Source organism: Lysobacter sp. CA196 (assembly GCF_052078695.1).
Lineage (GTDB): Bacteria > Pseudomonadota > Gammaproteobacteria > Xanthomonadales > Xanthomonadaceae > Lysobacter.
Genome location: NZ_JBQJIN010000004.1, coordinates 114,499 through 227,496 on the forward strand (window position 1 = coordinate 114,499; position 112,998 = coordinate 227,496).

The 112,998-nt window shown below is 66.2% G+C and carries 103 protein-coding genes and 2 tRNA genes (1 of these 105 only partly in view); 34 read left to right on the plus strand and 71 right to left on the minus strand.

All coding sequences use genetic code 11. The features are described 5' to 3' along the window. Nucleotides 1-104: 104 nt before the first annotated feature. From ACTOWK_RS05655 to ACTOWK_RS05670, 4 genes are all read right to left on the minus strand, one after another. A complete protein-coding gene (locus ACTOWK_RS05655; protein ID WP_441329208.1) occupies nt 105-905 on the minus strand; it encodes a VOC family protein in 801 nt (266 codons plus the stop codon). Between the two features lie 143 nt (nt 906-1,048). Next, nucleotides 1,049-1,933 (minus strand): DMT family transporter, encoded by an 885-nt coding sequence (locus ACTOWK_RS05660; RefSeq protein ID WP_441329209.1) that lies wholly within the window; start codon nt 1,931-1,933, stop codon nt 1,049-1,051. A gap of 192 nt (nt 1,934-2,125) precedes the next feature. Next, the gene (locus tag ACTOWK_RS05665) at nt 2,126-2,647 is read right to left on the minus strand and encodes a DUF1453 domain-containing protein (protein ID WP_441329210.1); all 522 of its coding nucleotides are present in this window, start codon (nt 2,645-2,647) and stop codon (nt 2,126-2,128) included. 252 nt (nt 2,648-2,899) lie between these two features. Continuing rightward, the gene (locus ACTOWK_RS05670) at nt 2,900-3,955 is read right to left on the minus strand and encodes an NAD(P)-dependent alcohol dehydrogenase (protein WP_441329211.1); all 1,056 of its coding nucleotides are present in this window, start codon (nt 3,953-3,955) and stop codon (nt 2,900-2,902) included. Between the two features lie 134 nt (nt 3,956-4,089). Here ACTOWK_RS05670 and ACTOWK_RS05675 point away from each other — a divergent pair, with 134 nt between their 5' ends. Together ACTOWK_RS05675 and ACTOWK_RS05680 are read left to right on the plus strand one after the other, a co-directional pair. Beyond that, nucleotides 4,090-4,572: a YajQ family cyclic di-GMP-binding protein gene (locus ACTOWK_RS05675; RefSeq protein WP_057971516.1), complete on the plus strand. Its 483-nt coding sequence runs from the start codon at nt 4,090-4,092 to the stop codon at nt 4,570-4,572. A 1-nt stretch (nt 4,573) separates the two neighbouring features. Continuing rightward, nucleotides 4,574-5,128 (plus strand): DUF1415 domain-containing protein, encoded by a 555-nt coding sequence (locus ACTOWK_RS05680; RefSeq protein ID WP_441329212.1) that lies wholly within the window; start codon nt 4,574-4,576, stop codon nt 5,126-5,128. A 281-nt stretch (nt 5,129-5,409) separates the two neighbouring features. Here the strand turns inward: ACTOWK_RS05680 and ACTOWK_RS05685 are convergent, their stop codons facing one another. Genes ACTOWK_RS05685 through ACTOWK_RS05695 form a run of 3 tightly spaced genes read right to left on the minus strand, consistent with a single transcriptional unit; the run spans nt 5,410 to nt 7,881 of the window. Then, entirely contained in the window at nt 5,410-6,111 is a 702-nt protein-coding gene (locus tag ACTOWK_RS05685) for an HAD family hydrolase (protein ID WP_441329213.1), read from the minus strand. Continuing rightward, nucleotides 6,104-6,805 carry a pseudouridine synthase gene (locus tag ACTOWK_RS05690; RefSeq protein WP_441329214.1) on the minus strand — a complete coding sequence of 234 codons (702 nt, stop codon included), beginning with the start codon at nt 6,803-6,805 and terminating at the stop codon, nt 6,104-6,106. Before ACTOWK_RS05690 ends, ACTOWK_RS05685 begins: the two co-directional genes overlap by 8 nt. Then, nucleotides 6,802-7,881, minus strand: coding sequence for a class I SAM-dependent methyltransferase (locus tag ACTOWK_RS05695; RefSeq protein ID WP_441329215.1), 1,080 nt, complete (start codon nt 7,879-7,881; stop codon nt 6,802-6,804). Before ACTOWK_RS05695 ends, ACTOWK_RS05690 begins: the two co-directional genes overlap by 4 nt. A gap of 89 nt (nt 7,882-7,970) precedes the next feature. Between ACTOWK_RS05695 and ACTOWK_RS05700 the strand changes: the two genes are divergently transcribed. Further along, on the plus strand, nt 7,971-8,747 hold the full coding sequence (locus ACTOWK_RS05700) for a hypothetical protein (RefSeq protein WP_441329216.1): 777 nt from the start codon (nt 7,971-7,973) through the stop codon (nt 8,745-8,747). A 117-nt stretch (nt 8,748-8,864) separates the two neighbouring features. Continuing rightward, nucleotides 8,865-9,122 carry a hypothetical protein gene (locus tag ACTOWK_RS05705; RefSeq protein ID WP_441329217.1) on the plus strand — a complete coding sequence of 86 codons (258 nt, stop codon included), beginning with the start codon at nt 8,865-8,867 and terminating at the stop codon, nt 9,120-9,122. Nucleotides 9,123-9,217: 95 nt separating this feature from the next. On the opposite strand, the gene ACTOWK_RS05710 is transcribed toward ACTOWK_RS05705, so the two are convergent. Beyond that, nucleotides 9,218-11,722, minus strand: coding sequence for an ABC transporter permease (locus ACTOWK_RS05710; RefSeq protein ID WP_441329218.1), 2,505 nt, complete (start codon nt 11,720-11,722; stop codon nt 9,218-9,220). A 5-nt stretch (nt 11,723-11,727) separates the two neighbouring features. After that, nucleotides 11,728-12,465: an ABC transporter ATP-binding protein gene (locus tag ACTOWK_RS05715; RefSeq protein ID WP_441329219.1), complete on the minus strand. Its 738-nt coding sequence runs from the start codon at nt 12,463-12,465 to the stop codon at nt 11,728-11,730. A gap of 78 nt (nt 12,466-12,543) precedes the next feature. On the opposite strand from ACTOWK_RS05715, the gene ACTOWK_RS05720 reads away from it, so the two are divergent. Further along, complete coding sequence (locus ACTOWK_RS05720) at nt 12,544-13,386, plus strand: arylesterase (protein WP_441329220.1); 843 nt, start codon at nt 12,544-12,546, stop codon at nt 13,384-13,386. Nucleotides 13,387-13,448: 62 nt separating this feature from the next. Here the strand turns inward: ACTOWK_RS05720 and ACTOWK_RS05725 are convergent, their stop codons facing one another. The 7 genes from ACTOWK_RS05725 to ACTOWK_RS05755 all read right to left on the minus strand — a co-directional run bounded on the left by ACTOWK_RS05725 (nt 13,449) and on the right by ACTOWK_RS05755 (nt 19,278). Next, complete coding sequence (locus ACTOWK_RS05725) at nt 13,449-14,222, minus strand: Crp/Fnr family transcriptional regulator (protein ID WP_441329221.1); 774 nt, start codon at nt 14,220-14,222, stop codon at nt 13,449-13,451. A gap of 269 nt (nt 14,223-14,491) precedes the next feature. After that, complete coding sequence (locus tag ACTOWK_RS05730; RefSeq protein ID WP_441329222.1) at nt 14,492-14,827, minus strand: RebB family R body protein; 336 nt, start codon at nt 14,825-14,827, stop codon at nt 14,492-14,494. Nucleotides 14,828-14,967: 140 nt separating this feature from the next. Further along, nucleotides 14,968-15,291 (minus strand): RebB family R body protein, encoded by a 324-nt coding sequence (locus tag ACTOWK_RS05735; RefSeq protein ID WP_031371092.1) that lies wholly within the window; start codon nt 15,289-15,291, stop codon nt 14,968-14,970. Between the two features lie 103 nt (nt 15,292-15,394). Then, nucleotides 15,395-16,108, minus strand: a complete 714-nt coding sequence (locus ACTOWK_RS05740; protein ID WP_441329223.1) for a hypothetical protein — start codon at nt 16,106-16,108, stop codon at nt 15,395-15,397. Next, on the minus strand, nt 16,105-16,461 hold the full coding sequence (locus ACTOWK_RS05745; RefSeq protein ID WP_441329224.1) for a hypothetical protein: 357 nt from the start codon (nt 16,459-16,461) through the stop codon (nt 16,105-16,107). Before ACTOWK_RS05745 ends, ACTOWK_RS05740 begins: the two co-directional genes overlap by 4 nt. A 48-nt stretch (nt 16,462-16,509) precedes the next feature. After that, on the minus strand, nt 16,510-18,744 hold the full coding sequence (locus tag ACTOWK_RS05750; protein WP_441329225.1) for a hypothetical protein: 2,235 nt from the start codon (nt 18,742-18,744) through the stop codon (nt 16,510-16,512). Between the two features lie 81 nt (nt 18,745-18,825). Further along, entirely contained in the window at nt 18,826-19,278 is a 453-nt protein-coding gene (locus ACTOWK_RS05755; RefSeq protein ID WP_441329226.1) for a hypothetical protein, read from the minus strand. On the opposite strand from ACTOWK_RS05755, the gene ACTOWK_RS05760 reads away from it, so the two are divergent. Further along, nucleotides 19,271-20,023 (plus strand): hypothetical protein, encoded by a 753-nt coding sequence (locus ACTOWK_RS05760; protein WP_441329227.1) that lies wholly within the window; start codon nt 19,271-19,273, stop codon nt 20,021-20,023. The two genes, ACTOWK_RS05755 and ACTOWK_RS05760, sit on opposite strands and share 8 nt — an antisense overlap. A 48-nt stretch (nt 20,024-20,071) precedes the next feature. Here ACTOWK_RS05760 and ACTOWK_RS05765 read toward each other — a convergent pair whose 3' ends face one another. The 4 genes from ACTOWK_RS05765 to ACTOWK_RS05780 all read right to left on the minus strand — a co-directional run bounded on the left by ACTOWK_RS05765 (nt 20,072) and on the right by ACTOWK_RS05780 (nt 22,571). Then, on the minus strand, nt 20,072-20,308 hold the full coding sequence (locus tag ACTOWK_RS05765) for a RebB family R body protein (protein ID WP_441329228.1): 237 nt from the start codon (nt 20,306-20,308) through the stop codon (nt 20,072-20,074). A 188-nt stretch (nt 20,309-20,496) separates the two neighbouring features. Next, a complete protein-coding gene (locus ACTOWK_RS05770; RefSeq protein WP_441329229.1) occupies nt 20,497-21,054 on the minus strand; it encodes an RNA polymerase sigma factor in 558 nt (185 codons plus the stop codon). Between the two features lie 447 nt (nt 21,055-21,501). Beyond that, nucleotides 21,502-21,993, minus strand: coding sequence for a hypothetical protein (locus ACTOWK_RS05775; protein WP_441329230.1), 492 nt, complete (start codon nt 21,991-21,993; stop codon nt 21,502-21,504). Beyond that, nucleotides 21,990-22,571, minus strand: a complete 582-nt coding sequence (locus tag ACTOWK_RS05780; protein ID WP_441329231.1) for an RNA polymerase sigma factor — start codon at nt 22,569-22,571, stop codon at nt 21,990-21,992. The genes ACTOWK_RS05775 and ACTOWK_RS05780 overlap by 4 nt, the downstream gene beginning before the upstream one ends. Before the next feature lie 267 nt (nt 22,572-22,838). Between ACTOWK_RS05780 and ACTOWK_RS05785 the strand changes: the two genes are divergently transcribed. Further along, a complete protein-coding gene (locus tag ACTOWK_RS05785) occupies nt 22,839-23,165 on the plus strand; it encodes a hypothetical protein (RefSeq protein ID WP_441329232.1) in 327 nt (108 codons plus the stop codon). A 99-nt stretch (nt 23,166-23,264) separates the two neighbouring features. Beyond that, nucleotides 23,265-24,284, plus strand: a complete 1,020-nt coding sequence (locus tag ACTOWK_RS05790) for a polysaccharide deacetylase family protein (RefSeq protein ID WP_441329233.1) — start codon at nt 23,265-23,267, stop codon at nt 24,282-24,284. Between the two features lie 97 nt (nt 24,285-24,381). Here ACTOWK_RS05790 and ACTOWK_RS05795 read toward each other — a convergent pair whose 3' ends face one another. Next, a complete protein-coding gene (locus ACTOWK_RS05795; RefSeq protein WP_441329234.1) occupies nt 24,382-24,816 on the minus strand; it encodes an Lrp/AsnC family transcriptional regulator in 435 nt (144 codons plus the stop codon). Between the two features lie 131 nt (nt 24,817-24,947). Here ACTOWK_RS05795 and ACTOWK_RS05800 point away from each other — a divergent pair, with 131 nt between their 5' ends. From ACTOWK_RS05800 to ACTOWK_RS05835, 8 genes are all read left to right on the plus strand, one after another. Next, the gene (locus ACTOWK_RS05800) at nt 24,948-25,298 is read left to right on the plus strand and encodes an antibiotic biosynthesis monooxygenase family protein (protein ID WP_441329235.1); all 351 of its coding nucleotides are present in this window, start codon (nt 24,948-24,950) and stop codon (nt 25,296-25,298) included. Nucleotides 25,299-25,323: 25 nt separating this feature from the next. Further along, nucleotides 25,324-25,890 (plus strand): cysteine hydrolase family protein, encoded by a 567-nt coding sequence (locus ACTOWK_RS05805; RefSeq protein WP_441329236.1) that lies wholly within the window; start codon nt 25,324-25,326, stop codon nt 25,888-25,890. A gap of 814 nt (nt 25,891-26,704) precedes the next feature. Continuing rightward, nucleotides 26,705-26,767, plus strand: a tRNA-Thr gene (locus tag ACTOWK_RS05810). 5 nt (nt 26,768-26,772) lie between these two features. Then, nucleotides 26,773-26,846: transfer RNA gene (locus tag ACTOWK_RS05815), tRNA-Arg, on the plus strand. Nucleotides 26,847-27,211: 365 nt separating this feature from the next. Continuing rightward, nucleotides 27,212-28,342 carry a slipin family protein gene (locus ACTOWK_RS05820; protein WP_441329237.1) on the plus strand — a complete coding sequence of 377 codons (1,131 nt, stop codon included), beginning with the start codon at nt 27,212-27,214 and terminating at the stop codon, nt 28,340-28,342. A gap of 135 nt (nt 28,343-28,477) precedes the next feature. Beyond that, nucleotides 28,478-29,350, plus strand: a complete 873-nt coding sequence (locus ACTOWK_RS05825) for a hypothetical protein (protein WP_441329238.1) — start codon at nt 28,478-28,480, stop codon at nt 29,348-29,350. After that, nucleotides 29,347-30,567, plus strand: a complete 1,221-nt coding sequence (locus tag ACTOWK_RS05830) for an RtcB family protein (RefSeq protein WP_441329239.1) — start codon at nt 29,347-29,349, stop codon at nt 30,565-30,567. Before ACTOWK_RS05825 ends, ACTOWK_RS05830 begins: the two co-directional genes overlap by 4 nt. A 295-nt stretch (nt 30,568-30,862) precedes the next feature. Continuing rightward, nucleotides 30,863-31,144: a hypothetical protein gene (locus ACTOWK_RS05835; protein ID WP_441329240.1), complete on the plus strand. Its 282-nt coding sequence runs from the start codon at nt 30,863-30,865 to the stop codon at nt 31,142-31,144. Between the two features lie 135 nt (nt 31,145-31,279). On the opposite strand, the gene ACTOWK_RS05840 is transcribed toward ACTOWK_RS05835, so the two are convergent. Next, complete coding sequence (locus tag ACTOWK_RS05840) at nt 31,280-32,185, minus strand: DMT family transporter (protein ID WP_441329241.1); 906 nt, start codon at nt 32,183-32,185, stop codon at nt 31,280-31,282. A gap of 167 nt (nt 32,186-32,352) precedes the next feature. On the opposite strand from ACTOWK_RS05840, the gene ACTOWK_RS05845 reads away from it, so the two are divergent. Further along, the gene (locus ACTOWK_RS05845) at nt 32,353-33,774 is read left to right on the plus strand and encodes an aminotransferase-like domain-containing protein (protein WP_441329242.1); all 1,422 of its coding nucleotides are present in this window, start codon (nt 32,353-32,355) and stop codon (nt 33,772-33,774) included. A 240-nt stretch (nt 33,775-34,014) separates the two neighbouring features. Here the strand turns inward: ACTOWK_RS05845 and ACTOWK_RS05850 are convergent, their stop codons facing one another. From ACTOWK_RS05850 to ACTOWK_RS05890, 9 genes are all read right to left on the minus strand, one after another. After that, nucleotides 34,015-34,629 (minus strand): TetR/AcrR family transcriptional regulator, encoded by a 615-nt coding sequence (locus tag ACTOWK_RS05850; protein ID WP_441329243.1) that lies wholly within the window; start codon nt 34,627-34,629, stop codon nt 34,015-34,017. After that, on the minus strand, nt 34,626-36,083 hold the full coding sequence (locus tag ACTOWK_RS05855) for an efflux transporter outer membrane subunit (RefSeq protein WP_441329244.1): 1,458 nt from the start codon (nt 36,081-36,083) through the stop codon (nt 34,626-34,628). The genes ACTOWK_RS05850 and ACTOWK_RS05855 overlap by 4 nt, the downstream gene beginning before the upstream one ends. Continuing rightward, nucleotides 36,076-39,291: an efflux RND transporter permease subunit gene (locus ACTOWK_RS05860; RefSeq protein ID WP_441329245.1), complete on the minus strand. Its 3,216-nt coding sequence runs from the start codon at nt 39,289-39,291 to the stop codon at nt 36,076-36,078. The genes ACTOWK_RS05855 and ACTOWK_RS05860 overlap by 8 nt, the downstream gene beginning before the upstream one ends. A 12-nt stretch (nt 39,292-39,303) precedes the next feature. Beyond that, nucleotides 39,304-40,479 (minus strand): efflux RND transporter periplasmic adaptor subunit, encoded by a 1,176-nt coding sequence (locus ACTOWK_RS05865; RefSeq protein ID WP_441329246.1) that lies wholly within the window; start codon nt 40,477-40,479, stop codon nt 39,304-39,306. Nucleotides 40,480-41,231: 752 nt separating this feature from the next. Continuing rightward, entirely contained in the window at nt 41,232-41,537 is a 306-nt protein-coding gene (locus tag ACTOWK_RS05870; protein WP_441329247.1) for a hypothetical protein, read from the minus strand. Then, complete coding sequence (locus tag ACTOWK_RS05875; RefSeq protein WP_441329248.1) at nt 41,527-46,035, minus strand: RHS repeat-associated core domain-containing protein; 4,509 nt, start codon at nt 46,033-46,035, stop codon at nt 41,527-41,529. Before ACTOWK_RS05875 ends, ACTOWK_RS05870 begins: the two co-directional genes overlap by 11 nt. Nucleotides 46,036-46,955: 920 nt before the next feature. After that, nucleotides 46,956-47,639, minus strand: a complete 684-nt coding sequence (locus ACTOWK_RS05880; protein WP_441329249.1) for a DsbA family oxidoreductase — start codon at nt 47,637-47,639, stop codon at nt 46,956-46,958. Nucleotides 47,640-47,748: 109 nt separating this feature from the next. After that, nucleotides 47,749-53,310: a DUF4011 domain-containing protein gene (locus ACTOWK_RS05885; protein WP_441329250.1), complete on the minus strand. Its 5,562-nt coding sequence runs from the start codon at nt 53,308-53,310 to the stop codon at nt 47,749-47,751. Continuing rightward, nucleotides 53,307-54,560: a M48 family metalloprotease gene (locus ACTOWK_RS05890; protein ID WP_441329251.1), complete on the minus strand. Its 1,254-nt coding sequence runs from the start codon at nt 54,558-54,560 to the stop codon at nt 53,307-53,309. Before ACTOWK_RS05890 ends, ACTOWK_RS05885 begins: the two co-directional genes overlap by 4 nt. A gap of 349 nt (nt 54,561-54,909) precedes the next feature. Here ACTOWK_RS05890 and ACTOWK_RS05895 point away from each other — a divergent pair, with 349 nt between their 5' ends. From ACTOWK_RS05895 to ACTOWK_RS05905, 3 genes are all read left to right on the plus strand, one after another. Continuing rightward, a complete protein-coding gene (locus tag ACTOWK_RS05895) occupies nt 54,910-56,193 on the plus strand; it encodes an MFS transporter (protein ID WP_441329252.1) in 1,284 nt (427 codons plus the stop codon). 120 nt (nt 56,194-56,313) lie between these two features. After that, nucleotides 56,314-57,666, plus strand: coding sequence for an MATE family efflux transporter (locus tag ACTOWK_RS05900; RefSeq protein ID WP_441329253.1), 1,353 nt, complete (start codon nt 56,314-56,316; stop codon nt 57,664-57,666). 401 nt (nt 57,667-58,067) lie between these two features. Continuing rightward, nucleotides 58,068-58,553 carry a pyridoxamine 5'-phosphate oxidase family protein gene (locus ACTOWK_RS05905; protein ID WP_441329254.1) on the plus strand — a complete coding sequence of 162 codons (486 nt, stop codon included), beginning with the start codon at nt 58,068-58,070 and terminating at the stop codon, nt 58,551-58,553. 130 nt (nt 58,554-58,683) lie between these two features. Here the strand turns inward: ACTOWK_RS05905 and ACTOWK_RS05910 are convergent, their stop codons facing one another. Further along, nucleotides 58,684-58,923, minus strand: coding sequence for a hypothetical protein (locus tag ACTOWK_RS05910; RefSeq protein ID WP_441329255.1), 240 nt, complete (start codon nt 58,921-58,923; stop codon nt 58,684-58,686). A gap of 29 nt (nt 58,924-58,952) precedes the next feature. On the opposite strand from ACTOWK_RS05910, the gene ACTOWK_RS05915 reads away from it, so the two are divergent. From ACTOWK_RS05915 to ACTOWK_RS05925, 3 genes are all read left to right on the plus strand, one after another. Next, entirely contained in the window at nt 58,953-60,563 is a 1,611-nt protein-coding gene (locus ACTOWK_RS05915; protein WP_441329256.1) for an N-acetylmuramoyl-L-alanine amidase, read from the plus strand. 179 nt (nt 60,564-60,742) lie between these two features. Next, nucleotides 60,743-62,068, plus strand: a complete 1,326-nt coding sequence (locus ACTOWK_RS05920; protein WP_441329257.1) for a condensation domain-containing protein — start codon at nt 60,743-60,745, stop codon at nt 62,066-62,068. Next, nucleotides 62,065-63,081 (plus strand): glycosyltransferase, encoded by a 1,017-nt coding sequence (locus ACTOWK_RS05925; RefSeq protein ID WP_441329258.1) that lies wholly within the window; start codon nt 62,065-62,067, stop codon nt 63,079-63,081. The genes ACTOWK_RS05920 and ACTOWK_RS05925 overlap by 4 nt, the downstream gene beginning before the upstream one ends. Before the next feature lie 121 nt (nt 63,082-63,202). Here the strand turns inward: ACTOWK_RS05925 and ACTOWK_RS05930 are convergent, their stop codons facing one another. The 7 genes from ACTOWK_RS05930 to ACTOWK_RS05960 form a co-directional block, all read right to left on the minus strand. After that, nucleotides 63,203-63,751, minus strand: coding sequence for a DUF6630 family protein (locus ACTOWK_RS05930; protein ID WP_441329259.1), 549 nt, complete (start codon nt 63,749-63,751; stop codon nt 63,203-63,205). 219 nt (nt 63,752-63,970) lie between these two features. Further along, complete coding sequence (locus tag ACTOWK_RS05935) at nt 63,971-64,180, minus strand: cold-shock protein (RefSeq protein WP_031371060.1); 210 nt, start codon at nt 64,178-64,180, stop codon at nt 63,971-63,973. A 533-nt stretch (nt 64,181-64,713) separates the two neighbouring features. Then, on the minus strand, nt 64,714-65,619 hold the full coding sequence (locus ACTOWK_RS05940) for a HEAT repeat domain-containing protein (RefSeq protein ID WP_441329260.1): 906 nt from the start codon (nt 65,617-65,619) through the stop codon (nt 64,714-64,716). Between the two features lie 170 nt (nt 65,620-65,789). After that, nucleotides 65,790-66,578 (minus strand): peptidoglycan DD-metalloendopeptidase family protein, encoded by a 789-nt coding sequence (locus ACTOWK_RS05945; RefSeq protein ID WP_441329261.1) that lies wholly within the window; start codon nt 66,576-66,578, stop codon nt 65,790-65,792. A 62-nt stretch (nt 66,579-66,640) separates the two neighbouring features. Continuing rightward, nucleotides 66,641-68,806: a SpoIID/LytB domain-containing protein gene (locus ACTOWK_RS05950; RefSeq protein WP_441329262.1), complete on the minus strand. Its 2,166-nt coding sequence runs from the start codon at nt 68,804-68,806 to the stop codon at nt 66,641-66,643. Between the two features lie 163 nt (nt 68,807-68,969). Then, on the minus strand, nt 68,970-70,883 hold the full coding sequence (locus ACTOWK_RS05955) for an N-acetylmuramoyl-L-alanine amidase (protein ID WP_441329263.1): 1,914 nt from the start codon (nt 70,881-70,883) through the stop codon (nt 68,970-68,972). A 458-nt stretch (nt 70,884-71,341) separates the two neighbouring features. After that, nucleotides 71,342-72,481 carry a lactonase family protein gene (locus tag ACTOWK_RS05960; protein WP_441329264.1) on the minus strand — a complete coding sequence of 380 codons (1,140 nt, stop codon included), beginning with the start codon at nt 72,479-72,481 and terminating at the stop codon, nt 71,342-71,344. 408 nt (nt 72,482-72,889) lie between these two features. Here ACTOWK_RS05960 and ACTOWK_RS05965 point away from each other — a divergent pair, with 408 nt between their 5' ends. Both ACTOWK_RS05965 and ACTOWK_RS05970 read left to right on the plus strand, forming a co-directional pair. Continuing rightward, nucleotides 72,890-73,144 carry a DUF3297 family protein gene (locus tag ACTOWK_RS05965; RefSeq protein WP_435394872.1) on the plus strand — a complete coding sequence of 85 codons (255 nt, stop codon included), beginning with the start codon at nt 72,890-72,892 and terminating at the stop codon, nt 73,142-73,144. Nucleotides 73,145-73,318: 174 nt separating this feature from the next. Continuing rightward, entirely contained in the window at nt 73,319-73,801 is a 483-nt protein-coding gene (locus ACTOWK_RS05970; RefSeq protein WP_441329265.1) for a DUF2165 family protein, read from the plus strand. An 18-nt stretch (nt 73,802-73,819) separates the two neighbouring features. Here the strand turns inward: ACTOWK_RS05970 and ACTOWK_RS05975 are convergent, their stop codons facing one another. After that, nucleotides 73,820-74,305, minus strand: a complete 486-nt coding sequence (locus tag ACTOWK_RS05975) for a tetratricopeptide repeat protein (RefSeq protein ID WP_441329266.1) — start codon at nt 74,303-74,305, stop codon at nt 73,820-73,822. A gap of 197 nt (nt 74,306-74,502) precedes the next feature. Between ACTOWK_RS05975 and ACTOWK_RS05980 the strand changes: the two genes are divergently transcribed. Further along, the gene (locus tag ACTOWK_RS05980; RefSeq protein WP_441329267.1) at nt 74,503-76,173 is read left to right on the plus strand and encodes a vWA domain-containing protein; all 1,671 of its coding nucleotides are present in this window, start codon (nt 74,503-74,505) and stop codon (nt 76,171-76,173) included. Between the two features lie 191 nt (nt 76,174-76,364). On the opposite strand, the gene ACTOWK_RS05985 is transcribed toward ACTOWK_RS05980, so the two are convergent. The 5 genes from ACTOWK_RS05985 to tsaA all read right to left on the minus strand — a co-directional run bounded on the left by ACTOWK_RS05985 (nt 76,365) and on the right by tsaA (nt 81,245). After that, nucleotides 76,365-77,747 (minus strand): amino acid permease, encoded by a 1,383-nt coding sequence (locus ACTOWK_RS05985; protein WP_441329268.1) that lies wholly within the window; start codon nt 77,745-77,747, stop codon nt 76,365-76,367. Nucleotides 77,748-78,115: 368 nt separating this feature from the next. Then, nucleotides 78,116-78,877, minus strand: coding sequence for an ABC transporter permease (locus ACTOWK_RS05990; protein ID WP_441329269.1), 762 nt, complete (start codon nt 78,875-78,877; stop codon nt 78,116-78,118). Further along, the gene (locus ACTOWK_RS05995) at nt 78,874-79,878 is read right to left on the minus strand and encodes an ABC transporter ATP-binding protein (protein ID WP_441329270.1); all 1,005 of its coding nucleotides are present in this window, start codon (nt 79,876-79,878) and stop codon (nt 78,874-78,876) included. Before ACTOWK_RS05995 ends, ACTOWK_RS05990 begins: the two co-directional genes overlap by 4 nt. Before the next feature lie 130 nt (nt 79,879-80,008). After that, on the minus strand, nt 80,009-80,521 hold the full coding sequence (locus tag ACTOWK_RS06000; protein ID WP_441329271.1) for an SRPBCC domain-containing protein: 513 nt from the start codon (nt 80,519-80,521) through the stop codon (nt 80,009-80,011). Between the two features lie 187 nt (nt 80,522-80,708). After that, nucleotides 80,709-81,245, minus strand: a complete 537-nt coding sequence (tsaA, locus tag ACTOWK_RS06005) for a tRNA (N6-threonylcarbamoyladenosine(37)-N6)-methyltransferase TrmO (protein WP_441329272.1) — start codon at nt 81,243-81,245, stop codon at nt 80,709-80,711. Between the two features lie 317 nt (nt 81,246-81,562). Between tsaA and ACTOWK_RS06010 the strand changes: the two genes are divergently transcribed. The 3 genes from ACTOWK_RS06010 to ACTOWK_RS06020 all read left to right on the plus strand — a co-directional run bounded on the left by ACTOWK_RS06010 (nt 81,563) and on the right by ACTOWK_RS06020 (nt 83,357). After that, nucleotides 81,563-81,937: a YciI family protein gene (locus ACTOWK_RS06010; RefSeq protein WP_441329273.1), complete on the plus strand. Its 375-nt coding sequence runs from the start codon at nt 81,563-81,565 to the stop codon at nt 81,935-81,937. Nucleotides 81,938-82,325: 388 nt separating this feature from the next. After that, on the plus strand, nt 82,326-82,658 hold the full coding sequence (locus ACTOWK_RS06015; RefSeq protein WP_441329274.1) for an excalibur calcium-binding domain-containing protein: 333 nt from the start codon (nt 82,326-82,328) through the stop codon (nt 82,656-82,658). A gap of 138 nt (nt 82,659-82,796) precedes the next feature. Beyond that, nucleotides 82,797-83,357: a DUF3016 domain-containing protein gene (locus ACTOWK_RS06020; protein ID WP_441329275.1), complete on the plus strand. Its 561-nt coding sequence runs from the start codon at nt 82,797-82,799 to the stop codon at nt 83,355-83,357. Nucleotides 83,358-83,524: 167 nt separating this feature from the next. On the opposite strand, the gene ACTOWK_RS06025 is transcribed toward ACTOWK_RS06020, so the two are convergent. The 15 genes from ACTOWK_RS06025 to ACTOWK_RS06095 form a co-directional block, all read right to left on the minus strand. Further along, nucleotides 83,525-83,947, minus strand: a complete 423-nt coding sequence (locus tag ACTOWK_RS06025) for a VOC family protein (protein WP_441329276.1) — start codon at nt 83,945-83,947, stop codon at nt 83,525-83,527. A 782-nt stretch (nt 83,948-84,729) separates the two neighbouring features. Beyond that, nucleotides 84,730-85,629, minus strand: a complete 900-nt coding sequence (locus ACTOWK_RS06030) for an SMP-30/gluconolactonase/LRE family protein (RefSeq protein WP_441329277.1) — start codon at nt 85,627-85,629, stop codon at nt 84,730-84,732. A gap of 142 nt (nt 85,630-85,771) precedes the next feature. Continuing rightward, a complete protein-coding gene (locus ACTOWK_RS06035) occupies nt 85,772-86,230 on the minus strand; it encodes an Lrp/AsnC family transcriptional regulator (protein ID WP_441329278.1) in 459 nt (152 codons plus the stop codon). A gap of 161 nt (nt 86,231-86,391) precedes the next feature. Further along, nucleotides 86,392-86,823 carry a PepSY domain-containing protein gene (locus ACTOWK_RS06040; protein WP_441329279.1) on the minus strand — a complete coding sequence of 144 codons (432 nt, stop codon included), beginning with the start codon at nt 86,821-86,823 and terminating at the stop codon, nt 86,392-86,394. A 227-nt stretch (nt 86,824-87,050) separates the two neighbouring features. Then, a complete protein-coding gene (locus ACTOWK_RS06045; RefSeq protein ID WP_441329280.1) occupies nt 87,051-87,788 on the minus strand; it encodes a class I SAM-dependent methyltransferase in 738 nt (245 codons plus the stop codon). Between the two features lie 225 nt (nt 87,789-88,013). Further along, nucleotides 88,014-88,847: an arylamine N-acetyltransferase family protein gene (locus ACTOWK_RS06050; RefSeq protein ID WP_441329281.1), complete on the minus strand. Its 834-nt coding sequence runs from the start codon at nt 88,845-88,847 to the stop codon at nt 88,014-88,016. Nucleotides 88,848-89,066: 219 nt separating this feature from the next. Next, the gene (locus tag ACTOWK_RS06055) at nt 89,067-89,672 is read right to left on the minus strand and encodes a glutathione S-transferase family protein (RefSeq protein WP_441329282.1); all 606 of its coding nucleotides are present in this window, start codon (nt 89,670-89,672) and stop codon (nt 89,067-89,069) included. Between the two features lie 299 nt (nt 89,673-89,971). Continuing rightward, nucleotides 89,972-90,544: a relaxation protein gene (locus ACTOWK_RS06060; protein WP_441329283.1), complete on the minus strand. Its 573-nt coding sequence runs from the start codon at nt 90,542-90,544 to the stop codon at nt 89,972-89,974. Between the two features lie 78 nt (nt 90,545-90,622). Continuing rightward, the gene (locus tag ACTOWK_RS06065; protein WP_441329284.1) at nt 90,623-91,921 is read right to left on the minus strand and encodes a lipase family protein; all 1,299 of its coding nucleotides are present in this window, start codon (nt 91,919-91,921) and stop codon (nt 90,623-90,625) included. Beyond that, complete coding sequence (locus tag ACTOWK_RS06070) at nt 91,918-92,499, minus strand: hypothetical protein (protein ID WP_441329285.1); 582 nt, start codon at nt 92,497-92,499, stop codon at nt 91,918-91,920. Before ACTOWK_RS06070 ends, ACTOWK_RS06065 begins: the two co-directional genes overlap by 4 nt. 275 nt (nt 92,500-92,774) lie before the next feature. Beyond that, nucleotides 92,775-93,398 (minus strand): hypothetical protein, encoded by a 624-nt coding sequence (locus ACTOWK_RS06075; RefSeq protein WP_441329286.1) that lies wholly within the window; start codon nt 93,396-93,398, stop codon nt 92,775-92,777. 218 nt (nt 93,399-93,616) lie between these two features. Further along, nucleotides 93,617-93,889 (minus strand): hypothetical protein, encoded by a 273-nt coding sequence (locus ACTOWK_RS06080; RefSeq protein WP_441329287.1) that lies wholly within the window; start codon nt 93,887-93,889, stop codon nt 93,617-93,619. 83 nt (nt 93,890-93,972) lie between these two features. Further along, nucleotides 93,973-94,512: a DUF2058 domain-containing protein gene (locus ACTOWK_RS06085; protein ID WP_441329288.1), complete on the minus strand. Its 540-nt coding sequence runs from the start codon at nt 94,510-94,512 to the stop codon at nt 93,973-93,975. A gap of 125 nt (nt 94,513-94,637) precedes the next feature. Then, nucleotides 94,638-96,434, minus strand: coding sequence for a caspase family protein (locus ACTOWK_RS06090; protein ID WP_441329289.1), 1,797 nt, complete (start codon nt 96,432-96,434; stop codon nt 94,638-94,640). A 66-nt stretch (nt 96,435-96,500) separates the two neighbouring features. Continuing rightward, nucleotides 96,501-97,010, minus strand: a complete 510-nt coding sequence (locus tag ACTOWK_RS06095) for a DUF1697 domain-containing protein (protein WP_441329290.1) — start codon at nt 97,008-97,010, stop codon at nt 96,501-96,503. Nucleotides 97,011-97,410: 400 nt separating this feature from the next. Between ACTOWK_RS06095 and ACTOWK_RS06100 the strand changes: the two genes are divergently transcribed. Further along, on the plus strand, nt 97,411-99,129 hold the full coding sequence (locus ACTOWK_RS06100; RefSeq protein ID WP_441329291.1) for a M91 family zinc metallopeptidase: 1,719 nt from the start codon (nt 97,411-97,413) through the stop codon (nt 99,127-99,129). A 206-nt stretch (nt 99,130-99,335) separates the two neighbouring features. After that, complete coding sequence (locus ACTOWK_RS06105) at nt 99,336-99,905, plus strand: hypothetical protein (RefSeq protein ID WP_441329292.1); 570 nt, start codon at nt 99,336-99,338, stop codon at nt 99,903-99,905. Nucleotides 99,906-100,042: 137 nt separating this feature from the next. Here ACTOWK_RS06105 and ACTOWK_RS06110 read toward each other — a convergent pair whose 3' ends face one another. From ACTOWK_RS06110 to ACTOWK_RS06150, 9 genes are all read right to left on the minus strand, one after another. Next, on the minus strand, nt 100,043-101,845 hold the full coding sequence (locus tag ACTOWK_RS06110; RefSeq protein ID WP_441329293.1) for an XVIPCD domain-containing protein: 1,803 nt from the start codon (nt 101,843-101,845) through the stop codon (nt 100,043-100,045). A gap of 2 nt (nt 101,846-101,847) precedes the next feature. After that, on the minus strand, nt 101,848-102,375 hold the full coding sequence (locus tag ACTOWK_RS06115; RefSeq protein ID WP_441329294.1) for a hypothetical protein: 528 nt from the start codon (nt 102,373-102,375) through the stop codon (nt 101,848-101,850). Between the two features lie 763 nt (nt 102,376-103,138). After that, nucleotides 103,139-103,669 carry a hypothetical protein gene (locus ACTOWK_RS06120; RefSeq protein WP_441329295.1) on the minus strand — a complete coding sequence of 177 codons (531 nt, stop codon included), beginning with the start codon at nt 103,667-103,669 and terminating at the stop codon, nt 103,139-103,141. 583 nt (nt 103,670-104,252) lie between these two features. Then, nucleotides 104,253-104,702 carry a DUF6869 domain-containing protein gene (locus ACTOWK_RS06125; protein ID WP_441329296.1) on the minus strand — a complete coding sequence of 150 codons (450 nt, stop codon included), beginning with the start codon at nt 104,700-104,702 and terminating at the stop codon, nt 104,253-104,255. A gap of 165 nt (nt 104,703-104,867) precedes the next feature. Continuing rightward, on the minus strand, nt 104,868-105,122 hold the full coding sequence (locus tag ACTOWK_RS06130) for a hypothetical protein (RefSeq protein ID WP_441329297.1): 255 nt from the start codon (nt 105,120-105,122) through the stop codon (nt 104,868-104,870). 78 nt (nt 105,123-105,200) lie between these two features. Continuing rightward, nucleotides 105,201-105,437, minus strand: coding sequence for an Imm32 family immunity protein (locus ACTOWK_RS06135; RefSeq protein WP_441329298.1), 237 nt, complete (start codon nt 105,435-105,437; stop codon nt 105,201-105,203). A 94-nt stretch (nt 105,438-105,531) separates the two neighbouring features. Continuing rightward, a complete protein-coding gene (locus ACTOWK_RS06140) occupies nt 105,532-105,669 on the minus strand; it encodes a hypothetical protein (protein WP_441329299.1) in 138 nt (45 codons plus the stop codon). Between the two features lies 1 nt (nt 105,670). Continuing rightward, entirely contained in the window at nt 105,671-107,461 is a 1,791-nt protein-coding gene (locus ACTOWK_RS06145) for an XVIPCD domain-containing protein (protein WP_441329300.1), read from the minus strand. Between the two features lies 1 nt (nt 107,462). Next, complete coding sequence (locus ACTOWK_RS06150; RefSeq protein ID WP_441329301.1) at nt 107,463-107,996, minus strand: hypothetical protein; 534 nt, start codon at nt 107,994-107,996, stop codon at nt 107,463-107,465. A 598-nt stretch (nt 107,997-108,594) separates the two neighbouring features. On the opposite strand from ACTOWK_RS06150, the gene ACTOWK_RS06155 reads away from it, so the two are divergent. The 3 genes from ACTOWK_RS06155 to ACTOWK_RS06165 all read left to right on the plus strand — a co-directional run bounded on the left by ACTOWK_RS06155 (nt 108,595) and on the right by ACTOWK_RS06165 (nt 112,323). Next, nucleotides 108,595-109,881, plus strand: a complete 1,287-nt coding sequence (locus ACTOWK_RS06155; RefSeq protein WP_441329302.1) for a nuclease-related domain-containing protein — start codon at nt 108,595-108,597, stop codon at nt 109,879-109,881. A 403-nt stretch (nt 109,882-110,284) separates the two neighbouring features. Then, a complete protein-coding gene (locus tag ACTOWK_RS06160; RefSeq protein ID WP_441329303.1) occupies nt 110,285-111,445 on the plus strand; it encodes a DNA cytosine methyltransferase in 1,161 nt (386 codons plus the stop codon). 23 nt (nt 111,446-111,468) lie between these two features. Further along, on the plus strand, nt 111,469-112,323 hold the full coding sequence (locus ACTOWK_RS06165; RefSeq protein WP_441329304.1) for a hypothetical protein: 855 nt from the start codon (nt 111,469-111,471) through the stop codon (nt 112,321-112,323). On the opposite strand, the gene ACTOWK_RS06170 is transcribed toward ACTOWK_RS06165, so the two are convergent. Next, the gene (locus ACTOWK_RS06170; RefSeq protein ID WP_441329305.1) at nt 112,296-112,736 is read right to left on the minus strand and encodes a very short patch repair endonuclease; all 441 of its coding nucleotides are present in this window, start codon (nt 112,734-112,736) and stop codon (nt 112,296-112,298) included. The two genes, ACTOWK_RS06165 and ACTOWK_RS06170, sit on opposite strands and share 28 nt — an antisense overlap. Before the next feature lie 48 nt (nt 112,737-112,784). Beyond that, nucleotides 112,785-112,998 carry the 3' portion of a helix-turn-helix domain-containing protein gene (locus ACTOWK_RS06175; RefSeq protein WP_441329306.1) on the minus strand. 29 nt of this gene lie beyond the right edge of the window, so the window shows 214 of its 243 coding nt (coding positions 30-243); its start codon lies off the right edge, out of view; its stop codon occupies nt 112,785-112,787.

Genomic DNA, 112,998 nt, shown 5'->3' on the forward strand with positions numbered 1-112,998 from the left:
ACACCCAACGGGCTCCTTCGGGAGCCCGTTGTCGTTTCGATGCTTATCGTTTCGATCGCTGTCGTTTCGATCGCTACCGTTCAGTGGGTTGTGGTCGGCGGCGCTCAGGCGAAGGCGCGCGGCGCGGAGACGCGGATCAGATAGAACGCTGCCCCGCTCGGATCGCTCAGGCGCGCGATGCGGTCGGCGCCGGCGTCGAACGGCGCCAGCACGATGCGGCCGCCGAGCGCCACCGCCCGCGCGGCGCTGGCGTCGACATCGGGCACCTGCAGATAGATCGACCAATGCGGCGCCATGTCGCCCCACTCCGGCCCCATCTGCATCAGGCCGCCGAGCCGGCGCCGATCGTCGGAGAACACCCGGTAACCGCTCGCCGCCGCGGGCTGCGCCTGCATGCGCCAACCGAACAAACGCCGGTAATAGGCTTCGGCGCGGTCGAGGTCGCGCGTCGCCAGTTCGGCCCAGCACACCGCATTGTCGACGCCGAGGCGATCGACGCCGGGATGCGCGCGCTGCTGGGCGAGCAGGAAGGCGACGCCTTCGGGATCGCTGCACACCGCCATGCGCACATGCTCCATGAACTCGAACGGCGCGCCGATCAAGCGCCCGCCGAGTGCGACCGCGCGCGCGGCCACGGCATCGCAGTCGGCGGCGCGGAAGTACACGTCCCAATGCGGCGCGTGACTGCCGTCCGGGCCCGGCCAGGCACCCGGCACCAGGCTGTAGGCGCCGGCCACGTCGTGGCCGTCGAGCTTGAAGATCGTGTAGGCACTGCTGTCCGGCATCGGGGTGCGTTCGATCGTCCAACCGAACAGCGCGCAATAGAAGGCCTCGGCGGCGACCTGGTCGTCGCTCGCCAACTCGAACCAACACGGCGCTCCCGGCGCGTGGACGAGCAAGGTCATCGTGGCTCTCCCCCTGACTACGCCTCGACACTACGCCGTGGCGAAGACATCGTCATGGCGCGCTGCGGCGAAAACGCCGCACGACGGTGCCTTGGGTGAGACAGCAGGAGTTTCGGTGAGCCTCGGCCGGGATACCGCCGCGGTCAGGGGTGTTCGGCCTCGACGTGCACGCGTTCGCGGCGCAGCAGATACAGCCCGCTGGCGACGATGATGGCGGCGCCGACCCAGGTGGTCGAATCGGGCAACACACCCCACAGGCTGAGGTCGAGCAACACGCCCCAGATCAACGCCGTGTACTCCAGCGGCGCGATCAGCGAGGCCTCGCCGAGGCGGAAGGCTTCGGTGACCGCGTATTGCCCGATCGAACCGGCCACGCCGAGGCCGGCGATCAGCCACAGGTCTTCGCCGCGGATCGGCGCCCATGCCGGCAAGGCCAGGGCGCCTGCGCCGAGCGTCAGCATCACCATCAGCCAGACCATCATCGCCTGGGTGCTGTCGGTGCGCGACAGCAGGCGCACGGTGATCGCGCTGACCGCATAACCGAGCGCAGCGGCCAGCACCGCCAGCGCGGCCAGGCTCAACATGCCCTCGCCGCTGGGCCGCAGCAGCACCAGCACGCCGATCAGGCCGATGCCGATCGCGACCCAGCGCCGTGGACCGACTCGTTCGCCGAGGATCGGTCCGGACAGCGCGGTGATCAGCAAGGGCGCAATGAAGAAGATCGAATACGTCGTCGACAGCGGCAATCGATGCACGCCATAGACGAAGGTCGCCATCATGCCGATGCCGAGCACGCCGCGCAGCAGATGCAGCGACCAACGAACGCGCAGCAGCGGCTTCAGCCCGCCGCTGGCCAGGGCCCAGGTCAGCACGAACGGCAGCGACGACGCACCGCGCAAGGCGGCGACCTGGAACGGCTGGTAATGCGCCGACAGCAGCTTCAGCAGCGCGTCCATGATCGAGAACATCACCACCGCGACCAGCATGGTCGCCATCGCGCGACGGCGATGCGGATGCGCCGCGCTCATCACGAGTGCGGGCCCGCGCAAACGGCGCGGCGGGCGTGGGGCATGAGGCGCTGGGATGAGGGGGCGGGCATGTCGGCCGATCGAAGCGGGACCGTCTATCTTGCCCGGCGCGCCGGCGCGCGTCATCCGGCCGAAGGCGGGTGCGGTGGAGACCGCGCCGACGTCGGCAGAGCCGGCGTAGCCACAGCACGATCAGCCGCGTCGGCGCAGGCGGCGCGCGAGCCCGACGCTGTAAGCCTGGTAATAGCCCAATAGCAGGCCGCCGACCGCGAGCAGGCTGCCTTGCTGCGGCAACCAACCGGCATGGTCGCTCCAGCCGTGCGCGGCCTGCCACAGGCCGAACGCGATCCGCGCCGCGACCACCAGGGTCAGGCCCAGGATCAGCCAGCGGTTCGGCGTGTAGTACAGGCCCTTGGCCTCGTGCTCGAAGCGGGTGAGATAGACGCCGAGCACGCCGAGCATCAGCCCCGCGCCCCAGCCGAGCGCCGCATATGGCAGGGCATCGGCGATCCAATGCCCGACCAGCCAGGCGCTGACGAAGAAGATCAGCAACGACAGCAGCGACAAGGCCGCCGCCAGCCGCACCGCCCAGGGCAGGGCGCGGCGCCGGGCCTTGCCGTAGCGGTAGCGCTGGATCAGCCCGAGCGGCAACAGCAGCGCCCACAGCATCAGCAGGACCAGCAAGGCCAGTGGGATCAGCAGCAACAGGGGCATGGCCGCAGCTTACCGGCAGTCTGTGCGGACGTCGTGCGAAGACGCTGGTACGGGGCTGGCGGCGGCGGTCGATCGGTCCGTGGGACCTCGTATTTCGTGTTTAGCCTTGACGCTTGTCGCTGTGGGCCCTTGCCTTTGCCTTTGCTCGTCATCCCCGCCTTCGCGGGGATGACGGAATCCAGTACGACGGCTGCGGCCGGGACGATGAAGCAGGTCCGGCTGCCGCAGTTCCGCGCCAGTCCCGGACTCGCTTCAGGCCGCCTTGCCCAAACTGGCGATATCGATCACGAAGCGGTAGCGCACGTCGCCCTTGATCATGCGCTCGTAAGCCTCGTTGATCTGGCCGATGTCGATCAGCTCGATGTCAGAGGCCACGCCGTGTTCGGCGCAGAAATCCAGCATTTCCTGGGTTTCGCGGATGCCGCCGATCAGCGAGCCGCCGAGCTTGCGCCGCTGCATGATCAACGCGCCCGCGGCGACCGTCGACGGCGTTTCCGGAATGCCCAGCAGGACCATGGTGCCGTCGAACTTCAGCAGACCCAGGTAGGCGTTGTAATCGTGATCGCCGGAGACCGAGTCGATGATGAAATCGAAGGAGCGCGACAGGCTCTTGAACGTACCCTTGTCGCGGGTCGCGGCGAAGGCGTGCGCGCCCAAGGCCAGCGCCGCCTCGCGCTTGGACTCGGAAGTGCTCAGCACGGTCACCCGCGCGCCCATCGCCACGGCGATCTTGACCGCCATATGGCCCAGGCCGCCCAGGCCCACCACCGCGACCTCGTCGCCGGCCTTGACCCCGTAATGCTTCAACGGCGAGTAGGTGGTGATGCCGGCGCACAGCAGCGGCGCGGCGCGGTCGAGCGGAATCGACTCGGGAATGCGCAACACGTAGTCCTGGTCGACGGTGATGCGGGTCGAATAGCCGCCGTAGGTCGGCGCGCCGGTGCCGCGCTCGCGCGAGTTGTAGGTGCCGGTCATGCCCTGGTCGCAGTACTGCTCCTCGCCGGCCCGGCACTGCGGGCATTCGCGGCAGGAATCGACGAAGCAGCCCACGCCGACCGCGTCGCCGAGCCGGAAGCTCTTGACGTTGGCGCCGAGCTGGGCGACCCGGCCGACGATCTCGTGGCCCGGCACCATCGGGAAAGCCGACCCGCCCCACTCGTCGCGGGCCTGGTGGATGTCGGAATGGCAGACGCCGCAATAGAGGATGTCGATCAGGACCTCGTTCGGACCCGGCTCGCGGCGCTCGATCGAGAACGGGGCCAGCGGCGTGCGCGCATCGACGGCGGCGTAGGCGGCGGTTTTGTGCATGGGATCGGATCCTGGAGACGTGTCGCGGCAGTGTATCGGCGGCCGGATCGCAGGGGCGCCGGCCCGCCGCAACAGTGCATATCGCCCCCGCGCTTGCGTTACCCTTTGCCGGTTCTCCCCCCAGCGAGTGTGCCATGCCTTCTTTCGATGTCGTTTCCGAAGTCGACACCCACGAACTCACCAACGCGGTCGACCAGGCCAACCGCGAACTCGGCACCCGTTTCGACTTCAAGGGCGTCGATGCCGAGTTCGTCCTCGACGACAAGAGCATCACCCAGTCGGCGCCGAGCGAGTTCCAGCTCGAGCAGATGACCCAGATCCTGCGTGCGCGCCTGGTCGCACGCAACATCGACGCCCGCTGCCTGGAATTCGGCGACGTCGAGACCAACCTGGCCCGCGCGCGCCAGAAGATCACCGTCCAGCAGGGCATCGAGCAGAAGCTGGCGAAGAAGATCGCCGCGACCATCAAGGACGCCAAGCTCAAGGTCGAGACCCAGATCAACGGCGACAAGCTGCGCGTCACCGGCAAGAAGCGCGACGACCTGCAGGCGGTAATGGCCTTGCTCAAGGGCGGCGAATTCGAGCGCCCGCTGCAGTTCGACAACTTCCGCGACTGAGATGAGCGCGACGGCCCCCTCCGGCGACGACCCGATCGCGGCGACCCGGCGCTGGCTGGAGCGCGCGGTAATCGGCCTGAACCTGTGCCCCTTCGCCAAGGCGGTACTGGCGAAGGGCCAAGTGCGTTTCGTCCTCAGCGAAGCGGCGACCCCCGAGGCCTTGCTGGAAGAGCTGGCCTCGGAGCTGGTGTTGCTGGAGCAAAGCGACCCGGAGCTGATCGACACCACCGTGCTGATCCATCCGCAGGTGTTGAACGAGTTCCTGGACTTCAACGATTTCCTGGAACTGGCCGACGGTGCGGTCGCCGCGCTGGACCTGGAAGGCGAGATCCAGGTCGCGAGCTTCCACCCCGACTATCAGTTCGCCGACACCGCCTACGACGACGTCGGCAACTGCACCAATCGCTCGCCCTACCCGACCCTGCACCTGCTGCGCGAAGCCAGCGTCGAACGCGCGGTCGCGGCCTTCCCCGACCCGGACGTGATCGTCGAACGCAATCTGGCGACCTTGGAAAAGCTCGGCCTGGAGGGCTGGCGCAAGCTGATGGCGGGTTGATTCGCGGCTCGCTTTGGCGGGTTGCGATGGCGACGGGTAGAGCAAATCCCCCTGCCCCCTTTTCCAAAGGGGGAACAGCCATGTCGGCTTGGTGTGGTTCGCTGGAAGGGTGACGGTTCGCGAAGGCCAAAGCGTTCGCAGCGGCTTGGGAGTTCGCGGGCTGTGACTACACGTGATGACGAAGACCCCGAAGCGCTTCCCCCCCTTTGGAAAAGGGGGCCAGGGGGGATTTGCTTTTGCCGCTGCTTTTGCCGCTGCGCTCGCTCTCCCACGCAGCCCAATCAGCCCGCAGAAGCCCGCACACCCAACGCCGTATCCAGCAAGGCGCGCGCCTGCACCAGCGAATCGGCGATGCGGTGCCCCAGGCCGCGCAACTCCGCGCGCGGCGGGACCAGGTCGGGGACCTGGATCGGGGTCGCGCCGGCGGCGAGCGCGGCGCGCACGCCGGGCTCGGAATCTTCCAGCACCAGGCAACGCCGCGGGTCGACGCCGAGCTGCGACGCGGCCAACAAATATATGTCCGGCGCCGGCTTGGGGTGCTCGACGTCGCTGCCGGTGACGATCACCGCGAAACGCTCGATCAACCCGCTCGAGGTCAGCTTCGCCAGCGCGCGTTCGCGGCGGGTCGAGGTCGCGATCGCCTTCGGAATGCCATGCGCATCGAGCAGGTCCAGCAGTTCGACCAAACCGCGCTTGAGCGGCAGGCCGGCAGCGACGCGCGCATCGTAGAGGCGGTCGCCGGCGTCGCGCAGGCGCAACGCGGTGTCGGCGCGGAGGCGCTCGGCGAGCATTGCGTGGCTGGCGCGGTCGTGCATGCCGACCATGCTCAGCCACAGCGCGTCGTCGGCTTCGACCGATTCCTCCACCGCGGCGGCACGCCAGGTCTCGAGCATCGCACGCTCGCTGTCCAGCATCAGACCGTCCATGTCGAACAACACCGCGTCGGGGACGAAATCGATCGCAGGCAGGTCGGACTCAGCCACGGAACAAGGTCTCGATATCTGCGGCGTCGAGCCGGCGCCATTGCCCGCTCGGCAGATCGCCCAGCGACAAGCCGCCGATGCGGCTGCGGTGCAGGGCGTCGACATGGTTGCCGACCGCGGCGAACATGCGCCGCACCTGGTGATAACGGCCTTCGGTCAGGGTCAGCCGGGCCTGGCGCGGAGCGACGACTTCGAGCCCGGCCGGCGCCAGCGGCGTCTGTTCCGACTCCAGCAGCAGCTCGCCGCTGGCGAAGATCGCGCCCTCGTCGCCGCGCAGATCGGCGGCGAGCGTGGCCTCGTAGACCTTGGCCAGTTGCGCCTTCGGCGACACGATCCGGTGCAGCAGGCCACCGTCGTCGGTGAACAACAGCAAGCCGCTGGTCTCGCGGTCGAGCCGCCCGACCGAGGACAACAACGGCGAACGCGCGCGAAAACGCGGCGGCAACAAGTCGTAGACGATGCGCCCGGGGTCCTTGGTCGAGCAGGTGTAACCCACCGGCTTGTGCAACAGCAGGGTCAGGCCGGCCGGCGGATCGAGCGGCTCGCCGTCGAGGCGGATCGCCTCGTGCGCGACCTTGTCGTCGGCGTACAACACCTCGCCCTGGGCATCGGTGATGCGGCCGGAGCGGAACATCGCGGTGACGTCCTTGCGGCTGCCATAGCCCAGGTTGGCGATCAGCTTGACCAGTTTCATGCGCGCGCCTTGGCCGAAGCCTTGGTGTGCTTGATCGCTTCGACGACCTTGAAGCCGCCGCGCTGGGCGACGATGCGGACCTGGCCGAAGCGTTCGTCGAGCACCGATTCATAAGGCAGGTGACGGTTCGCGACCAGCCACAGCCGGCCGCCGGGGTTCAGCGCTTCGGCGGCCACCGCAATGAAGCGACGGCCGAGGTCGGGGCGCTCATCGCGGCCCTGGCCGTGGAACGGCGGGTTGCTGACGATCACGTCGTAGCCGCGATCGAGGCCGGCGGTGACGTCGTGCCAGTGGAACTCAAGCTCGGCGCTCGTCGCCACGCGCGACAGATTGGTCCGCGCCAGCTCCAGCGCGCGCGCCTGCGCTTCGTACAGGTCGACGGCGACGATGCCGGGGCAGCGCGCCAGCAATTCGGCCGACAGATAGCCGTAGCCGGCGCCGAGATCGGCCGCGCGGCCGCGCAGATCGCTCGGCAGATGCGCCGCGAGCAAGGCCGATGCGGCGTCGATGCGGTCCCAGGCGAACACCCCGGGGCGGCTGACGAAGCGGCCACCGAGGATCTCGCGCGGCTGGTCGAACGCGGCCCAGGCCGCGGCCTGGGCCGGATCCGCCGCGCCGTCCAGCGGCGCGGTCCAGAACGCGCGGCATTTGCGCTTGGACAGGCTGCCGACCGGGCCGGCGATGCGGCCCAGGTCGGTCTCGCCGGAGCGCGCGCCTTCATCGTTGCGCATGCAGGCGAGCACGCGGCCGCCGGGCGCGGTGCGCGCGATCGCCTGGGCGAACAGCGCGCGCGCCTCGTCGCGCTGGCGCGGCGGCAGCACCAGCACCAGCGGGAATCGCCGGGCCGGATCGAGCGTGTCCAGGTCGACCGTGTCCAGGCCGGCGCGGTGCAAGGCGTCGACCTCGGGCTTGAAGCCCTGTTCGCAGACCAGGCCGGGACGCGGCTGCTGGCGCAGGCCGATGCCGTCGCGCGCGTGCAGGAACAGCGCGCCGCCCTGTTCGGGCCAGCGCAGCACGCCATCGGCGAGCGGCTGGAAGAGGGTGTCGAGCGCGTCGTCGGAGCGGTCAACGCGCATGCGGGGAATTCTGAATGGCGGTCATCGCACGGATTTTACGCGCGACCGCGCTAGGGTGTCGGCATCGCATCCAACGGAATGCATGCTTCATGCGCCTGCCCGTCCTGATTGCGGCCCTGTTGATGCCCACGGTGGCCTGGTTTTCCCAACAGGGCGTATTCGGCCCCGACAACGGCACGATCTCCGACCGCTACCCCACCCTGCTGGTCGCGGCCGGCTACGCCTTCGCCATCTGGGGCCCGATCTTCCTCGGCGACCTGATCTTCGCCTTCTGGCAGCTGCGTGGACGCTATCGCGGCGCCGACAGCCTGCGCCGGCTGCGCCCGGCCGCCGCCGCCGGTTTCACCCTGACCGCGCTGTGGATGCCGATCTTCTCCCAGCAGTGGTTCTGGCTGGCCCTGGGGGTGATCTGGCTCGCCCTGGCCTGCCTGGCCCGCTGCGCGGTGCTGCTGTCGCGCGACGGCCACCCCCTGCCCGGACAGGTCGCCTGGGCCAAGTTCCCGATTTCCCTGCACGCCGGCTGGCTGAGCCTGGCCGCGTTCCTGAACACCGCCCAGGTCATCGTCGCCTATCGCCTGCTGCCGACCGACGACATGTTGGTCTGGAGCCTGGTGCTGCTGGCCGCGGCCGCCGCGCTGCTGTTGCTGTTGAACGCACGCATGCGCGGCAATGCCGGTTATGCGATCGCCGCGCTGTGGGGACTGGCCGGTGTGTATGTCGAACAATCCGCATCGCCTTTGCACGGTGCGCAGATCGCGGCCTGGGGCGCGGTGGCGATCGGCCTGCTGTTGCTGGCGCAGACGCTGTGGTTGCGCCTGCACCCGCGGCACCGGGTGTTTTCCGGGCATCTTTCGCCGGGCGAGTGATCGTAGTCGGCGGGTTCGCGCTGCGGCGTTGTTGCGACTGCGCAACAGCGGCTTCATCGCCACGCAACGCCGCGCCCGCGAGGATGGAACATCGTCCAGCCTCAGGAGCGACTCACGATGCGAGCCCTTTTCATCGGCGGCACCGTCGACAACAGCGAACTCGATCTCGACGACGGCGCGCCGCCGCGCCATTACCCGCCCAACACCGGCAGCGGCCACGCGCGTTACCGCTTGCATCACGTCGGTTTACGGCAGAGCGATACGGTCTACGCGGTATACGCGGCACCGGACCTCGCCGACGGCGAAGTCGAGCGGGTCGCCGAGGAGCGCGGCTATGCGCGACGGTTCCAGGCGGAGCCGCAGGTCAGCGAATGAACTGAACCCCGGTGAGCCTGCGCGTTGCGCGGCCCTCCCCCCAACCTCTCCCGCATGCATGCGGGAGAGGGGCTCGATATAGAGGCGATCCGCGATCAGCCCTGCAATTCGCGCAAGGTCACCGACGGCGGCGCGTCGAGTACGCGTCGGGTGGCGAACATGCCGGCCGCCAAGGCCGCCAGCACACCGGCGGCAGCGCCGAACGCGGCCATGCGCGCGTCGAATTCCCAGGGCAGGTCGAACACCTGCACCGCGACCACGCCGGCCAACACCGAGGCGGCGATGGCCGCGGTCAAACCGGACAACAGACCGATCGCCGCGAACTCCGAGGCCTGGGCCAGGCGCAACTGGCGCCGGCTGCCGCCGAGCACCCGCATCACCCCGCCTTCGAGCAAGCGTTCGTCCTGGCTCGCGCTGACCGCCGCCATCAACACCAGCACGCCGGCGACCAGGGAGAAATAGAACACCACCTCGACCACGGTCGAGACCTGGTCGGCGGTGCTGCGCACTTGCTTGAGCACCTGGTCGATGTCGATCACCGACAGGTTCGGGAAGCGTTCGACCAACTGCGAGGTGAAACGCGTGCGCTCGGCCGGCACGTTCATCGCGGTGATGTAGCTCGCCGCATAGCCGTCGAGCGAACCCGGAGAGGCGATCACGAAGAAGTTCGGGCGGAAGCTCTCCCAGTCGACCTTGCGCAGGCTGGTGACGGTAGCCTGGAAATTCTGCCCGGCGATGTCGAAACCGACTTTGTCGCCGAGCTTCCAGCCCAGTTCCTCGGCGAAGCCTTCCTCGACCGAGACCTCGGGCTTGGCGAGCTTGCGTGCCGTCCAGAATTTGCCGTCGACGATCTTGTTGTCCGAACGCAGGCTGTCGGCGACCGACAGATTGAATTCGCGCTCGGCCAGTTGCTTGGCGCGTTCGCCGCGCTCGGCATAGTCGGCGCCGGTGACGGCCTTGCCGTTGTACGCGACGAGGCGCCCGCGGATCATCGGAAACAGGGTCGGTGCCGGCAGGCCTTGTTCGCCGATGAAACGGCGCACGTCGGCGATCTGGTCCTGCTGCACGTTGATGATGAAACGGTTCGGCGCGTCGGCCGACAGCGACAGCTGCCAGCGGTCGAGCAGATCGGTGCGCACGAAGGTCAACAACAGCAAGGCCATCAGTCCCAGGCCGAGCGCCGAGACCTGGGCGATGCTGGTGCCGGCGCGGCGGCTGACGTTGGCCAGGCCGTAGCGCAGGCTGCCGCGCAAGCGCGAACGCAGGCGCCGTACCACCACGATCAGGCCCCAGGCCAGCAAGGCGAGCACGGCCAGGGTCGCGGCGATGCCGCCGAGCATGGCCGCGCCGAGCGCGACCGAACCGGCCTTCCACCACAGCAGGGCGCCGAGGCCGAGCAGGCCGACGATCGCCACCACCCAGGCGCTGGGCTCGGTCGGGTCGAGATCGCGACGCAGCACGCGCAGGGCCGGCACGCGCCGCAGCGCGAGCACCGGCGGCGCGCCGAAGGCGAGCAGCACCACCATGCCGACGCCGAAACCCTGCACCGCCGGCAACCAGCCCGCGCCCGGGATCGACATCTTCAAGGCCTGTTCCAGCCATCCACCGATCAGCCATTGCAGGCCGAAGGCGAGCGCAACGCCGATCGCGCTGGCGAGCAAACCCAGCAGCACCATTTCGCCGACATGGATGCCGACCAGGGTGCGTTGGCTGGCGCCCAGGCAACGCATCACCGCGGTGCCGGACAAATGCCGTTCGCTGTGCCGGCGCGCGGCCATCGCCACCGCCACCGCCGCCAATACCACCGAGACCAGCGCTGCCAGACCGAGGAAACGGCCGGCACGGTCGAGGGCCGAACGCACTTCCGGGCGCGCATCGGAGATGGTTTCCAGGCGCTGGCCGCGCTGCAGCGCGGGCTTGGCCGCGGCGATGAAGCGTTCGACCGCGCCGGGTGCGCCGGCGACGACGAGGCGATAGCGGATGCGGCTGCCGGGCTGGACCAGCCCGGTCGCAGGCAGATCGCTGGCGTTGAGGAATACCTTCGGCGCGATGTTGAAGTAATCCAGCGAAGCATCCGGCTCCTGCACGACCAGCGCCGCCAGGCGCAGGCTGGAATCGCCGATCGCGATGCTCTGGCCGATCTGCGCGCCGAGCGTGTCGGCGCCGGCGCGGCTCATCCACACCGTGCCGGCCGCGGGCACGCCCTGCGCATCGCGTTCGGCGCCGCCGGCGCGGTCGACGATGCGGAAGCTGCCGCGCAAGGGAAAGCCTTCGCCGAGCGCGCGCAGATCGCCGAGTTGCAGGCGTTCGCCGACCCGGATCATGGTCTGCAGTTCGGTGGCTTCGGCGCGACGCAGCGCCGGCACCGACGCGGCCCGGCGCAGCGCGCCTTCGATCGGATGATCGGCACGGATCACCGCATCGCCGCCGAGCAGGCGATTGGCTTCGATGGTCAGCGCGCGTTCGGCGCGATCGGTGACGAAGCCGACCGCGGTCACCGCCAGCACGGCCAGCACCAGCGCCGCGAGCAGGATGCGCACGTCGCCGGCCTTGAGGTCGCGGCGCAGCTGTCGCCACGCCAGCGACACGGTGCGGGGCATGCCGCTCACCCCTGCACCAGGCGGCCGCTGTCGAGGCGGATGCGGCGGTGGCAACGTTCGGCCAGGTGTTCGTCGTGAGTCACCAGCACCAGGGTGGTGCCGGCATCAGCATTGAGTTCGAACAGCAATTCGATGATCGCCTGGCCGGTGTGGGTGTCGAGGTTGCCGGTGGGTTCATCGGCGAACAACAACGCAGGCCGGGTCACGAAGGCACGCGCGAGCGCGACGCGCTGCTGCTCGCCGCCGGACAATTGGCGCGGGTAGTGATCCAGGCGCTGGCCCAGGCCGACCTTGGCCAGGATCGCCTGCGCCGGCGCGAACGCATCGCGGTCGCCGCGCAATTCCAGCGGCAGCATCACGTTTTCCAACGCGGTCAGCGACGGCAACAGCTGGAAGCTCTGGAACACGAAGCCGACTTTCTCGCTGCGCACGCGCGCACGGCCGTCCTCGTCGAGCGAGGAAATCGGTTCGCCGTCGAGCGTGACCGTGCCGCTGCTCGGCGAGTCCAGGCCCGCCATCAACGACAGCAGGGTGCTCTTGCCCGAGCCCGAGGCACCGACGATCGCGACCGTGTCGCCCTTGGCGATCGAAAATCCGACCCCATCGAGGATCGTGAGTTCGCCCGAGGGCAAGGCCACGCGCTTGCTCAGCCGGTCGACCTCGAGCGTCGGCACCGCTGCCGGCGCGCGCACCGCCGCTTCAGCGTGCGTCTCGTCGCTGCCCTTCACGATGGAATCGGCCATGATCGAATCAGCCAGGTTGGAAGCTGCCATGATCGTCCTATCTGCTTGCCTCGCCGTATCTTCGGGAGACGTTATTAAATGAGTTTTAAGAACCGCAACCGCGAGGGCCCCGACACCGGGCATCGCGACGACGCCGGCACCACCGCCCCTGATCGCATCCGCACCCGCGGCCCCGCCGCCGATGTCGCGCCCGGGAAACAACGATATGCGGCATCGCCGGGCCGCGTTCAATGGGCCGTTGGTCGTGGCGCCCGCGCCGCGCTGCTGGCCGCAGCCGTAATGCTGACCGCCTGGGCGCCGCTGCAGGCCCAGCCCGCGGCGGCCTCGAAAACGCCGGCCAAGCCCGCGCTCGCCGCGCCGACCGCCAAGGCGGCGCGCACCGTGCTGTTCATGGGCGACTCGCTGTCGGCCGGCTACGGCCTGGCCGCCTCGCAAGGCTGGGTCGCGCTCACCGCCGAACGCATCGCCAAGACCAAGCCCGGCTGGAAAGTCGTCAACGCCAGCATCAGCGGCGAAACCACCGCCGGCGGCGCCTCGCGGATCGCCGGCGAACTGCAGCGTAACCGCCCTAGCGTGGTGGTGATCGAACTCGGCGCCAACGACGGCCTGCGCGGCTTGCAGCTGGCGCAGAGCCGGGCCAACCTCGAACGCATGATCGCCGCAGCGAAAGCGGCCAAGGCGCAGGTGCTGCTGATCGGCATGCGCATGCCGCCGAACCTCGGCAAGGAGTACACATTGGGCTTCGAGCGCAACTTCCGCGAACTGGCGAGCCGGCACGGCACCGTCCTGCTGCCGTTCCTGCTCGAACCGATCGCTCTCGACCGCACCGCCTTCCAGGCCGACAACCTGCACCCGATCGCGAGCGCGCAGCCGAAGCTGCGCGATCACGTGTGGACCCGGCTCGGACCGATGCTGAAGTAGGACCGAGCTGATGAGAGCGGGCTGATTAAAGCCGGCTCGACGCAGGCGCCACGGCGTCCGCCTCAGGCGTTGTGACGGGCCGCGGTCGAACGCGCGCGTGCGTGCGGCCGGTCGGCATCGCGGCCGAGATAGGCCTTGCAGCGGAACTGGTCGATGTCGTTGATGCGCAGAATATTGCGTTTGCGGCTGACCAGACCGCTGCGATGCCAGGTCTGCAGCTGCGCGTTCAACTTCGGCCGGCTCGCATTGACCATCGCCGCCAGAATGCTCTGGGTCGGCGGCAAGGCCACCTCGAAACTGTCCTCGCGCGGACGCGTCTGCGATCGCATCAGCGACAACAGATACCTCGCCAGACGCGATTCGAGACGATGCAGGCACATCGTCTCCAGGCTTTCCACCGCTTGCCGCAAACGCATGCACAACGAGGCATGGGCGCGTTCGATCACCGCCGGGTCGGCGGTCAGGCTGGGGAAATGGCGGCGCGACAGCAACAGTATGCGGGTCGGGCTGTAGGCCACCGCGGTGAAGGTGTGCGAGTGGGTGTCGAGCAACGGCGTTTCGTCCACCGTTTCCCCGCTTTCGATGGTGTCGACGATGAGCTCCTGGCCATCGGGACCGTACAGCAGCTTGTAGATCCGCCCGTGGATGACGAAGGCGAGGAAGTCGCTGGGATCGTTCTTGAAGAACAGCGCATCGCCTTCTTCGAGATTGAGTTCGGTGGAATGACGGGCGATGTGTTCCAGCAGCGTCGCCGGCAAACCGCGCAGGAGATTGCAGCGATCCAGGCCCCAGCGGCGCCGGCGCACGGCGATGTTGTCTTCGAGTGTCACGCACATACGGGCGGCCGCGTGCCCGAGCTGGCGGTTGCGTAAGTCCGGGCGGCGACGAGGCCGCGATGATGATGGCCGCGCATGCGGCCGATGGCACGTTGCATAACGCCCCCTGTGGATCGTCTGCGTTCGGAGCCTGCGGCGAGCGTCGAGATCCGTCGATCGAGCTGTATCGGAGGTGCGGCGCCGTTGCGGCGCCGCCAGCGCGAACCCGGCACGCAGGAGCCGGTACGATGCCGGCGCCAGCAACGGCCCGGCATCGTGTCCCTTGCGGATTACGCGTACGGCGACGGCTTGAACGAGGTGAGCACGGTCAACAGGCTGGACAGGTTGTCCGACACGCCGGTCTGGGCGACCTTCTCGGTGGCGCCGGCGGCGGCGGTGGTGTCGACGCTGTAGATCTGCATCACGCCCTGGTTGGCGGCGGCCAGCGACAGCGAATTCTGCTGCTGCTGCGAAGAAACCGCGTTCTCGAACAGGATGCCGGTGGAGTGCGCGGCGGCCTGGAAGATCGAGCCCATGGCGAAGGCCGGCGCTTCGCCGATGACCTTGACGTTGGACTGGGTGACGGCGTCGGTGATCTGGTTGTTGACTGCGGTAGGAAAGGCCATGAAGAAATCCTCGGTTGCGGATTAGTGGAAAGCGGATGAACCCGGATGCCGGCCCGGCTCGGCGGGAGCGCGGGCCGGCATCTGCGGCCCGACCGTTACGGTCGGACCCGAACGGCTACGACGGCTGCGGGTCGGACCGATTACGGCTTGAACGCGCGCAGCACGGTCAGCAGGCTGGTCAGGTTGTCGGACACGCCGGTCTGGGCGATCTTTTCGGTCGCGCCGGCGGCGGCGGTGGTGTCGAGGCTGTAGATCTGCATCACGCCCTGGTTGGCCGCCGCCTGGGCCAGCGTGTTCTGCTGCTGCTGCGCGGACACGGCGTTCTCGAACAGGATGCCGGTCGAATGGGCCATCGACTGGTAGATCGAGCCCATCGCGAAGGCAGGCGCCTCGCCGATGACCTTGACGTTGGACTGGGTGACAGCATCGGTGATTTGATCGTTGACGGCGGTAGGGAAAGCCATGTTGAACTCCTTGGAGGAATGAGTACGGCCGATGCCGTACGTGGTGGAAGAACGAGTCATCTATCGCGTTGTGAAGCCGATGCCGGCGCCTTTGCGGCGTGTTTTAGTTGTTGTTCCGATCGGGTTTCGCAGCAGTATTCCCGCTGTTTTCCGCATCGGCACGCGACTGGTCCGATGGCGCGGAATCCTGGGTCTTCGGGATCAGGCCGTTGTCCTTCGCGGCGTCGATCACGCTTTGCAGTTGTTTGGCGAGCGGCCCGAACTTTTTGTCGAAACAGGCCTCGACTTCGAGATGGACCAGATGCGCGAGGTGGTCGGCGATCTGCGCGATCATCGGCCGCTCGCCGGTGGCGCCGCCGGGGTTGCCCGGCTGCGGCTTGGGCGGGCGCAGGTCGTCGAGCGAGGTCGCGCGTTCGACCGCGCCGAGCACGGCGGCCTCGGCCTCGCGCTCGGCGCGCGCGTCCTTGCGCACTGTCGCCTGAGTGCGGCGCAGGCTCTGCTCGATCACGTCCTCGATGCGCTGGCGACCGGACTCGATCAGGTTGCCGGCCTGCGAACGGCCGAGTTGCCCGACCGTCGGCGCGGCGGCCGCGCGCGCCTTCGAGTCGGCATCGATCGCATCGAGCACCGAGCCCACCTCCATGCGTTCGCCGTCGCTGAGTCTTCGGCCGAGCACGTGCAAGGCCAACAGGTCGACGCGATGATCCAATTCGGTACGGATCGGATCGACGGCCTTGCCGAGCGCGGAGCCGTTGACGGCGGCGCCATTGACGGCGGCTGCGCTGGCGAAGGTCGTATCCGGGGCGACGGCGGTCATCGGTGCGCACCCAACCGCTTCACCAACGCGCCCAGCACCTGCTGCGGCTGCACGCCGACCAGCTTGGCCAGAGCGGTCAGCACTTGCTCGGGCGACACCCCGGCCAGTTTGGTCAGCGCATCGAGCACGTCGGGACGCAGGAAGCGTTCGATCAGTTCGTCGCCGTCGGCGGCCGGTGCCGGGGCTTCGGCAGGCATGGACACCGGCTCGGCCAGGTGTTCCAACGCCTCGCGCGATGCCGCATGCACCATCGCGATGGCCTGCTCCGATGCGACTTGCGCAGCCTTCGCCGCCGGCAGATCGAACAGACCTTCCAGTTCTTCGTGCAGCAGGTAATGCAGATTCTCGTCCATTGCGAACTCCGGTCTTACAAGGGATGCGATACGCAATGCGGTCGCCGATCAGGCCGGGCTGGGCTTGCGCGTGACGGTGACGACGGACGCCGGCGCCTTGTAACCGGCGATCGCCGCGGTGATTTGACGCGTGCCGGCAAGGCCCGCGAGCGGGCCGACCGTGGCCTGCCAATACGCCGCCGAGACGCTGGCGACCAGTTGCTGCAGTTGCACGCCGAGGTTGGCCTGGCCCGGCGCGGAGGCGTCGAAAGGCACCAGTTCGTAGGCCAGCAGCACGACCGTGCGCAGGAATTCTTCCTGGATATCGCTGTGTTCGACGCCCTGCGCATCGGAACCGAGCAGGTAGGAACGCCAGTTGATGAACAGGTTCAGGACCCGGGTCAGCGCCGCGAACCACAGGCTGCGCAGGCCGCTGTCGCCGACCAGGGTTTCGACCAGGGTCTGGAACGCGGCGTAAGCGCGGTCGAGGTTGGCGACGCTGCCGATCAGCGCCATCGCCGCAGCCAGTTGCTCCTGGATCACCGGTTTGCCGGCGACGAACAGCTCGTCCAGCGAAGCGGCGCTGCGCACCAGGCTCACGAGCTGGGCGATCTGGATGCCGTTCAGGGCTTGCAGGCCGGCGAACATCAGCGTGTCGGCTGCCGCGCGCAACACGTCGGTATCGACATAGCCATCGAAACGCTCGCCCTCGGCCGATGCGAACCCTGCCGAGGGATGGGTATCGAAGGCGATGAAGGGGTATTTGGCGGCGACGAAGCTGCGGTAGTGGCAGGCGTCGCCGAGGCGGAAACCCAGCAGGCTCGCGTTCGCGGTCAACAGCTCGTAATAGCTCGGGCCCTGCTCCGACGACGGCAGGTCGAACGATTCGCACAAGGCCATCGTGTTGCGCTTGCCGGCGGCGTCGACCCGCTCGCGCGTGTGCGCACTGGCGACAGCGTAGCGGCGCAGGGTCAGGCCGTCGCAGGTCAGGCGGTCGTCGCGGAACATCTCCTCGAGCAGTCCGGCGGCATCGTAGGCGCGATGCGCCGACGTACCGGCGACGTCGCGCGCGTCTTCGGCTTGCCGCCCCTTGGCTGCGCCCAGGCAGGCGAATACATAGTCCGAATAGGCGCGATAGAAACCCGTGCCCGGCAGGCGCAGCGAGTAGGCCATGGCATAGCCGATCGCCGAACGGTTGTCCGAACACACGCCCATGCCTCCACCGCATTGGAGGTGATTGGTCAGCTGCACGGCACGGGTGCCGGCGCCGGCGCCGAAGAAACGGGTCAACTCCGGGCCCGGTTGGAGCTGCAGTTGCGCGGTCAGGAAAGCGAACAGCTCGGCGTAGTGGCCGTCCCGGTTCTCGCTGACCGACAGATCGATGCCGATCACCTCGCCCAAGGCCGGGTCCTCGAATAGGGGCAGGATCCGGCTGCCGAGATCGCGCTCCAGCACCTCCGCGCCGCCCGCCGCCGTCTGCGCCAACAGCTTGTATTGAGTCTGGCGCGCCTGGTTGTAGCTGGCCGCCACCGCATTGGCCGCGTGGATCTCGTCCGCGCCGATGGCGGTCTGCAGGTGGGCGACGCCCTGCTGTTCGAGATAAAGCAGGCTCATCGCCATCCACTGCAGATAGCGCGTTTCGCCGTCGGGTTCGGCGCGCAGCTTGTCGATCGCGAACGAACGCGCGAAGTAAGCGTCGTCGAACGGGGTGTACTGCCCGGCGCTGTAGATCTTGCGGTTGAAGTAACGCAGCGCCGGCATCAGCTGGTCGAGCGTGGCCGCCGCATTAGGCGTATTGGGCTTCGCCCCTTTGGCGAGGCCTTCGAGCGCGTCGCGCACGGTCTTGTATAACACCGGATCGGTGGCGGCGATGCCGCGGCGCAGGTTCAGGCCCAACCACCGCGTCAGGCAGACGCAGGCGATGTAGATGTCCTCGGCGATGCATTCGCCGCGCTCGTAGCGTGCGCGATTGCCGCTGGCGGCCAGGCTGGCGAGCGGATTGCTCTGCTCCATCAACAACAGCGCTTTGAGAAACAGCGACAAGACGCCACGCCCGGCCTGGGCGTCGTCGGCTGCGCCGCCGAACAGCCCGGCCAGCGACAACTGCCGGCCCTGGGGGATGGCGACCGTGGCCTGTACCTCGGCGGTGCCGTCGCGGCCCTGGACCTTGTACGCGACTTGCAGTTGCAGCGCATCGCTGGCCACCGACGCCGCATCCTCGACCGGCAGGATCCCGGCGAAACGGCTGTGGTAGTCGAAGCGGTAACTCGGCAACGTCAGCGAAGGCAAGGCGAAATAAGCCACGGCCTGGGTCCTGTGGGTGGGATGCGGCGAAGGTGGTCCGGCGCGGGCGTGGGTTCACGCCCGCGCGGGACGGCGCGGCGGTCAACTGCCTTTGCGGTTCTGCAGCAGCGAGGAGTACTTGGCGATGCTCGAGTCGATGCGGTCGATGGCGAAGCTCGCCGACTCGGCTTCCATCGCACCGGCCGCGGCGGCGACGGCGGCGGCCGCGCCCATGAGGATGTCGGTGGCGAGAATGCCCAGCGCGTCCTCGGCGGCTTTCTCAAGCTGGTTGTCGACCAGGTCCTGAGTCATCTGCCGCATCAGGATGCCTTGGCTGGCCAGCGCGATCTTGCTGACCCCGTCGAAATACGCCGCGGCCGATTGCGCCACCAGACCCGCGGCCTGGCTGATCATCATGTCCGGGCCGGTCGCGATCTGCGACGGTGCATACGAGGCGGTCTCGGCGTTGGTGAACTGCACCGCCTGCACGATCTGCTGATTGAGCGCATCCGTCGGCGGCGGATCGGGTACCGACGGATCCCCGCTCTTGGCCATCGCCAGACTGCGCGCCGCGGCCAGCGGCGACGGCGACGGCGGCGGCGTCGACGGAGGTGGCGACGGCGGTGTCGTACCCGTGGCGGCCGAGGATGGCGTCGCGGCTGCGCTGGAAGACGACGCGGCGGCGGGCGTCGCTGCCGGCGCAGCGGTGGCCGACGGCGATGCCGCGGCCGCGGCCGGCGCGTTCGGATCGGCAGCGGCCGGCGTCGCGGGACTCGCGCTTGCGCTCGCGTCGGCCGGCGTCGTAGCCGGCGCATCGGTGGGCGTCGCCGCAGGCGCGGGAGCGGCCGTCGCCTCGCTCGGTGTCGCAGTTGCAGCGCTTGGCGGTGCCGCGGGCGCGGCCGGCACGCTCGCCGGATCGGGCGCGGCAGGTGCGGCGGGTACGGCCGGCGCTGCGGGCGCGGCAACGGGCGCGGCGACAGCCGGTGCCGGGGTCGCCGCGGTCGCGCTGGCCGCGGCCGCATCGCTGGCGGGCGGATCGATCGGTGCGGGCGGAGTGGTGGCGTTGATCGTCATGGCGGCGGGTATCGCTATAGGCGGTATGGCAGCGGATGCCGCAACGGGCGGCGTGACGCTGGCCGTCGCGGTGGAGGATGTCGGCGCGGGCGAGGTGCTCGCCCCCGACGGTGCGGACGGTGCTGGCGGGGACGCTGCGGTCGCGCTACGAGCCGTTTTCTTGCCCGACGCATTCTTGTGCTTGCCGGGCCTTGGTCTCATCGCCAGGCGCTCGCGCGACGAGTGACAGGCTCATGCGCTCGCCCCGCCGGCGTCGGCGCCGACGCGACGCAGGTCATGGTTTCTCCCCGATCGCCATGATCAGCGCGACCGCCTTGGACACTACCGCGCTCGAGATCTGGTTGAGCACTTGCTGGCTGTGCACGGCGTTCTGCAGCGACAGGCCGGCCGAGTGGCTGGAGACCTGATAGAGGGATGCGATCGCTTGCGCGGGCGCTTCGGCGACCACCTTGACGTTGGTTTGAGTAACAGCGTCGGTGATCTGCGAATTGACGGAGGTCTCTTCGGCCATGAGCCTGTCCTTGAATGCTGCGGTTTGGAGGGATCGGCATGACCGGCGCCTGAATCGCGCTGTGCATTCCGTTATTCGTCGTGGGTCTGATTGGGAGGAACGCCCGGCCACTACTGTTGTGAAGCGCGATTTCCCCGATGCGGCGGCAGGTCACGGAGCGAGCAGCCTTTCCCGCCCGCCGGACCCGCTCACTCGCGCGCCATCGCCGTCTTGAGCCGGTTGCGCAGCAGTTCCACGCGCTTGCGCGCGAGCGGCTGGTTGATCTGGAATTTCTGGGCGATCACCGGATACGGCAGATCGTCGATGAAGCGATAGGCGAACAGGCGGCGCTGCTCGCGGCTCAAGCGCGAAACCGCGGCGACGACGCGGTCGAGCTGCTGGTCGAGTTCGAGCTTCTGCAGCGCCGACAGGCCGTCGTGGGCGAAACCGCTGGCTTCGCTGTCGATCTCGCGGTTGCGGTCGAACACTTCGCGGTCGCGTCCGCGCCGGCGCACGCTGTCGAGAAAGACGTGACGCAACACCACGAACAGGAAGCCGCAGGGATCGGTCACGGTCTGCGGCGCGCGGCGCATGAACAGCAGAGCCTTGATCGCGGTATTGGCCAGCAGCTCCTCGGCTTGGTCGCGCTGGCCCTCGGCGAAGCGGCGCGAGCGCGCCTCCAACTCGGGCAGGCACATCCGCCATGCGTTGGCGAACATTTCATCGGCGACCTTGAAGTCGTCGCGCTCAGTCTTGGGACGTTCCATCACTCGCTTCTCCTGTGTCGAGCACCTGAGAGCGAGTCTGGTTAGGGGGTCTGGCGATGGCTGTTACTTGGGTGACACGCGCCTGCTGCTGAGGGCGATGAAGTGCGCACCCCGTCGCGATACGCGACTTCCGTTTGGGTTTTCGTCGAGGTGTTGCGATTTCGTCACCATCGCCGATGTCCGCAATACGCGTCGGATGCCGTTGCGCGCGCGAGGCGGCAAGGCTGCGGGCGTCACGGAAGGCGCGTGCGCCACGACACGTCGCGGCGGCGTTTCAAACGATCGTCGAGCCGTGCCGCAGAGCCGCGGGCAAGTCGCGAACCGATCGCAGCGCGCTCGATGAATGCGCCGCAGACGCGATTGCGTCACAGATCCTCGCCGTCGCGGCGTCGATCGAATGCGACAGCGTCATGCCGCGGTGCGCGTGCGCGATCGCGGCAAGCCCGCTCAGGCGGCGCGGGCGTGGCCGGCGCCGTCCCACCCGAGGCCGCGCAAGGCGCCGTCCCAACCCCAGGTCACGGCGCAGCATGCCGCCACCACCAGGCCCCAGGACACGCTGCCTTGCGGCAAGGTCTGCAACGGCGCTTGCAGCGCGGGCAGCCAGTTCGCGCTGGTCGCCAGCATCATGCCGACGCCGACCACCAGCAACAGGCCCAGCAGTCCGCTCTGCAACAGACGTTCGAGGCGGTCGCCCGCGTTCGCGGCGGACTCGGCCCGGCGCGCCACCTGCGCGGCGAAACCGTAGGGAATCGGCTCCATCACCGGCGCGCGCAGCGCCCGGCTGAGCAAACGGTACTGGGCCAGGCGCGGATCGTCGGCGCCCATCGGCATGCCGGCGCGCTCTTCCTGCAGTGCGCGCTCCTGCAGCCGCCATTCGCGCGCGATGGGTTCGTCGTCGAAGCGCGGTTCGTGATCGGACGGAATGCCGTTGCGGTTCATGCGAATTCTCCCAACCGGGCTTCGAGGCGCTGGCGCAGGCGGGCGCGAGTCCGGAACAGATGGCTCTTGATCGTACCCTCGGCCAGGCCGGTCATGCTGGCGATTTCGCCGATGGGTACTTCTTCGAGGTGATACAGGGTCAACAAGGTGCGTTGCAGCGGCGGCAGCGCTTCGATCTCCGCGTGCAGGCCGGCGGCGATCTCCTCGTCGGCGCAGGCGGCCTCCAGATCGAAGCCGTCGCTGACCAGGTCGAGCGGCGACAAGGCGTCCTCGTCGTCGGCGACCTCCAGGATCGGAATGCGCTTACGTTCGAGATGGCGCTTGGCGACCGAATAGGCGACCTGGCCGATCCACGACTTCAGCGGGCTCTCGTGGCGGTACTGATGCAGGCACTGGTGCACGCGCAGGAACGCCTCCTGGCATAGCTCGCGAGTGTCGTCGGGGTGCCGCACCATGCGCTGGATGATGTGCCAGCACAGCCCCTGATAGTCCCGCACCAGGCGCTCGAAAGCGCCCGGCGCCTGGGCCAGGACGGCAGCGACCAGGCTGCGGTCGTCGTTGATGGGGAGGCCGGTCATCGCACTGAAGATGCGGCCTGGGCGCAATCGGTTGCAGTGACGACGATATCCATCGCGATATGACAACGGTCAACTTCTGCCCGGCCCGGCCGGAACCCCGGGCCCGGGCTTCCGCCCCGGGCGGCGCCGCTCTCCCGACCCGCCTCACTGCCGGCACGACCGCCGGCCCGGGCGCCCGCGACCCGGCCTGCAACCGAACGCCGGCTGCCTGTATCCATTGCCCCGAACGCCAATCGTCCCGAACCCCAACCCGAGGAGACCGCCTCCATGCAATTCGAGCTACTTATCCCGATCACCCTGTTCGTCTGCATCGTCTTCGCGATCAAGATCGTCGTCGAGGCGCGCTTTCGCAACAAACTGCTCTCGACCGGCGGCGCCGAAGAGCTGCTGCGCTCGATGGCCCGCGACGAGGACATCCGTCGCCGCCACGGTGCATTGCGCTGGGGCATCGTCATGGTGTTGCTGGCCGCCGCCTTCGGCATCATCGAAGCCGCCGGTTGGCGCGAAGCCAGCCCAGGCATGGTCGCAGTGCTGCTCGGCGCCTGCGGGTTGGGCAATCTCGCCTACTACTTCATTTCGCGCAAGCTGAATTGACCAAAGTCGTAGGGGCTTAGCGCCGGCTTCGGCCGAAAGGCGGTTTCCTGCGGGTGCGGACGCGGCGATGATCGCCGCTTCCGCCCCGGAGCCCCCCGCATGCGCCCGCTCGCACCGCTGCCTTTGCTCGTTGCCTGCCTGTTCGCCGTCGTCGCCTCATGGCCGTCGCTGGCCGGCGCCGCGGCCGACGCTCCCGAGCGACGCGATACTCTCGACCGCCGTATCGTCATGACCGTCGACGATCTGCCCTGGGCGCAGTTGCCGTCGGTGCCCAGCGCCGACGCGATCGACGGCCATCGCCGCCTGGTCGCGGCGATCGAACGCGCCGGCGTCCCGGCGATCGGCTTCGTCAACGAGGGCAAGCTCGAACACGACGGCCAGGTCCAGCCGGAACGCCTGGCGATGCTGCGCGACTGGCTCGACGCAGGCGCCGAGCTCGGCAACCACAGTCACGGCCATCTCGATCTGCACGAGGTCGGTCTGCCGGCCTACCAGGCCGACATCCTGCGCGGCGAACGGCAGTTGCGGCCCGTGCTGCAACGCGCCGGCCGCGAGCCGCCGCGCTGGTTCCGCCATCCCTATCTGCGCGCCGGTCGCAGCGCCCAGGACAAGGCCGATCTGCAGCGCTTCCTCGCCGGACACGGCTATCGCATCGCCCCGGTCACCGCCGACAACACCGACTGGATCTGGGCCACCGCCTACCTGCGCGTCGGCGAATCGCCCGATGGCTCCAAGCGCGAGGCGCGCAAGCTCAAGGCGAAGCTGCGTCGCGACTACGTCCAGCACATGGGCCGCAAGCTCGATTACTACGAACGACAGTCGACCGCCCTGCTCGGTTATGCCCTGCCGCAGATCTGGCTGATCCACGCCAATCTGCTCAATGCCGACACCTATGGCGAGCTGGTCGCGATGGTGCGCAAGCGCGGCTACCGTTTCGTCGGCCTGGACGAAGCGATGCGCGACCCCGCCTTCGAGCGCGCCGACGCCTACCTTGGGCCCGCCGGACCGAGCTGGCTGCACCGCTGGGCGATCGGCGAGCACAGGCCGGCGAGCTTCTTCGTCGGCGAACCGCAGACGCCGGCCTGGGTGATGAAGCTGGCCGAGATCGAATCGGAATGAGCGCTGCTGGTGCAGGAGCGGTGTTAGCCGCGGCCGTCGCTGGCATTTGAGTGTCGCGGTCGCGGCTTGCGCCGCTCCTACCCAAAGCCGGGCGCGGTCACGAACGATCCAGGGCCGTGCGCAACACCGGCACGGTGGTGACATCGTCGACGCCCTTGAGCGCGGCGACCCGCTCGCGCAGGTCCGCCAGTTCGCTCGGCGAATGCGTTTCGACCAGCACCATCAGGTCGATCTCGCCTGCGACGCTGTGGATCAGGCGCACCTGCGGCAACTGCGCCAGCGGCGGCACCACGTCGTCGCAACTGAAGCCCTCGCCATAGCGCAGCAGCAACCAGGCCCGCAGTGGGTCGCCGCCGCTGCCCAGGCGCACCGTGTATTGGGCGATGACCCCGGCGGTTTCCAGGCGCTGCAGCCGCTCTTGCACGGTGCTGCGCGACAGGCCGACGGCCTTGGCCAGGGCGACCGTCGACGAGCGCGCATTGTCCTGCAACAGCGCGATCAGCTTGCGGTCGGTTTCGTCGAGCGTCTTCATCGCGAGGGCCACCCATCCGGCGAGGTCGCCGGCAGCACCGCCGGCCTGACCGGCATTCTGCCGGGTTGAGACCGGCGCACGCGAATGCGCACGATAAGCCATCGCCCCGCGCCCCGACCGGAACCGCACCGATGGCCGCCTCCGGCTTCGCCGACCTGCCCGCCCCGCCCTACTACGCGGTGATCTTCTCCTCGCAACGCAGCGCCGCGGACGCCGAAGGCTACGACCGCACCGCCACGCGCATGGCCGAACTGGTGCGCGACCAGCCCGGCTTCCTCGGCTTCGAGTCGACCCGCGGCGCCGACGGCTTCGGCATCACCGTCGCCTACTTCGACAGCGAACAATCGATCCGCGCCTGGCGCGAACATGCCGAGCACACGGTCGCCCGCGACCTCGGCCACCGCCGCTGGTACCAGCGCTTCGAGCAACGCATCGCCGTCGTCCAACGCGCCTACGGCGGCCCCCATACCCCTTCCGACTGAATCCTGCTTGCGACCCGAGCCACCCATGACCCAGCCGAACCGCATCGCCCTGATCCCCATCGACGTGCAACGGGGCTTCGACTATCCGCCGTGGGGCAGACGCAACAACCCCACCATGGAGGCCAATGGCCAGCGTCTGCTCGCGGCGTGGCGCGAGCATGGATGGCCGCTGATCCACGTCCGCCACGATTCGATCCATGCCGACTCCACCCTGCACCCCTCGCATCCCGGCAATGCCTTTCGTCCCGGTTTCGAACCGCGAGCAGGAGAAACGGCGATCGGCAAATCGGTCAATGCCGCCTTCATCGGCACCGACCTGGATCTGCGCCTGCGCCGGCTCGGCGTCGACACCGTCGCCCTGTTCGGGGTCAGCACCGACATGTGCGTATCGACCACCGCGCGGGTCGCCAGCAACCTGGGCTATCGCACGATCGTCGTCGCCGATGCCTGCTTCTGCTTCGACCTCGCCGATGCCGACGGCAGCACGATCCCGGCCGAAACCATCAGCCGCGCGCACCTGGCCACCTTGCGCGCCGAGTTCGCCGAAGTGATCGACAGCGACGCGCTGATCGCGCGGATCGCTTGCGCGTAGCGAAGAGACCACCACCGCGACGAAGCCATCGGCCCCCTCTCCCGCAATGCGGCGACCGCAGGGAGTGCACAGCTGAGAGGATTGGGGTAAGGGCAAGCCCCCAGTCGAAATTACCTGCTTACACGGCGCAAAACTTGTTTCGCCGAAACCAATCGACGAACCGGATTCGTCGCGCTTGCCAGCGAATGCATCCTGCTTCTCGCACACCGCACCGTTCACGGGGCGACGAACGGTATTGCATCCGGTTTTTCACGGGCGTATCGTTCGCGGCCTTCGTCCTGGCGACGCATTCGACCGACCTCCTTCCGTGCATTTCATTCTCGACATCGCCAAACAGAACGCACCGCGGCCCTCGTGCCACGGCCTGTTCGACCGCGCGTCGACGAAGCGCGGTCGCATCGACTTTCTGCACACGCCGGACTGACTCCCTTAGCCATGGGAGATCGGTCGCCCCGATCTCCCGAGGAACGCGAACGCCCTCGGTTCACTACCGGGGGCGTTTCCGTTTCAGCGTCCGCAAAGGGAAAAACCAACCAATAACGCGAGTCCATACGCCCCGAAGCATCCGAGAGGAAAGGGGATGAGCCGTCGAGGCGCTTTAAGCGCTGTGTCCCGATGCTTCGGCACGGGCGGCCGGTCATGGAGTCGCAGAGATGGGCGCTTGCGCCCCAACCCATTGCCGATTGGCGACAGTCGGCAATACGAAGCATCCGAAGAAACGGACGACAGCGGTACGGGTTCGCAGCCTGTCCGGTGCGCGCGGCGTTGCCGTGGCGTATGCCGACGTGCGTGGATGGATGTTTCTCAAACTGACGGTAGCTCAGCGGTTAGAGCGGCGACTTTGTGCGCAGGTCATCGGTTCGATTCCGATCCATCAGCCCCTTGGATATAGCTCAGGCGGTTAGAGCAACAGCGTTCGATGCTGTCAGTCGCGGGTTCGATTCCCGCTATCCCAACTGCCTTCCAAGCAGTTAATCAGGAACGAAAGTTCCGACTCAGGAAACGCCCCGCGCGGCGTTTCGCCAAACGCCGCGTTCGCGCGGCGCGCAACGGAACGACGCAGCGGCGACATCGCCGGACCCGCGCCCTCGTGGCGCGCGACGGTGCGGCGCAAGCCTCGCGACAGGGAACGTCGCGAACGCGAGCCGCTTCGTCTCGCGCCGGCAGCGCGCGGGTTTCGCGATGACGACGCCAGGGGCGTTTCCTACCTATCTTCCACCGACGCGCGTGCGCGGCGGATCACCGCGCCTTTGCGACGACCGATTCGGTCGCAACGGCCACCACCACGGATCGGGCCCACCGGAACCACAAGGAGAACACCATGTTCTGGATGAAGAAAGTCGTGGTCGGCGATGCCGAGCGCGCCCTGGTTTACCGCAATCGCCGGATCGAGCGCGTGCTCGGCCCCGGCGTCCACCGCCTCGGCAACTGGAAGCGTCAGCTCGACCTGTCGCTGCACTCGATCGTCGACGCCCAGTACAACGGACGCGACGCCGATGCGCTGATCGCCGGCCTCGGCGCGCGCCTGGACGACCACTTCGTGCTCGCCAACCTGGGCATGCAGGAGATCGGCCTGATGCTGCGCAACGGCAGGATCGACGAGGTCCTCGCACCGGGCACCCGCCAGTTGTACTGGAAGGGGCTGGCGCAGATCGAGGTGCGGACCATCGCCCTCGCCGACGGCCTGGCGATCGAGCCGGACGTCGCCAACCGCTTGCGTCAGCTCGCTTACCTGGACCGCATCGCGGTCGCCGGCGCGGTGCCGACCGAGTCGGCCGGGCTGTTGTTCGTCGACGGCAAGTTCGTGCGCCGTCTCGAACCGGGCGCCTATGCGTTCTGGAACTTCCGCAAGAACGTCAGCGTCGAGGTGATCGAGCTGCGCATGCAGGCGATGGAGGTATCGGGCCAGGAATTGCTGACCCGCGACAAGGTCTCGCTGCGCGTGAACCTGGCGGCGAGCGTGCGCGTGACCGACCCGGTCGCCGCGCGCACTCGGGTCGCCAAGCATGCCGAGCACGTCTATCGCGAGCTGCAGTACGGCCTGCGCAAGGCGGTCTCGTCGAAGACGCTGGACGAGTTGCTCGGCGACAAGGCCTCGCTCGACGCCGACATCTTCGCCTACGTGCGCGGCCAGGTCGCCGGCATCGGCGTCGAGGTGCTCGGGGTCGGCGTCAAGGACGTGATCCTGCCGGGCGAGATGAAGGAGATCCTCAACGGCGTGGTGCAGGCGGAGAAGACGGCGCAAGCCAACGTGATCCGCCGCCGCGAGGAGGCCAACGCCACGCGCAGCCTGCTCAACACCGCGAAGTTGATCGAGGACAGCCCGGTGCTGATGCGCCTCAAGGAGCTCGAGGCGCTGGAAAAGATCACCGAGAAAATCGATAAGTTGACCGTGTTCGGCGGTCTGGAGGGTGTCATGACGCAGTTGGTAAGTCTGAAGGGCAAGGGCTGAGCGCAGGGCCGGGCGGCCATTCCGCCCGGGTTCCGATAGCGCGTCGGCCTGAAGGAAAACGCGAACGCCGCTCCCACCGGAGCGGCCATCTCATCGTGCCCGAGGGCGCGATGGACTATCGGATGAAGAATCCTTATGCGACACGATATGTACAAAGTGATCGTCGAACGGCCGCGGCGTGGAGGCTTCCACGCTTCGCGTCCGCCGCGCGATCCGAACGACGAGCGCCAGCGCGAGAGCCTGAAGTTCCGCCACCGCCACGACCCGAAATGGCTCAATGAAAACCTGCGTCCGCTGCAGCGCTACCTGGGAAGGCAGCTCGGGCGACGTTGGGATTTCGTCTACTCGGAACTGTGCGGGCAAGTCGACCGGCGCAACACCGTGCAGCAGCACATCCACCAACACATCGAGGATTTCGTGGCGATGCAGGTGCATCGGATCGACGGCGAGCTGTACGCCTTGCGCCGTTACGGCGGCTTCAAGACCTTGGCCGAGTCCTGGCACGACCTGTACGTGTGCCCGGACAGCGGTTGCCTGATGCGCAACGAAGCGGCGATCCGTTTGCGGATCGAGCGGCGGCGTGCGCATGCGCGGGACGTACGCAACCGCCGGCAAGGGCTGGAACCGGAGGTGCGCAGGCTCGGGCCGACCGCCCAGTTGCGTCGCATCGACGGCATCTGGTATGCGATCGAGCTGGCACCCATGCCCGCATCCTGGCAACGCCAGCCGCGTCACGGGATGCACAGCACGGTTCGCATCGTCGCCCACGATACGTTCCTCGGCCTGCCGGCCAGCGACTGCGCAAGCCGGCGCGAACGCCTGTACGGAAACGCCGGTCTGTACGCGCGGCGCAAGCGGCAGCTCGGACGCACCGAACTGCTCGAATACGGACTCAACAACGACGACCTGCCGGACGCGTACGACGCGCCCCTGCCACGGCGCCGACGCTGCCAAGGCACACCGCGGACCGATCCGTCCCGGCGGTCGCCATCAGGAACATTGACATGACTACATCAAGCTATGAACTGCTGCACGCCGACGAAGGCGCCGTGCCGGTCAAGGCCTGGGTGCGCGGCGTGCCGGTCGACGAAGGCGCGCGGCGACAACTGCGCAACATCGCCGCCCTACCCCACGTCGGGCCTTGGGTCGCGGTGATGCCGGACGTGCACCTCGGCAAGGGCGCTACCGTCGGTTCGGTCGTGCCCACCCGCGGCGCGATCATTCCGGCCGCGGTCGGCGTCGACATCGGCTGCGGCATGGCCGCGGTGCGGACCACGCTGCGGGCCAAGGACCTGCCCGACAGCCTGGCCAAGCTGCGCTCGGCGATCGAGCACTGCGTGCCGGTCGGCAACGGCCGCGGCGGCGAGCACCGGCGCTTGCCGGACAGCCATGCCACGCGCCTGGCCAAGTCCGGATTGGCGCAGCGGCTCGACGCCATCCACGCCAGGCACCGCAAGCTGCGCACCGACAAGCTCGACAAACAGATCGGCACGCTCGGCGGCGGCAACCACTTCATCGAGGTCTGCCTCGACGAAGCCGGCGCGGTGTGGGTGATGCTGCATTCGGGCTCGCGCGGCACCGGCAACCTGATCGGCAGCTATTTCATCGAACTGGCGCGGTTGAAGCTCGAGCACCGCGTGCTCGGCTTCCATCTGCCGGACAAGGACCTGGCCTTCCTGCTCGAAGGCGAGCCCTTGTTCGACGACTACATCGAAGCGGTGTCGTGGGCGCAGGACTACGCCCGCCACAACCGCGAAGCGATGATGGACCGGGTCCTGCACGCGATGCGGATCCAGTTGCCGAAATTCCAGTTGGAAAAGACCGCGGTCAACTGCCATCACAACTACGTGCAGCGCGAGCAGCACTTCGGCGAGCCGCTGTGGGTGACCCGCAAGGGCGCGGTCAGCGCCCGCGAGGGCGAGCTCGGCATCATCCCGGGCAGCATGGGCGCGCGCAGCTACATCGTGCGCGGCAAGGGCGATGCCGACAGCTTCCACAGCTGCAGCCACGGTGCCGGCCGGGTCATGAGCCGCAGCGAAGCCCGCCGGCAGATCACCCTGAAAGACCACCGCGAGGCCACGGCCCACGTGGAATGCCGCAAGGACGCGGCGGTCATCGACGAGTCGCCGGCGGCCTACAAGCCGATCGAAGCGGTGATGGCTGCGCAGTCCGATCTGGTCGAGGTGGTCCACACCTTGCGCCAGGTGGTCTGCATCAAGGGTTGAAGCGCTCTGTTGGCGCTTGCGACGCCGCTCCTCGCGGGCGGCGTTTTTTATCCGCGCGTGTGCTTGAAAACGCAGTCGTATCGGTCGCCGCATTCAGGGCGCGCCGCACTCGTGGTTCAGCTTTGTTTGCGTCTTTTCCGCATTTTCTGAACGTCACGCGCTCGTCTGAACAACCTTTACGCGTCTTTGCGACTGTGCTCGCGTTTCGTCTGTGCGCTGGCGACTTTTCCAGGCCCGCGATGCCGCGAAAACCGATATCGTCCGGATGCAAGAGGAATGCCAACGGACTGAGCTCATGACGCATCGCAATGCCGATCGGCTGCCCTCCTTCCACTCCGACAGCGAGTGCGAACCGACCCCGACCGCCGCGTCCGCGGCGGCGCTATCCCACGAAACCCGCGAACTCGCGATCACCTACGGCATCGGCGCCCGTCTGCATCACGGCGAACGCCATTGGTTCGATATCCGCGACGACCTGGCCCGCGGCTGGGAGCGTTTGTGCGGCCGCGAATGCGTGCCGTGGACCCAGGTCGAAGGCGACGTCGAAGGCGCCTGGCGCCTGGTGCTGGCCGACTGACGCGGCTAAGCCCGCATCATGCCCGCCGACAAATTCCCCGCCGGCGCCTCCCTGCACCGGACGAGTGGGCGATACACCCACTGAGCCGCGTTGCGTACACGGCCCGGGTCGAGAAAACCATAGGCGCCGACTCGCTCAGGCGCGCACCGGCTGCGGTCGGCGCCACTGCCATTTCAGATTCACCCCGAGCGTGCCGATCACGATCAGCACCACGCCGAGGCTCTGTACCGACACCAGGCTGTGGCCGTAGACCAGATAGTCGAGCAGCAGCGCGATCACCGGATAGATGAAGGCCAGCACCGCGATCGTCGCCACCGGCAGGCGCGGATACGAGGTGTAGAACAGCACGTAGCAGACGCCGCTGTGGATCAGGCCGAGACCGGCGAGCCAGAACCAGTGATCGCCCGGCACCCACACCGCGGCGTAGTCGGCGAACGGCGCCAACATGACGATGCCGACCAGACATTGGACCAACACCACCGCGAACGGACGCTCGCGGCTGATCCGTCGCGACAGCAACAACGAGGCGCCGCACAGGATCGCGGCGACAAAGGTCAGGCCGACGCCGATCAAATAACCGCTGCCGGCGCTGTTCCACAGCTTGAAGGGGTCGGCCGAACACAGCACGCCGACGAAGGCGATCGCGGTCCAGCCCAGGTCGGCGCTGCGCGTGCGTTCGCCGTAGAACATCGCGGCCATGCCCATGACCACGAACGGGAAGAAGTGGTAGACCATCGTCGCCACACCGATCGACGAACGCGCCATACCCGCGAACAGCGCGACCCAGTTCAGCACCAGCAGCACACCGCTGAAGATCGCAGAGCGGATCAGCGCGCGTTCGCCGAGCAAGCCGCGGAACAGGCCGCGGGCGCCGCCCCAGGCGATCAGGAAGGCGCTGCCGAAGATGCAGCGGAACAGCACCGCGGTGATCGCGTCCTGGCCGCTTTCGTGCACGAACACGCCGACCGAACCGATCAACAGCTCGGCGATCAGCAACTGGATCAGGGCGCTACGCGACTCGCTCGGGGTGACGGCGTTCATGGCGGCAACGACAGGGGGAAGGACAGCCTAGGCCGAGCCGACCGACCGATACAGATTCAGTTAGGATCGGATTCGACCAGTACAGATCCCGGCTACCGTGGACCCTCGCCGGCACGGAAGCGCGGCGACCGTCCCTGCCCGAGAGTCCCGCCCCGAGAGAGCCGCGCATGCCCCAGGACCTGCTCTACGAACGCCTTGCCGACCGCATGCGCCGGCAGATCCAGCGCGGCGTGTTGCGCGCCGGCGAACGCCTGCCCTCACTGCGCCGGCTGGGCCGCGACCAGCGCATCAGCCTGGCGACCGCGGTCGAGGCCTATCAGCAACTCGAACGCGAAGGTCTGATCGAAGCGCGTCCGCGCTCGGGCTATTACGTGCGCTCGGCGCCGATGCAGGCGCCGCGCAGCCCGCGCGCGCGGCACCTGTCGCGCGCACCGATGCCGGTGCGCAACCCCGCCCTGCTCGGCGTGCTCGACGTGCAATCGCGCCGCGACCTGGTGCCGCTGCATGCGGCGACGCCGGCCGCGGCCTTGCTGCCGAGCGCGGCCCTGGCCGCTTCGATCACCCGGGTGATGCGACGCGACCCCGATACCGCGCTCGGCTACACCGTGCCACAGGGCTTGCCGGAGCTGCGCGAGCGCATCGCCCAACGCTACGGCCAATGCGGGGTCGAGATCGATCCCGACGAAATCGTCATCACCGCCGGTGCGATGGAGGCGATCAGCCTGACCCTGCGCACGGTGACCCGACCCGGCGACATCGTGATCCTGGAGACCCCGACCTATCACGGCCTGCTGCAGGCGGTCGCCGCGCAAGGCTTGCGCGTGCTCGAAGTGCCCAACCGCCCCGGCCTCGGCATTGACGCGGCTCAGGTCGGCGAGCTGCTCGAACGCCATGCCGTGCGCGCCGCCCTGCTGGTGCCCAATTTCAACAACCCGCTCGGCAGCCTGACCAGCGACGCCGACAAGCGCGCTCTAGTCGCCGCCTGCGCCGCCCACGGCACGGTGGTCATCGAAGACGATCTGTACGGCGAACTGGCCTACTCCGGCGAACGCCCCTCGCCCTTGCGCCGTTACGACGACGGCGAGCACGTGGTGACCTGCGGCTCGTATTCGAAGATGCTCGCGCCCGGCTTGCGCGTCGGCTGGATGCTCAGTGGCCGCCGCACACCCGAGCTGTTGCGCACCAAGAGTTTCTCGACCGTCGCCACCGCGACCCTGCCGCAGATGGCGCTGATCGAGCACTTCGCCCGCCACGACGTCGAGCGCGGCCTGCGTCGCCTGCGCCGCGCCCTCGCCGACAACGCCCAGGCCTACCGGCAGGCCTTGCTCGATCACTGGCCCGACGGCACCTGCGTGGCCGAACCGGCCGGCGGCATGACCCTGTGGATCGAACTGCCCGACGATATCGACGGCCAGGCCTTGTTCGAGGCCGCACTGGAACGCGGCATCGGCACCCTGCCCGGACATTTGTTCTCGAACCGCGGCGACTACACCCACCACATGCGTTTGAGTTGCGGACAACCCTGGGATCGCAAGATCGAAACCGCGCTGCGAACGGTGGGGGAATTGGCGAAGGGGTTGCAGGGGTGATGCGCAGTAACGTGGTCGGCCCGTGGTCGCGGCTTGCGCCGCTCCTACCCAAGAGCTGCGCAAGCAAAGGGGTAGGAGCGGCGCGAGCCGCGACCGCGTCGTAGCCGATCGCTGCGCGACAGCATAGTCGGCAGGCGACGACGCGCATTCTCCCCACCGCAAACAAAAGGCCGCCCAAAGGCGGCCTCTCTCGCACCATCGCCATCCGGCGACACGCGACCTCTTACTGTTCCACCGAACTCAAGCCGTCAGCAGGCTGGGCAAGAACTGATCCAACGCCGTCTTCACCTGCTCCACATCGAGGTCGGGCTGCGAAATCGCCCGCATCGCCAGGCCTTCGATCAGGCACTGCAGGATCAACACACGCGTATCGACGGCAGCCTTCGGAATGCCGAGGCCGCCGTCCCTGGCGCTGCGCGCAAACCAGGCCGCGAGATCGGAGCGGAACACCCGATCCGAGGCATGGGTCGCCGCGGCGATCTCCTCGTCGCGGGTCGCCTCGGCAGTCAGTTCCAGGAACAAGGCCGCGCTGGTGATGTTGGGATCGTTGGCCTGCCATTGCTGGAAGACTTCGGCGATGCCCGACACCAGGTCGCTGGTCGCGTGCAGCTTGGCGATATCGGCCCGCGCCTCTTCGAGCTGGCGCTCGATGATCGCCAGGATGATGTCGTTCTTGCCCTTGAAATACCGGTAGATCAGGCCGGCGCTCATGCCGGCCGTCTCGGCGATATTGGCCATGCTCGCGGCATGGAAACCATGCACGACGAAACATTTCTGGGCCGCGGTCAAAATGCGCTCGCGCTGAGCCAGCGCGCGCGCCTCGGCCTTGGCGGTGGGCTTGCCCGGGGTGCTCATTGGCTGCGCTCGTTCCAGCCACCTCCAAGGACTTTGTAGAGCGTGACGCGATTGGCCTGTTCGGCCCGGCGCGTCGACACCAGGCCCTGCTGCGCGGCATACAAGGTGCGCTGCGCATCGAGCTGGTTGAGATAGCTGTCGCGGCCCGCCTTGTAGCGCGCGGTCGACAACTGGTCGGCGCGGGTCGCCGCTTCGACCAGGGCTTCCTGCGCCTGGCGCTGTTCGGCCAGGGTCGCGGTCAGCGCGAGCGCATCGGCGACATCGCGGAAACCGGACTGGATCGCCTTTTCGTACTGGGCCAGAGCGATGCCCTGGTCGGCCTTCGCCGAACCCAGCCCGGCGCGCAGCTTGCCGCCCTGGAAGATCGGAATATTGACCACCGGGTTCACCGTCCACACGCGCGTGTTCGAGTCGAACAGACCCGACAGCTCGTTGCTGGAGCTGCCGAGCAGGCCGGTCAAGCTGATCGACGGGAAGAACGCGGCGCGCGCGGCACCGATGTTGGCGTTCGCCGCACGCAGCAGATGCTCGGCCTGTTGCACGTCGGGTCGACGCAGCAGCACCTCCGAAGGCAAGCCGGCCGGCAAGGCGCCGATGCCGGTGGTACCGTCGGTCAGGCGCTGCGGCAACAGCGCCGCATCGACCGGCTCGCCGACCAGCAGGTTGAGCGCGTTGACGTCCTGCGCGACCTGGCCGGCGTAACGCGCCGCATCGGCGCGCGCGGTCTCGACCTGGGTGCGGGCCTGGCTGACTTCCAGCCCCGACACCGCACCGAGTTCGCGGCGCTTCTCGGTGAGGTCGTAAGCGGCTTGCTGATTCTTCAAGGTGGCTTCCGACACCGACAACAGCTCGCGATCGGCAGCCAGGGTCAGGTAGGCGTTGGCGACTTCGGCGATCAGGCTGAGCTGGGCGCTGCGGCGGTTTTCCTCTTCGGCGAAATAACGCTGCAACGCGGCCTGGCTGAGGCTGCGCACGCGGCCGAACAGGTCGAGCTCGAAGTTGGCGATGCCTACACCGGCGGTGTAGACGTCGGTGACCTGGCGATTGTCGCCGCCGGTACGCTGCAGCTCGGCGCTGGCGCCGACCGCAGGCAGGCGGTCGGCGCGCTGGATGCGGTACTGCGCCCGCGCCTTCTCGACGTTGAGCACGGCCACGCGCACATCGCGGTTGTTGTCGAGGGCGCGGCCGATCAGGTCTTCCAGGTTCTGGTCGACGAAGAAATCGCGCCAGCCGATGTCGGCCACCGCGACGGCCGCAACCGTCGCGGGATCGGCTGATGTCATCGCCGCAGCGGTCGTCGGCGCGGCGCCGGCGAACGCCTGGGTGGTCGGCGGCAACGGCCACTCGCCCGGGATCGCCGCATCGGCGGCGGGCAGCTTCGGCGCCAGGCTGACGCAGCCGGTCATGGCCAGCGTCACCGCGAGCGCCAGGGCATGGGTGGAGAACTTATTCATGGCTCTGCGCTCCTTCCGCGGCAGGCTGCGAGGGCGCAGAGGTGTCCTTGGCCGCATGCTTCTTCTTTCTCACGAACAGCTTCTCGACCACGACGAAGAACAAGGGCACGAAGAAGATACCGAGGAAGGTACCCACCACCATGCCGCCGAGCACGCCGGTACCGATCGCACGCTGCGCACCGGAACCCGCGCCGCTCGCCAAGGCCAGCGGCAACACGCCGAGGCCGAACGCCAGCGAGGTCATGATGATCGGGCGCAGACGGTCGCCGACCGCGGCCAGGGTCGCCGCGATCAGGTCCATGCCCTTCTCGAGGTTTTCCTTGGCGAACTCGACGATCAGGATCGCGTTCTTGCTCGACAGACCCACGGTAGTGAGCATCGCCACCTGGAAGTAGACGTCGCGCTCCATGCCGCGCATCCAGGTCGCCAGCACGGTACCGAGGATGCCCATCGGCGCGATCAGCAGCACCGAGGTCGGGATCGCCCAGCTTTCGTACATCGCGGCCAGACACAGGAACACGATCAACAGCGACAGCGTGTACAGCAGCGGCGTCTGCGCACCGGCCTGGCGCTCCTGGAACGACAGACCGGTCCATTCCAGACCGATGCCCGTCGGCAGTTGCGCGACCAGCTTCTCGACTTCGGCCATGGCCTCGCCCGAGCTCACGCCCGGCTTGGCTTCGCCGTTGATTTCCAGCGCCGAGACGCCGTTGTAGCGTTCCAGGCGCGGCGAACCGAACTCCCAACGGGTGCTGGCGAACGCAGAGAACGGCACCATCTCGCCCTTGTCGTTGCGCACGTACCAGCGGTTGAAGTCGGTCGGCGCCATGCGGAACGGCGCATCGGCCTGGATGTAGACGCGCTTCACGCGGCCGCGGTCGACGAAGTCGTCGATGTACTGGCCGCCCCAGGCCGCCTGCAGGGTCGAGTTGATGTCGGCGATGTTCAGGCCCAGGGCCGAAGCCTTCTGGTTGTCGACGTCGACGCGGAACTGCGGCGTGTCTTCCATGCCGTTCGGACGCACGTTCTGCAGCAGCGCGCTTTGACCGGCCGCGCCGAGGAACTGGTTGCGCGCGGCGACCAGCGCATCGTGGCCGAGCGCACCGTTGTCCTTGAGGTAGAACACGAAACCGTTGGAGTTGCCGAGTTCGAACACCGCCGGCGGCGCCAGCGCGAACACGAACGCATCCTTGATCTGCATGAAGCTGCCCATGGCGCGGCCGACCACGGCGTTGACGCTGTTGTCCGGCATCGGCGTTTTGCCGAAGCTGGTCAGCCAACGCCAGCGGTCGCCCCAGGTCGCTTCGCGCTCTTCCCACGACTTCAGCTGCGAGAACGCCATACCGGCATTCTGGCCGTTACCGGCGAAGCTGAAGCCCTGCACGGTGAACAGCGAGTCCACGGCCTTGTCGCCGAGGAACTGCTCTTCGACCTTCTTGAGCACTTCGCCGGTGCGTTCCTGGGTGGCGCCGACCGGCGCCTGCACGATGGTGAACAAGAAGCCCTGGTCTTCCTGCGGCAAGAACGAGGACGGCAGGCGGAAGAACAGCACCGCCATCAAGGCCGCCATCGCCGCGAACACCATCATGAAGCGGCCGGTGCGGGTGACGATGCCGTGCACCGCGTTCTGGTACTTCTTGTTGCCGCGGTCGAACTTGTCGTTGAACCAGCCGAAGAAGCCCTTGTCGGAAGCGTGGTGACCCTTCTCGATCTGCTTGAGCATGGTCGCGCACAGCGCCGGGGTCAGCACGATCGCGACCAGCACCGACAGGCCCATCGCCGAGACGATGGTGACCGAGAACTGGCGATAGATCACGCCCGTCGCGCCGCCGAGGAAGGCCATCGGCACGAACACCGCCGACAGCACCAGGCCGATGCCGACCAGCGCGCCGGTGATCTGGTCCATGGATTTGCGCGTGGCTTCGATGGGCGACAGCCCTTCTTCGCTCATCACGCGTTCGACGTTCTCGACCACGACGATGGCGTCGTCGACCAGCAGGCCGATCGCCAACACCACTGCGAACATGGTCAGCATGTTGACCGAGTAACCGAACAGCGCGAGCAAGCCGAACGTGCCCAGCAACACCACCGGCACCGCGATCGTCGGGATCAGGGTGGCGCGGAAGTTCTGCAGGAACAGGTACATGACCAGGAACACCAGCACGATCGCTTCGAGCAGGGTCTTGACCACTTCCTCGATCGCCACGCGCACGAACGGCGTGGTGTCGAACGGCGTGACCGCGGTCAGGCCCTTCGGGAACGACGGCTTGAGTTGCTCGAGTTCGGCCTCGATCGCCTGCGCGGTGGCCAGCGCGTTGGCGCCGGTCGCCAGCGAGACGGCGATACCGGTCGCCGGCTTGCCGTTGAAGCGGGCGATGGTGCTGTAGTCCTCTTGCCCCAGTTCGACCCGGGCCACGTCGGACAGCTTCAGCACCGCGCCGCTGCTGTTGGCGCGCACGACGATGTTCTGGAACTGCTCGGCCGTCTGCAGGCGGTCTTGCGCGGTGATGGTCGCGTTGAGCTGCTGGCCCTTCACCGACGGCGTGCCGCCGAGCTGGCCGACCGCGACCTGGGCGTTCTGCGCGCGCAGGGCGGTGATGATATCGGTCGGGGTGAGCTTGTAGGTGTTGAGCTTGTCCGGGTCGAGCCAGATGCGCATCGCGTACTTGGTGCCGAACAGCTGAGTGCTGCCGACGCCGTCGACGCGGGCGAGCGGGTCGACCAGGTTGGCGGCGACGTAGTCGGCGATGTCCGCGCCGCTCATGCTGCCGTCTTCGGACACGAAGCCGATCACCTGCAGGAAGGCCGAGTTCGCCTTCGACACGCTCACGCCCTGCTGCTGCACGATCTGCGGCAGCAACGGCGTCGCCAACTGCAGCTTGTTCTGCACCTGGACCTGGGCGATGTCGGGGTCGGTACCGCTTTCAAACGTCAGGGTGACGCCGGACTGACCGTCGGACGAGCTGGTCGCTGACATGTACAACAGGCCGTCGATGCCCTTCATGTTCTGCTCGATGATCTGGGTCACCGAGTTTTCGACGGCCTTCGCCGAGGCGCCGGGGTAGGACGCGTTCACCGATACGGTCGGCGGCGCGATGGTGGGGTACTGCGAGATCGGCAGCTGGGTGATCGCAATCGCGCCACCGAGCATGATGATGATCGCCAGGACCCAGGCAAAGATCGGGCGATCGATAAAGAACCGTGCCATGAATTTCTCCGATTACTGCTTCGGCGCGGCGGGGGCCGCGGCCGGCCTGGCCGGCGCTGCGCCCTTTTCGGTCGCGTCGACCGGCATGCCGGGGCCGATCTTCTGCAGGCCCTCGACGATGACCTTGTCGCCTGCCTTCAGGCCGCCTTCGACCAGCCACTTGTCGCCGATGGCCTGGCTGACCTGGACCTCGCGCGGCTCGACCTGACCCTTGGCGTTGACGACCATCGCGGTCGCCGCGCCCTTGGGATCGCGCGAAATGCCCTGCTGCGGGACGAGCAACGCGTTCTGGCGCACGCCGGTACCGACCAGGGCGCGCACGTACATGCCGGGCATCAGGATGTTGTCGGGGTTCGGCACCACCACGCGCAGCAGAAAGCTGCCGGTGCCTTCGTCGACGGTCACCTCGGAGAACGCCAGCTTGCCTTCCAGCGGGTACTTGCTGCCGTCTTCGAGCAGGATCGTCACCGGCGTGGTCGCCTCGGTCAGGGTGCCGGCGGCGATTTGCTTGCGCAGGGCGAGCAGTTCGGCGCTGGACTGGCTGATGTCGACGTGGACCGGATCGAGCTGCTGCACCACCGCCAAGGCATCGGCCTGGTTGGCCGTGACCAGCGCGCCCTGCGTCACCGCCGACTTGCCGATGCGGCCGCTGATCGGCGAGGTGATGCGCGCACGGCCGAGGATCACGCTGGCGCTTTGCACCGAAGCGCGGCCCGAGGACACGTCGGCCTGGCTCTGCTTCAGCGTGGCGACCGCGGTTTCGTCGTCCTGCTTGCTGACCGCGTCGATCTTGACCAGGTCGCTGGAGCGGCGCGCATTGAGCCGTGCCGAATTCAGCGCCGCTTCGCCGCGGGCCAAGGTGGCGCGCGCGGTTTCGAGGTCGGCGGCATAGGTCTTGTCGTCGAGCTGATACAGCGGCTGCCCGGCCTTGACCAGACCGCCTTCGGTGAACAGACGCTTCTCGACGATGCCGTTGACCTGCGGCCGGACCTCGGCGATCAGCGACGCGCTGGTGCGCCCCGGCAGCTCGCGGGTCAGGGTGATGGTCTCGGGCTTGAGGGTCACCACCGTGACCTGGCCCTTCTGGCCGCCGGGACCGCCCGGGCCGCCTTGTTGATCGCCGCCCTTGCCGCAGGCGGCGAGCGCCAAAGCGAGCACGGAGACAGTGAGAATTGCCTTATAGGACATGGACTTGCGCGACGGCATGGGGGAGCCTCAGGACGTTGTGGCGGTCGGACGGACCGCGGCCACTTCAAAGAATGAACGATCATTCTCTTTTTTAAGCCGGTCCAGGTCAACCCGCCCCTAGCCCGTTCAGGCGGGTTTTCCATGCGTTTTTAGGGCTTCCGGCGCGTTTTTGTGCAAAGCAGCGCCGAAAACGCTCGTTCGGCAAGGCCAGGCGGTCGGGAGGGGCTTGGGCTTTGGGCCGAGTCGGCAAAGGGCGGATTACTGGACTAGCGGAGTGGCCGGAACCGGATGCCGCGGTGCCGGACCGTTGGCGATCACCGGCGTTTGGCCGTCAAATCATTGGTCCGTCGAGTTGGTAAGGGGTTTGCGGGCTTTTCATACGAGGGCACGGCCGATGATCCGGTCGAAGGTGGGTCAGGCGCGTCCACACACAACGCTGCACTGCGGCCGAAGCCCCATGCCGACGTCGACTGCGGTAGCGTTCGGAAGCGGCGTCGCCTGCAGCTCAGCTCAGCCGCGCTGCATGCGCAGGCGTAGGCGCACGATGAAAGCGAGCGTGGTCCCGACAATGCGCTCAAGCTGCACTTCGAGGCAGTGGAAAGCTCTCGCCCGAAGAGCAAGACACTATCATCGACGTCATTAACGGCGTGCTGCTCAAGCACGAAGCACAGCGATGGAGCCAGCCGCGCAAGTGCGCCGCCAGCTAAAAACGAAGCCCCCGCGTGAGCGGGACTTCGTTTGCACCAAATTACTTAGGGTCGCTCAGCCCATTGCTCGGCGACATACAAAAGCAGCGCCGAGATATGCACCAACAAAAGCGGGTTGGCATCAGAAATACTTTCTTTCAGATCAGAAATAAATTCCCAGTCGTCATGCAAGCTGCCGATTGATTCAAGTTGCGGCTTTTGCTTTGTGTCATAGCGTTCTGGCGAACTAATTTCCCAATAGAAATTCTGTTTGAGCTCCAAAAGCCCATCTTGGGACATCTCTGACTGAACAATGCGCAGAGCGGCGTCCGTAACTCGTCGCATAGTTTCTAGGTCAATCTTATCGGCCATGTTTTGCCTCACACTTAGCTAGTTCACGCTCCCATTGTACAATTTGCTTTATCAGGCTCGCAATGCGCCAAGCAATCTCGGCTTCATCGTTCCCCTTTCCTAACTTCCCAAGATTGTCGTGGGCATAGGGATTTGCAATGTATTTGGCGAGCTTCTGCTTGTGCTTTTCAAGTTGCTTGCGAATGCCCTTACAAGGATCGTCATCCGGGCACACGGCCTGGCCGGCGTAATGTCCGATAACGCCGCCGACTCCAGCGCCAAAGACACCGCCTGCTGAGCTTCCAGCTACGGCCCCGGCACCTCCGCAGCCAACAGTTCCCACGCCAGGCGCGACCAGCGTGCATGCAGCACCACCGCCAACAGCTCCGCCGACGCCACCTCCCACGTAGCCAACACCACCGCCGACAACGCTGCCGACTACTGTGCAAGCTGCGACGCACTCAGGGTCTTTATCGAGACCAAGGGAATCCGTGAACTGCAGCGGGCTCGAACCTACGTACGAATAAGTGCTCGTTCCAGCCAGCAGTCCCATTGGATCGCTTTCCGCATACCGCCCAGTGCCCCCCTCATAGTCCCGGAAGTAGTTGTAATTCAGCCCTGTAGCCGCATCAAAGCGCTGCCCCGGGAACCGCATATCGAACACGAACGCGGTGCCGTCCTGATCGGGATCCTGGTTCGGCGGGTTGTTGCCAAAGGCTTCGCCCTTGGCGTCCCAGGTCCAGACCGCGAGGTTGCGGCTCGGGTCGATCACCGCTCGCGGGGTGCCCAGGTGGTCGGGTTGCAGGTAGCGCAGGGTCTGCGCGACGCCTGCGCCGACCATCAGGCCGACCGGTTCGTCGCCTAGCCAGACGGCCTGCTGCTTGGACGCGCCGTTGGCGTCGTAGTCACCCAGCCAATGGCCGGCTTCGTCGTACAGCGTGTAACCGGTGATCGCGCCGATGGCGTTGTCAGCCCGCGAGACCCGCTCACCCTTGGCGTTGTAGTGGTAGCTGGCTTTCACTACGCCAGCCTGCTTGACCTGGCTCATGCGGTCATTGGCGTTGTAGACGAACTCCTTGGCCGCGCCGCCGATGCTGGTGGTGTTGCCGACCGAATCGTAACTTCGGCTCACACCACCAACGTTGCTCAAACGATGGTTCGTGCTCGGATAGGTGTAGTCGATAGTGATGCCCGCGTGCAGCAAGCTAGTGCGGTTGCCGGTTGCGTCGTAACCGTAACTCTCCAGCGGCGTGCCGGTCGGGCCGTCGCGGGTGATCTTCAGCCGACCCAGGGTGTCGTAGTCGTACTTGGCCAGGAACGCGCTTTCCAGGCCGTCCTTGAGTTCGGTCAGTTCGCCGACTTCGTTGTAGCCGTACGACAGCGACAGGCCGCCGCTGGCGCTGTCGAGGATCGTCTTGGCGCGGTAGTCCTGGTCGTAGGTGCGGACTAGGCTGCGGCCGTTGCCGTAGGTCCAGCCGGTGGCCGGGCCAAAGGGCTCGTAGGTGGCGTTGCTCAGTAACACATTCCGAACACCGTCGGCCGGCGTCACGCCGATGGCGCTTACGCGACCTTGGCTGTCGCGAACGTAATCGGCGACGGCGCCGTCGGGATAGGTCACAGCCTGCAGCTGGCCACCCAAGGTATAGGCGTAACGCAAAGTGAAACTCTGGCCGTCGACCGACTGCACCTTGCGCACGACCTGACCGAAACGGTCGTAGCAGTACTTAAGTTCGGTGCCTTCGGTGCGCATGGCGGTGACCCGCCCGATGGCGAAGGTCTCGCCGGCAGTACACACCGAGTTCACGGTATCGTAGTCGTACTCGACATCCGCGCTACCGCTACCGTACGACACGGTCTTGGTTCGACCCAAGGCGTCGTAGGTATAGGTATGCGGTTGGGCGTCGTTAGCGTCTTGCTTGCTGGCCACTTGGCCGGCCGCGTTGTAGCCGTAAGTCGTCACGCCGGTGTCGGGGCTCGACAACTGGATCTGATCGCCGAAGCCGTTGTAGCTGTAACTCGTGCCCAACCCCTTCGGGTCGACAACCTTGGTGGTCTGATCGAATGCGTTGTACTCGAACTTGGTTTCGACCGCGAGACCGTTGATGTCCTGCAGCGTGCGGCTCAGGCGGTTCAGCGGATCCAGGTTCTGATCGGTGATCCGACCCAACGCATCGGTGGTTTGATCGAGATTCCCGCCAGCGTCGTAGCTGAAGGAAGTCGCATTCTGCGACGCATCCTTTACCGCCTGCAGTTGCCCGAGAGCGTTATAGACCCGCGACAAGGTCCGCTTGATCGTACCGCCCGCGGTCTTGGTATCTTCCCGTTTCCGGTTTCCCGCATCGTCGAGCGTGTAATGAATGCTGTTTCCGGCATCGTCGACGATATCGGTCAGGCGCTTGGCCGTATCGTAGACATAGCTGGTGGAAGACCCGTCCGGCAGCACCACCCTCTTGACTGTACCGGCCGGCCAGTACTCGATACGGCTAATGCGGTCGTCCGTTTCCACGCTGTCGTTGGCGCCACGAACCTTCGTCGCGGCGATCCAGCCGCGCGGGTGATATTCGAAATCGGTTACGACGCCGTTGGCATCCTTGGCCGACAGGATCCGACCCGAGCCGTCGTAGCGCAAGGTCTCGGTGACTTGCCCAAGCGCATCGGTGATCTTCCACAGATCGCCTTTCCGGTACATACACGTAGCCGGCGAGCTCGAGCAATCCGGGTGTTCGGCCGGGCGATAGGTGTAGGCCACAACATCGGAAAGGTCGGCTCGCGGCCCATCCACAGACCGAACCAGTCCCAATAGCGGGCAAAAACCGGCGGTAATGTCGGCCTGTTCGCAATAGGTCGACGTGGTGGTACGCGTGGAAACGCCATCGGTCTGCGACTGGGTCAGCGCTTGCCCGCGCGCATTGTATGTCCAAGCCTCCGTCCGCAGCAGATTCGAAGAGGCGTCGTACATGCGGCGCTGAAGCGGCACTCGCAGGCCGGTCAGCCAATCGGTTTGCGTCTTGCGCTTGGCGCCGGATGCGTCATTCGCCGCATCGACCCGCTGAGTCAGCAGACCCGCTGTACTGTAGTCATAATCGGTCTGCACGCCCTTCAGATTGGTGACGATGTCCGGATGGCCGTTAGCGTCGAAAGTCTTCTGCAACACCTGTTCGCCGTTGCAGCTAGGGCAAAGGCCGGATTGGCTGCTGAGACGGCGCACATCGTGCATCGTCGTGAAATTGACCGTCGTCACCGCACCGAGCGGTTGAGTGAGCGTGGCCGAACCATCCGGGCCGTAAGAGACCGAAACCCGATCGACCGTCGAAGCGGTTCCGCCATGCACGCTCAGAGTGACTCGGTTCTGCGAATCGTAATCCCAAGAGGACGACCTATTACCGTTCTCGTCGACGATACCGGTCAGCAGTTGCGGCTGACCGGATTTCTCGTACAGATAAGTGACAGTCGGGTTGTCCGACGTCGTTCCCGCGGTGGCGTCCGGATAAACCGCCGACGAAAGCCGGCTGGAGGTATAGCGATAGAGAATCTTGGAACCATCGGGCAGTGCGGCCTCGGTGGCCATGCCCGAACTCGCCAGAAACCCGATCGACCGCCCCTTTCGATCGGTGACTTTGCTCAGCGCGCCGTTGGCGCCATACGTCAACCAGGCGTAGGCGCCACGCGTGTCTTCAAGACGGATGAGGCGCCCGGCGGCATCATAGACCTCACGCGAACCGGCACCCTTGGTTTCCAGGATCCAGCCGTCATGGAGACCCTCCGGTGTCGCCAGTTGGGTCAGCCGCTCGCTGACATCCGCGTCAGTGCGCCATTCGCCCGACGGCGCATCGAAACGAAACGTTATGGCATTGCCCTCGGGCCGCCAGAAAAACGCCGGCATCTCGCGAATCAGAGACACGGCGACCGGCCTCGAGAAGCCCAGCGCTTTGCGATCGTAGTTCGATTGCCAGTTCGGCCCGAACAAGGTCGGGGCGAGGCTGGGCGAGTAGCTGTGATAATAACGCGTGAGTTCGAGATCGCCATCGGGGCTTCTGTAGTCCACCGCGGACTGAACCTTCGCTCCAGTAGCCAGATTGCAAGGGTTGCCGGCGGTGTCCTCGGGGCAGCTCGGCGGCTTCGGATTCGGAATCCGCTTGATCTCGTAGGTATATTCGCCGCCGGTGCAGTTGGACCTCAGGCGAGCGATCGCCGTGGTCGGTTCGCCCGACGGCGGAATAACCACCGTCGTGCCCAGATGCGTATAGGGATTGCTGCAGGTCTGGAAGCACTGCATCGTCGTGACTGCATTGTTGTGCTTCATATGCAGGACCGCGACTTCGTCCGGGTCCTTCGAGTAAGCCGCGGGGGTTCTGCATTGCTCGGCGCCCGCCGATGTCGATGACGGGTAGTGCCACATGCTCGCCGGAGGGTCCGCAGGATTTTGTGCCAGTACAGGGCAGGCGATCAGGAACAAGGCGGCAACGCACAGCGCGCGGGCCGAGCGCAGTCTGCTCTCGAAGGACATTAACTTGGACATGCTGTGCCTCTTCCATGAAGTACCGAGAATATTTGCAGATTGCGCCCGACATCCGACTGCCTTGAGAAAGATCCACTATTGCTCAAGGCTAGTTTTACTAGCTACGGCATCTTCCCCGCGAATCGCTACGCAGTTTCATTGCCGCCCCTGATGCCTATTCGCAATGGCCGCAGCGCAGACCGCATGATCTGCTATGGCTCATAGGAGACACAATGTGTGCCATGTGGGTATACGTGGCCGGGGCTCGACCGGTCTCGAACCCGACTCGAGTCCCCCAATCGGCCACGCTCCAGTCACTTTAGGCGGCAACCAGAGGCAGCACTCTTTGCAGTGCTGGCAGACGGCCACGCAGTATGAATGCGGGGAGTCGCACCTGAAGAAACTTGATCGGTAGGGCTATCGGTACCGTCCCCAGGGGATCGCTCTGAGCACAATTATGACTTCCACGTCATTGGGCGCCGATCGGGGCGGAGAGCGACAATCGATTCGCCCCACGGCAGCAAGATCGACGCGGCGACTGCATCGAGACAATAGGACCGCTGGGCGTGGCGTAGAAGCAGCCGCAGCCTGCCGTGCGTACCGACACTGCCGGCTCAAAAAGAAGCTGGCAGGCGCGAAGCCGTAGCTGGCAAAGAGGCGATGCGACCCTGTTGATCGCAAGGCGCATGCTACGGATCGAGCGGAGTCAAGACAAGGTCCGGATGCGTGGGCGCCAAGGCGAGCCGGCCCTGCGTTGATGACGAAGGTCGAAATGGCCGGCCATGCGGCGCGCCCCGTCCATCGCCTGTGTTAAGTCGGCGCAGAACCCGCAGCGAGCAGAACGTCATCCAAAAACGAAAGCGCCATCCCGGCGAAAGGGATGGCGCAGTAGCTCGGGCACAGCGAACAAAGACGCGGCGCGTCCTGCTCGCCCGGAGCGATCAGGCCTGGCCGGATGCCGGCAGGCCCGCAATCTGCCGCAGCGCCGCTTCAAACTGTTCGACCGGTTGTCCGCCCTGGATCAGATGGCGATCGTTGATGATCACCGAGGGCACGGCGCGGATGCCTTGGCTTTGATAGAAGCGTTCCTGTTCGCGAACGTCGTCGGCATATTCTTCGGAGGCCAGCACGGCACGGGCGCGCGCTTCGTCGAGGCCGGCTTCGGCGGCGGCGCGGGCGAGGATGTCGTGGGCGGACACGTCCTGGCTGTCGGTGAAATAGGCCTTGAGCAGGGCGTTCTTGAGCGCGTGCTCCTGGGCGGCACCTTCGGTGGCGGCCCAGTGCAGCAGGCGGTGGGCGTCGAAGGTGTTGTAGATGCGGTCGCGTGCGTTGAATTCGAAGCCGACCGCGGCGCCGCGCTGGCGCAGGGCATCGCGGTTCTGTGCGAGTTGCTGAGGGCTGAGGCCGTATTTGTGCGCCAGGTGCTCGTCGATGCTCTCGCCTTCGGGCGCCATCTGCGGGTTGAGTTCGAAGGGCTGGAAATGCAGCTCGACTTCGACCTCGTCGCCGATCCGGGCGATGGCCTGTTCGAGCGATTTCAGGCCGACCGCACACCACGGGCAGACCACGTCGGAAACGAAGTCGATCTTGACGCGCGGCGTCGGGTTGGAGGCGGGCTGAGTCATGGGAGGGGCTGCGCACGAGGCGGTTGGAATGAACCCTCACGATGCGGCCTGAACCGGCGGGGTTCAACCGGCTCCGCGCCGCACCAGCGGATCGGAGCGTTCCATCGGCTCAGCCCGGCGCGGCCTCGATATAGCCCTTGCGCAGCTTTTCCTCGACCAGCTTGATGACTTCGCGCTCGGCACGCTCGGGCGTGTCGAACTGTTTGATCAGGGTCTGCCCGCGCGTGCCGACCCGGCCGAACACCACGGTCATCTCGCCGTCGTGCTGGCCGATGCGCCAAAACTTGTTCGACGTGCCTTGTTGCAACAAGAACTCGCGCAGCGTCGATGCAACCGTTGGTGTTGATGAAGCCGCATCCAGTGCAGCCGCGTCCATCGGCGCCGAAACGGTCTCGACCTTGCTCGCGGTATCGTCGGGCGCAGCGGCCGTTTCCCCGGCCGCATCGTGATCGGCCCGCATGCTGACTTCGATACGCTCCAGCATCGCCTGCGGGTTGCGCAGCCACTCGCTCGACGGCAGGTCGATCACCCGCCACCCGAACGCGCGCAGGATGCCGGGCCGGAACACGTAGCGTTCGCGCACGTCCACCGCAACCGCCTCGCCGTCGACATCGGGCGCATCGAGCAGGATCGCGAGCGCATAGCCTTCGCCGCCCGGGTCGACGATGCCCAGGTCGCAGCGGAACTGCGAGCGCCCGACGTGCTCGTGGACGACATGGCCGCGCTCGCGCAGGGCGCGCATCAGGGCGCTGCGGAACGCGTCGCGCTTCGGCGCGCTGGCGAAGGCGCGTTCGGCACCGGGGTTGAGGGCGCCAAGCACGCTCTGCGAACGTTCCGACTCGCCGCGTGCGCTGGCCTCGGCGAACTGAAGGAAAGCGCGCAAGGCGGCGGCGCCGTCGTTGTGGGTGTTGGTGATCGCATCGGCGCGGATCGTGCTGACCACGGCCATGCGGTGCTTGGCGCGGCTGAAGATGACGTTAAGACGCTTCTCGCCGCCGCGCTGGTTGATCGGGCCGAAGTTCATCAGCATGCGGCCGTCGGCACCGGGCGCGTAGCAGATGCTCAGCAGGATCAGGTCGCGTTCGTCGCCTTGCACGTTCTCCAGATTCTTGACGAACAGACCGCAGAACTGGTCGTCGTCCTCCCGCAGGTACTCGCGTTCCAGGCGCATGGCGAAGTCGGCGTCTTCGGCCGCCAGGGCCTCGAGCGCCGATTCGATTTCGCCCTGCTGCGCCTCGGAGAAGGCGACCACGCCCAGGCTCAGGCCGGTTTCGCGACGCAGCAGCTCGCGCACCAGCGCGGCGATGTAGCGCGCTTCGGCCAGGTTGCAGCGGTTGGCGTAGACGCCGTCCTCGACCCGATGATGACTGATCGGTCTCGCCAGCAAGGCATCGACGCCGGTCACCGCGGCCTGGGCCTCGGCGGCGCGCACACTCAAGGACTCGTCGACCCGCGCCTCGAGCCGGCGGTCGGGAATCGTGATCAAGCGGCCGTCATAGAAGGCGGCGTTGGAGAAACTGATCAGGGCCTCATGCCGGCTGCGGTAATGCCAAGCCAATAACGTCGCCGGCAGATTGCGCGCGGCCTGGTTGAGCAGGCTGTCGGCATCGAGGTTGATGGCGATACGCTCGCCGTCTTCTTCGGCGACGACCTGCATATCGTCCTCGTCGCCCGCGGCGGAGAAGAAGCTGGTCGGCGGCAACTGCATCTCATCGCCGACCACTACCGCCTGGCGGGCGCGACTCAGAGCCGGCACCGCTTCCTCGGTCGGGATCTGGCTGGCCTCGTCGAAGATCACCACGTCGAACAGGTCGGCGGCGAGCGGCAAGGTGTCGGACACCGACAGCGGGCTCATCAGCCAGATCGGCTTGAGGTCGTTGACGACCAGCCCGGTATCGCCGCCGGCGAGTTCGCGGATCGAGCGGTAGCGCATGCTCTTGCCGAACTCGTGTTCGAGTTCGCGCCGGCCGGTGGCGTAGCGCTTCTTGAACAGCTTGCCGTCGCTGTCGAGCTGGCTGGCCGACAGCGATGACTGGCGCACATGCTCGAGGAAGCTGCGGTGCAGAGTCGCCCGCACCACCGCGGCATTGCGTTCGAGCAACTGGCGCTCGGCACGGGCGACGCGCTGCGCGGCTTCGGCCAGAGCCCGGCCGTCGAAGCGCGCGAGCTCGGGCTGTTCGCGGTACAAGCGGGCCAGGGCCTCGTCGGCGATCAGCGCTTCGAGTTGCGGCGCCGGCAGATCGACCTGCTGCATGACGTGCGCATAGGCCGGATCGGCCTGATGGATCGCACGCAGCGACGGCAGGAAATCCGGCAGGTCGTCGAGGCTCTCACGCAGGTCGCGGGTCCATTCGGCCAGTTCGCCGAGGCTCACGCTCTTCGGCATGTCGAGACGGCCGTCGACGATCTCCTGCAAACGCCGCAGTGCATCGGCGTATTCGGCTTCGCCAGCGGCATGGACGAGCGGGTCCGGCGCCGCGCGCAAGCGTTCGAGCAACTCGCGCAGTACCGGAGAAGACGCCAACGCAGCCGCCCACTGATCGAGCGTGGCGAGGCAGGACGCCGCCGCCGGCGTGCCCAGCCGTGCGCGCAACCGCTCTTCGGCCTGCACATAGGCCGCATCCGCCTGATGATGGGCGGCCTTGGCCTGCAGCACCTGGGTATAGCTCGGGCGCACCGCGTGCTGGGCGAAGTCGTAGCTGCGCGACAGCACACCGCGCAGGCGCCACCACGACGGCTTGAGCCAACGCAGCAGCGAGCTTTCCTCGCCGCGCGCGATCGCCAAGGCCGCTTCGGTGTCCTGCACCGAGAACGGCACACGCCAATGCACGGTGCCCTGCCCGGCTTCGGCGCGGCGCCGGTCCAGGCCGTCGAGTTCGTCGCGCTCGCGCCGCAGTTGCGCGCTGGCGCTCGAACCGGCATCGAGCAGGTCCGGATGCGCCGCCAATCGCGCATCGCGCAATTGCCGGGACATCGACGCCGCCTGCACCGCGTCGGCCAGAACGCGCTGAGGATGCAACAGGCTGCTCTCGTCCTCGAACGCCGTGTCGAGACGGTCGAGCAGCAGTTCGCACTCGTCGAGGCAGGCCACGGCTTGGGCATAGGCGCGTTCGTCGGCGAGCAAACGCGCCGACAACCGCGCGAACGGATGGCCGGCGAGGCGGTCGAGGCCGAAGCGTTCCTGCAGCAAGGCGCGCAAACGCTCGCCGGATTCGCGATGACGCTCCCACACGGCGTAATCGGGCAGGCGTTCGCGTTGCGCTGCGTCGATCGTGCCGGCGTTCGCGGCATCGAGCGGCGGCAGTTCGATCGAGCGCCACAACAAGCTGCGCACACTGCAGGCCAGGCGCTCCGGCGCCTGCGCCATGCCGCGCTCGAAGCCGTCGATCTGACCGAGTTGCGCGGCCAGCTCATTCAAGGTCGAAGCACGCGATTGAATCAGGCGTTCGTGCTGATGCGGCTGGGCGACCCAGCGCTCGTAGCCTTCGCGCAGATTCTGTACGAAGGCCTTCTTGTCGGTCTGCGAATCGTGGATCAGGCAGCACAGCTCGTCCAGGCCGGCCTGCTTGAGCCGATGGAACACCACGTCCAGCGCCGCGCGCTTTTCGCACACGAACAGCACGCGCTGGCCGCGGCCGGCGTAGTCGGCGATCAGATTGGTGATGGTTTGCGATTTGCCGGTGCCCGGCGGTCCCTGGATGATGAAACTGCGGCCGCCGCGCGCCAACGCCACCGCGGCGGTCTGGGTGGCGTCGCTGGCGATCACGTTCCACTGCTCGGCCGGCGCGATCGGCGGCGGCGCAGCGACGTCGACCTCGCGCGGTTCGATCGAGAACACCTTGTCGAAGGCCGGGTTGGCGGCGCCTTCTTCGATCAGTTGCGCGTAATCGCGCACCAGCGACATCTTGCGGTAGTTGAAATTGGCCAGGGTGACTTGGGTCAGGTCGAAGTCCCAGGCGTAGGCATGACCGTTGTCGTCCTGCAGGGTATAGGTCGTATGCTCGATCTCGTCCGCGCTCGCGCTCATGTGCAGCGGGCTCGGCGTCGGCGCGGCACCGACCGCGCCGCGCAGCGGCAAGGGGCTCGGCTGGACGTGCTGGCGGAACAAGGCCAAACCCAGCGGCCGGTAGTCGTCGCGTTCGTAACTGAAATCCGGGCGCTGGCCGTCGCTGCGCGCACGTCCGCCGCTGCGGCGCTGATACTGCTGCAGGCGTTGCACCGCCTTGCGGCGAATCAACTCGATCGCCGGCTTGCGTTGCAGGCGCAGTTCGACCCCGGGCTCGGAGGCGCGGATCTGCGCGGCGAGGTCGGCATGGATCGACTCCAGCGAGACCTTCTGCAAATCGACGGTCTCCGGCAGGCGGATGTCGTAGAGCTGGCGCAGGTAATGACGCAGCGCCGGATTGAACTCGGCTTCGCCGTCTTCGCACTGGATCAGGTACTGGTCGCGCACGCCCTTCTTGCGCACCAACTCGACCGGCAGCCACAACAGCGGCGAGACCATGCGCTGTTCGGGATCTTCCTTGAGGTTGTGCCAGCGCAGGAACCCAACTACCAGGCGCAGATGGCTGAAACCGTACTCGGCGCGGTCGCGCCGGGTTTCCTGGGCGATGCGGTCGAGCGCGCCCGGCAGATACGGCTGGTCTTCGAACCGCAGCCAACGATGCAGGCTGACTGCCTTGCCGGCGATCACTTCATCGGCGAACTCGCCGCTCCAGGTGCACAACTGCTCGGGGCGGATGCTGCCGAGCTGCAGCACGATCGGCACGCTGGCGATGGTCAGGTTGACGCTGGCCTGGGTCGGGCGGAACTGCAGCAGGCGATTGCGCCGCGACAGATCGAACAAACGGTCGCGCAGATGCGACAGCACCGCGACGCGGCGCGGGACCTCGCCATCGGCGCCGGAGAGCACGCGTTCGACGTCCAGGCTCACCGGCTGGTCGCGATAGGTCTCCAGGCGGCGCACGATCGAGGCCAGGTCGGTGGCGCGCTCGTGACGATTCAAGGCGGTCATCTCGACCACGATTGCGGCGAGCACCGGGTTCAGACGCGGATTGATCCGGAACAGGTTCTGCCGTTGCGCGGCGAACAGGTCGAGGTCGTCGCCGTCGTCGAAGTCGAGCCCGCAAGCCAGGCTGGCGAGCACTTGCCCGAGTTGGAAGATATCGCCGATTTCGTCGTGATGGCCGAGAGCGAACTCCCACGAGGTATAGCCCGACAGATACACCGGATGCCCGATCGGCCGCGTCGCATCGTGCTGGGTATGCAGGTTCTCCACGCGGGCGCCGTGTTCGGCGTCCTGGGTGACGCGCAGTTCGCCGACGATGTTGAGGGTCGAGCCCGGCGGCGGTTGCAGGCGCCGTATCGCCTCCAGTTCGAGCCGCGGCAGGCGCCCGTCGGGCGTGCGCAGGCTCAGGCCCTGGCCGGCGACCTGGACGATGTCGTCGGCGCCGAGCGCGGCGACGCGACCGTGCGCATGCAGCTGCGCGACCGCGCGAAACAGCGGCAAGGCCAGAAACAGGACATCGTCGGTAGCCAGCCCGGCGCCGCGCTGGGCTTCGACCACGGCGCGCAGGCTGCTGGCTTCGGTCGGCATGCCCGGGCTGAGCATGGACTCGGTCGCCGGCTTGTTGATGGGCTCGGTCACCGGCTCGATCTCGGGCTCGTTCATGCGCGCAGCTCCTGGTCGAGGCGGCGCACGAGTTTGTCGAGCTCGCGCTTGCCGAACCCGGCGTCGCGCTTGAGCGCAGTGATGAATTCGCTGCGGCTGCCCAGCGTATGCGCCAGACGCGCGGCCTCGAACACCGCGGCTTCGCGCTGCGCTTCGTCGATCAGGGCGAAATCCAGCATCACGCTGTGCAAATAGCGGCGCACGCTGTCGTCGATGCGTTCGGCGCTCAGCTCGTCGTCGCCGGCGACCGCTTCATCGGCGCTCCAATCGGGGAAATAGGCGCGCGCCTGCTGTTGCGCCAGCTCGCCGCCCAGCGCTTCGATCCGCAGCAGTCGAGCGATGAAGCGGCGGGTCAGCGTACTCAGTGCGAGCTGATCCAGCAGATCGAGACGATCGGCCGACAGCGGCCCCTGCAGACGCAAGCGCAGCCAGGCATCGGTGTCGGCGGCGCCGCGCCACCAACGTTCGACCGCCTGCGCGCGCAGATAACTTTCCGGGTGCGAATGGCCTTCGGAACGGCGCCCATCGGTCGATTCCAGTTCCTCGGCCTGGCGCAGATACGCGGCCGGATCGACGCTGCCCAGGCCGGTATGCACCTTGACCAGGATCGCAATCGCCGGGGTCGGCGATTGCGCGCCGATCGCCGCGCCGCGATCGGCGTAGATCTCGGTGTAGAGGCTGTACAGACGCGCGCTCTCGGCATGGCTCGCGGCGGCCTGCGGATCGGCCATGCAGTGGTCGAGGATGCGTTGCGCGGTGTGGTAGTCGCCGCCGTCGAGCGCCCACAACTTGTAATGCGCCAATTCGTGGCCGAGCAAGGCGCTGAGCTCGGTCTCGTCGAGGCGTTCGAGCACCGGCCCCTGCAGGACCACGTGCGCTTCGCCGGGCAGATACCACAGGCTCGCGCCCATCGCGCCGTCGCTGGCCTGGTACAAGGTCGTCGCCGCCTCGATGCCGAGACGCTGCAGCACCGTCGCGCAGATCGCATGCGCCTGCGGGTGCGACTCCGCAGTCAGGCGGTAGGTCTTGCGCAGCAGCTCGGCGCGCAGTTCCTGGGCATGCTGGGCCTGCACGCTGAGCGACGACGCCCAGGCCCAGACCTCCGCTTCGGCACGCTTGAGATGCGCGACCAGGGCGGCGTGATACGGCAGTGGCGCCAGCTCCGGCGATGCCGGCCGCGCCGTCGCAGTGTGCGTATTGCCGTCGTCGGCCTGGCCGATGCCGTCCTGGACCTCGTTGCTTGCCACCACGATCCCGCGCTCCCTCGAATTCGTCCGAGCCTGACCCGGCCTGCGCCGCTGCCCGCCAGCGGTCCGGATACGCCGCTATCAGCGGCCCGGACACGATACCGCGCCTCGCTGCAGGAATGTCGCCGCAGCGCAGCGCGCGTGACGGGGCCGCGAAACCCGCGCGACTTTGCCGCAACTGACCGTTGCCGTGCCGGTGCTGGCGCCGGCGGGATCGACTGGCCACACTGTCCGCTCACCATCGCCTGTCCGCGACTGCGGGCGCGTCGTCCTCGACGGCGCCGACGATTCCAGCTTCCGAGCGGGCCGCGCGCAACGCACGCCGGCGCGCTCTTTCCCGACGAACCTTGCCATGAGCGCCACCATCGCCGTCCCCGCCCCGATCGCGCGCCCGCTGTGGCAGGGACGCGCCTGGGTGCTGGTCGGCATCGTCCTGTCGGCGTTCACCCTGCGCACCGCAGTCACCTCGCTGACGCCGCTGCTCGATGCGCTCGGCCGCGAATTCGGCTTCGGTTCGACCATGACCGGCGTGTTCGGCATGGTGCCGACCGCCGCGTTCGCCTTGTTCGGCGTGGCGACGCCGGCGCTGGCCCACCGCATCGGCCTGGAACGCGCGGCCCTGCTGGCGATGGCGATGGCCGCGCTCGGCCTGCTCGCACGCGCTTTCGTCGGCGGTACCGGGCAATTGCTGATGGCCTCGGCGCTGGCACTGGCCGGCATGGGCATCGGCAACGTGGTGTTGCCGCCGCTGGTCAAACGCTATTTCGCCGATCGTGTCGGCACGGTCAGCACCGCCTACATCACCGTACTGCAACTCGGCACGATCCTGCCGGCGCTCGCGGCGGTGCCGCTGGCCCAGGCCGCCGGCTGGCGCACCTCGCTGGGCTCGTGGTCGCTGGTCGCGGTGGCCGCGGCGCTGCCGTGGATCACGGTGCTGTGGATGGAAGCGCGCGGCCGCTCGGCGCAGGCGCGTGCGCTGGCGCGGGCTCACGACGATGCGGTCTGCCTCGGCGACGAAGCGCCCGAACTGAGCGCACCCGCGGCCACCGCCGCGCCCGGCCGGGTCTGGCGTTCGCCGGTCGCCTGGGGCATGGCGCTGATGTTCGGCATGACCTCGTTGGTCACCTATTCGATGTTCACCTGGCTGCCGAAGCTGTTGATCGAAGCCGGCGGCAGCCCCGCGCTCGGCGGCAGCATGGTCGCGCTGTTCTCGACCCTCGGCATGATCAGCGCGCTGTGCATGCCCGCGCTCGCGGTGCGCGTCGCCAATCCGTTCCCGATCGTGATCGCCTGCGTGCTGGCCTATCTGGGCGGCTTCGCCGGCCTGCTGCTGGCGCCGATGCAGCTGACCTTCGTGTGGGTCGCGCTGATCGGCCTGGGCCCAAGCACCTTCCCGTTGTCGCTGACCCTGATCAACCTGCGCACGCGCACGCCGGCCGGCTCGGCCGCGCTGTCGGGCTTCATGCAGGGGCTCGGCTACACCCTCAGCTGCCTCGGTCCCTTGCTGTTCGGTTGGTTGCACGACCTCAGCCATGGCTGGTTGTGGCCGTTCGCGATGCTCGGCGCCTGCCTGTTGGTGCTGATCGTCGGCGCGTACCTGGCGTGCAAACCGCGCATGCTCGAAGACAGCTGGTAACGCCTACTTTGCGGTTTCGGTCGTTTCGCCGGGCGCTGGCCGAGACGACGCGGTTTTTACGTGCTGCAGGCGTCGCCGGCGCGCGCTAACGTCGGCCTTCCAACTCCCCGCAGAACCACGATGCAGGATCTCACCCAGGGATCGATCCCCCGGCACGTGCTGCGCATGGCCGCGCCGATCGCGGCCGGCATGCTGTTCCAGATGATGTACGTGCTGGTCGACCTGTACTTCGTCGCCCGCCTCGGCGATGCCGCGATCGCCGGCGTCGGCGCGGCCGGCAACGTCCAGTTCGTGGTGATGGCGCTGACCCAGATCCTCGGCGTCGGCACGATGGCGCTGATCGCCCTGGCCTGCGGCCGCAAGGACCGCGAGGACGCCAATCTGGTGTTCAACCAGAGCCTGTTGATCGCAACGCTGTGCAGCGTCGTCGTCCTGGCCGGCGGCTACGCGTTCGGCGGCCTGTACCTGCGTCTGCTCGGCGCCGATGCCGCGACCATCGCGGCCGGCACCGAGTATCTGTACTGGTTCCTGCCCGGCATGGCACTGCAGTTCCTGCCGACCGTCATGGGCGCGGCACTGCGCGGCACCGGCATCGCCAAGCCGGCCATGGTCATACAGATCATCACCGTGGTGCTCAACGTGGTGCTCGCGCCGGTGCTGATCGCCGGTTGGCTGAGCGGGCAGCCGATGGGCGTGGCCGGCGCCGGCCTGGCCAGCTCGATCTCGATCGGCGTCGGCGTGCTGCTGATGGTCGGTTACTTCCTGCGCCTCGAGAAATACGTCGGTTTCGATGCACGCCAATGGCGCCTGCGCCTGCCGGTATGGAAGCGCATCCTCGCCATCGGCCTGCCGGCGGGCGGCGAGTTCGTGCTGATCTTCGTCTACATGGGGGTGATCTACTGGGTCATCCGCGATTTCGGCGCGCAAGCGCAGGCCGGCTTCGGCATCGGCTCGCGAGTGATGCAGGCGATTTTCCTGCCGGCGATGGCGATTTCGTTCGCGACCGCGCCGGTGGCCGGCCAGAACGTCGGCGCACGCCATCCCGAGCGCGTGCGCGCGACCTTCCGCGTCGCCGCGGTCATGAGCGCGACGGTAATGATCGCCCTGACCCTACTGTGCCAATGGCAGCCGGAACTGCTGGTGCGCGTATTCACTCGCGACGACGCCGTGGCCGGCATCGCCACCGAGTTTCTCGGGGTGATTTCCTGGAACTTCATCGCCTCGGGCCTGATCTTCAGTTGCTCGGGCCTGTTCCAGGCTCTCGGCAACACCTTGCCGGCCTTGCTCAGCAGCGCCAGCCGCCTGGCGACTTTCGCCATTCCCGCGGTATGGCTGTCCGTGCAACCCGGCTTCGAGTTGCATCAGTTGTGGTGGTTGTCGGTGGTCACTCTCGCCCTGCAGGCCGCGATCAGCCTGTTCCTGCTGCAACGCGAATTCCGTCTGCGCCTGCCGCAGGGTGCGCTCGCCGGCTGAGCCATCTCCGTATCGCCCGTCGCATCGCCGTTCGCGAATCCTCGTTCAAGCATCGCTACGCGGGATCATCGCGTGCACGCGGCGTGGACAGCCGGTGAAAACGTGAACGCTGCAGGCCCGCATCGGCAGCGAAAGCGCACGCTCACCTGCGTTTCACCATCGGCTTACATGGTCGGTCCTAGCTTGGAATCGCACTTTGTTGGAGCGGCGCTTCATTGGAGCCGCACTTTGTTGGAGCGGCGCTTCATTGGAGCCGCACTTTGTTGGAGCGGCGCTTCATTGGAGCCGCACTCTGTTGGAGCTGCACTTCGCTGGAGCCGTGCTCAGTTGGAGCTGCACTTCATCGGAGCCGTGCTTCGATCGCACGACCCGGAGCTTTCCCTCATCCTCGGAGGACGACCATGCACACCGATCAGGAACTCGTCGCGAAATTCTGGAAGGCGCTGAAATCCGACCGCACCGTGATGCTCGGGCTGGACGGCGTCGACGACAGCCACACCCGGCCGATGAGCGCACAGTTCGAGGACGACCGCAGCCCGCTGTGGTTCTTCACCTCCACCGACAACGCCCTGGCCCAGCAACTCACTTCGAATCATCGCGCCATCGCCGCGTTCGCGGCCAAGGGCCACGACCTGTTCGCGAGCATCTCCGGCAGCCTGAGCGTCGACCGCGACCGCGCCGTCATCGAACGCCTGTGGAATCCGTTCGTGGCCGCATGGTTCGAAGGCGGCAAGGACGATCCCAAGCTGACCCTGCTGCGCCTGGATGCGAAACGCGCCGAGATCTGGCTCAACGAAAACAACTTGCTCGCCGGAGTGAAGTTGTTGCTCGGCGTCGACCCGAAGAAGGACTACAAAGGCAAGGTGGCCGAGGTCAACCTGCGCTGAACCCACGCGGGCCGCAGACTTCGACCTGCGGCCCGACCTATAGCGACGCATAGCCGGCCTGCGCCCATCGCCAGGCCGGCTCCACCTTGCCGCGCACGCCTGTTGCCCTATCGCCGTCGCGGCCGTCGCCTCACACCTTCGACGACACGATCTCCGCCCAGCGCGCGGCGCACGCTCCGGCGCAACGCCGTGGCCTGCGCAACGCATTCATCGCGGTGAAATATTCGCGCGCGCCGCGCATTACAGCGCCGGACTGGAAGCGTCGGCACAGATCGACGCACCGCAAAGCGCCGGTTTCCGGCACCGGGTCACGTAAACCCTGCGGTTGCTCACGACAATGAACGAACGGGATCCATACGCGGCTTTCCACGGACTAGACACTCCGAAGGAGATCGTTCGATGCATGTGCACTCACTCGCCGCAGCCCTCGGCTGTTCGCTGCTGCTGACCTCCGCGCTCGCCGGCGCGGCCGAGCGTCCCGACCTCGACCGCCTGCGTTTCGAATTCGACAAGACCCAGGCACAAGTGCTGGCGCAAGCCCGGCGCGCGTCCTATCCCGAGTATTTCCGCCGCGCCTATGCACGGTATCCGAACCTGCCGACCGGCTCGCTGGAAGCGATCGCCTATGCCGAGACCGGCTGGAACCACGTCGCACCGGAGGCGCAGAACCCGCGCGACGTGCACATGCCGCGTTCCTACGGCGTCATGGGCCTGTATCACGGCGGCGGTTTCGCCGACCAGGTCGGCGAAGGCGCGCGCCTGATCGGACGCAGCGCGCAACAGGTCATCGACGACCCGCAAAGCAATATCCTCGCCGGCGCCGCCCTGCTCGACCGCGCGCTCGCCGCCAGCCAGGGCGAGCGGCGCAGCCGCGCCCTCGCCGAACCCGAGGCGCTCGCGCCGGTGCTGGCGCGTTACGCCGGCTACGGTGCGTCCAACAGCGGCATCGCCGGCTATGCCCGCCAGAGCTTCGCTTACGGGGTACTGCAGACGCTGGAACGCGGCGTCAACGAGCAAGGCGTCGAGATCCAGGCGCAAGCGCTGCGGCTTGAGCGCGCCTTCGACGCCGAACGACTGCGGAAACTGCGCGCGCCGGCCCTGTCGATCGATGCCGGCGCCGACCGCGTACGCGTCGACCGCTCGCTGACCGATCAGCTCGCCGATCCGTCGATGCGGCCGACGGCCGATGTCGGCGCCAAGGCGGTCGATTTCGGCGAAGCGATCTGGAACCCGGCCAGCCCGAGCAACTACAGCACGGCCTCGAATGCGATGAGCGCAGTTATCCTGCACACTATGGAAGGTTCGTATGCCGGCTCGATCGCCTGGTTCCAGAACCCCAGCGCGCAGGTGTCGGCGCATTATCTGATCCGCAAGTCCGACGGCCAGATCACCCAGATGGTCGCGGAAAACCGCCAGGCCTGGCACGCCAAGTATCACAACTACTACACCGTCGGCATCGAACACGACGGCCGCGCCGCCGATGCCGGCAACTGGTCGGCGGCGATGCTCAACGCGTCGGCGCGGCTGACCAAGAGCCTGTGCGCGCGCCGCGGCATCGACTGCCGCACGGCCTGGAACGGTCCTGGCTACGACAGCTGGCATCTGGTCCCCGACAGCGTGCGCATCAAGGGCCACGGCATGCTGACCCAGAACGAAAACCGCTACGACCCCGGCAAGTACTTCCCGTGGTCGAGCTACTACAGCCTGATCAATGGCGGCGGCACGCCGAACCCGCCCGGCAAGTACTGGGTCGACACCTTCGCCAACGCCACCGGCTACCAGTGGCCGTCGACCCTGACCCCGGTCGGCACCCTCTACCAGGGCACGAACTACGTCTATTGCAAGGCCTGGGGCCAGGAAGTGCGCGTCGGCGCCAGTTACAACCACTACTGGCTCAAGACCGATCTCGACGTCGGCCCGGCCGGGGCGTGGGTGTCGGCGTATTACCTGAGCCGCTGGGGCAACGACGAGGCGCGCGACAACAACGGCGCGGTGATTCCGGACTGTTGAGCCCGGACTGTCGATTCCGCCCGGCGAGCGTATCGCCCCGGTTCCCTCGTCCCGCTCGGGCGAGGGAACCGCAACGGCTCGAACCGCGCGCCGCGACGCGAACGGTCGCGCCGGACCTTTCCCGTCCAGTTGCGGCTTTCGACGGCACGACTGGTGATTCACCCGATCGCGAGAACCCGATGAAACGAAAGATGATGCTGTGCGAGCGGATCATGTACGTCGACCGCGCAACGCCGTTCACCCTGGTCCAGGCCGCGCGCATCCGCGGCCGGCTCGATCCCGCGCAGTTGCGCCACGCGCTCGACCGCATCCAGCTCAAACACCCGATGCTGCGTTGCGCGGTGCTCGACGGCGACTCGCCGCAGATCGTGCTCGAGGACGACCCGGCACCGATTCCGCTGCGCCTGGTCGTGCGCGAGAACGACCAGGACTGGCTGCGCGAATCGCATATCGAACGCGAGACCGCCTTCGCCAGCGACCGCGCCCCGCTGATGCGCGCGGTCTGGGTCTACGACGAAGACGGCGGCGAATTGCTGCTGACCTGCCATCACTGCATCTGCGACGGCTTGTCGATGGTGACCCTGCTGCGCGAGACCCTGGCCCTGTGCGACTGCCCCGACCTCGACATCGGCCGCCATAGCAGCGTCAACGGCATGGAGGACCTGTTGCCCGAGGAGGTATTGAACGACCGCCGCGCCCATCGCAACGCGCGCTGGAAGGCGATGGCGTTCCGCTTGTTCTTCGCCGTGCGGCGCAAGCGCACGCCGATACCGCAGGGCGAGTTTTACGTATTGCGCTGGAAGCTGCCGCGCGAGGCCAGCCAGGCCCTGGCCGAACGTGCCCGCGCCGAGGGCGTGACCGTGTTCGCCGCGATCGCGGTCGCATTCTCGCTCGCGTTCCGCACGATCCGCAGCGACCGCGCCAACGGCAAGGTGTTCGTGCCGGTCGACATCCGCAAGTTCCTGCCGCGGCTCAGCGCCGACAGCCTGTTCGCGTCTGCGCCCGGCGCCATCGTCGCGCTCGACAATCGCACCCCGCCGGAGCAGATCGACGAGCTCGGCTACTGGAACCAGGCACGCGCGTTCAAGGCCCGCCTCAACCAGCGCATCGAGCGCCTGACCCGCAACGTCTACGAGTTCTTCATCGGCCTGGAGCTGCTGCATTCGGTGTTCGACCAGTTCATCGCCGAGCGCCGCTCCGACCTCGACGCCTACGACGTCACCCTGTCCAACGTCGGCCGCATCGACATGCCGCGCGACTACAACGGCTTCCATTTGGAAACCGTGTACAGCCCGACCCTGCACCTGCCGTGGCGCACCACCACCTCGGTGCTGATGTCGGGCTTCGCCGGCGAGCTGGATTTCAGCTTCATGTCCGACCTGCACTCGCTGCCGCGCGAACAGGCCGAAGCGATCCGCGACCACGTCATCGCCTCGCTGTGGGAGCGCGGCCGCACCGCCAACCCGGCCGAGACCGACATCCTGTCGGTGCGGGAAGCCGCATGAAGGTGGATCGCGATCTCGGCGCGGACACGCCGTACGGTCTAGCGCCTTCCAGCGAGACCGCCGTCGACGCCGCCAAGACCCCGCGCGCGATCGATCCCCGCGCCTTCGGCGTGGTGTTCGTACTTTGGCATCCGGACGCCTCGCACTTGATCCACCTCGACGATGCACATGCGGCCTGTCGCCATGTCGTCGCGGTCGACAACTCGCCCGAGGCCGATCTCGATCTGCACGAGCGCCTGCGCGGCGCCGGCATCGAGGTGGTGTTCAACCGCAACGCCGGCGGCATTTCCGGCGCCTACAACCGCGGCGTCGAAGCCTTGCTGGCGCGCGGATGCCAGGTGGTGTTCCTGCTCGACCAGGATTCGCAGCTCGGCCCGGAGTTCTTCGCCGGCATGATGCAGGCCTGCGCCCAGGTCGGCAGCCAGGCCTTCGTGCTCGGGCCGAAGGTGTTCGAGGCCAACCTCGGCCGCTATCTGCCGGTGTTCTCGCCGGCCGGGCGGATGCCGCGGCCGGAACGGATCGACGACCGGGTCGACGGCCTGATCCCGACCCTGTTCGTGATTTCCTCGGGTTCGGCGATCTCGGCCGCGGCCTATCGCGAGCTCGGCGCGTTCCGCGAGGATTACTTCATCGAGTACGTCGACATCGAGTACGGCCTGCGTGCGACCCGCCAGGGCATCCCGGTCTACGTCAACGCCGCGGTCGAGATGCGCCAGCAGGTCGGGCGCTTCGTCAAACGCGGGATATTTTCGACCAGCAATCACGTGGCCTGGCGCCGCTACTACGCCTCGCGCAACGCCGTACACGCGCTGCGCTCCAACGCCTCGCGCTGGTCGGTGCACTGGCTGATCGAATTGCTGACCCTGCACCAGGTGCTGTGCGTGTTGGTGTGCGAGGAGCACAAGCTGCGCAAGATCGTCGCCATCGCGGTCGGCTATTTCGACGGCGTGTTCGGCAGGCTCGGGGCGTTCGAGCAACGCCATCCGCGGGTGGCGGCGTTCTGCCGGCATTGAGGGAAGGATGCAGCAGGTGAGCGGCCGAGGCGCGCCGGGTCTTGCCGGATCGTAGTCGCGGCTCGCGCCGCTCCTACCCCGAAGCAGAGCGGGGTGGGAACGGTTTGCCGCGACCCGCGGATCAGTAAGCGTCGCTGCCCAGGCGGATGTCGATGCCGAGCGCGGCGGCGACCGCTTCCATGTTTTCGTCGTCGCGGCGCAGGGTGATCCAGCCGGCGTACATGTCGCTGCCGGTGTCGCGGTTCCACAAGGTGTAGCCGTACTCGCGCAGGCGCACGAAGGCCTTGGCCATCAGCTCGGGCACGTCGGTGGCGTCGAGGAACTCTTCGTCGGTCGGGTCTTCCACGCCCCAGTCCACGCTGAGGTTCCAGCGCGAGGCCAGTTGCGCGATCGAATCGATGAAAGAGCCGGTGTCCTTCCAGTCGACGCGATAGCCGGAGGTCCAGTCGATCACTTCCTGGATGGTCTCGGCCGGTTCGGCATCGGCGTCGTCCTCGCAGGTTTCGCGGTAACGCGCGAACTGCTGCAGCGCGGTGTCCTCGTCGCCGGGATTGATCAGCAACAGCAGTTGCCAGACCAAGGCCTCTTCGTCGAGTTCCTCGTCGCTGTCGCCGCCGGCGAAATCGATCTCCTCGCCCTCATAGTCGGATTCGTTGTCGGGTGCGCTCATGGGGTGGCGTCCGTAAGGAAAGGGAATGGTGCGACCTGACGGCCGGATTGGAAAGCCGGGGCGACGGACGGGTGCGCCAGGCACGGCACCGCCGGGCCTGAGAATGAAAGAGCCCGGCACGGCCGGGCCCGAAAACGAAGAAGCCCGGCTTGCGCCGGGCTTCTCGATGCCACCCTGCCTTGCGGCGCGGGTAGCGAGGTCAGCGTTGAACCCGAGGGTTCAGACCGCCTGCACCTGGTCGGCTTGCAGGCCCTTCTGGCCCTGCGTCACGACGAAGGAGACCTTCTGGCCTTCCTGCAGGCTCTTGAAGCCCTGGCCCTGGATCGCGCGGAAATGCACGAACACGTCATCGCCGCTCTCACGGCTGATGAAACCAAAACCCTTGGCGTCGTTGAACCACTTGACAGTACCGATCTCACGATCCGACATGTTGCTTACTCCTTGAAACGTTGTGTTGGAATGCCGCTTTCACGGCGTTGGGGCTGGTTGCAAGGAGGAAGCGAGGTGGAACGATGGAGTGGATCAGCGATCTACGGCATCGGGTCACGACCTACGGTGACCCTTGACGAACTCAGCTCGTACACCGTAGTGGCGTCCGAGGGGAAAATCAATTGGAGAAACGCACCCGCGTTCATTCGATTAGGCGATCCAGTCCGCAGTTTGGAACATGCCGTCTTCGGCCGGAGGGCTCCGGAGGGCCTCCGCAGGCTTTCGCCACACATCTATCCTATTGATTTTATTGAATTCTACGATTTTATTTCTCGCAATTGGACGACTTGGCGCCGGATAAACCGAATCGGCTCGCTGCATCGAACCTGAACAGCGTTCATATTCGGCCGTCTCATGCGGACACCGATCCGATGCCGATCCAGGCCTCGGGCAGCCCCTGGAACCCCGATTCGCGCCGATCGCCCCGACCGGGCCCCGGTCCGGGTCCGGCGTTCGCCCCTCCTACGGGAGGCTCAACGGCCCTCGCCACCCTCTTCGTCGGACTCGCTCTGGGCACGACGCCAGATGCCGTACTCGGCGCGGTTGAGGCGGAACTCCTGCAGCGCAAAGGTCGCCGCGCCACGGTCGGCGGCGCTCGCAGCCGGGTCGGCGGCGATGGCGAGCAAGGCCTCCTTGAGGCGGTCGCTGCGGATGCCGGAACTCTGCACGCCGGCGATCGCCTTCGCCCGCACTTCCGCCGAGTTGTCGAGGATCGCGCGGTGCAGCAGGTCCTCGACCTGTTCGCCGTCGTCCCATTGCGCGAGTTGCAGCACCGCCTGCGCGCGCAGGTTCGGATCAGGATGACGCGCCAGCGCCGACAACTCAGCCACTACCGGCGCCGCGTCCTCGCTCGGCATCGTCGCCGGGGTCAGCATCGCCACCAACTCGCCCATACGCTGCGCGTCGCCGCCGCGCTCGAGCTTGGCCAACAGGGTCTGGCGGACCTCGGGCCGGTCCATCGAGTACGCGCGCAACAACTCCAGCCCATCGTGCTCGTCCTCGGGCCGGGTGCTGGCGGCCAGCGACAAGGCGAAACGCAGCACGTCGTCGCCGGACACCGCATTGAGCAGGGACAACAGCTCGCCGCGCGCGACCAGGTCGCGTTCGTTGCGGTAACGCTGCAGCAGACTCTGCAGGAAGGCCGGATCGCGGCTGGCGCGTTGCCGCAGCGACTCGAAACTGATCCGCTCGTTGCCGAGCACCAGGTATTCCGGACTGGTCGCCGCATCGACCCTGGCCGGCGGCTGCGATGCCGGCGTGGCGGACTGCGCTATCGGGGCCGGCGCGGGCGCGGCCTCGCGACGCACCGCATAGGCGCCGAGCGCGGCGCCCAGGGCGGCGGAGACGATGGCGACCAACAGCACCTGGCTGGATTTCATACGCATTTCAAACCGGCAGAACCTCGTCGCAGGATAACGCGGCGGCTACTCCACGCCGCTCGTGCGCTTGGTCTGCTTCGCCAGGCGACGCAGTTGCACGAAAGCCCCTCTCCCGCGTGCGGGAGAGGGGTTGGGGTGAGGGCAGCCGGACTGCGGCCGACCTCGACGCATCAACAAGGCGGTGCGACGCGCCCGTCCGAACCGGTGTAGGTGTAGGCATCGGGAATGAAGCGGCCGCTGCCGATCCGGTTCCAGATGTTGCTGGTGCCGTAAGTGCCGGTCACCGAGGTGCCGGTGGTCTGGCACTGGATCGTCACCGCGGTGCCGTCGGCCAGGCTGCCGACGATCGAGTACGAGGTACCGGGGCCGGAACGCACGTTGAGCGGCGTGCCGTTGGTGTTGACCGTGCCCGAACCGCTGCCGCCGCTGCAGCTGTTGTGGCTGGTGTAGTTGGTGCTGTTGCCGCTTTCGTCGAAGTACTTGATCAGCGAGCCGTTGAAGCGGATCCGTTGGGCGCTGCCGTTCAAGCGTTCTTCGAAGTGCAGATGGGCGCCGAACGAGCCGCCGGTGTTGCCGACCGTGCCGATCGCCTTGCCCGCTGCGACGTTCTGGCCGACCGAGACCGAATACGAATTCAGATGCGCGTACAGGGTGCTCCAGCCGCCGCCGTGGTCGATCACCACGTACTTGCCGTAGCTGGTGTCGCCGAGGTTGCGTACTACGCTGACCGTGCCGCCGACCGAGGCGACCACGGTGTCGCCTTCGTCGTTGGCGCGGTTGAGGTCGACCGAGTTCTGCGGCTTGTGGTTGGAGCGGGTCTGGCCGGCCCAGGTCTGGCCGCACGGAAACGGCATCTGGAAGTTCGGCGCGGCTTCGGCGGCCGTGGCGAACAAGGCGGCGAAGGCGAACAACGCGGACAGACCGCGAAGTCGGATACGTTTTGCGCTTACTGCGTTCATGGCGGGGGTACTCCATCGATGAGGCCGCGCCGTTGCCGACGGCGCGACGCGGTTGAAGGGGTTCAGTGCAGGATCTGGACGTCGTCCAGATAAAGATTGACGTCGTAACTGGTCTGCTCGCGCAGGAACCAGACCGCATCCAGGCGCACGCTGGCGGCGTCGATCGTGCCGTTGCTGGCGCCGGCCCAGGCGTTCCAGTGCGCGGCATCGCCGAGCGACCATTCCAGCCAGGTCCATTGCCCGCTCGGAATCGCGCGGCTGACCGCACGCTCGGTGCCGTCGCTGTCGTCGATGCTGAGGCTCGCACTGAGCCCGCTGGCGCCGGTATAGACCCAGAAGCCGACCTTGCCGCCGTCGCGCACGAGTTCGACGTTGTTGGCCGGCGTGCCGCCGCCCGACAGCAGACGCACCGCCCAGGCGGTGGCGACGGCGGGGTCGTCCTTGAGCAGGACGCGCAGCGAGCAGCTGCCGTTCTTGCGGGTGGCGCAGTCCTGCTGCGCGAGCGATGCGGTCGATACGCCGGCGGTGCTGCCCGAGGCGGTCGGTGCGCTGGCGAAATGGCCGACGCCGATCTCGAAGCCGTCGAGCACGACCGCGCCGCCGCCGGGACCGCCGCCGCCCTCGTTGGCGAGGAAGGCGTTGCGCATGCCGCCGGGGCTGTTGTTGTTGTTGAAGTAGTGGTTGGCGATCCAGCGCCAGTCGCGGCCCTGGTTGGCGGCCCAGCGCTGGGTGCCCCACTGGCTCATGCCGCGGCCGTGGCCGAAGCAGCCGCGATTGCGCCCGACCTCGTCGGACAAACAAGGCCAGTTGTTACGTGGCGAACCGTTGCGGCCGTTGCCGCAGCTCAGGTCGTTGTTGACGCAGGACAGACCGTCGCTGGGGTCGTCCCAGGCGTTGTTCTCCGAGGAGTACTCGCTGAAGGCCGCGGTCCTGCCGTCGCGGGTCAGCAGCACGCCGCGCGTGGCCGCCGCGGCCGCGACCGTCGCCGACACGCTGTCGGCGTTGAAGGCCTGGCACGAGGTGCTGTTGCAGATGTCGTAGCGGCTGTTGACCGGGTGGGCGACGTAGTAGGCCGCGTAGCTGCGGTAGGCGACGGCGCCGGCGGCGAGCGAGTCGGCGTCCCAGGACGGGATCCATTCTTCGTCGAGGCCGCGGCCGACGTAGTCCTCGAAGCCGTAGACCGACACGCCGGTACAGGAACGCCCCGAGCAATTGGTGCCGACGCGGATGCTCGACGGCACCGGCACGCTGGCCGCCTGCGCGGCCAGGCGCTGCGCGGTCGCGACCGAAGCCGGGCGGGCCGGGTCGAACGCAGCGTCCTGATCGGCGGCGCCATCGGACTCGGCCTGCAGCGTATCGGCGGCCGAACGCGGCCGCTGCTGGTCTTCGCGCTGGCGCGCACGCAGTTGCACGTGGCTGCGATCGATCACTTCGGTCGTGCCGGCACCGGCTTCGAGGTCGACGATCAGATGGCGGCTGTCGTTGAGCAGCGGCAGGCCGGTCAGGCGCTGGCTGCGATAGCCCTTGGCGCTGACCGTGATCTCGACCGTCGCCGGCAAGGCCTCGCTGTCGCGCGCCAGAGCGCGCGGCAGTTGCGCGGAGAACTCGAAATAGCCTTCGCCGTCGGCGGTCGTGCGCGCGCCCTGGCTGCTGCGCACCAGCGCGCCGGCGACCGCACGGCCGCTGCGGTCGTAGACGTGGCCGCTGAACACCGCGCACTGGGCGCAGGCCGCGGCCTTGAGCGCCAACAAGTCCAGCGCTTCGGACGGCATCGACGGCGACAGCCACACCGTCAACGGCAGCCCCGGTGCGGCGTCGATCTCGACCCGGGTGCTGAGGCTGTCGTAACCGGGCGCGGTGACGATCAGGTCGTATCGGCCCTCGCTCAAGGCGGCGACGCGGCCGCCGCGGGTGGTGATGCCGAGGTCGTGCACGCGCGCCTCGGCGCCGCGTGCGATCACGACCAGATGCGAATCCAGCGCGCGGCCGCTGACGCTGTCGCGCACGCGGATGTCGAGCGCGCGGCTGTTGCTAGCGCTGCGCGCTGCCGGCGCGGTCGAGCCGGCGCTACTGAGGCGCTGACTCGCGCCCGGCGTGCGCAGCCATTGCGCGAATACCGCGCCGGCCAGCAGCAAGGCGACGATCGCGAGCCAGGTCGGAACCCGGCGCGGCGATCTCAGTGGACGCGGCGCGCGCGACGCTTCGGGCGCTTGCGGGTGCTCGGTCATGGACGATCCCCTGAAGGTGACGAAACCGTCCGCAGGCGCGCTTTACGCCGGTCGGCGGTACGAATACGAAGCGGTGCGCGTGCGGACGCGGCGATCCGGGACGCGCAGGCCGGGTGCGGGGGGCCGGCCTGCGCGCGGAGGGATCGATGGTCGAACGCTTGGATCAGTTCTTGACCTGGACGTCGTCGAGATACAGGTTGACGTCGTAGCTGGTCTGGTCGCGGTACAGCCAGATCGCGTCGAGCTTCACCGTGCTGCCGGTGATCGCGCCGTCGGCATTGCCGACCCAGGCGTCCCACTGCGCGGCGTCGTCCAGGCGCCATTCCAGATAGGTCCAGGTGGCGGCCGGGATCGCACGACTGACCGAACGCTCGGTGCCGTCGCTGTCGTCGACGCCGAGCGCAGCGCTCATGCCGGTCGCGCCGGTATAGACCCAGAACCCGACCTTGCCGTTGGCGCGGGTCAACGCCGCGTTGCTGGCCGGCGTGCCGCTGGCCGACAACAAACGCACCGCCCAATCGCTGGCGCTGGCGGCGTCGTCCTTCAGCAACACGCGCAAGGAGCATTCGCCGTTCTTGCGGGTGGTGCAGTTGCGCTCGCCAAGCGAGGCCGCGGCGATACCGGTGCTGCTGCCGGAATAGGCCGGGCCGGTGTCGAAGTGGCCGACCGTGCTCTCGAAGCTGTCGATCACCGTGCCGGTGCCGCTGCTCGGGTTGAGCAGGTTGTAGTAGCGCGCCCAATCCCAGTTGATGCCGGGGTCGGTGTGGTCCTGGCCGCTGTAATGCTGGTGGCCCTTGACCTTGACGCTGGTCGGCAACACGTTGACGCCGCTGCCGGCCGGGCCGCGGAATGCGCTGGCGCAGCTGATCGCGCTGTAGCGGGCGCAGAAATGCCGGGTCAGCGCCGCCGAGGCGTTGTACATGGCGCTGGTGTACCAGCTGGCGTTGTTGATGAAACCTTCGTGCTCGATGCCGAGGGTGGTCTTGTTGTGTATGCCGACGTGATGCGAGGCGCGGTCCTCGCGCACCATCTGGGTGATCTGACCGTCCGAGCTGCGGACCAGATAGTGCGCGCTGACGCTCTTGGGGTTGTTCTGGAACCAGGAGATGCTGCCGGCGTAATAGCCCTGCATCGTGTGGATGGTGACCGAGTCGTACGAGGTGCGGGTGGAGTGGTACGGCGAGGCCACCCACAACGCCGGACCGTAGTCGGTGCTCTTGGTGTCGGCGCTGTCGAGGCCCGGCGCGATCAGGGTTTCGCTGACGGGGTCGATGGCGTAGTCGCCGCTTTTCAGGCCTTGGGTCTCGACTCGATCGTTAGCCAGGTCCAGGCGCACGAACGGTGCGCGCAATTGCACCAGCTTGCGCGCATCGAAAGCGCGTTCCCAGGCGACCGGGCGCTCGGGCACGACGATGCCGCGGTCGTTGACGCCCTTGTCCTGGGCCAGCAGCACGTCGAAGGCGAAGCTCGAACGCGCGTGGTCCTGGATGGCGCTGCGCGCGAGCGCGTTGCCGCCGCCACGGGCGAAGCCGGCATAACGCTCCAGCGCCGGGCGGGTGGCTTCGGGCGAAGCCTTCGCGCCGACGCCATCGGCGCGCAACTCGCGATCGAGCAAGGCGGCGGCGGCGAGGATGTTGCTCAGGGGATCGCGCTGCACGCGGGCCGCCGGCACGCCGAGCAATCTCGCGCCCTCGCCGATCTGGTCGGCGAAGCCTTCGCCGCGGTACAGGCCCATGACGCCGTAGGAGCGCGGCATGTGCTGGTGCTGCTCGCCGTATTGGGCCGTGCTCGGCTGCAAGTGCTGCCAACGGCTCATGACGTAGGCGATCGATTCGAGCGTGCCGGCCGGAATCGCCGGATAGCGCGCATAGGCCTGACGGAAGTAGTCGGCGTAGACGGCGCGGTCGACCCGGGCCAGCGACTCTTCGATCTGCAGGCGCTGGGCCAGCGCGCGGTCTTCGGGCGCCGGGCCGGCGATGGCCAGCCAGGGCGCGGCGAGGGCCAACAGGCCGACCACGGCGAGCGACAGCGACGACGGCAGGCAGGCGGCGGACCGACGTTCGGAATATTTGTTCATTTTTGTTTCCCCATGAGAATTAAAAATTCCCCGCGGGGCCCTTGTACTGCATTTGCCTGACTGGCAAGTGCTGTTCGAGGCGGTTTTAGGTAGCAATGTCGCGATCCGCGACCCCCATCACCCCTGAACTGCGCCGGTTGGCGCGTCGTCTCACCGCCGTCGATCCGGCCTGTCCCGGTGCAGGTAGCGAGCTGCGCTGCACCGCGTCATCTTCCTCCGCCGGCGGTCGGCCTTCATCCTCGGGCTGACCCCAGTGGGGGCCGGGCGGCTCCGCGCTTGGCCCAAACCGCTTCGCCGGCCCACAACGCGCAAGGCCCGGACATGCCGGGCAGCAAAAACCTACAAGGCCCGGACATGCCGGGTTTCGGAAACCTACAAGGCCCGGACATGCCGGGCCTTGCGAGGCAGAAACCAAGTAGCGGGCTGCGGCGTCGTGCCCGGCGCGTGCCAGGGCGAACTCAGTCCGCCGGCGCGAACTTGATGTCCGAGGGCGAGACCGCCTCCAGCGTCTGCACGGTCTTGCCGAGCCGGCCGTCGGCGGGATCGCGCTCGATCACCACCAGATTGCCGCTGTGCTGGTTGGCAACGACCAGATGACGGCCGTCCGGCGACAGCGCGAATTCGCGCGGCCCACGGCCTTCGCTGCTGCGACGCTGCAACGCCGACAAGCGCCCGCTGGCCGCATCGACTCCATATACGACGATGTGGTTGTCTTCGCCGCGATTGCTCGCATACAGAAAGCGCCCGTCGGCGGACAGGTGCAAGGCTGCGGCGGCATTGCCGCTGCGTCGGCCCGGGTTCATCGCCACGGTCTGCACCGCATGCAGACGGCCGGCGGCATGGTCGAGCACGACCACTTCGCCGCTCATCTCCAAACTGAGATAAGCATGGCGGCCGGACGCGTCGAACAACAGATGGCGCGGGCCGCTGCCCGGCGGCAGTTCCAGGAACGGCGTCGCCGCCGCGCGTAGCGGGCGTTCGCCGCTGCGTGCCGGATCGTAGCGATAGGCATAGACCTTGTCGGCGCCGAGGTCGACCGCGAATACATGCCTGCCGTCCGGCGACGGCACGGCGGCATGCACGTGCGTCGACAGCTGGCGTTCGCGATCGGCCTGGCTGGCGCGATGGGTCAGCACTTGCACCGCCGACTGCAGGCGGCCATCGCCGTCGACCGGCATCGCCGCGAGCGTGCCGCCGGGCGCGGCATTCACCGAGTAATTGGCGACGAACAGATAGCGGCCATCCAGGCTCAGCGCCGCGTGCGCGGGCTCGTCGCCGAGGCAGTTGGCCTGCGACAGCGGCTGTGAGCGCTCGCTTCCGCGCGCGAGGGCGAAGCTGCTGGCTCGGCCGACCGGGTCGTCCGACTCGGGGCCGTTCTCGTTGACCGCGAACAAACGGCGGCCATCGGCAGAGAAGGTGAACCACGAAGGGTTGTCGGTTTCGATCACCTCCAGCGGCTGCGGCTCGATGCGCCCCTGCGCCGGGTCGAAACGATAGCGGCCGATGCCCTTGCAGACCGCGCCGGTGTAACAGCCGACCAACAACTCGGGCTGCGCGCGCTGTTCGGCGGCGGTGGCGGGTGCGGCAACAAGCGTCATCGACAGACTCCAGGCAAGCAGGGGGGATCGCAGGAACATCGGGCTCTCCGGCGCCGGCGGCGCGACACTCGATCCTGCACCAGCGCGCGGCGATGGCCAAGCTTGCTCGGCCGCGAAGCTCCGTCGTCGCCGCGATGAAATTTCACCGCGACCGACGCGGTCGGCGCAGGCATCGATTCGCCCGGGGTTTCCCGCATTTAGCCGGGGCGCCGGACTTTCATGGCGACCGGGGCCCGTCGCCGGCGCCGCCGCGTCTGCGGCCCAACCCCGCCGCCACCCGCCGCCAGCGCGCGGACTGGGCCGGGCGCGGCGGTACGCGTATCCTGGCCGCCGAATCTCCAACGCCCCGGCCGCCCCACACCGGGCCGGCCTCGCACCACGTCAGTTCACTACCGAAAGAGCGCCACCATGACCGACACCCCGCCCGACCGCCTCTCCAACGACGCGCGCAGCCCCTATTACGACCCAGCCGTGCTCGAACGCGGGATCGGCCTGCGCTTCAACGGCGTGGAGAAGAACAACGTCGAGGAATACTGTGTCAGCGAAGGCTGGGTACGCCTACCGGTCGGCAAATCGCTCGACCGTCGCGGCAACCCGATGACGATGAAGGTCAAGGGCCAGGTCGAGCCCTACTACCTGACCGAAGCACCGCAGGCCGACTGAGCCCGGCGGTCCGCGCCGCGCCGTCGCCCGCCCGGGCACGGCGCGCCGTCGTTCTCACCGATATTTTTTCGCGGGCGATGTCTTAAACCCGCGCTCTGGATCGTCGATACAGCAAGAGCCCCGAATGCCGCGCCTGCGGCCGGGGCGCACCGCCACGACCTTCCGGAGATCCGCATGTCCCTCGCCGCCAGCCTGTTGTTGTTCAAACTCGTCTTCATCGCCGGCCTGGCGCTGTGGCTCACCGTGGTCGCGTTCAACAACCTCATCGCCTTCCGCAACGGCGTGTTCGCGCTCGCCTCGATCATGCGCATGGCGCCGTTCGAGCAGGCGCCGGCGATCCAGACGCCGCTGCTGTCGCGTCGTGTCGAGCAGGCATCCTGGCACCGCGCCGCGTTCTCGATCGTGCTCGGCGCCGAGATGGTCACGGTCGTGCTGCTGTGGGCAACGGTCGCGGCCCTCGCCGGCCTCGCCACCGCCGCCCACGCCACGATCCTGGCCAACCTCGCGCTGACCGCGCTGATGGCAACCAGCTTCCTGATGGCGGTCGGCGGCAGTTGGTTCGCCTACTACATCCGCCAGGACAACCTGCAGCTGATCCACTTCGTCCTGGTCGCGGTGTCGGTGCTCGGCCTGCTCGCGGTCAATCTGCGCGCTTGAGCATCGGCCTGCGGATACTTAAGCGGCGACGGTCTCGCGCCACTGCTCGCACAGCCGGCGCATGTCGCCGGCCAGCACCGGCACCGGTTGCGGCAGACGCAGCGCCGCCTCGAGCTCGGCGCAGGCGCGGTCGAAATCGCCCTCGGCCGCCGCCGACAGGCCGCGCGCATAAGCGCCGAGCGGGTCGGCCTGCGTCTCCACCGGCGCCAGCCACTCGCGCGCGTCCTTGGCAATGCCGCGCATCAGCAGCAACTGCGCCAGCTGGAAACGGGCGACCACGAACTCCGGCAACACCGCCAACACCGCGCGCAGGCGTTCCTCGGCGCGATCGAACAGACCGAGCTGGGCGTGCTGGATCGCCAGCAGGTATTGCACGTGCAGATTGTCCGGCTCGCGTTCGAGCACGCGCTGCAACAGGCGCACGGCCTCGACGTCGCGCGCCTGCTGGATGGCGTCGAGCGCGAGCCGCAGCAGGTCGGCGGTGGCGAGCCGGTCGTGGGTCATCGGGGCCTGGCGCCTCCCCGGCGCCGGCATTCGTCATGAACGCAGATTGTGGACCAAGCCGGGCCGACGGAAAACGACCGCCGTCATAACGAAAAGCGAAGGCCGACTTGCCTAGTGTGGCCTTCGCCGTCGCCTCGACCCCATCGCGCGCCGGTCGACGTTCCCAAGTCGCACAACCCGATCAACGGAGGATCACCATGTTGCTGCGCAACCGCCCCACCCTCACCCCCATCCGCCTCCCCGCTGCGGCCGCCCTCGCCTGCGGCATCGCCTTCGCCCTGCTGCTGGGCGCCTGCGGCAAGAAAGTCGAACGCGCCGACGCGCCGGCTGCGGCCGAAGCGATGTCGATGCCGATGCCCGCGAAAGTCCTGATGGTCGAAGCCAACCAGTCGGCCCCCGCCAACACCGAGAAATACGCCGAGATCGAACCCAACCCGATCCATCGCGCCGCCGAACAACCGGTGTCGGCCTTTTCCATCGACGTCGACACCGGCAGCTACGCCAACGTCCGCCGCATGCTCGCCGCCGGCGAACTGCCGCCGAAGGACGCGGTGCGGGTCGAGGAGCTCATCAACTACTTCGACTACGGCTACCCGGCTCCGGACTCGAAGGACACGCCGTTCAAGGTCAGCACCGAGCTCGCGCCGGCGCCGTGGAACGCCAAGCACGTGCTGATGCAGATCGGCATCCAGGGCTACGACGTCGACCGCAGCGAACTGCCGCCGGCCAACCTGGTGTTGCTGATCGACACCTCCGGCTCGATGGACGAACCCGACAAGCTGCCGCTGCTGAAGAAGGCCTTCGCCCAGTTGGTGCGCCAGCTGCGCCCGCAGGACCGGATTTCGATCGTGGTTTACGCCGGCTCGGCCGGCCTGGTGCTGCCGCCGACGCCGGGCGACCGCGGCGGCGAAATCCTCGACGCGCTCGAACGCCTGCAGGCCGGCGGCTCGACCAACGGCGGCGACGGCATCCAACTGGCCTACGCCACCGCCCGCCAGGCCTTCATCCCCGACGGCATCAACCGGGTCCTGCTCGCCACCGACGGCGACTTCAACGTCGGCACGACCGACCAGAAGGCACTGGAGACCCTGGTCGCCGACCAGCGCAAATCGGGCATCGCCCTGAGCACGCTCGGCTTCGGCACCGGCAACTACAACGACGCCATGGCCGAACAACTGGCCGACATCGGTAACGGCAACCATGCCTATATCGACAGCGCCCTGGAGGCGCAGAAGGTGCTCGGCGAAGAACTGGGTTCGACCCTGATGACCATCGCCGGCGACGTCAAGGTCCAGGTCGAGTTCAACCCGGCGGTGGTCGCCGAGTACCGTTTGATCGGCTACGAGAACCGCCTGCTGCGACGTGAGGACTTCAACAACGACCGCGTCGACGCCGGCGAGATCGGTGCCGGCCACGATGTCACCGCCTTGTACGAAGTGGCCCTGGTCGGGTCCGGCGGCGAATCGGTCGATCCGCTGCGCTATGCCGCCGCCAAGCCGGCCGGCGAGGCCAAAGCCGCCGACGGCGTGCGCAAGGACGAACTCGCCTTGCTGCGTCTGCGCTACAAGCGTCCTGGCGAAACCGACAGCCGCCTGATCGAGACCCCGTTGCGGCGCCAGGACATCGCCGCGCAAGCGAGCGAACGCCTGCGCTTCGCCGCCTCGGTGGCCGGTTTCGGCGACCTGCTGCGCGGCGGCACCCACGTCGACGCGAACTTCGGCTGGGATGGCGTGATCAAACTCGCCGCCGATGCGCGCGGCGACGACCGTAACGGTTACCGCGGCGAGTTCCTGCGGCTGGCGGAAACCGCACGCGGGCTGCAGGCCTCGGCGGCGCCAGCGCGCGGTGCGGCGGTCGGCGGGGAGTGAGCTGCGGGCATCCCCTCTCCGCGTGCGGGAGAGGGCTAGTGTGAGGGCGCTCTTTGCTTTGTCCTGATTAACTGGCTACGACCGCACCAGCGCTACGCGCCCCTCACCCCAACCCCTCTCCCGCACGCGGGAGAGGGGCTATGAGCGATGTGGTTTCTCCGCACGCTTGAGCGGAGTTCAGATCGCAGCGATCAGGCGCCCTGCGTCACCGCGCTGTCGCGCTTGTTCAAGCCGACCGCGAAATACAGCACCACCAGCAGGATCAGGAAGGCCGGGCCGACGTACAGCGCCACGCGCGTATCCGGGAAGTAGGCCATCAGGCCGACCACCAGCACCAGGAAGCCCAGCGCGACCCACGAAGCGACCGGATACATCGGCATGCGGAAGGCCAGCCGCGCGCGTTCCTCGGCGCTGAGCGTCTTGCGGAAGCGCATGTGCGAAACCAGGATCACCGCCCAGGTCCAGATCGCGCCGAAGGTCGAGATCGAGGTCACCCAGACGAATACTTCCTTCGGCGCCAGGTAGTTCAGCAGCACGCCGAACAGCAACGCCACCACCGACACCAGGATCGCCGCGCGCGGCACGCCGCCGCGCGAGGTGTTGGCGAAGAACGCCGGCGCCTGCTTCTGCTGGGCCAGGTTGTAGAGCATGCGGCCGGTGCTGAAGATGCCGCCGTTGCACGAGGACAGCGCCGCGGTCAGGACCACGAAGTTGATGATGCCGGCGGCCTCGCGGATGCCCAGGCGCTCGAAGGTCATCACGAACGGGCTGCCGGTGGTGCCGAGTTCGTTCCAGGGGTACAGCGACAGGATCACGAACAGCGCGCCGACGTAGAAGATCACGATGCGCCAGAACACCGAGTTGATCGCGTCGGGAATCGACTTGCCGGGATTGGCGGCCTCGCCGGCGGTCAGGCCGATCATCTCCACGCCGAGGTAGGCGAACATCACCATCTGCAGGGACATCAACACGCCCTGCGCGCCGTTCGGGAAGAACCCACCGTGCGCCCACAGGTTGCTGATGCCGATGGCCACGCCGTTGTTGCCGAAGCCGAACACGATCATCGCCAGGCCGGCGAGGATCATCACCACGATGGTCACGACCTTGATCATCGCGAACCAGAATTCGAACTCGCCGTAGGCCTTGACCGTGATCAGGTTGACCGAGCCCATCGCGATCAGCGCGGCCAGCGCCCAGATCCACTGCGGCGTGTCCGGGAACCAGACCTGCATATAGATGCCGACCGCGGTGATCTCGGCCACGCAGGTCACCAGCCACAGGAACCAGTAGTTCCAGCCGGTCAGGTAACCGGCGAGCGGGCCGAGGTAGTCGCGTGCGTAGCGGCTGAAGGAACCGGCGACCGGGTTGTGCACGGCCATCTCGCCGAGCGCGCGCATGATGATGAAGATCGCCGCGCCGCCGAGCAGGTAGGCCAGCAGAATGCCGGGGCCGGCCAGCTTGATGGCGTTGGCCGAGCCGAGGAACAGGCCGACGCCGATCGCGGCGCCGAGCGCCATCAGGCGGATATGGCGTTCGCTCAGACCGCGATGAAGTTCCTGCTGGTTCGTCTGCATCGGCGAGGCTCCCGGAATCGGTCCGGCACGACGCCCGCGCTGCGCTCAACGCGGCCGGGCCGGAATCGGCGAAGCATACTCCGGGGGGAGGCGAGTGGGCAGGCAGTCGTGACAGCGATGCTTGGTCGAAGCCCCGGCCCTTCCCTCTCTCCCGCTTGGTAGCCCCTCTCCCGTTTACGGGAGAGGGGTTGGGGTGAGGGCACGCATTCGCACAGCAACCCAGCGTAAACGCCCTCATCCGGCCCTTCGGGCCACCTTCTCCCGCTTGCGGGAGAAGAAAAAAGAGCAACCTCCCGCTTGCGGGGAGAAGGAAAGGCAACTCTCCCGCTAGCGGGAGAAGGGAAAGGCCGCCTCATCCCAGGCATACCTCAACTCTTCAACTTGTACCCGGTCCGGAAGATCCACCACACCGCGACCAGGCAGAGCAGCATGAAACCCGTGGTCATGCCGACGCTGAGGACGATGTCGACATCGGACTTGCCGTAGAAGCTCCAGCGGAAGCCGTTGACCAGATACACCACCGGGTTGAACAACGACACGCTGCGCCAGAACGGCGGCAGCATGTCGATCGAGTAGAAGCTGCCGCCGAGGAAGGTCAGCGGCATCACGATCATCATCGGGATCATCTGCAGCTTCTCGAAGCCGTCGGCCCAGACGCCGATGATGAAACCGAACAGGCTGAAGGTGACCGCGGTCAACACCAGGAACACCGCCATCCACAGCGGATGCACGATCTCGAAATCGACGAAGAAGCGCGCGGTGATCAGCATCAGAATGCCCAGCATCACCGACTTGGTCGCCGCCGCGCCGACATAACCCGCGATCACCTCCAGGAACGACACCGGCGCCGACAGCAGTTCGTAGATCGTGCCCGACCATTTCGGCAGGTAGATGCCGAAGGAAGCGTTGGAAATGCTCTCGGTCAGCAAGGCCATCATGATCAGGCCGGGGACGATGAAAGCGCCGTAGCTGACCCCGCCGATCTCGACCATGCGCGAGCCGATCGCCGAGCCGAACACGATGAAGTACAGCGAGGTCGACAGCACCGGCGTGGCGATGGACTGCATCAGGGTGCGGAAGGTGCGATGCATCTCGAAGAAATAGATCGCCTTGATCGCGTGCCGGTTCATGCGCCTGCCTCCTGTCCGTTGTGGCGCGGCTCGCGCGGCGATTTGACCAGATTGACGAAGATCTCTTCGAGCGAGCTCTGGCTGGTATGCAGGTCCTTGAAGTCGATGCCGTGCTCGCCCAGGCGCCGCAGCAGGGCGGCGATGCCGGTCTCCTCGGATTGCGCATCGAAGGTATAGACCAGCTCGTGGCCGTCGTCCGACAGGCTCAGCGCGTCGCTGGCCAGGGCTTCGGGCAAGGCCGACAAGGCGCTCTGCAATTGCAGGGTCAGTTGCTTCTTGCCGAGTTTGCGCATCAGCGCGCGCTTTTCCTCGACCAGGACGATCTCGCCGTGGTTGATCACCCCGACCCGGTCGGCCATTTCCTCGGCCTCATCGATGTAGTGCGTGGTCAGGATGATGGTGACGCCGTTGTCGCGCAGTTGCGACACCATCGCCCACATCTCGCGGCGCAATTCGACGTCGACGCCCGCGGTCGGCTCGTCCAGAAACAGAATGGTCGGCTCGTGCGACAGCGCCTTGGCGATCAGCACGCGCCGCTTCATGCCGCCGGACAGGGCCATGATCTTCTCGCCGCGCTTGTCCCACAGCGACAGGTCGCGCAGGACTTTTTCCAGATAGGCCGCATTCGGCGCCCGGCCGTACAGGCCGCGGCTGAACTTGACCGTGTCCCACACCGTCTCGAAGGCATCGGTGTGCAGTTCCTGCGGCACCAGGCCGATCGCCGAACGCGCAGCGCGGTAATCGCGGACGATGTCGTGGCCGTCGGCGAGCACCTGGCCGGCGCTTGGATTGACGATGCCGCAGACGATGCTGATCAAGGTGGTCTTGCCGGCGCCGTTAGGCCCGAGCAAGGCGAAGATCTCGCCGCGTCGAATGTCGAGGTCGACGCCCTTGAGCGCTTGGAAACCGCCGGCATAGGTTTTGGTCAGGCCCTTGATCGAAACGATCGCGGGCGCGTCGCTGCGCGCGGGCAGCGAGGGGGATTCGGTAACAGACGGCATGGACACTCCGCGAAGGCGATGACGCGGACGACGGCACGAGATTCGCGCCGGGCGCGTGCGGTCGCCCAGTGTACGTCCGTCGCGCGCCGGCGGTGCAGGCCGGCGCGCGATTGCGCGCACGATTTCTCGCTCAGCGCGCGGACACCAGCGCGTCCAGGCGTTCGAAGCATTCGCCCCAACCCGGGATGATCTGCTGCGCTTCGGCGTCGACGCGCTGAGCGATGGTGCCGAAGCGCATCTCCAGGGTCAGCAGGGTCTTGCCCGCGCCGTGTTCGGCGAAGCTTACGATCACGCGCGATTGCTGCGAGGGCTTGCCGTCGTCGTCCCAATCGTCGACGTAGACCAGGCGTTCGGGCGCGACGATTTCCTGGTACGCGCCCTTGATCGGGTACTCGATGCCGTCGGGAGCGACCATGCAGATGCGGAACATGCGGCCGACCGCGACATCCATTTGCCGCACTTCGCTGTTGAAGCCGTGCGGGCCCCACCACTTGGCGACCTGCACCGGATCGGTCCAGGCCGCGAACACCAGCTCGCGCGGGGCGTTGATGACGCGTTGCAGGGTGATGCTGTGGCCGTCGATGCGGTGGGTGCTGCGGTCGGAGGAGGCGGTGTCGGCAGTGCGGGAACCATCGGACGTCATGGGATTTCCTCGGACGAAGAGAGGCCGCGCGCGCCGATCGGCGCGGCGCCGGGCCTAGTGGCACCTATCTATAAACCGAACGGCTAATTAACCAAAACGGAAACTACAGCGACAGACCGGCACGGTCAAGCCCCTTCGTTTCCAGTGATGTGATCCGTGGCCTTGTCCCGGCTAAGGCCGCGAGCCCTCAGTCGCCCTGGCCGCCCACAGGCTTGCGCGGGCGCTTCGGCCCCGGCGCCGATTGCCGGCCCTGCGCGGCGTCGATCTCGTCGATCCAACCGGCGCGCGATCCGGCGAAGGCATCGGCATAGGGCACGTAGGGTTTGATATCGAGCACCGGCGTGCCGTCGAGCAGGTCGACGCCGCGCAGGATCAGCGCGCCGGGTTCGACCGCGACCAGTTCCACCGCCGACAGCCCCAGCGGATTGGGCCGGTGCGGCGAACGCGTCGCCAACACGCCGCGTTTGGGCCCGCCGCGCGGCGGTTTCACCTGTGCCTTCCAACCCTGGCTGCGATGAAACACGAAGATCAGCCAGATCCGTTCGAACCCGGCCAGGTCGGCATAGGCCTCCGGTGCGAGGTCGCCGATAAATTCCAACCGCGCCTCGACCACCTCGCCGCTCTGCGTGCCCTGCACCACCGTCGATTGATGCGGCGCATCGATGCGCTGCGCATACGGCGAGCGCAAATAGGCAATGGGGCGGCAGGCGAAGACTTCGGACATCGGGCGTGACCAGCATTACGGAACCTCGGCATTGTCGCCGCAGCGCTCCTCGCGCGTCGATGACTGCGCGCTGGCCTCGCCTGCCGAATCCGCAGGATCGCAAGCCTTGCGACGGCGGCCCTGCAGATTGCCGCAGCGCAGCGGTGCCGCGACCGCATTCATCCGGCGACGCACCCGTCCGCCACCTCGGGCATGCGTTTTGTCACTGCCGAACCGCGCGGCGATGGCGGTATGCTCGGCGCCGCAGCCGCGCCGCGCCGACCGCTTGCGCTACGACGCGCCATCGCCGAACTCCCTCCTGCCCTCCAGAGGACGCCATGAAATATCTGGTCATGATCTACAACGACGACAGCCTGATCGAAGCCCTGCCCGAGGGCGAGTTCGGCACTATGATGCGCGGCTGCCTCGACCATGCCGACGCGATGCGCGACGCCGGCGTGCTGCTGGATTCGCAGATGCTCGCGCCGCCGGCTCAGGCGACCACGCTGCGCACCCGTAACGGCCGCACCACCTTCATGGACGGCCCCTTCGCCGAAGCCAAGGAGTATCTGGGCGGCTTCAACCTGATCGAAGCGGCCGACATGGACGAAGCCGTGCGCATCGCCGAGTCCTTCCCCTGGAGCCGCACCGGCCGGCTGGAAGTGCGTCCGGTCGTGGATCTCGATCATGTGCGGCGCGAGTTCGCGTCCTGAGGCACGGCTGAGCTGTCTTTCGTATCACTTGCGTTTCGTTGTCCCGCTGACACAAACCGCACCAATGGCGGCGATATCGCCCCATGTCGGTCACGCCGCGCACTGTAACCCCGCGGTCGCGGCTCGCGCCGCTCCTACCCAAGAGCGGCGTTGCCGTTGCCGTAAAGATCTTGCCGTTACTGTGCGTCGTCTCGAACTCGCGAAGGCAATCGCAGACCCGGAGGGCGGCGCGCAGGGATGCACGCCGTTTTTCATCCGGCCGTATCCCGTTAAAGCAACGGCAACCGCAAAGCTTCCGTCCTCTGACCTTCGGCACCCTCGGCCGCACACTCAAGGCTTGGCCGCTTTCCCGTCCCGGACCCGTTGGATGCGGAACGGGGGACTCATCATGCACGCTCATTCCATCGCGCTCGGCGCCGCACTGGTGCTGAGCGCCACCTCGCCCGCCTGGGCTCACGGCGGCGGCCTCAATGCCGAGGGCTGCCATAACGATCGCAAGCACGGTGACTATCACTGCCATCGTGGCCCTGCCGCGGGCGGTGGCAACTTGCGTCCGGCGGCGCCGCGCACGCCTGGTCGGGCGCCGTCCTGGGCCGACGACGGCGGCGCTTACGCCAACTGCAGCGCCGCACGCGCTGCCGGCGCCGCACCGGTACGACGCGGCGATCCCGGTTACGGACGGCATCTGGATCGCGACGGCGACGGCGTCGCCTGCGAATGAGGCATCTGCAACCCAGCCAGCGATCGTGAATTGGCGACAACAGAACGCCCCGCATACGCGGGTTTAACGCCTTGTCGCTGGCGGCGATACGGCGAGGGGCGGAGAATCGGGCCGTATCCCCACGCATCGGAGCCCGTCATGAACCTCCGCACCGCCTTCGCCGTCCTACTCTCGGCCGCCGCGCTGATGGCGGGGGACGTCGGCGCGAAGTCCCGCAACGTCACCGATCCCGACGCGCCGCGCGCCCTGCCCGAGCAAGGCCCGGTCGCCGTTCGCTGGGAGGACCCGGCCAAATTCACCGAAATCCGCTACAGCCGCAATCGCTTCGAAGCCGAACGCGGCAACTGGGTGGAGCAACTGGCGCAGCACCTGCGCACCCGCGCGCAGAAGCGGCTGCCGGAAGGGCAGCGGCTGGAAGTCGACATCGCCGACATCAAGCGCGCCGGCGACTTCGAGCCCTGGCACGGCCCGCAGTTCGACGACACCCGCTTCATCCGCGAGATCTATCCGCCGCGCATCGTCCTCAACTTCAAGCGCCTGGACGCCAACGGCCAGGTCGTCGCAGAAGGCGAGCGTACCCTGCGCGACATGAGCTTCATGATGGGTGCGCGCAGCGTCAGCGACAGCGACCCCTTGCGTTACGAGAAGCGCCTGATCGACGACTGGCTGTCGCGGGAACTGAAGGCACCGGGGGCCTGACCGTTCGCGCCTTGGGTGCGCCCCTTGAAACGACCATCGCCCCGGATGCCATGCACCCGGGGCGATGTTTTTGTGCCGGCGGTCGGCGCCGTCCACTGCCGAGAACAACCGGGGTAGCGGCCGGCCAGATGGCATCGCCCGACTATGGCGATGCCCGGCCCCGGGCCTTACTGCTGAGCGGCGTGCGGATCCGCATCCGGGTCCATGTAGAACACTTCCCAGGTGTGGCCGTCGAGGTCTTCATAGCTGCGTTGGTACATGAAACCGTAGTCGCTCGGCTCCTTCGGGATGACGGCGCCGGCGGCGATGGCCTTATCGACCAGTTCGTCGACCTTCTCGCGGCTTTCGGCCGACAGGCCGAGCAGGGCCTCGACGCTCTTGGAGGTGTCGCAGATCGACTTCTTGGTGAACGACTGGAAGAACGGCTCGACCAGCAGCATCACGAAGATGTGCTCGCCGACGATCATGCAGGTGGCGTTTTCGTCGGTGAACTTGGGGTTGAAGGTGTAACCCAGCTGGGTATAGAAGGCGACCGCGCGGTCGAGGTTCTTGACGGCGAGGTTGACGAAGATCTTGGGCTGCTCGGACATGGCGATTCCTTTATAGGGTCGGTTGGAGGGAGTGGCTTGGCGGGCGGGCCGGGTAGGATCCCTTTACTGCCTGCTCCTTTCAACGACGAACCGGGATCGGCGCAATCGACACGCCAGCAAAATTATTTTTTTGGGCTCTTGCGGCTCCTCTGCCTTTGGCTCTGGGGCTCTGGGGCTCTCCGCTCGCCTCTCTCCCTGTAGGAGCGGCGTGAGCCGCGACCAAGGGACGGGTAGGCACCGCACTGCCGTCGTCGCTGATCGAAGGCGTGAATCGTCGCGGGGTAGGAGCGACGCGAGTCGCGACCGCGTCGTAACCCGCAGCGGTTTATTCGGCCGTAAGGCGGTAATGCCAAAGCCATAGCCGAAGCCACAGCCACAGCCATAGCCATAGCCATAGCCATAGCCACAGCAAAGCTTCCGTCCGCTGAAGCGGCCGGGTTACTTTCTTTTGCTAAGCCCAAAAGAAAAGTAACCAAAGAAAAGGGCTCTCCTTGACGAAGCTCCCCTGCAAGCACGCAGCTAGCGCCGGGATTTTCCGATAAGACATCCCTGTCTTATCGGAAAACGCCGCACGTCCTGTGCGGCGCCCTCCGGGGCTTCATCGGTCTCGCGAGTTCGGCGCTACGCCAGGCTCTGAGGCAACGGCAACGACGAATCTTGCTCTTAGGGTAGGAGCGGCGCGAGCCGCGACCGGGCCGCATGGATCTCGCGGCGCAACCACATCGCCCGGCAAACGCGGCCAATGCGCGACCGCTCACCCCGCCCTGCCTGGCCGTAGCCCCCTAAAACGTCTTCGCCCCGCTCACCGCCAACAACACCGAATACAGCGAGGTCGTCGCGGTGACGAACAGGCGATTGCGCTTGGGCCCGCCGAACACCAGGTTGGAGACCCGCTCGGGGATGCGGACTTCACCGATCAGGCGGCCATCGGCGCGATAGCAATGCAGGCCTTCGCCGGCGCTGATCCAGACCCGCCCGTCCTCGTCCACCCGCAGCCCGTCGTAGATCGCATCGGCGCAGCGCGCGAATTCCCGTGCATTCGACAGCCGGCCATCGGGCCCGATGTCGAACACGCGCAAGAGGCCGACCCCGAGCCCGCTGTCGACGATGTACAGCTGCAATTCGTCCGGCGAGAACGCCAGGCCGTTGGGCTGGGCGAAGTCGTCGGCGACGCGGTCGATCGCCCCGCTCTCTGGATCGATGCGGTAGACATGGCAGCCATCGAGCTCGCGCTCGGCGCGCACGCCTTCGTAGTTCGAATCGATGCCATAGGACGGGTCGGTGAACCAGACCGCGCCGTTCGACTGCACGACGACGTCGTTGGGGCTGTTGAAGAGGCGGCCCCGATAGCGATCCGCCAGCACGCTGACGCGGCCGTCGTGCTCGACGCGGACCACCCGCCGGCCGCCTTGTTCGCAACTGATCATGCGTCCCTGGCGATCGACCGTACCGCCATTGGCGTAACCGGACGGCTGGCGGAATACCCCGACCTGGCCGCTGCACTCGTCCCAGCGCAGCATCCGCTCGTTCGGGATGTCGCTCCAGACCACGCAACGCAACGCCGGGAAGTAGGTCGGCCCTTCCGCCCAGCGGCAGCCGTCGGCCAGGCGCTCGACATTGGCGCTCAGGCGGATGCAACGACGAAACTCGTCGTCGTGGATAAGGTAATCGTGGTTCGCCATGTCCGTTGCTGTCCGAACGCCGCCGATCCGGCCGGCGCATTCTCGACGCGCGGCGACGCCGCGCTGCGGCGAATGACGGCGCCATAAGGCCGCCGAACGGCGCCGGACAGCGGGCAAGCTGCTCGTTGCCTGCGCCCGCGGCTCAGGCGATCGGCACCTGCAGCCCGGTCTTGACCGGGTCGAGCACGAAGGTGGTGCTGAAGCGCTTGATGTTGGCGTCCTCGAACCACAGGCGCCGGCTCAGGGTTTCGTAGTCGCGCACGTCGCGCGCCAGCACCACCAGCACGAAATCGTGCTCGCCGGCGACGTAGTAGCACTGCTGCACCTGCGGCTCGGCGGCCATGCGGCGCTTGAAGCGATCGATCAGGTCGGCGCGGCTGCCCTGGATCAGCTCGATGGCGACGATCACCGTCAGCCCCTGCCCGACTGCGGCCGGATCGATGATCGCGACCTCGGCGCGGATCGCGCCCTCGCTGCGCAGGCGCTTGATGCGCCGCTGCACCGCGGTCGCCGACAGCCCCACCGCGTCGGCGATCTCTTCGGAAGTGGTGCGCGCATCGAGTTGCAGGCGTTGCAGGATGCGGCGGTCGAACTCGTCCATACGCAAGTAGAAGCGGTTTCGGTGACAGACAGTCTAGTGGCTGCCGGCCCGGATGCAGCGATCGTGCCCGTGCATCGCGGCTGATCGGGCACGGACTAGCGCCGCATAAGGATGCGGCCGCCCCCCGGACGGGAGCGGCCGCATCGTTACCTTACCCAGCATCAGTCCTTTTCGGTGCCGATGACCTTGCCGGTGTTCGGGTCGATCTTGACCTCCACGTCCTTGCCGGTCGGGCTGTCGGCCTCGGCGTTCCAGATGCCGTCCTCATAGTCGACGTCGTGGACGTTGGTGTAGCCGGCCGCGGCCAGCGCCGCGCGCACGTCGCGTTCGCTCATGCGCGCGACCTGCTCATTGGGGTATACGGTGCCGGTGCGCGGATCGAGGCGGACCTGAACGCGGTTGCCGTCGCCGCTGCGCGCATCGGCATGCCATACGCCATCGCCGAACTTGAGATCGTTGACCTTGGTATAGCCCTGTTCGGCCAGACGCGTACGGATCTGGTATTCGGTCAGGGCCTCGCTGCCTTGCGGCGATTGCGCAACGGCGGCGGGAATGCAGGCCGCCAAGGCGAGCGCGAGCATGAGCGGCTTCATGGCGTACTCCTGTGCGTGGGGGAGTCTCGATTTTCGACAGGCCACGCAAACGAGGCATGAACATTCACGCATTCATGCAGGCATCGCCGATGCAAGGACGCAACACGCTTAACCGACGGTATGGGCCCGGCCAGGACTTCAGTCGGCGCTCACCGGTTCCTCACTCCGATCTAACGATGCCGTCAGTCAGGCGCAACGACTGCGCGCCTCGAAGCCGCAGGCCGCATTTAGCCGTCCGGACGCTGCGCCGCCACCAGCAACAACATCGGCCGCTCGCGTTCTTCTTCGAGCGCCGGCGTCTGCACGACCTGGGCATCGCTCGGCCCCCATTCCTCGACATGGGCGATGCGGAACCCGGCGGCGATCAAACCGTTGAGATAGGTGCCGATGGTGCGGTGCACCTTGCGCACGCCCGGCGCGAACCAATGGGTGACGCGCGGCCCCTCGGTCTGGTAGCCGTTGATCGGCCAGGTCTTGCGGCCGTCGACATCGCTCGACCAACCCGGATGCGTGGGCGCGGTATAGATCGGGTGTTCGACCGAGAACAATAAGCGCCCGCCCGGCACCAAGGCGCGATGGATTCTCGTCAGCAAGCCCGGCAGATCGTCGAGGTAATGCAGCGTCAGCGAGCTATAAACCAGATCGAACGCGGCCTCGCCCGGATCGAAGTGATCCAGATCGGCACGGGTGTAGGCAATGCCTTCGTCCTGGGTCGTGGCCCGCGCACGTTCGAGCATCTTCTCGGACACGTCGACACCCGTCACCTGCGCAGCGCCCTGCAGACGCGCGTAACGGCAGAACCAACCGTAGCCGCAGCCCAGGTCGATGACCCGGCGCCCGCGCAGTTCCGGCAACTGCGCCTGCAGCGCCGGCCATTCCGGTGCGCCCACCAAGCCTTCGATCGAACGCCGCAGTTGCGAATAGCCCTCGAAGAAAGCCGGATCGTCGTAGATGTTCTGGGCCATGGTCGTCCGCTCCGATGCGGCGGCAGTATCGCGCAGACGCTGTCTAGAAAGCGTCGCCGTTCAGGGGTAGGAGCAGCGCGAGCCGCGACCACGCTCTCCCCCGCAACGACGCCGTCGCGATGGGTGATCGAAGGAAATCCCTGTCGGACCTCGCTCCTACACCGGAAGGATTGGCCCGGTTACTCCAACGAGCCGATGCGTCGTGCGGCCGCCCGCGCCCCCGATTCACGCCGCAGCCGATTTTTCCAACAAACGCTCGATCGCCGCATGCAATTGCGGGTGCACCGGCACCCGGATGCCGAATTCATCGCCCAGTACTTCGATCACGCTGTCGGCATCGGCCAACTCGCGGCGCACGCTGTCTTCGCCGAGGCGATGCACGGCGAAGCTGCCGTTGTTGAAGGTCTTGCGCAGGCCGGGGCCGGTGCGGGCGACGAACAGCTGGCCGAGGAAGGGCGATTCGGGATGCGTCGATACGTACCAGTTGCCGACAACGTAATCGACGTCCACCTGGGTCTGCAGGTCGAACACGTACATGGCCCGCCACTCCTCGCCGACCTGGGCGCGCAGGAGGTACTGCCCATCGCGCTGTTCGATGCGGTAGAACTCGTGCGGCGTGGCCTGTGCGTCCTCGCGGTCCAGGCGCAGCGGCGCGGTCGGCACCATGCCGCCGAAACCGACGTCGGCGATGTAGCGCACACCGTCGATGGTCACCAGCACCAACATATGGGTACGCGCCGGCATGGCATCCTCGGGGCCGCCCATCAACACTCGCCCGCTGAGGCCGCGCGCGTCGTAACCCAACTGCTGCAGCAAGGCCAGGAACATCCGGTTGAGCTCAAAGCAGTAGCCGCCGCGCCCTTCGTGCAGCAGCTTGCGCTCCAGCGCAGCCAGGTCGATCGGCACCGGCATGCGCAGCAAGGTGGCCAGGGTCTCGAACGGAAACTCGGCGGTATGCCGCCGCTGCAACTCGCGCAGGTTGTCCAGGGTCGGCGGCGGCGCGCGCTCGTACCCGAGGCGCTGCAGATAGGTGGTGATGTCTTGCAGGCGTGGCGACATCGCGTGGCCCTCGATCGCGTTGAAGTGCGGTCCACGGTAAGGCCTCAAGTGCGATTGAGGTCAAGCGTCGTTTGCGCATTCGATTAACGCCATTGCGCGAACGGAGTGTATCGATGGACGACGGTATGCCGCTGCAGCACGCTCCTCCCGCGCATTCAGCAACCCGCAGCCGTCCCTGCGCATCACGGCGCATGCGCAGGGCCGGACGAGTGCCGCGGTCTAGGCGACCAGCGCAGCGTCGTACTCGGCCGCGAACTGCACCGACGGGCGCTCGCCGCATCGCTTGATCCAATCCTGCACCGCCGGGTCCTGCGGCGCGCTGTCGGGGAACCAGGCGAACGGCGACTGCAGCAACAGGTCGGCGGCGGTGTAGTGGTCGCCCATCAGATACGGCTTATCGGCCAAGGCCTTGATGAGGCGCGCATGCAGTTCCTGCGGGCCGCGGAACGTGGCGGTGACATAGGGATGACTGATCTCGGCCGCTTCCAGCAGCAGCACGGGCTCGATCACGCCGCCGTACCAGCTCAGCCACGACAGATAACGGCCGCGGTCTTTGTCGCCGATCGCCGCGCCGAGTTTGCGATGCGCGTAGAGGTCGGTGAGGTAAAGGATGATCGCCGGGCTCTCCCAGATCTCGACGCCGTCGTGGATCAACAGCGGCACCTTGCCTTCCGGATGCGGATTGCGTGCATCGCCGTCGAAGGCCTGGCCGACACGCTGGATGTCGACCGTGCGGACGTCGACGTCGGCCAGGGCATCGAGTTCCTTGAGCAAGCTGATGATGCGCGTCGAGCGGGAATGCGGTGCGTGGATCAGAGTGAGCATAAAGGCCTCGGAGTGATGGGTACCGGTCTTGCGCGGCAGGACCAAGGTAACCGCCATAGAGGACAGAATCGGTCCTCAATTCGATCCGGGCCGGAGCATTCGATCGCCGCCGGCCGTCGTCGCCAGGCATCGGCCGACAGGAACAGCAACGCGGCCGTCGCCGCGATTCGCGGCCAGCCGAAGGCGGAGCGCGGACGGCCGGACGAACTCGGGTGTGGGAAAGTCTTCGGGAGAGAGGGCGGCCGCGGATCTCACGGCCAGCGCAGGCGCGAAGGCAACCTGCGCAAGATGGGGGCCGATCAGGGCCGGGCTTGCACCGGCCGGTACTGCTTGTGGTCGCCGTAGGCCTTGCCCTTGGTATCGACGTTGGCGCAGAGCCGGCCGTCGCACAGGGTCACGTCGGCCTGGTTGTAGGCGCGCAACAGGTCGGCGGTGACCCGGTTCTCGTTGATGTCGTTGCGGTACTGCCACAGCAGCCAGCCGCCGCCGGCCAGCAGCAGCAACACGCTGCCCAGGGCCGCCCCGACCACTTTCCAGATCAGTTGCTTGTGCAGCCATTCCATGCGCTTGAGCTGGGCCGCGAGCGACTGCGAGCCCTCCTGCAACAGCCCACCGGCGTCCTGCAGACGACGCTCGTAGGCGCCAACCGGCTGCGACAGGCCGCTTTCGAGCTTGCCCATCACTGCGCCGGGCAGATTGCGCAGGCTTTCGTCGGCCGATTGCCGCACCACCCCGGGCACCTGCTGCGCAAGCTGCTGCAGTTGCTGGTAGACCGCCCGCTGGTGTTGCTCGATCTCTCCGCAGCGACGTTCGAACTGCTCCATCAAGGCCGCGGTCTTGCTGACCAAGCCCATCAACTCGTCCTGTTGCATCCAACCGCTCCTCGGTGCGATCTCAAACCGTGCCTGATTTTCTAAAGTCCCGCTGCTTCACAGCACCGGATTCGTCCATCACGCCATGCGCGGCCCGCTGCGTGCCGGCGACGCCTGTTCGGCCGTCTGCGCCTGCTGCTGCGCCGCCTGCCGGGCGAGCGCCTGCTCCTGCCGGTCCACTGTCGCCACCGCTTCCTCGCGCAGCGCACGTCCCGGTGGCGCCGAAGCGGCATCCTGGGTCATCTGCCGGAAGGTATCGCGGTCGCCGTTCTGCGACGCCGCCAACATGCGGTCGAGGAAGGCGGAAGGATCGCCGCCGACCGAAGTGGTCGCGTTGCGGAACGGAATGCCGGGGCCGGACGGCTGCTCCCTGCCCGGGTGGATGTAGTCGGGAATGCTTTTGCCGGGGGCATAGGGATTGAGGTGCAGCGGCGCCGAATGCCTTTCCGGCAGGGCCGGCGCGTGACGTTCTTCCTTGCGCCCCGGCTCGCCCGCCTTGATCGGGCCGCGAATGTCGTCGATCGCATCGCCGACCCGTTCGAGCGGTCCACGCGAAATATGGGTGATGCCACGCCGCGCGCCTTCGACGTCGCCACGGTACTTGTCGATCATCGGATCGTATTGCTGCGCCAGTCGCTGCGTCTGCGGATCGCTCAGCACTGAACGATCCGGTTTTTCGTTCGCGTCCTCATTGAGGAAGTTGTGCATGCTGTGCGAGGTACCGACCATGTCCTTGACCGCGCCGGCCATATTGCGCGCGTCGAACACACTGCGGTTGTTCTCGTAGCCGCGGTCCTTCATCGTCGCGACTTCCTGCGGCGTCGCGTAGACCTTGACCTTGCCGTAATGATCGCTGGCCGCGCTGACCGGGTCGCCCGCCATCACATGGTTGGTGACGCGGTTGCCGCCTTCCGGAATGCGATAGCCCAGGCTGACCGCGCCGTAGGGATTGAAAGTCTCCCCGCGCAGGTCGTAGTGGTGAGCGGTGATCTGCGCGAGCGTGCCGCCCAGGGAGTGGCCGGTGACGGTGACTTCGGGAGCGGGCGGATCAGCACGGCCAATGCGCTCCGCTTCTTTCAGCGCGTCGCGGGTCAACGCAAGTGCGTCCTTTGCCTGCGAATTGGTGCGATTGGTGGCCATACCAGCATCGGTTAGACCGTCCTTGATCATCTCTCGATCAAATTCGGTACCCCGGTGCGCAACGATGATCTCGCCGGTGTCGGCACGCTGATAGATCGTCCCCTGGTAACCCGAAGGCTTATCTACGTGCTTGATTACGGTGTACTTCACGCCGTCAAGGGTGACGTCTTCGCCCTTGCTGTGGTTTCTATAGGACTCATCCGCGAGAGCGGCATATTGCTGGCTATTAAGGCTCATGGCATCCCTGCCTTAGGTGTCGAGGTGATGGTGAACAGCTGCCCCTGAAGTTCTGCCCTATATCCACTCGGATCAGTTTTTCCGATATCAATAAGTTCAGACGGATCGTCGCCCGGATACTCATACTTTACGTAGTAGTTGGTCCGAGCCTTCTGCGCATTCACTTCATCGGCCAACAAGTTCGCAACATAGCCGACATCGGTTTTAGCGCCGGTAGCCCGCAGCGATGAATTGACGCTCATCAGCTGCCAATTGCAGATGCCCTTCCCGAGATAATCTTCATCGAGCATCCCATCGGCATAAATCGTGGCCGCAAAAGTATTCTCATCGACCTTTGAATATTCGATCGGCAGCGTATGCGAAGGATGCATCCGCACACCGGCGATCGGATCAGGCACATAGCTGCAATCGGGCGCCTCATAGCGAATAAAGCCTTCCGCCTTGGTCAACGGCCCCGGGGCATCCTTCACGCTGAGCACGATCTGATACGGCTGCTTGGGAGCCGGATTGCGCTTGTACTTTGCTTCCAGCTCAGCCGTCGAGGGAGCGGAATCGGGCGAGGATTTGTCGGAAGTCATTGCAGTCTCGGGAGCGCTACACGCGGAAGTACTCAACGCCAGCAGAAGACAAAAGGTGCGAAGCTCACCGCGCATCGATGCCTCCATGGCAAGAGATGGTTAAAAGACGGGCCGGCGGCAATACCGCCATGGTCCCGGCCCGGGTCAAGGCCGGGCCTTATGAGCCGAGCCTACGTCAGGTGGGAGATTGCCGCAACGGCAACCGAAAGTTGCGATGGCGTTGGTACGGCAGGTGAAGGGATCGCCCGCTTGCAGGAAGAGGCAACTCGCCGAGCTCATGGCGTCATTGCCTTCGGCAGCAGGGTGAGAGTAAAGAGCTCATCGCGGATTTCGGACCGGAAGACATCCCGATCTTCCTTGCCCATATCCGGATAGTCCGTAACGTCGCTGCGCGGATATCGCCCTTTCCAGTAGTACTTCGTTACCGCTCGCTGCGCCGTCACATCCTCGTTCATCAGGCTGACGATGAAATTCGTCTCAGCTTCGGCACCGGTCGCCTTGAGTTGCGCATTCAACGAGCTCAGTTGCCAATGACAGACGCCCTCGCCCAGATAGTCCTCGTCGAGCATCGCATCGGTATGGACGGTGCCCGTGTACGTCGTGTCGTCGACCCGTTGCAGCTCCATTTCGAAGCCATGCAACGGCGTCATCGACACGCCCGCGATCGGGTCCGGAGTGTATTTGCAATCCGGGGCTTCGAAATTGACGAAACCCTTTACCGACCCGAACGGTCCCGGAGCACCGGCTAGCTTCAGCGTGATCCGGTAGGTCTGCTTCGGCGCGGGGTTGCGGCGGTACTTCGCTTCGAGCTCCTTGGTCGTCGGGAACCCGGTGTCGTAGCAAGCGGTCACTGCCGACGCCAGCAGGGCGATACCCAAGAAGTGGAGTACGGTGCGCATCGATGCCTCCATGGCGAAATCCGCAATAAACCAGGCGCCGAATGCAATGACCTAACGGCCCTGATTCGATCGCTCTTATGCCTCGAAGCCTACGTCAACCGCACCCGCGCAACAACGGCAACTGAAAGTATCGCTAACGGCGTCGGCGCGGCCGCTTTCAAGCGACAAGCATCACAAGTCGCGGAAGGCACACCGGGCTTGATGGCATACAAAGTACTTCAGCGATCTGTCGGCTGAAGCCCGAATTCGCCAAGCCGTGCCAGGAACCCTGCGCACACCGATTCCGGCAATGGGTCTATCGCTACCACCAAGGCATGAAACCAAGGATTGGCATGCGCCGTGTCGAAACTAAAATCGACGCTGCAGCGATCGGCTTGATCGCAGAAATCGCGCAACGCGGCGACGATCGCGTCGCCGGCATCGTCGAAGTTACCGGGGCCGAAACGTTCTTCGATCGAACGCAAGGCGAAGCGGTAAGTGCGTGCCGTCATCGGCCCTGGCGGATGCATGGCGAGGGTTTCAGGTCGTCAGGGCCTGTCCGTGCGATGAGCACGCACAGGTCACCGCGAAGGCCTCACCAGACCAGATCGTCCGGCACCTGGAACTGGGCGTAGTACTCGTCGTCCTCGCTCGGCGATGTTTCGACCTTGGGCGCGGCATGATCGAGCACGATCATCGACGGGTCGCGGGCATACACTTTTTCTGCGGCGGCGCGCGGCAGCAGTTCGTAACCCTGGTCGTGGCGCGCGATTACCAGGGCGCCGCTTGCCAACTGCGTGCGCAGCGCGGTATTGATCAACACGTTCTTGATCTTGCCTTCGTCGGTAAAACCATAGGCGATCTCACCCTCGCGCTTGACCTTGTTCGTCTCGACGATCTGGCGGACCTGCGCGCGCAGCTCGTGCGCCTTCGCCTGAGCGTTGCGCTCGGCCGACAGCGCGCGGTCGCGCTCGGCGCGTTCGGCGCGCAGCCGCTCGCTCTCGATCTGTTCGGCGGTGGGCGCGGGCCGCGCCTTGCCCTGGCGCTGTTTGGCCTGCTCGCGCGCGACCTGGGACACCTGGGCCTTCTTGACCAGGCCAGCCTTGAGCAATTGATCTTGCAGTGGATTTCGCATGGGATGGAGTCTAGTACGGCGGGCGGGAGGCCGGAAGCGGCAGGAGCCCGCGGATCAGACCTTGCCGGCAGCGGCTTGAGCCCGGATTCAGCCACCGAACGAGACGAGAGTCTCGGCTCGGCGCCTTACACGAAAGGCGGGATCGGCTCGAAGCAGCGGATCACTCCGTCGTTTCCCAGCGCATGGATAGCGCCGTCGAACTGCGAGCAGGTCATCCACCGCAGCCCCACGCCGATGCTGCTGCCGGCATCGAGCGTCGCCACGTGCTCGAAAGTACGGACGTCGACCAGGAACACCAGCCCCTGGTCGGCGCCTATCGCAAGGAGCCTCGGGTCTTTGGTCATGGCGCAGCAAAGCAGGTGATAGCTCGGCCGTTTCCCCTGGTATCCCGTCTCATGCCAGACGGTCTCGCCGCACTCGGCGTCGAACCGCTCCGGATCGGCGAGAAAGAGATTCGCGTCGTCGGACGAGAGCCGATGATGCCGTAACCGGCCATACGCACCCGGCACATCGGCACTGGGCCATTCGAACATGGACCGCCGCTCCACCTTGCCGGTCTGCGTTTCGATCCGGATCACCTCGCCTGCAGCGCAAACGGCTATCAGGTGCTTCGTGTGCTGCACCCAGGCCAAATCGTAGACGTGTTGACGACGCCCAAACGGAATACTCGTGCGCACCGGAATTTCGGCGCTCAGATCCAGGCGGCCGACCGAGTCCGAGCTTCCTCCGCACAAGAGCAGCTCATCGTTGGACTGGAACTTTGCGCCATATACATCCGAAGAGCGGCTCTCGGAAAAAAGCAGCTGCCAGCCTTCGCCTTCACGACGCAGGATGCTGTAACCGCCTAGTCCATACACAACCGCGTGCACACCGTCGGGCGACTGGCAGATACCGAAGGGATCGGCGCACTTGATTTTAAGCTTTGCATCGGGCGTCAACACGACCTTCTGCTTGGAGTCGGGAGCATCGAGCGACACGAAGACATTCCGTCCGGCGAGCAACACCTCGCCCTCCCGAACGGAGGCAACGGTGTACTTCTTCGGATGCCTCACAAAGTTTCTAACGACCCCGTCCGTCACCAACTGCATGTGGCCTTTAGCGTTCACTACGACCGCGGCATCCATCTCACGCTCGTGCAGACGCGTGCTGGCCATCGTCGGATGGTGAAGCGCCGCCGACCACGCCAGCGCATACACCGGCAAATCGCTGAACCCGGGTCTGCCGCTCACGTTCGTATAGATCCAAGGCCGCTGCAGCGCCTTGCTCTCGGTAATCACCTCTTGCCCGCAATGCCCCAGGCTCTCGACGATCGTCGCATCGTGCCGCAGCAGCGCCGCTTCGAGCTTCTGGCAGTAAGTGCTGTTGGCGCCTGTACCGTCGTAAGCCTTCTGCCCTGCGCTGGTCGAGTAGGCGATGACGACATCGCTGGCTTCGGCCGCTCGCTTGGGCCGCTTCGTTTCCCGCTCGCTGAGATGGGTGAAATCGAGCATCTGCGGCTGCGTCCATCCCCGCACCGCGTCGCGGCAGGCGTCGACTATCACGACCTTCGGGCCGTGGCCGGCCTTGAGCGCATCGACGATTTCGAGCACCGGCACGCCGCCGTGAGCGAGACTTTGCGGGGTCGCGGGGAACACCGAATCGGCCGGCATCAACACGCCGAAGCCGCCTATTTCGACCGCGTGCCCAGCGTAATAGACGACGCTGAAAACGCGATCGCCGGCGTGCCCGTCGACCCTCGCCCGCAACGCCTCCACGGCGGCCGTGATCTGCGCGGCGGTGGGATCGGTGAGCAAGGTCGAATCGAACCCGCGCGACTGCAACGCGGCATGGATACGCTTGGCATCGTTGATCGGGTTGGGAAGTGAAAATCGCGCGGGCTGATACGCAGCAACGCCGATGCAGAGCGCAATACGGTGTTTCATCCGAATCCTTTCAGAAGGTGGGAATCGCGTCAGGCCGACTTCAGCGGGCCGGCGATACGGCGCCCCTCAACCGCCCGCCATCTCGATCAACTTCGCCACCGTATTCAAATTGCGCGCGGTGCCGGCCTTGGCCGCCGGGATGACGAGCTTGGAATCGGCCATGCCGTCGCCGTAGTGCACGTAGATCTCGCGCTCGCCCAGCGCGATCTGTTCGTCGTTGCGGTGCCTGACTGCGTCCAGCGCATCGGCCGGCGGCGGCGCATCGAGAAAGATCAGCACCGTGCGGTTCGGCGCGGCGCCCACGAAGGGTTGCGCGGCCAAGGCGCGCGCCATCTCCGCGCCGGTACGCAGGATCACCCCGACCGGCTTGCCGGCATACGCGGCCAGGCGTTGCTCCAGGGCCGCCTGCGCGCGCTTCGCCGTCATGGCAGTGCGGAACACCACGTTGCCACTGGCGATGTAGGTGCGCACGTCCTCGAAGCCGGCGGCCTCGCACATCGCGCGCAGTTCGGCCATCGGCAGTTTTCCGGTGCCGCCGACATTCACGGCGCGCAGCAAGGCGATATAGGTGGGCATGGGGCCGCAGGATACGGCAAGGCCGGCGGCCTGTTCAGCCGGGCACGCGCCGCAAGGATCGGCGCAATGACGTCCCCGCAGGCTCCACCGCCGCGTTCTGAAGCGCTGCGCGTCGATATCCCTGAACAGGCGCGATCCCGGACCCTCGATACGGCCGACGTGGCCGGATGATGGAACCCATCGCGTTTCTTGTGACTGCGCTCCCACTTCAGGCCCCTCCGCCTGAGCGGGACGCAGCCCCGCCTAGCCAGGCAGGACCGTTGGTCGCGTCGGTCGGACACCCCGATTTCCTTCGCTCCCGCAGTCCGCCTATAGTCGGCAAATTCGGTCTCCCGGCAGGAAACGGCTGCGCCGGGCGGCTTACCCATCCGTCAGCCTTACAACGCCAAGGAGAATTTCTATGGCAGGCCCCGCTCCCACCGTCATCAACGGCGGCACCGTCCCGCCCGGCAGTCCGCCGCCCGATCTGTCGCGCAGCACGCCCGACGGCAAAGGCATCGTCTCGCAGGAACTGTTCCGCCAGGGCGATATCGTCATCAGCCGCGAACAAGTGCCCCGCGGCGATCAGTTCAGCGACCTGCTCGTCATCAACGGCGGCGCCGGCGACGACAACGTGCAGGTCAGCCAGCGCGCCAATGGCGTGCTCGACGTGCAGATCAATGGCCAACCGTACGAGATCACCCTCGCCGCCCAGCAGCAGCTCGGCGTGCGCGGCGGCGACGGCAACGACATCATCCATGCCGCCCCCAACGTGCGCGTCAACATGGACGTGCAGGGCGGCAACGGCAACGACACCATCACCACCGGCCGCGGGCGCGATCGCGTCGACGGCGGCGCCGGCGACGACACCATCAGCACCGGCCTGGGCCGCGACGACGTGTTCGGCAACACCGGCAACGACACCATCGACGCCGGCGGCGGCAACGACGTGGTCTACGGCGGCGACGGCAACGACATCCTGCGTGGCGGCCAGGGCCGCGACTACCTCGAAGGCGGGCGCGGCAACGACACCCTCGAAGGCGGCCAGGGCAACGACATTCTGTCCGGCGGCCAGGACAACGACATCCTGCGCGGCGGCCAAGGCAACGACCGCGTCTACACCGGCGCCGGCGCCGACACCGTCGACAACCGCGCGGGCCGCGACACCGTCTATGGTCAGAGCGGCGAAGACACCGTCACCGCCGCGCGCGGCGCGCGCAACACCCAGGTCCAAGTGGACATGACCGCCAACGTCGGTGCCACGGTGAGCATCGCCGCCACTTCGTCGGATGCGTTCCGCCAGCGCGTCGAGGCCGACCTCGACATGTTTCGCTCCTCGCCGAACGGCCGCGAAATGCTGGGCGAGTTCGACCGCATCGCCGACCCGACCAAAGGCACCGGCCACAAGGTCAGCATCGCCGAACTGGCCAACGAGATGAACGGCTACGCCGGCCCCGGGCTGACCGCCGACGCCTTCCTGCGCACCGATGCCACCACCGGCGTCACCACCGCCGGCCCGGGCATGGATTCGGTGATCAGCTACAACCCGTCGTTCCACAGCGAATTCTTCGAAAGCCCGACCGTGGTGCTGCAGCACGAGGGGTCGCACGCCTACAACATCACCAGCGGCACCCTGCAGCAGGGCGTGTACAGCGGCACCGGCCCGGACTCGGGCGCCGTGCGCAACTTCGAACGCCAGGCGGTGGGCCTGGACAACAGCGGCGTTGCTTTCGACTTCGACCGCAACCCGGCCACCCCCAACACCAAGACCAACCCGCGCAACCTGACCGAAAACGGCATGCGCGACGAGATGGGCCTGGCGCGCCGCCCCGACTACAGCGTCGACGCCAAGACCGCGTTCTCCGCCCCGGGCAACCCTAGCGCGACCGGCAACGGCAACCACGGCGGGCACAACCACGCCCACCTGGACGCGCTGTTGCAGGCGATGGAATCGGGCGACCGCAACGCTACCCGCGACGCTACCCGCGCGCTCGCCGAGCAAGCGCCCGGCCAGGCCATGCGCCACGAAGCCATCCACGCCGTCGACCGCCAGGAACAACAAGCCCAGGCGCAAACGCAGGCCCAGGCGCAGCAGCAACAAGCCGAACCGGCCCAAAGCGCCGGCGGCATGCGCCGATGAGCGACCGCCGCGCGCAGCCCTCCAAGCTGCGCGGCGCGTCCACATCACCTTGTGAATCACCGATCCATGCCGAGAGCCGCCCGATGACTCCGAACCACACGACCGCCGCCCGCCCGCGATACGCGCTCAGGGCCTCCGCCGTGCTCGCCGCCTCGCTCGCCGCCGCCTGCGCGCATGGCCTACCGCATCCTGCAGAAGAATCCAGAATGAACGCCCAGCCCGACACCACCACCGCCACCGCCGACACCCGCCTGCGCGTGCAGGACGGCCAGGAAGTGAGCCTGCACACCGAGTTCCACTACAGCGCCGACGCCAACACCGTGCTGGTGCGCTACCGCCTGCGCAACGGCAGCGCCGACCGCGCCCTGGCCGTGTTCGACCGCGGCGTGTACGGCGACCGCGCCGGCGCCGCCTTCAACCCCGGCCCGGTCGGCGCCCCGCGCGTCGAGCAACAGGCCGACGGCACCGTCCTGCTGCACGGCCCCGGCCCCGCCCCGGCCACCGCCGCGATGGACCCGCTGGGCGCCGCCCCGCTCGCCGTCGAACTGAAGCCCGGCGGCGAACTCGCCGACCAGTTCGTCCACCGCTTCACCGACAGCGCCCCCAAGCGCCTGCGCTGGTGCGTCGCGGTGGCAACGTTCGACGAAAAGCAGTTCCGCAACCCGGTCAAGACCACCCACGGCCCCATCTGGACCGCGGCCGGCGACACCAGCACCGGAAGGCAGCTGCTGTGCACCCCGTGGTACGACGTGGGGACGGCGCGGTTTGTTGAGTGACTGATTGAAGCGACAGACAAGCTATAGATACGAATCGGGCCGCGAAAGCGGCCCGGTTTTTTTGGGGATGACGCGTAGTCGCTACGGGCAAGGTTTTCAGCAGAAAACCGATGCAACGTCCACCATCGAGACGCGTCTTATCGGCTCATCCCAGACGACTTCTGCACTTCCTCTTGCGCCTGATAATTCTGCTGCGTGTTGAGCGCCTGCTGCGCTGACCGCTCGTTCAGTGCCTCGACCTTCTGGAACGATGCGGCCTCGGGCGTCTGCACCGCCGCGTCGGTCTTCATATGCGCGCGCACATGAGCAGGATCGTTCAATTGTCCTTGCACGATGAAGACGTTCTCCCCGGCCGCCACCTGGTCGGTCTTCTGGCTGAAGACCACGTGGTCAACGCGGGTCAGCCCGGCCTCCTTCGACAGGGCAAGCAGGCTGGCGGTGAGGTGTTCGCTGGTCTGGTCCCATTGACGCCCGTGTTGCTGATCCTGGGCAAGCACGAGATCGCGGATCTGTCCGTACATCCGGTGGTCCGAGTGCGAGGGCTGCCTCGGGTCACTAGGCTTGGCAGCCACAGGCAAGACGTCGGCTACGGGTTCGACGGGAATGTGTTGGTTCAAGTTGGCGCCGTTGCGCGTATGGTCGAAATGGCGAAGAACTGGCGGTGATTCGCTGCTGTCGTAATACGGCTGACGCTCTTGCGGATGGGGATCAACCCGCAGCCCGAGCCGCTCTATTAGATTCTCCTCCAAGCCAAGTACCGCCATGTTCAGCTGCATACGCGGCTCGACACCGCCCACCGTCTTCGCGACTTTTCTGTCGAGGGTAATCAGCTCTTCGATCGCGTTTCGCCCGTAGTAGTTGGGGTAGTTGGATTCCTTGTGCGGTCCCAGCCCAACGCGTTCGGCAGACTCGGCCAGTCCTTTTTTGGAGGCACGGTCGAAGTAGTTTTTCCCCATCGCTTCGACGTTCTCGGCGGAGGGCGTGACCGACCCATCTTCATTGAACCTCAGCCCGGAGCGTCCGACCGGCTCCACGTTGGACGAACCGGCCGTAACAAACAGATAGGGCCGCGCACCCGGTATTTTCTTCATTCCCTCCAGGTCGAACGACGGATCAGCTTTCTGTTTCATGCTCAGCACGGCGTTCCAGCCGGCGATCTCGCCCTCGGCCTCATCGACACGCGAGGCACGGATGATCGTCGCCACTGGCTGGGTATAGTCGTTGACCGAATTGTCGTCTTTGGCGATTTGACGCACCTCCGCCTTGAACTCACGCCACGCCATCTGCTTACGCTCGTGATTGAAGCCGTGCTGAATTTCGTGGGCGAAGGCGTAGACCATCGTGACCTTATCGAAGCCTCGCGGATTCGTTGCGGTCGTGGCCTGAAGCCGATACGCCGGAATCAGCATGGTCTTGACATCGCCGTCGTAGGCCGCCCCCATGCCTTGATCCCCAGCAAGAACCGTGAAGCTTTTAAGGTGCGGTTCCGGCCTGGCGTTGATGGCCGCCTCGGTGCGATCGAGGAGCAACGGCGACGCACCCAGAGTCTGCTGCAAGTTGCTGACCATCTCCTGAGATACGCGCGCAGTTCGGCCTTGGCTGTCCACGTACTCACTGTTGCCGAAGCGCAGGGACATTTCCTGAAGCTTCAGCGCCGTGTGCAACGAGGTGGCCGTGCCGCGCTCCGGCGATGAGAGGGCCGCAGGCGGTAGCCGCATGGTCCCACTGGCGATATCCGTGCGGCCCACGGGATCGTCCTGATTCGATTCCATGGCGAAGGAGCGCAGAGTCCCTTGCCTGGCGGCGTCGTTCAGGCTTCTTAGCAGGGCCTCATCCGCCTGCAAAGATCGACGCAACTGTTCGGCTTGGGTGGCCGTTACCCCAGACTGCGTTGCAAACGCATCGATTGCAGCATCCAGCTGCCGATTCATCCCTGCCATGCTCAATCCGCCGAAGTAATCATCAGTTGGCCGATGCAAAGACGCGACGTGGCGGACTGTCCCCGGGAAATGCTCGGAGCGAGCACCACCTGCACATCGACGCGGTCACGACGAAAGATGTATGCGAGTGGCTGGCCTATCCCATCCTCATCGATTCGCATCATGAAGCCGTTATCTTTCAGCCGTTTAGCCACCACCTCCAACTCCAATCCGCACAGCGGCTCCCCGGCCGGCGGGGTATCGCCGTCGTACGCATAGTTCAGTTCGACCGCTATGGGCGGCTTGGCGCCGCGATAGACCACACTGTAGAACCAGGGCGACTCCTGCAGCTTGATGATCAGCGCATGGGCCTTGCCTCGGGGCTCGTACTTCAGTGGGAGCCCGGTCTTGGCTGCTACTTCATCAAGAGTCAAACCATCGGTGGTTTTCAAACCATCCAACAGCCGAAGCACCCGATTGCCGACTTCCAGCGGGGTCAACTCGGGATACTCGGCGGGCGAGTTGGGCCGAAAAGGTTCAGTCGACGTCATGTCATGCGGCTCCTTGTAGGGGATGGGGGGGCTGGCTGTAGGCTCGTGCGCGCAAGCGCTGCCCAATACCAGGAGCGTCGCCGCTAACAGGGATCGTGACGCACGGTGGATCGCGGAGCGCGCGCGGGCCGAGCCGAGATCCGCCTGGAGCCGCCGAGGCTCGGCTGCCGACGCAATTGCGCGAAGCGCACCGAATCGTGCGGCCGAACGGGCCGATGGTTGAAACGGACGAAACTGAAAGTTGCGCATTCCATGCACCGCTCGCTTTGCAGACGGGGCGAGCATAAGCGAACCCGGCAGCGACGAACAGAGAAAGCGCCGGTCGCCTTCACAATACAAAAGCACACCCAGAAGTTTCGACGGCGTAGTGCGGAAGCTGCGTGTGCCTTCCCGGTAAAGCTTCGGTGCTCGCGGGACGAAACCGCAACATCGAGGGGAGCACTATACCCTCGCGAGTGCCGCCCTTTGCACGCCCGCGGCCCCTTGGTTACCCCCGCCCGTGCACAACCCGACCCGGTCGAAACCCAGCCGAAGGCCCCAAACTGCAAGTCGTACGTCCCGATCAGATTGACCGGGCCACCCGCCCCTTGCAAGGCGAAACCCCGCAAATGTCCCGCCTGCGCATCTTGATTCAGGCGGGACAGTAGCTGAGCATCGGCCTCAATCGCGGCTCTTAACTGCACCACCTGATCTGAGGTTACGCCGGGCTGCGCTGCCAGCTTGCCGATTGCGACTTCCAGTTGATGATTGGGATTCGCCATGATCAGTTCGCCGCATGAATCGATATCGACTCCACGCAGAAGAGCGTTAACTTCTCCTCCGGTGAACGCGCCTGATGTCGATGAGCCACCATCACGCTGATCTTAGGACGATAGAAGCGATAGTCTTCGACCCGCCCGAGCTCATCCCGGATGTCCGCCATCGTGAAACCCATTCCCTGCAGAGCGGAAGCGTACGCGGCGAAATTCACGCCGCAAACCGGCCCCATGTCGGCCTCTTTATCAGCTGGGTTACCGAATACCAAGCGCGCCGTCTTTCTACTGGAGCCTGGGTCCTGATAGAAATCCACTCCGTAGTACCAGCCAGACTTCGGCTCGTGAATGGTGAAGGAATACACCTTGCCCAACGGGGCGTACTTCATCGGCAGCTTGGTCTGCTCGAGGATGCGTTCAAGAGTCAGGTCGTCGATCGTCTTGAGCCCATCGACCAACTTCAGAAAGCGCCGCCCCATTTCCTCGGGCGTTATTTCCGGGTAGTCGCCAGCAAGGCTCGGCTTAAAGGTATCGGACGTCATAGCGGCAGATTCTGAAGATTGATGAACGCTCCTCGTCTTCGACGATGCTTGCGCACAGGCAGGCAATACAAGATAAGAGATGAGCGATACACACAGCGCAAGCCACCGTAACGGCATTAGTGGTCGCTTCATGCGCAAGTTTCGCGGCCTGTCCATGCCTGCCAAATGCCTATGACTTCGGAATCAAGACCGAGGTTACGCCAGCCCGTGCCCCGGAAACAATGCGCAATCCGGATGACCGCATCGATAGCGGGTTCTGTCTACAACGAATCGAGAACTAAGCACACCTACGAGGCTGCCGCGGCGGGGTCTGCCACTTCGGCTTCCCCCATGCAGCTACGCGGTCGCAACTCCGGGTTGCGCTATTGCTCCTGGGCAGTCCTCGATACTCAAATTTCAGCCGGGCGGCTCGCCGTTACGACGTGCAGATTCCACACTCGGCCGCACCTTGCTAGGAGCATCCCGACGCCGCAGGCCTTAATGAAGCTCATCGAATGCGGGGTCTTGCCGGATGAAGCGCATTCGAGCGTCGGCACTCTGTCCAGAGCGCCGACGCCATTGAGAAAAATTCTGTCAGATGCGCTTATGCAGCAGGTGATGCATCGCCAGGACTACGGGCGATCTCGATGCGTTGCCACAGCGCATCGGGAGTCCTGTTCTTCCACACTCCGTGGAGCAACTCGCGGAACGCCGGATCACTCTTAGCCGTGTACTCGATACGCTCGATGAAGTAGTCGCCGAAGTGGGCGATCATGTCCTCGAGCGGCCCTGCCGCCAGGCATTCAAGGACGAATGCGTGTGGCTTTCGAGCCAATACTCCTATGACGAACTGCCACATCGTTTCGCGATCTACGGGCTTGAGGATGAAGATCGTTCGTTCGATCGCCCACCACAGCGGGTGATCTGAGTTCAGTTCGGAAGTTTCATAATCGGCGTGGAGTTCGATGAAGGCATCGATCCAGGTGTCGAGCGAAGGTGCATTGGTCATGGAATCAGGCGGCACGGCCGCGAGTTGATGGACGAATAATGCCAAGCGGGATAGCACCCGCGGCCGGAGAGGCCGGCTGCAGCATAGGAGCTGATGAGGACTAAAGGTGTTTGCCGGCGTCGCCGGCGTTACTTCGTGTACGCGCCCGGTGGGCGGCAGCACCAGCATGGCGCGATCAGGTCGGCGGGATCATACGCGCCTTTTCAAGGGTTATTCAAGCATGCGGGCATGCAATGTGAGGTTGGAATCGCACGCCAGCCCCTGTGCGTGGTAGCGGACCAGATCGGTAGTCGATGACAAGATCATGCAGCCATCCTGGAGGTAAGCCCATTCCGCAGCTTCGTAGCCCGGCATGGCCTCTTGCTCGGCGATCATCACCACGACGACCCCGCTCGCCTCGTCTCCCCAGCGAATGGTGTCGCCCAGCCGAACGTCCTGGCCATCGTGGTACTGCAGTGTCGTCATTGCTCTATCCGAATGTGAGTAAGGCATGCCACAGGGACTGCGGCATGCCGCTTCCGATGCAACCACATATCCGCGCACCTATTTCGCCCTGGCCACGACCAAGTGCGGCGAGTCCTCGAAACCGGGCTGGCGATCGCCCAGATGTTCGTGATCGTAGTCGCTGCCCATGCGGTCCATATTGTCGGCCGCGTCGCTCAGGAATGCGGCGATACGCCGAAGCTCGGCCGGGGTGGCCAATAAGCTGGCTTCCGCCAGCTCCATGAGGCGGACCTCGCCTGCTTCTCGTTCCTTCTTGCTGTAGCCCCAGAGTTTCATTCGTCGCCTGTGTAGGTCATCGCGGACGACGCAGGATAGAACGTACAGGCTTTCATTGCATTGCCGAGCCCATGATGAAACGACGAGAGGAAGGTCAGGCCTTGCTGCGGGTGGCGACCGACTCGGTCAGATGGGTCTTGAGGTCGGCCATGGCCTTGCGCGGCTCGGACTTGGACAGCAATGGCCTCAGCCAGCACTTCGTTGAGCGTGGATTACGACAGCGTGCGCTCACTTCAGCGCCCCATCGACGGCCCACGAGCGATGTCCTCTTGCACCTGGTTTTTCGCCTGCGTCATAACCTGACTTGCCGCTCGCTCGTTCAACGCTTCTACCTTGGCGAACGAGGCGCTTTCCGGTGTGCGTGTGGCTTCCTCGGTTTTCATGTGCGCGCGGATGTGGGCAGGGTCATCCAGCCGGCCTTGCACGATGAACACGTTCTCCCCGGCCGCCACGTGGTCGGTCTTCTGGCTGAAGACCACGTGGTCGACGCGGGTTAGGCCAGCGTCCTTGGAAAGGGCCAATAAGCTTGCGGTGAGACGCTCACTGGTCTGGTCCCATTGGCGGCCGTGTTGCTGATCTTGGTCACGGACCAGGTCGCGAATCTGTCCGTACAACCGATGGTCAGGATGGGAAGGCTGAGTCGGATCGCTCGGCCTAGCTGGTACTGGCGCGACTTCGTGTACCGGCTCAAGAGGGATGTGTTGGTTCTGGCTGGGACCGCTTCGCGTGTGGTCGAAGTGGTGCAGCGCAGCCGGACTCTGGCTGGTGTCGTAGTAAGGCTGACGTTCTTCCGGCCTGACCTGGATAGCCAGGCCTAGGCGCTCGATCAAACGCTCGTCCAAACGCAACTGGGCCATGTTGACGTGCATCTGTGGCTCGACGCCGTCAACCGCGTGCGCGAACGTCCTGTCCAAGGTGATCGCACGCGAGATAGCGCCCCTGCCGGCGTAATTGATGTTGTCCGCTTCACGGTGCGGACCAAGCGTGGCGGTTTGGTCGACAGGAACGCCTGTATGGCCTTTCGGGAATTTGTCGAAGTAGTACTTACCGACTGAAGCAAGGTTATCCGGGGTTTCCGGCAGCGTCATGTCGTTGTTAAGTACGACGCCCTGCCTCGGAACCGCCTGCCCTTTCGCCACGTCATACTCGATGAAGTCGTGGGTACGCTTGCTCGCACGGTATAGGTCATCAAGGCTGGAACCCGCCTGCTGGTGCCTGCTCACCAAGGCGTTCCAACCAGCCACCTGCGCTTGGGCTTCGCTCTCTCGGGCTGCCTGGATTCGTTCGCCGATCGGCGCGGTGTAGTCGTTGATCGGGTTGGCGTCCTTGGCGATGCGCATCACGTCGTTATCAAATTTCGTCAATGCCCTAGCGTAATCCGCATAGACGAATCCGTGACCGACTTCGTGCCCGATCGTGAAGGTCAAGTTGTTGCTGTCGAATCGCCCATTCGCGTTCGGCTGCAGGATCACCGCGGGCACGCTGAGGGTTTTGCTGACTCCTTCGTAACCGCCCCCCAAGCCGGACTCGGCTGAGGCAATCGTAAAGTGCTTGATGTGGGGCTCCGGTCGCGCTGTCGCAGCCGCTTTCACTTGTTGCGCCAGCACCGGCGAATCGTTTATGGCCTGCTGAAAATTGTTCAGCATGTCTTGGCTTATCGGCTGCTGGGTTCCAGCAGCATCCTGATAAGTTCCGTGCGCGAACTGGACCGACATTGCCTGTACCCGCAAGCTCGCCACCAGGTCGGCACTTGCGGCCGTACCCGCCGCCTGAAAGCTCGATGCCGGCAGCGTGACGGTACCGGCTGCGAGATCGTAGCGGCCAATGAGGCTCGGTGCGGTGCCCGGTGCCGGCAACGCGAAGTCTTTCAAATGCCCCGCCTGGGCTATGGCGTTCAAACCGGCGAGCAGGTCCGGATCGGCGTTGATGGCCGCTTGCAGCTGCGCCACCTGATCCGCGGTTACGCCAGGCTGAGCCGCGAGACGGTGGATAGCCGCCTGCAGTTGCGCATTCGCCTCGGGCATGTCACTTCGCTCCGTGGACCGAAATCGACTCCACGCAGAAGTGCGTCTGTTCGGCCTGCGTCGAGCGTGCTTGCTCGCGATAGCCCACCGACACGTCGAGCTCGCCGCGATAGAAGTGGTACTCCACCACGTTGCCGTGCATGTCGTACGTAGGCGTCATCGTGAAGCCCATGCCCTTGAGCGCCGCCGCATAGCCATCAAAGTCCAATCCACAGACCGGGGCCATATCAGCACTAGGGTTGGCCGGGTTGTTGAACTCCACGCTGACGGTTTTCCATCCCGCTGTGGGGCTCTGGTAGTAGTCCAGCCCGTAGTACCAGCCCGACTTGGGCTCGTGAAGGGTGAACGAGTGGACCTTGCCAGCCGGTGCGTACTTCAAAGGCAGGTTGGTCTGAGCAGCCACATACTCCGGCGTCAGCGCGTCGACGCTCTTGAGACCGTCGACCAGCTTCAGGAAGCGCCGGCCCATCTCCTCGGGGGTGATGTCCGGGTAGTCGCTGGCAAGGCTGGGCTTGAAGGTATCGGGCGAGGTCATAGCAGGAGATTCCGAAGGCTGGGGCGAAGCCGTCGTCTTCGACGGTGCTTGCGCGCAGGCAGCTAGTGCGAGGCAGGCAGCGGGCAGTGCGCATAGCGCAAGCCACCGCGGCGGCAATAATCGCTTCATGCGTAAGGTTTGCGCTCCGTCCATGGCTGCCTCATGCCTATGACTTCGAAATTAGGGCCGAGGGTACGCTAGCCCCGCCCGTGGAAACAATGCGTATTTTGATAGACCACATTGATTCCGGGTTTTGTCTACAAGGAATCGTGAACTAGGCACACTTGCGGGATTGTAGTGGCGGCAACGTCATTCGCTGGTTTCTCCTTCTCACCGCTGCTTTATCGCAACTGCAGGTTGCGACATGGCTCGTAGACGCGTGAGCCACGACTGAGGCGGGAGGAGGGCCCCGAGGTATCGGACCTGCACTGGGCTTCTGGTTAAGACTGGGCCGTATAGATAAAGCAGTCTAAACGAGCACCCGACATCCTGGCGCTGCCAGGCTTCTTACCTGCTCAATCTGAGCGCCCTGCCCTTGTCATCCGCCGTTTCAAATAAGAGCCTGCGCTGGTAAACCCGACACAGATAGGGACATTTGATGGATTCGATCCTTCTTGTTCTTGCAATGGCCGCGTCCATCTTTATCCCGACGCTGATCGGGATAGGAGCGCTCTGGGGCTACAAGCTGTGGCGCGACCGTCAGGGCCGCCGGTCCCCACTTGCGGACCGGCGTATCCACGGAGCCGGCGAACAGTTGCGCAAGCGCATCGAAGATCACACCGACTCGATGCTGGGCGGCTTGATCGCCCTATTCTTTCTTGGCCCCTACTTTCTCGCGGCGTGGGCGCTGCCAAAGGTCGAATGGAGCAGCGCTAAGTTCGGCACGAGCGAAGTCCTGCTTCTAACCGCCTTCCTGGTCATGGCAGCGTTCTCCCTGCGTCGCGTCATCGTCAGCGGCAATGCACGTCGGCGCGGGATGGACGGCTTGAAGGCCGAAATGTTCGTCGCGCAGGAGCTGAATCGGCTGATCGGGCTGGGGGCGACGGTCTTGCATGACGTCCCCTGCGAGTCCTTCAATCTGGACCACGTTGTGATCGGCCGCCACGCCGTTTTCGTGATCGAAACCAAGTCGGTACGCAAGCCGCCCAAGACCGGCAGCAAAGATCACTTCAAAGTGGCCTACGACGGCGAGCGGCTACGCTTTCCGGACCATGTCAACGCAAAGGCCATCGCGCAGGCACGGCAGCAAGCCGGCTGGCTAGCCGCCTATCTGCGTCAGATGAATATTGCGGTCCCGGTGACAGCCGCGGTCGCGCTGCCGGGCTGGTGGATCGATAGCCCGCGGCTGCCGGAAGATGGCGTCCGGGTGTTTAACCCTTCAGGCCGAGGGGCGCATTTCATGGCCGATGCCCGCCTCGGCGCTACGCCGCTCAGTCCAGCTCAGATCGGTGTTATTACCCAGGCGCTGATCATGCGTTACCCGTCGAGGCCTAAGCTTGCCCGGACCGCAGAACCGATCCGATCAATCGCCGCTCTCGCCTCCACCGACACAACCGCAAATCGATGGGCCATCGTCGACGTAGGCACCGTCGCTGGGGTATTGGTTCGGGTCGTGTTGCGAGAGCATCAAGCCGACCTCGCGTGCATCGGTCTTCGCCAGGTGCACGCACACCACCGCCCCAATGATCGGCACCAGCCAGATCAGAGCGAGCTGCCATCGTCGCTGAGACGGCGAGAACCCGCCGCTACACAGCACCACCCTCGTTGCCGCCAGGTTGAGCATCACCAGGACGCCCAACACCACTGCTTGCCATCCCATAGCGCCACCTCGATCCGGCAGATCCGATGCGCGCACTCTCGGCGCCGGCCGGGCGGCCGTCTATAACCCGAACGTACTGCCCTGCCCGCTCCACCGCTGAGGGTCAGGCCTTGGTGCGGGTGGCGACCGACTCGGTCAGGCGGGCCTTGAGCTCGGCCACGGCCTTGCGCTGCTCGGGCTTGGACAACAGGCCCAAAGTCAGGATGGCCTAGGCCATGGTGTCGGTTTCGGCATAGAGGAAGGCGAGCGGGACGCCCAAGGCCTCGGCGATGCGGCGCGCGGTCGCCAGATCGGCCCCGCCCCAAGGACAGATGGCAGATATCGGTCTAACGATCCCAGTCTCAGCCTGTGATTCTGCGAGGCATGAACCTGGGCAGATGCAGACAAGGTGGTTGAAATGAACGAAACTAGCCTCGGTCAGCTGCGGGCACGGCCAACAACGCAGCTTGAAGTGGGTCCGAATCAGAGCATGAAACACAGCATCGCAGGACTTTTCGCCGGCATCGGCGGACTCGAACGTGGTCTTGCGCGCGCAGGCCATGAAACGACACTTCTCTGCGAAAATGATCCGGCTGCGTCGGCGGTACTTCAGCGTCGATTCGACATAGCGCACCACGATGATGTCCGGTCGCTTAAGAGTCTGCCCAAGCAAACGACGTTGGTCGTAGCGGGGTTTCCCTGCCAAGATCTGAGCCAAGCAGGGAAAACCGCGGGCATCGAAGGAGCCCGATCGGGTTTAGTCGGTGAGGTCGTTCGACTGATCGAAGCACAACGCACTCCTTACGTACTGTTGGAGAACGTGCCCTTCATGCTCCAGCTATCGGCCGGTCGGGCAATGGACGTAATTGCCTCGGCGTTCGAGCATCTCGGCTATAAATGGGCATACCGCGTAGTCGATTCAAGAGCATTCGGCCTTCCTCAGAGGCGCAGACGCGTCTATTTTCTTGCCAGCCTGGTTGACGACCCACGCACCGTCCTGTTCGCGGATGAGGCCGGCGAGCAGGCAGAGCGTGGCGACTTCCGCTCGGTCGCTTGCGGGTTTTATTGGACGGAAGGCATTCGGGGCCTAGGTTGGGCAGTCGATGCCATCCCAACCATCAAAGGAGGGTCAGCCCTCGGCATCCCCTCCCCTCCCGCAATCGTGCTCCCCGACGGCACGGTAGGCACTCCCGATCTTCGGGATGCCGAACGCCTGCAGGGCTTCCCCATCGATTGGACCAAACCCGCCGAGACCGTGGCCCGCCGTAGCAGTCGCTGGAAGTTGGTCGGCAACGCAGTCAGCGTCAGAGCCGCGGAGTGGATCGGCAAGCGCATGGCCAAGCCTGGGGAAATCGGTGATTTCCCTACCGCTCCCATGACGCCGGCGAAGTCATGGCCTACTGCTGCCTGGAACGTCGGCGGGGGGAGGATGCGCGTGGAGGCCAGCGAATGGCCGGTTCAACGCACCTATCAGTCTCTGGAGGGCTTCCTGATCCACCCTCTTTCCCCATTGTCCGAGAAGGCTACGGCAGGCTTCCTGAGCCGAGCGGAACGCGGCGGCTTGCGTTTCCCCCCCGAATTCTTGCGTACACTTCGGAATCATCTCGCCGGCATGCGTGACACAGGGCCCCGTTCCAGTCGCGCTGCCTAATCAAACTGTGGAAAGGATCGTGGATGCACGGACTTGAGATCATGGCGCGCTCGATGAGCGCCACCGCAATCCCAGACAAGTTCGGCAACAACTGGCAGTACCATTCTCAAAGCGACCGCCACTCCAAGATTGCCTGCTGGGCGCTGATGTTCGACTTACTAAATCACTGCCCGCTGCTTCGACGGCACGCGCAGGATTCTAAGATCGGTTTCGGCATCAATCACGGGATGCGTGACTTCCAAACTGCCAGAACGAAAGTTCTGGACCTGGTGATCGGAACGCCCAGAAAAGCCGGAGCAGTGGCTGGTCCAACAAGAACATTTAATGACCTTGCAGATAGCTGCGGCATAATTTTGTCTCCGGACGAGCAAGACATACTCGCCTCGTTGCCCCGCGTACCCGTGGTGCCGGTGGGCAACGTGAGCGTCGCTCTCGAAGCAAAAGCCACCATGACCGCCCATGTAAAAGCACTACCCCGGCTGCACGACGAGCTGGATTCCAGTCATCAAACCATTCATGGTGATACGGACGCAGCCATCGCTGCCGCACTGATAACCATCAACGCATCCAGCCATTTTCTTTCGACCAGCAAAAATAAGCATCTGGCCACTCCCGAGTCGATGATTTGGAATAGAGAGCCGCAGCCTAAAGCCGCCGAGCGGACCGTCGCGAAGATGCGTGAAATTCGGCGCCGCTCTGCACCCGGCACCCAGGGATTCGATGCAATGGGTATCGTTCTGATCGACTTCAAGAACGATGGAAGCCCCTGTCTTATCTCCACAGAACCTCCAGCCCCGACCACGAGCGACGGCGATCACTACGCAAACATGATCGGCCGGATCTCTACTCTTTATGCGTCCAGGTTCGCCGGATTCTGACGCGCATCGTCTTCCAGAAATACACGAATCCGCTCCGCCAGTTCGGCTCCTGGTTTGGTCTCGCACTCCCAAATGGTTAGCACCTTCCACCCTAACGCATTCAGCACCTCTAGGTCTCTGCAGTCCCGCGCCTGATTCGCATCGAACTTCGCTCTCCAGAAATCCTCTCTCGTCTTGGGCATCGTCGTACGGCGGCAACCTTCATGCCGATGCCAGAAACAGCCATGCACGAAGATGATCTTCCGTCGAGAACGGAAGACGAGATCGGGTGACCCCGGTAATCTCCGATCGTGTAGCCGGTAGCGATAGCCCAGCGCATACGCTATTCGCCTGACGACCATTTCAGGAGCCGTATCAGCTCGGCCGACACGACTCATCTGCCAGCTTCGCTGCTGCGGTGAGATCTTGTCCATCGCACGAAAGAATATCGCGATCGACCTGCCGACAACGAACCCGACCAGTTAAACCTTGCCGTGGGTGGCTACCGACTCCGTAAGGCGGCCCTTGAGGTCGGCCACGGCCTTGCGCTGCTCGGGTTTGGACAAGAGGCCCAAGGTCAGGATGGCCTCGGTCATGGTGTCGGTTTCGACGTAGAGGAAGGCGAGCGGGACGCCCAAGGCCTCGGCGATGCGGCGCGCGGTCGCCAGATCGGCGTCGTGGGCGGCCTTTTCGACG

Bases quoted from the DNA above. Each gene is read 5' to 3' on its own strand.
- ACTOWK_RS05765 (WP_441329228.1), bottom strand. From the start codon at position 20,308: ATGGCCGAAGAGACCTCCGTCAATTCGCAGATCACCGACGCTGTTACT.
- ACTOWK_RS06110 (WP_441329293.1), bottom strand. From the start codon at position 101,845: ATGGCAGGGATGAATCGGCAGCTGGATGCTGCAATCGATGCGTTTGCA.
- ACTOWK_RS05965 (WP_435394872.1), top strand. From the start codon at position 72,890: ATGACCGACACCCCGCCCGACCGCCTCTCCAACGACGCGCGCAGCCCC.
- ACTOWK_RS05930 (WP_441329259.1), bottom strand. From the start codon at position 63,751: ATGAGCGCACCCGACAACGAATCCGACTATGAGGGCGAGGAGATCGAT.
- ACTOWK_RS05660 (WP_441329209.1), bottom strand. From the start codon at position 1,933: ATGAGCGCGGCGCATCCGCATCGCCGTCGCGCGATGGCGACCATGCTG.
- ACTOWK_RS05980 (WP_441329267.1), top strand. From the start codon at position 74,503: ATGTTGCTGCGCAACCGCCCCACCCTCACCCCCATCCGCCTCCCCGCT.
- ACTOWK_RS05745 (WP_441329224.1), bottom strand. From the start codon at position 16,461: ATGGACGAGAATCTGCATTACCTGCTGCACGAAGAACTGGAAGGTCTG.
- ACTOWK_RS05705 (WP_441329217.1), top strand. From the start codon at position 8,865: ATGCGAGCCCTTTTCATCGGCGGCACCGTCGACAACAGCGAACTCGAT.
- ACTOWK_RS06130 (WP_441329297.1), bottom strand. From the start codon at position 105,122: ATGACGACACTGCAGTACCACGATGGCCAGGACGTTCGGCTGGGCGAC.
- ACTOWK_RS06000 (WP_441329271.1), bottom strand. From the start codon at position 80,521: ATGACGTCCGATGGTTCCCGCACTGCCGACACCGCCTCCTCCGACCGC.
- ACTOWK_RS05915 (WP_441329256.1), top strand. From the start codon at position 58,953: ATGCATGTGCACTCACTCGCCGCAGCCCTCGGCTGTTCGCTGCTGCTG.
- ACTOWK_RS05935 (WP_031371060.1), bottom strand. From the start codon at position 64,180: ATGTCGGATCGTGAGATCGGTACTGTCAAGTGGTTCAACGACGCCAAG.
- ACTOWK_RS06055 (WP_441329282.1), bottom strand. From the start codon at position 89,672: ATGCTCACTCTGATCCACGCACCGCATTCCCGCTCGACGCGCATCATC.
- ACTOWK_RS06050 (WP_441329281.1), bottom strand. From the start codon at position 88,847: ATGTCGCCACGCCTGCAAGACATCACCACCTATCTGCAGCGCCTCGGG.
- ACTOWK_RS05730 (WP_441329222.1), bottom strand. From the start codon at position 14,827: ATGGCCTTTCCTACCGCAGTCAACAACCAGATCACCGACGCCGTCACC.
- ACTOWK_RS05825 (WP_441329238.1), top strand. From the start codon at position 28,478: ATGCGACACGATATGTACAAAGTGATCGTCGAACGGCCGCGGCGTGGA.
- ACTOWK_RS06030 (WP_441329277.1), bottom strand. From the start codon at position 85,629: ATGGCGAACCACGATTACCTTATCCACGACGACGAGTTTCGTCGTTGC.
- ACTOWK_RS05885 (WP_441329250.1), bottom strand. From the start codon at position 53,310: ATGAACGAGCCCGAGATCGAGCCGGTGACCGAGCCCATCAACAAGCCG.
- ACTOWK_RS05675 (WP_057971516.1), top strand. From the start codon at position 4,090: ATGCCTTCTTTCGATGTCGTTTCCGAAGTCGACACCCACGAACTCACC.
- ACTOWK_RS05695 (WP_441329215.1), bottom strand. From the start codon at position 7,881: ATGCGCGTTGACCGCTCCGACGACGCGCTCGACACCCTCTTCCAGCCG.
- ACTOWK_RS06150 (WP_441329301.1), bottom strand. From the start codon at position 107,996: ATGACCTCGCCCGATACCTTCAAGCCCAGCCTTGCCAGCGACTACCCG.
- ACTOWK_RS06100 (WP_441329291.1), top strand. From the start codon at position 97,411: ATGGCAGGCCCCGCTCCCACCGTCATCAACGGCGGCACCGTCCCGCCC.
- ACTOWK_RS05735 (WP_031371092.1), bottom strand. From the start codon at position 15,291: ATGGCTTTCCCTACCGCCGTCAACGATCAAATCACCGATGCTGTCACC.
- ACTOWK_RS05835 (WP_441329240.1), top strand. From the start codon at position 30,863: ATGACGCATCGCAATGCCGATCGGCTGCCCTCCTTCCACTCCGACAGC.
- ACTOWK_RS05740 (WP_441329223.1), bottom strand. From the start codon at position 16,108: ATGACCGCCGTCGCCCCGGATACGACCTTCGCCAGCGCAGCCGCCGTC.
- ACTOWK_RS06115 (WP_441329294.1), bottom strand. From the start codon at position 102,375: ATGACGTCGACTGAACCTTTTCGGCCCAACTCGCCCGCCGAGTATCCC.
- ACTOWK_RS05770 (WP_441329229.1), bottom strand. From the start codon at position 21,054: ATGGAACGTCCCAAGACTGAGCGCGACGACTTCAAGGTCGCCGATGAA.
- ACTOWK_RS05850 (WP_441329243.1), bottom strand. From the start codon at position 34,629: ATGAGCACCCCGGGCAAGCCCACCGCCAAGGCCGAGGCGCGCGCGCTG.
- ACTOWK_RS05655 (WP_441329208.1), bottom strand. From the start codon at position 905: ATGACCTTGCTCGTCCACGCGCCGGGAGCGCCGTGTTGGTTCGAGTTG.
- ACTOWK_RS05790 (WP_441329233.1), top strand. From the start codon at position 23,265: ATGCGCCCGCTCGCACCGCTGCCTTTGCTCGTTGCCTGCCTGTTCGCC.
- ACTOWK_RS05710 (WP_441329218.1), bottom strand. From the start codon at position 11,722: ATGCCCCGCACCGTGTCGCTGGCGTGGCGACAGCTGCGCCGCGACCTC.
- ACTOWK_RS05860 (WP_441329245.1), bottom strand. From the start codon at position 39,291: ATGGCACGGTTCTTTATCGATCGCCCGATCTTTGCCTGGGTCCTGGCG.
- ACTOWK_RS06020 (WP_441329275.1), top strand. From the start codon at position 82,797: ATGAACCTCCGCACCGCCTTCGCCGTCCTACTCTCGGCCGCCGCGCTG.
- ACTOWK_RS06085 (WP_441329288.1), bottom strand. From the start codon at position 94,512: ATGCGAAATCCACTGCAAGATCAATTGCTCAAGGCTGGCCTGGTCAAG.
- ACTOWK_RS05945 (WP_441329261.1), bottom strand. From the start codon at position 66,578: ATGAACGCAGTAAGCGCAAAACGTATCCGACTTCGCGGTCTGTCCGCG.
- ACTOWK_RS05870 (WP_441329247.1), bottom strand. From the start codon at position 41,537: ATGGCCGATAAGATTGACCTAGAAACTATGCGACGAGTTACGGACGCC.
- ACTOWK_RS06070 (WP_441329285.1), bottom strand. From the start codon at position 92,499: ATGACTTCCGACAAATCCTCGCCCGATTCCGCTCCCTCGACGGCTGAG.
- ACTOWK_RS06075 (WP_441329286.1), bottom strand. From the start codon at position 93,398: ATGCGCACCGTACTCCACTTCTTGGGTATCGCCCTGCTGGCGTCGGCA.
- ACTOWK_RS05805 (WP_441329236.1), top strand. From the start codon at position 25,324: ATGACCCAGCCGAACCGCATCGCCCTGATCCCCATCGACGTGCAACGG.
- ACTOWK_RS05840 (WP_441329241.1), bottom strand. From the start codon at position 32,185: ATGAACGCCGTCACCCCGAGCGAGTCGCGTAGCGCCCTGATCCAGTTG.
- ACTOWK_RS05780 (WP_441329231.1), bottom strand. From the start codon at position 22,571: ATGACCGGCCTCCCCATCAACGACGACCGCAGCCTGGTCGCTGCCGTC.
- ACTOWK_RS05700 (WP_441329216.1), top strand. From the start codon at position 7,971: ATGCGCCTGCCCGTCCTGATTGCGGCCCTGTTGATGCCCACGGTGGCC.
- ACTOWK_RS05975 (WP_441329266.1), bottom strand. From the start codon at position 74,305: ATGACCCACGACCGGCTCGCCACCGCCGACCTGCTGCGGCTCGCGCTC.
- ACTOWK_RS06155 (WP_441329302.1), top strand. From the start codon at position 108,595: ATGGATTCGATCCTTCTTGTTCTTGCAATGGCCGCGTCCATCTTTATC.
- ACTOWK_RS06170 (WP_441329305.1), bottom strand. From the start codon at position 112,736: ATGGACAAGATCTCACCGCAGCAGCGAAGCTGGCAGATGAGTCGTGTC.
- ACTOWK_RS05775 (WP_441329230.1), bottom strand. From the start codon at position 21,993: ATGAACCGCAACGGCATTCCGTCCGATCACGAACCGCGCTTCGACGAC.
- ACTOWK_RS05820 (WP_441329237.1), top strand. From the start codon at position 27,212: ATGTTCTGGATGAAGAAAGTCGTGGTCGGCGATGCCGAGCGCGCCCTG.
- ACTOWK_RS06065 (WP_441329284.1), bottom strand. From the start codon at position 91,921: ATGAGCCTTAATAGCCAGCAATATGCCGCTCTCGCGGATGAGTCCTAT.
- ACTOWK_RS05725 (WP_441329221.1), bottom strand. From the start codon at position 14,222: ATGTGCGTGACACTCGAAGACAACATCGCCGTGCGCCGGCGCCGCTGG.
- ACTOWK_RS06145 (WP_441329300.1), bottom strand. From the start codon at position 107,461: ATGCCCGAGGCGAATGCGCAACTGCAGGCGGCTATCCACCGTCTCGCG.
- ACTOWK_RS05720 (WP_441329220.1), top strand. From the start codon at position 12,544: ATGAGTTTTAAGAACCGCAACCGCGAGGGCCCCGACACCGGGCATCGC.
- ACTOWK_RS06080 (WP_441329287.1), bottom strand. From the start codon at position 93,889: ATGACGGCACGCACTTACCGCTTCGCCTTGCGTTCGATCGAAGAACGT.
- ACTOWK_RS05690 (WP_441329214.1), bottom strand. From the start codon at position 6,805: ATGAAACTGGTCAAGCTGATCGCCAACCTGGGCTATGGCAGCCGCAAG.
- ACTOWK_RS05940 (WP_441329260.1), bottom strand. From the start codon at position 65,619: ATGAAATCCAGCCAGGTGCTGTTGGTCGCCATCGTCTCCGCCGCCCTG.
- ACTOWK_RS05875 (WP_441329248.1), bottom strand. From the start codon at position 46,035: ATGTCCAAGTTAATGTCCTTCGAGAGCAGACTGCGCTCGGCCCGCGCG.
- ACTOWK_RS06060 (WP_441329283.1), bottom strand. From the start codon at position 90,544: ATGCAACAGGACGAGTTGATGGGCTTGGTCAGCAAGACCGCGGCCTTG.
- ACTOWK_RS06035 (WP_441329278.1), bottom strand. From the start codon at position 86,230: ATGGACGAGTTCGACCGCCGCATCCTGCAACGCCTGCAACTCGATGCG.
- ACTOWK_RS06045 (WP_441329280.1), bottom strand. From the start codon at position 87,788: ATGGCCCAGAACATCTACGACGATCCGGCTTTCTTCGAGGGCTATTCG.
- ACTOWK_RS06105 (WP_441329292.1), top strand. From the start codon at position 99,336: ATGAACGCCCAGCCCGACACCACCACCGCCACCGCCGACACCCGCCTG.
- ACTOWK_RS06010 (WP_441329273.1), top strand. From the start codon at position 81,563: ATGAAATATCTGGTCATGATCTACAACGACGACAGCCTGATCGAAGCC.
- ACTOWK_RS05785 (WP_441329232.1), top strand. From the start codon at position 22,839: ATGCAATTCGAGCTACTTATCCCGATCACCCTGTTCGTCTGCATCGTC.
- ACTOWK_RS05855 (WP_441329244.1), bottom strand. From the start codon at position 36,083: ATGAATAAGTTCTCCACCCATGCCCTGGCGCTCGCGGTGACGCTGGCC.
- ACTOWK_RS05950 (WP_441329262.1), bottom strand. From the start codon at position 68,806: ATGACCGAGCACCCGCAAGCGCCCGAAGCGTCGCGCGCGCCGCGTCCA.
- ACTOWK_RS05990 (WP_441329269.1), bottom strand. From the start codon at position 78,877: ATGAACCGGCACGCGATCAAGGCGATCTATTTCTTCGAGATGCATCGC.
- ACTOWK_RS06135 (WP_441329298.1), bottom strand. From the start codon at position 105,437: ATGAAACTCTGGGGCTACAGCAAGAAGGAACGAGAAGCAGGCGAGGTC.
- ACTOWK_RS05985 (WP_441329268.1), bottom strand. From the start codon at position 77,747: ATGCAGACGAACCAGCAGGAACTTCATCGCGGTCTGAGCGAACGCCAT.
- ACTOWK_RS05880 (WP_441329249.1), bottom strand. From the start codon at position 47,639: ATGACTCAGCCCGCCTCCAACCCGACGCCGCGCGTCAAGATCGACTTC.
- ACTOWK_RS06025 (WP_441329276.1), bottom strand. From the start codon at position 83,947: ATGTCCGAGCAGCCCAAGATCTTCGTCAACCTCGCCGTCAAGAACCTC.
- tsaA (WP_441329272.1), bottom strand. From the start codon at position 81,245: ATGTCCGAAGTCTTCGCCTGCCGCCCCATTGCCTATTTGCGCTCGCCG.
- ACTOWK_RS05665 (WP_441329210.1), bottom strand. From the start codon at position 2,647: ATGCCCCTGTTGCTGCTGATCCCACTGGCCTTGCTGGTCCTGCTGATG.
- ACTOWK_RS05960 (WP_441329264.1), bottom strand. From the start codon at position 72,481: ATGACGCTTGTTGCCGCACCCGCCACCGCCGCCGAACAGCGCGCGCAG.
- ACTOWK_RS05905 (WP_441329254.1), top strand. From the start codon at position 58,068: ATGCACACCGATCAGGAACTCGTCGCGAAATTCTGGAAGGCGCTGAAA.
- ACTOWK_RS05865 (WP_441329246.1), bottom strand. From the start codon at position 40,479: ATGTCCTATAAGGCAATTCTCACTGTCTCCGTGCTCGCTTTGGCGCTC.
- ACTOWK_RS05970 (WP_441329265.1), top strand. From the start codon at position 73,319: ATGTCCCTCGCCGCCAGCCTGTTGTTGTTCAAACTCGTCTTCATCGCC.
- ACTOWK_RS05895 (WP_441329252.1), top strand. From the start codon at position 54,910: ATGAGCGCCACCATCGCCGTCCCCGCCCCGATCGCGCGCCCGCTGTGG.
- ACTOWK_RS05925 (WP_441329258.1), top strand. From the start codon at position 62,065: ATGAAGGTGGATCGCGATCTCGGCGCGGACACGCCGTACGGTCTAGCG.
- ACTOWK_RS05755 (WP_441329226.1), bottom strand. From the start codon at position 19,278: ATGGCCAAGAGCGGGGATCCGTCGGTACCCGATCCGCCGCCGACGGAT.
- ACTOWK_RS05955 (WP_441329263.1), bottom strand. From the start codon at position 70,883: ATGAACAAATATTCCGAACGTCGGTCCGCCGCCTGCCTGCCGTCGTCG.
- ACTOWK_RS05900 (WP_441329253.1), top strand. From the start codon at position 56,314: ATGCAGGATCTCACCCAGGGATCGATCCCCCGGCACGTGCTGCGCATG.
- ACTOWK_RS05795 (WP_441329234.1), bottom strand. From the start codon at position 24,816: ATGAAGACGCTCGACGAAACCGACCGCAAGCTGATCGCGCTGTTGCAG.
- ACTOWK_RS06120 (WP_441329295.1), bottom strand. From the start codon at position 103,669: ATGACGTCCGATACCTTTAAGCCGAGCCTTGCTGGCGACTACCCGGAA.
- ACTOWK_RS06160 (WP_441329303.1), top strand. From the start codon at position 110,285: ATGAAACACAGCATCGCAGGACTTTTCGCCGGCATCGGCGGACTCGAA.
- ACTOWK_RS06015 (WP_441329274.1), top strand. From the start codon at position 82,326: ATGCACGCTCATTCCATCGCGCTCGGCGCCGCACTGGTGCTGAGCGCC.
- ACTOWK_RS06040 (WP_441329279.1), bottom strand. From the start codon at position 86,823: ATGAAGCCGCTCATGCTCGCGCTCGCCTTGGCGGCCTGCATTCCCGCC.
- ACTOWK_RS06095 (WP_441329290.1), bottom strand. From the start codon at position 97,010: ATGCCCACCTATATCGCCTTGCTGCGCGCCGTGAATGTCGGCGGCACC.
- ACTOWK_RS05715 (WP_441329219.1), bottom strand. From the start codon at position 12,465: ATGGCCGATTCCATCGTGAAGGGCAGCGACGAGACGCACGCTGAAGCG.
- ACTOWK_RS06090 (WP_441329289.1), bottom strand. From the start codon at position 96,434: ATGAAACACCGTATTGCGCTCTGCATCGGCGTTGCTGCGTATCAGCCC.
- ACTOWK_RS05830 (WP_441329239.1), top strand. From the start codon at position 29,347: ATGACTACATCAAGCTATGAACTGCTGCACGCCGACGAAGGCGCCGTG.
- ACTOWK_RS05800 (WP_441329235.1), top strand. From the start codon at position 24,948: ATGGCCGCCTCCGGCTTCGCCGACCTGCCCGCCCCGCCCTACTACGCG.
- ACTOWK_RS06165 (WP_441329304.1), top strand. From the start codon at position 111,469: ATGCACGGACTTGAGATCATGGCGCGCTCGATGAGCGCCACCGCAATC.
- ACTOWK_RS05670 (WP_441329211.1), bottom strand. From the start codon at position 3,955: ATGCACAAAACCGCCGCCTACGCCGCCGTCGATGCGCGCACGCCGCTG.
- ACTOWK_RS05920 (WP_441329257.1), top strand. From the start codon at position 60,743: ATGAAACGAAAGATGATGCTGTGCGAGCGGATCATGTACGTCGACCGC.
- ACTOWK_RS05995 (WP_441329270.1), bottom strand. From the start codon at position 79,878: ATGCCGTCTGTTACCGAATCCCCCTCGCTGCCCGCGCGCAGCGACGCG.
- ACTOWK_RS05680 (WP_441329212.1), top strand. From the start codon at position 4,574: ATGAGCGCGACGGCCCCCTCCGGCGACGACCCGATCGCGGCGACCCGG.
- ACTOWK_RS05845 (WP_441329242.1), top strand. From the start codon at position 32,353: ATGCCCCAGGACCTGCTCTACGAACGCCTTGCCGACCGCATGCGCCGG.